The organism is Stenotrophomonas maltophilia group sp. Smal12 (genome assembly GCF_037079935.1).
Lineage (GTDB): Bacteria > Pseudomonadota > Gammaproteobacteria > Xanthomonadales > Xanthomonadaceae > Stenotrophomonas > Stenotrophomonas sepilia.
Genome location: NZ_JBAWUK010000009.1, coordinates 1 through 111,100, shown reverse-complemented (window position 1 = coordinate 111,100; position 111,100 = coordinate 1). Strand labels below are relative to the sequence as shown.

The 111,100-nt window shown below is 66.1% G+C and carries 114 protein-coding genes; 31 read left to right on the top strand and 83 right to left on the bottom strand.

Annotation, left to right across the window (positions count from 1 at the left end; translation table 11 throughout):
* Positions 1 to 278 precede the first annotated feature (278 nt).
* The 38 genes from fliR to WDC87_RS05975 all read right to left on the bottom strand — a co-directional run bounded on the left by fliR (position 279) and on the right by WDC87_RS05975 (position 35,604).
* Positions 279 to 1,070: a flagellar biosynthetic protein FliR gene (gene fliR, locus WDC87_RS06160; RefSeq protein WP_049412889.1), complete on the bottom strand. Its 792-nt coding sequence runs from the start codon at positions 1,068 to 1,070 to the stop codon at positions 279 to 281.
* A 13-nt stretch (positions 1,071 to 1,083) separates the two neighbouring features.
* A complete protein-coding gene (locus WDC87_RS06155) occupies positions 1,084 to 1,353 on the bottom strand; it encodes a flagellar biosynthetic protein FliQ (RefSeq protein WP_005413254.1) in 270 nt (89 codons plus the stop codon).
* Positions 1,354 to 1,412: 59 nt separating this feature from the next.
* A complete protein-coding gene (gene fliP / locus WDC87_RS06150) occupies positions 1,413 to 2,192 on the bottom strand; it encodes a flagellar type III secretion system pore protein FliP (protein WP_180870867.1) in 780 nt (259 codons plus the stop codon).
* Between the two features lies 1 nt (position 2,193).
* Positions 2,194 to 2,613: a flagellar biosynthetic protein FliO gene (gene fliO / locus WDC87_RS06145; RefSeq protein ID WP_252745175.1), complete on the bottom strand. Its 420-nt coding sequence runs from the start codon at positions 2,611 to 2,613 to the stop codon at positions 2,194 to 2,196.
* Positions 2,610 to 2,945, bottom strand: coding sequence for a flagellar motor switch protein FliN (gene fliN / locus WDC87_RS06140; protein WP_005409543.1), 336 nt, complete (start codon positions 2,943 to 2,945; stop codon positions 2,610 to 2,612). The genes fliO and fliN overlap by 4 nt, the downstream gene beginning before the upstream one ends.
* A complete protein-coding gene (gene fliM, locus WDC87_RS06135; RefSeq protein WP_005416434.1) occupies positions 2,942 to 3,946 on the bottom strand; it encodes a flagellar motor switch protein FliM in 1,005 nt (334 codons plus the stop codon). The genes fliN and fliM overlap by 4 nt, the downstream gene beginning before the upstream one ends.
* 10 nt (positions 3,947 to 3,956) lie before the next feature.
* Positions 3,957 to 4,472 carry a flagellar basal body-associated FliL family protein gene (locus WDC87_RS06130; RefSeq protein ID WP_134972673.1) on the bottom strand — a complete coding sequence of 172 codons (516 nt, stop codon included), beginning with the start codon at positions 4,470 to 4,472 and terminating at the stop codon, positions 3,957 to 3,959.
* A gap of 127 nt (positions 4,473 to 4,599) precedes the next feature.
* On the bottom strand, positions 4,600 to 5,769 hold the full coding sequence (locus tag WDC87_RS06125; RefSeq protein WP_336331289.1) for a flagellar hook-length control protein FliK: 1,170 nt from the start codon (positions 5,767 to 5,769) through the stop codon (positions 4,600 to 4,602).
* Positions 5,769 to 6,236, bottom strand: coding sequence for a flagellar export protein FliJ (fliJ, locus tag WDC87_RS06120; protein ID WP_005416437.1), 468 nt, complete (start codon positions 6,234 to 6,236; stop codon positions 5,769 to 5,771). The genes WDC87_RS06125 and fliJ overlap by 1 nt, the downstream gene beginning before the upstream one ends.
* Before the next feature lie 3 nt (positions 6,237 to 6,239).
* The gene (locus WDC87_RS06115) at positions 6,240 to 7,625 is read right to left on the bottom strand and encodes a FliI/YscN family ATPase (protein WP_252745355.1); all 1,386 of its coding nucleotides are present in this window, start codon (positions 7,623 to 7,625) and stop codon (positions 6,240 to 6,242) included.
* Positions 7,622 to 8,263, bottom strand: a complete 642-nt coding sequence (locus WDC87_RS06110; protein WP_061478714.1) for a FliH/SctL family protein — start codon at positions 8,261 to 8,263, stop codon at positions 7,622 to 7,624. Before WDC87_RS06110 ends, WDC87_RS06115 begins: the two co-directional genes overlap by 4 nt.
* On the bottom strand, positions 8,260 to 9,246 hold the full coding sequence (fliG, locus tag WDC87_RS06105; protein ID WP_024958226.1) for a flagellar motor switch protein FliG: 987 nt from the start codon (positions 9,244 to 9,246) through the stop codon (positions 8,260 to 8,262). The genes WDC87_RS06110 and fliG overlap by 4 nt, the downstream gene beginning before the upstream one ends.
* Positions 9,247 to 9,253: 7 nt before the next feature.
* Positions 9,254 to 10,900 (bottom strand): flagellar basal-body MS-ring/collar protein FliF, encoded by a 1,647-nt coding sequence (gene fliF / locus WDC87_RS06100; RefSeq protein WP_061478713.1) that lies wholly within the window; start codon positions 10,898 to 10,900, stop codon positions 9,254 to 9,256.
* Between the two features lie 13 nt (positions 10,901 to 10,913).
* On the bottom strand, positions 10,914 to 11,279 hold the full coding sequence (gene fliE / locus WDC87_RS06095) for a flagellar hook-basal body complex protein FliE (RefSeq protein ID WP_005409552.1): 366 nt from the start codon (positions 11,277 to 11,279) through the stop codon (positions 10,914 to 10,916).
* 335 nt (positions 11,280 to 11,614) lie between these two features.
* Positions 11,615 to 12,031 (bottom strand): hypothetical protein, encoded by a 417-nt coding sequence (locus tag WDC87_RS06090; protein ID WP_111007704.1) that lies wholly within the window; start codon positions 12,029 to 12,031, stop codon positions 11,615 to 11,617.
* 186 nt (positions 12,032 to 12,217) lie between these two features.
* The gene (locus WDC87_RS06085; RefSeq protein WP_111007703.1) at positions 12,218 to 13,720 is read right to left on the bottom strand and encodes a sigma-54 dependent transcriptional regulator; all 1,503 of its coding nucleotides are present in this window, start codon (positions 13,718 to 13,720) and stop codon (positions 12,218 to 12,220) included.
* Positions 13,717 to 14,094 carry a response regulator transcription factor gene (locus tag WDC87_RS06080; protein WP_005409556.1) on the bottom strand — a complete coding sequence of 126 codons (378 nt, stop codon included), beginning with the start codon at positions 14,092 to 14,094 and terminating at the stop codon, positions 13,717 to 13,719. Before WDC87_RS06080 ends, WDC87_RS06085 begins: the two co-directional genes overlap by 4 nt.
* 14 nt (positions 14,095 to 14,108) lie before the next feature.
* Entirely contained in the window at positions 14,109 to 15,518 is a 1,410-nt protein-coding gene (gene rpoN, locus WDC87_RS06075; RefSeq protein WP_075076489.1) for an RNA polymerase factor sigma-54, read from the bottom strand.
* A gap of 329 nt (positions 15,519 to 15,847) precedes the next feature.
* Complete coding sequence (locus WDC87_RS06070) at positions 15,848 to 16,480, bottom strand: response regulator transcription factor (protein WP_049460605.1); 633 nt, start codon at positions 16,478 to 16,480, stop codon at positions 15,848 to 15,850.
* A 91-nt stretch (positions 16,481 to 16,571) separates the two neighbouring features.
* Positions 16,572 to 17,150 carry a PilZ domain-containing protein gene (locus tag WDC87_RS06065; RefSeq protein ID WP_049460606.1) on the bottom strand — a complete coding sequence of 193 codons (579 nt, stop codon included), beginning with the start codon at positions 17,148 to 17,150 and terminating at the stop codon, positions 16,572 to 16,574.
* Positions 17,147 to 17,446, bottom strand: a complete 300-nt coding sequence (locus WDC87_RS06060; RefSeq protein WP_049461874.1) for a hypothetical protein — start codon at positions 17,444 to 17,446, stop codon at positions 17,147 to 17,149. Before WDC87_RS06060 ends, WDC87_RS06065 begins: the two co-directional genes overlap by 4 nt.
* Positions 17,446 to 17,865 (bottom strand): flagellar export chaperone FliS, encoded by a 420-nt coding sequence (fliS, locus tag WDC87_RS06055; RefSeq protein ID WP_049460610.1) that lies wholly within the window; start codon positions 17,863 to 17,865, stop codon positions 17,446 to 17,448. Before fliS ends, WDC87_RS06060 begins: the two co-directional genes overlap by 1 nt.
* A 130-nt stretch (positions 17,866 to 17,995) precedes the next feature.
* Entirely contained in the window at positions 17,996 to 19,348 is a 1,353-nt protein-coding gene (gene fliD, locus WDC87_RS06050) for a flagellar filament capping protein FliD (protein ID WP_049460612.1), read from the bottom strand.
* A gap of 215 nt (positions 19,349 to 19,563) precedes the next feature.
* The gene (locus WDC87_RS06045; RefSeq protein ID WP_100437622.1) at positions 19,564 to 20,784 is read right to left on the bottom strand and encodes a flagellin; all 1,221 of its coding nucleotides are present in this window, start codon (positions 20,782 to 20,784) and stop codon (positions 19,564 to 19,566) included.
* A 243-nt stretch (positions 20,785 to 21,027) separates the two neighbouring features.
* Positions 21,028 to 22,248 (bottom strand): flagellin, encoded by a 1,221-nt coding sequence (locus WDC87_RS06040; RefSeq protein ID WP_099562400.1) that lies wholly within the window; start codon positions 22,246 to 22,248, stop codon positions 21,028 to 21,030.
* 234 nt (positions 22,249 to 22,482) lie between these two features.
* Positions 22,483 to 23,703 carry a flagellin gene (locus tag WDC87_RS06035; RefSeq protein WP_087786535.1) on the bottom strand — a complete coding sequence of 407 codons (1,221 nt, stop codon included), beginning with the start codon at positions 23,701 to 23,703 and terminating at the stop codon, positions 22,483 to 22,485.
* Between the two features lie 231 nt (positions 23,704 to 23,934).
* Positions 23,935 to 25,140: a flagellar hook-associated protein FlgL gene (gene flgL / locus WDC87_RS06030; protein WP_049461054.1), complete on the bottom strand. Its 1,206-nt coding sequence runs from the start codon at positions 25,138 to 25,140 to the stop codon at positions 23,935 to 23,937.
* On the bottom strand, positions 25,137 to 27,017 hold the full coding sequence (flgK, locus tag WDC87_RS06025) for a flagellar hook-associated protein FlgK (protein WP_252744308.1): 1,881 nt from the start codon (positions 27,015 to 27,017) through the stop codon (positions 25,137 to 25,139). The genes flgL and flgK overlap by 4 nt, the downstream gene beginning before the upstream one ends.
* Before the next feature lie 8 nt (positions 27,018 to 27,025).
* Entirely contained in the window at positions 27,026 to 28,222 is a 1,197-nt protein-coding gene (gene flgJ / locus WDC87_RS06020) for a flagellar assembly peptidoglycan hydrolase FlgJ (protein ID WP_049461058.1), read from the bottom strand.
* Between the two features lies 1 nt (position 28,223).
* Positions 28,224 to 29,366, bottom strand: coding sequence for a flagellar basal body P-ring protein FlgI (locus WDC87_RS06015; protein WP_087786533.1), 1,143 nt, complete (start codon positions 29,364 to 29,366; stop codon positions 28,224 to 28,226).
* A 2-nt stretch (positions 29,367 to 29,368) separates the two neighbouring features.
* Positions 29,369 to 30,061, bottom strand: a complete 693-nt coding sequence (gene flgH / locus WDC87_RS06010) for a flagellar basal body L-ring protein FlgH (RefSeq protein ID WP_049461061.1) — start codon at positions 30,059 to 30,061, stop codon at positions 29,369 to 29,371.
* 22 nt (positions 30,062 to 30,083) lie between these two features.
* Positions 30,084 to 30,869, bottom strand: a complete 786-nt coding sequence (gene flgG / locus WDC87_RS06005; protein WP_049461063.1) for a flagellar basal-body rod protein FlgG — start codon at positions 30,867 to 30,869, stop codon at positions 30,084 to 30,086.
* A gap of 103 nt (positions 30,870 to 30,972) precedes the next feature.
* Positions 30,973 to 31,722: a flagellar basal body rod protein FlgF gene (locus WDC87_RS06000; protein ID WP_301655151.1), complete on the bottom strand. Its 750-nt coding sequence runs from the start codon at positions 31,720 to 31,722 to the stop codon at positions 30,973 to 30,975.
* 32 nt (positions 31,723 to 31,754) lie between these two features.
* The gene (flgE, locus tag WDC87_RS05995; protein ID WP_049461067.1) at positions 31,755 to 32,978 is read right to left on the bottom strand and encodes a flagellar hook protein FlgE; all 1,224 of its coding nucleotides are present in this window, start codon (positions 32,976 to 32,978) and stop codon (positions 31,755 to 31,757) included.
* 32 nt (positions 32,979 to 33,010) lie between these two features.
* On the bottom strand, positions 33,011 to 33,691 hold the full coding sequence (locus tag WDC87_RS05990) for a flagellar hook capping FlgD N-terminal domain-containing protein (RefSeq protein WP_049461069.1): 681 nt from the start codon (positions 33,689 to 33,691) through the stop codon (positions 33,011 to 33,013).
* Between the two features lie 23 nt (positions 33,692 to 33,714).
* Positions 33,715 to 34,122: a flagellar basal body rod protein FlgC gene (gene flgC, locus WDC87_RS05985; protein WP_075075989.1), complete on the bottom strand. Its 408-nt coding sequence runs from the start codon at positions 34,120 to 34,122 to the stop codon at positions 33,715 to 33,717.
* Between the two features lie 3 nt (positions 34,123 to 34,125).
* Positions 34,126 to 34,521 (bottom strand): flagellar basal body rod protein FlgB, encoded by a 396-nt coding sequence (gene flgB, locus WDC87_RS05980; RefSeq protein ID WP_075075988.1) that lies wholly within the window; start codon positions 34,519 to 34,521, stop codon positions 34,126 to 34,128.
* A gap of 138 nt (positions 34,522 to 34,659) precedes the next feature.
* On the bottom strand, positions 34,660 to 35,604 hold the full coding sequence (locus WDC87_RS05975; RefSeq protein ID WP_111007705.1) for a chemotaxis protein: 945 nt from the start codon (positions 35,602 to 35,604) through the stop codon (positions 34,660 to 34,662).
* 231 nt (positions 35,605 to 35,835) lie between these two features.
* Between WDC87_RS05975 and flgA the strand changes: the two genes are divergently transcribed.
* The 4 genes from flgA to WDC87_RS05955 all read left to right on the top strand — a co-directional run bounded on the left by flgA (position 35,836) and on the right by WDC87_RS05955 (position 38,520).
* Complete coding sequence (flgA, locus tag WDC87_RS05970) at positions 35,836 to 36,492, top strand: flagellar basal body P-ring formation chaperone FlgA (protein ID WP_005416463.1); 657 nt, start codon at positions 35,836 to 35,838, stop codon at positions 36,490 to 36,492.
* A gap of 75 nt (positions 36,493 to 36,567) precedes the next feature.
* Entirely contained in the window at positions 36,568 to 36,873 is a 306-nt protein-coding gene (gene flgM / locus WDC87_RS05965) for a flagellar biosynthesis anti-sigma factor FlgM (protein WP_005409579.1), read from the top strand.
* Entirely contained in the window at positions 36,870 to 37,208 is a 339-nt protein-coding gene (locus tag WDC87_RS05960) for a FlgN family protein (protein ID WP_014037132.1), read from the top strand. Before flgM ends, WDC87_RS05960 begins: the two co-directional genes overlap by 4 nt.
* A 91-nt stretch (positions 37,209 to 37,299) precedes the next feature.
* A complete protein-coding gene (locus tag WDC87_RS05955; protein ID WP_053496680.1) occupies positions 37,300 to 38,520 on the top strand; it encodes an ATP-binding protein in 1,221 nt (406 codons plus the stop codon).
* 93 nt (positions 38,521 to 38,613) lie between these two features.
* Here WDC87_RS05955 and WDC87_RS05950 read toward each other — a convergent pair whose 3' ends face one another.
* Together WDC87_RS05950 and WDC87_RS05945 are read right to left on the bottom strand one after the other, a co-directional pair.
* Complete coding sequence (locus WDC87_RS05950) at positions 38,614 to 40,386, bottom strand: EAL domain-containing protein (protein WP_065196741.1); 1,773 nt, start codon at positions 40,384 to 40,386, stop codon at positions 38,614 to 38,616.
* A gap of 3 nt (positions 40,387 to 40,389) precedes the next feature.
* The gene (locus WDC87_RS05945; protein WP_032954159.1) at positions 40,390 to 42,492 is read right to left on the bottom strand and encodes a PAS domain S-box protein; all 2,103 of its coding nucleotides are present in this window, start codon (positions 42,490 to 42,492) and stop codon (positions 40,390 to 40,392) included.
* Positions 42,493 to 42,622: 130 nt separating this feature from the next.
* Between WDC87_RS05945 and WDC87_RS05940 the strand changes: the two genes are divergently transcribed.
* Positions 42,623 to 45,382: an EAL domain-containing protein gene (locus WDC87_RS05940; protein ID WP_111007706.1), complete on the top strand. Its 2,760-nt coding sequence runs from the start codon at positions 42,623 to 42,625 to the stop codon at positions 45,380 to 45,382.
* Positions 45,383 to 45,573: 191 nt separating this feature from the next.
* Here WDC87_RS05940 and WDC87_RS05935 read toward each other — a convergent pair whose 3' ends face one another.
* The 8 genes from WDC87_RS05935 to WDC87_RS05900 all read right to left on the bottom strand — a co-directional run bounded on the left by WDC87_RS05935 (position 45,574) and on the right by WDC87_RS05900 (position 51,707).
* Positions 45,574 to 46,605: a GAD-like domain-containing protein gene (locus tag WDC87_RS05935; protein ID WP_075075986.1), complete on the bottom strand. Its 1,032-nt coding sequence runs from the start codon at positions 46,603 to 46,605 to the stop codon at positions 45,574 to 45,576.
* A gap of 120 nt (positions 46,606 to 46,725) precedes the next feature.
* Entirely contained in the window at positions 46,726 to 47,232 is a 507-nt protein-coding gene (locus WDC87_RS05930; RefSeq protein WP_075075985.1) for a hypothetical protein, read from the bottom strand.
* 67 nt (positions 47,233 to 47,299) lie between these two features.
* Complete coding sequence (locus tag WDC87_RS05925) at positions 47,300 to 47,515, bottom strand: hypothetical protein (RefSeq protein ID WP_049461083.1); 216 nt, start codon at positions 47,513 to 47,515, stop codon at positions 47,300 to 47,302.
* Positions 47,516 to 47,613: 98 nt separating this feature from the next.
* Positions 47,614 to 48,804 carry a methyl-accepting chemotaxis protein gene (locus WDC87_RS05920; protein WP_014647075.1) on the bottom strand — a complete coding sequence of 397 codons (1,191 nt, stop codon included), beginning with the start codon at positions 48,802 to 48,804 and terminating at the stop codon, positions 47,614 to 47,616.
* 216 nt (positions 48,805 to 49,020) lie between these two features.
* Positions 49,021 to 49,635 carry a high frequency lysogenization protein HflD gene (hflD, locus tag WDC87_RS05915; protein ID WP_075075984.1) on the bottom strand — a complete coding sequence of 205 codons (615 nt, stop codon included), beginning with the start codon at positions 49,633 to 49,635 and terminating at the stop codon, positions 49,021 to 49,023.
* Positions 49,632 to 50,774 (bottom strand): tRNA 2-thiouridine(34) synthase MnmA, encoded by a 1,143-nt coding sequence (gene mnmA, locus WDC87_RS05910; protein WP_075075983.1) that lies wholly within the window; start codon positions 50,772 to 50,774, stop codon positions 49,632 to 49,634. Before mnmA ends, hflD begins: the two co-directional genes overlap by 4 nt.
* Positions 50,771 to 51,232 carry an NUDIX hydrolase gene (locus tag WDC87_RS05905; RefSeq protein ID WP_049460786.1) on the bottom strand — a complete coding sequence of 154 codons (462 nt, stop codon included), beginning with the start codon at positions 51,230 to 51,232 and terminating at the stop codon, positions 50,771 to 50,773. Before WDC87_RS05905 ends, mnmA begins: the two co-directional genes overlap by 4 nt.
* A gap of 1 nt (position 51,233) precedes the next feature.
* Entirely contained in the window at positions 51,234 to 51,707 is a 474-nt protein-coding gene (locus WDC87_RS05900; RefSeq protein ID WP_005416476.1) for a hypothetical protein, read from the bottom strand.
* A gap of 112 nt (positions 51,708 to 51,819) precedes the next feature.
* Here WDC87_RS05900 and clpS point away from each other — a divergent pair, with 112 nt between their 5' ends.
* The gene (clpS, locus tag WDC87_RS05895) at positions 51,820 to 52,146 is read left to right on the top strand and encodes an ATP-dependent Clp protease adapter ClpS (protein WP_005416477.1); all 327 of its coding nucleotides are present in this window, start codon (positions 51,820 to 51,822) and stop codon (positions 52,144 to 52,146) included.
* Between the two features lie 138 nt (positions 52,147 to 52,284).
* On the opposite strand, the gene WDC87_RS05890 is transcribed toward clpS, so the two are convergent.
* Positions 52,285 to 53,097, bottom strand: a complete 813-nt coding sequence (locus WDC87_RS05890) for an APH(6) family putative aminoglycoside O-phosphotransferase (protein ID WP_075075982.1) — start codon at positions 53,095 to 53,097, stop codon at positions 52,285 to 52,287.
* A gap of 138 nt (positions 53,098 to 53,235) precedes the next feature.
* Here WDC87_RS05890 and clpA point away from each other — a divergent pair, with 138 nt between their 5' ends.
* The gene (gene clpA / locus WDC87_RS05885) at positions 53,236 to 55,521 is read left to right on the top strand and encodes an ATP-dependent Clp protease ATP-binding subunit ClpA (RefSeq protein WP_065178564.1); all 2,286 of its coding nucleotides are present in this window, start codon (positions 53,236 to 53,238) and stop codon (positions 55,519 to 55,521) included.
* Positions 55,522 to 55,593: 72 nt separating this feature from the next.
* Here the strand turns inward: clpA and WDC87_RS05880 are convergent, their stop codons facing one another.
* The 4 genes from WDC87_RS05880 to WDC87_RS05865 form a co-directional block, all read right to left on the bottom strand.
* Positions 55,594 to 55,974 (bottom strand): hypothetical protein, encoded by a 381-nt coding sequence (locus WDC87_RS05880; RefSeq protein WP_049460780.1) that lies wholly within the window; start codon positions 55,972 to 55,974, stop codon positions 55,594 to 55,596.
* A 202-nt stretch (positions 55,975 to 56,176) separates the two neighbouring features.
* Positions 56,177 to 56,395, bottom strand: coding sequence for a translation initiation factor IF-1 (infA, locus tag WDC87_RS05875; protein ID WP_005409596.1), 219 nt, complete (start codon positions 56,393 to 56,395; stop codon positions 56,177 to 56,179).
* 86 nt (positions 56,396 to 56,481) lie between these two features.
* Complete coding sequence (gene aat / locus WDC87_RS05870; protein ID WP_088497515.1) at positions 56,482 to 57,222, bottom strand: leucyl/phenylalanyl-tRNA--protein transferase; 741 nt, start codon at positions 57,220 to 57,222, stop codon at positions 56,482 to 56,484.
* A 65-nt stretch (positions 57,223 to 57,287) separates the two neighbouring features.
* Positions 57,288 to 58,412, bottom strand: a complete 1,125-nt coding sequence (locus tag WDC87_RS05865) for a GNAT family N-acetyltransferase (protein WP_088497503.1) — start codon at positions 58,410 to 58,412, stop codon at positions 57,288 to 57,290.
* 192 nt (positions 58,413 to 58,604) lie between these two features.
* Between WDC87_RS05865 and WDC87_RS05860 the strand changes: the two genes are divergently transcribed.
* On the top strand, positions 58,605 to 60,137 hold the full coding sequence (locus tag WDC87_RS05860; protein WP_088497502.1) for an N-acetylmuramoyl-L-alanine amidase: 1,533 nt from the start codon (positions 58,605 to 58,607) through the stop codon (positions 60,135 to 60,137).
* Between the two features lie 76 nt (positions 60,138 to 60,213).
* On the opposite strand, the gene trxB is transcribed toward WDC87_RS05860, so the two are convergent.
* Positions 60,214 to 61,185 carry a thioredoxin-disulfide reductase gene (gene trxB / locus WDC87_RS05855; RefSeq protein ID WP_005416486.1) on the bottom strand — a complete coding sequence of 324 codons (972 nt, stop codon included), beginning with the start codon at positions 61,183 to 61,185 and terminating at the stop codon, positions 60,214 to 60,216.
* Between the two features lie 233 nt (positions 61,186 to 61,418).
* Here trxB and WDC87_RS05850 point away from each other — a divergent pair, with 233 nt between their 5' ends.
* The 4 genes from WDC87_RS05850 (at position 61,419) to WDC87_RS05835 (ending at position 68,031) form a co-directional block, all read left to right on the top strand.
* Positions 61,419 to 63,779 (top strand): DNA translocase FtsK, encoded by a 2,361-nt coding sequence (locus WDC87_RS05850; RefSeq protein ID WP_180867976.1) that lies wholly within the window; start codon positions 61,419 to 61,421, stop codon positions 63,777 to 63,779.
* Positions 63,780 to 63,818: 39 nt separating this feature from the next.
* Complete coding sequence (locus tag WDC87_RS05845; protein WP_252744307.1) at positions 63,819 to 65,762, top strand: DUF3857 domain-containing protein; 1,944 nt, start codon at positions 63,819 to 63,821, stop codon at positions 65,760 to 65,762.
* Between the two features lie 111 nt (positions 65,763 to 65,873).
* The gene (gene lolA, locus WDC87_RS05840) at positions 65,874 to 66,512 is read left to right on the top strand and encodes an outer membrane lipoprotein chaperone LolA (protein ID WP_005413289.1); all 639 of its coding nucleotides are present in this window, start codon (positions 65,874 to 65,876) and stop codon (positions 66,510 to 66,512) included.
* A gap of 241 nt (positions 66,513 to 66,753) precedes the next feature.
* A complete protein-coding gene (locus tag WDC87_RS05835; RefSeq protein ID WP_227836677.1) occupies positions 66,754 to 68,031 on the top strand; it encodes a replication-associated recombination protein A in 1,278 nt (425 codons plus the stop codon).
* A 135-nt stretch (positions 68,032 to 68,166) separates the two neighbouring features.
* Here the strand turns inward: WDC87_RS05835 and WDC87_RS05830 are convergent, their stop codons facing one another.
* Positions 68,167 to 68,541, bottom strand: a complete 375-nt coding sequence (locus WDC87_RS05830) for a hypothetical protein (protein ID WP_069138585.1) — start codon at positions 68,539 to 68,541, stop codon at positions 68,167 to 68,169.
* Positions 68,542 to 68,862: 321 nt separating this feature from the next.
* Here WDC87_RS05830 and WDC87_RS05825 point away from each other — a divergent pair, with 321 nt between their 5' ends.
* The 9 genes from WDC87_RS05825 to WDC87_RS05785 all read left to right on the top strand — a co-directional run bounded on the left by WDC87_RS05825 (position 68,863) and on the right by WDC87_RS05785 (position 78,943).
* Positions 68,863 to 69,891, top strand: coding sequence for an alpha/beta hydrolase-fold protein (locus tag WDC87_RS05825; protein ID WP_252744652.1), 1,029 nt, complete (start codon positions 68,863 to 68,865; stop codon positions 69,889 to 69,891).
* A 122-nt stretch (positions 69,892 to 70,013) separates the two neighbouring features.
* Complete coding sequence (locus WDC87_RS05820) at positions 70,014 to 71,390, top strand: ATP-binding protein (protein WP_252744651.1); 1,377 nt, start codon at positions 70,014 to 70,016, stop codon at positions 71,388 to 71,390.
* Positions 71,391 to 71,441: 51 nt separating this feature from the next.
* Positions 71,442 to 72,488 (top strand): ABC transporter substrate-binding protein, encoded by a 1,047-nt coding sequence (locus WDC87_RS05815; RefSeq protein ID WP_252744650.1) that lies wholly within the window; start codon positions 71,442 to 71,444, stop codon positions 72,486 to 72,488.
* Positions 72,485 to 73,528, top strand: coding sequence for an iron ABC transporter permease (locus WDC87_RS05810; RefSeq protein WP_252744649.1), 1,044 nt, complete (start codon positions 72,485 to 72,487; stop codon positions 73,526 to 73,528). Before WDC87_RS05815 ends, WDC87_RS05810 begins: the two co-directional genes overlap by 4 nt.
* Positions 73,525 to 74,286 carry a heme ABC transporter ATP-binding protein gene (locus WDC87_RS05805; protein WP_252744648.1) on the top strand — a complete coding sequence of 254 codons (762 nt, stop codon included), beginning with the start codon at positions 73,525 to 73,527 and terminating at the stop codon, positions 74,284 to 74,286. The genes WDC87_RS05810 and WDC87_RS05805 overlap by 4 nt, the downstream gene beginning before the upstream one ends.
* 64 nt (positions 74,287 to 74,350) lie before the next feature.
* Positions 74,351 to 75,100 carry a hypothetical protein gene (locus WDC87_RS05800; RefSeq protein ID WP_227836682.1) on the top strand — a complete coding sequence of 250 codons (750 nt, stop codon included), beginning with the start codon at positions 74,351 to 74,353 and terminating at the stop codon, positions 75,098 to 75,100.
* A gap of 415 nt (positions 75,101 to 75,515) precedes the next feature.
* Complete coding sequence (fusA, locus tag WDC87_RS05795; protein ID WP_188241048.1) at positions 75,516 to 77,552, top strand: elongation factor G; 2,037 nt, start codon at positions 75,516 to 75,518, stop codon at positions 77,550 to 77,552.
* 252 nt (positions 77,553 to 77,804) lie between these two features.
* On the top strand, positions 77,805 to 78,077 hold the full coding sequence (locus tag WDC87_RS05790) for a hypothetical protein (protein WP_005409616.1): 273 nt from the start codon (positions 77,805 to 77,807) through the stop codon (positions 78,075 to 78,077).
* 110 nt (positions 78,078 to 78,187) lie between these two features.
* Positions 78,188 to 78,943 (top strand): SapC family protein, encoded by a 756-nt coding sequence (locus tag WDC87_RS05785; RefSeq protein WP_053496662.1) that lies wholly within the window; start codon positions 78,188 to 78,190, stop codon positions 78,941 to 78,943.
* On the opposite strand, the gene WDC87_RS05780 is transcribed toward WDC87_RS05785, so the two are convergent.
* The 11 genes from WDC87_RS05780 to WDC87_RS05730 form a co-directional block, all read right to left on the bottom strand.
* Positions 78,900 to 81,104, bottom strand: coding sequence for an ATP-binding protein (locus WDC87_RS05780; protein ID WP_252744647.1), 2,205 nt, complete (start codon positions 81,102 to 81,104; stop codon positions 78,900 to 78,902). The genes WDC87_RS05785 and WDC87_RS05780 overlap by 44 nt on opposite strands.
* Before the next feature lie 161 nt (positions 81,105 to 81,265).
* Positions 81,266 to 81,892, bottom strand: coding sequence for a response regulator transcription factor (locus WDC87_RS05775; protein ID WP_072166996.1), 627 nt, complete (start codon positions 81,890 to 81,892; stop codon positions 81,266 to 81,268).
* Positions 81,893 to 82,205: 313 nt separating this feature from the next.
* Positions 82,206 to 82,739: a lipocalin family protein gene (locus WDC87_RS05770; protein WP_061478671.1), complete on the bottom strand. Its 534-nt coding sequence runs from the start codon at positions 82,737 to 82,739 to the stop codon at positions 82,206 to 82,208.
* A gap of 8 nt (positions 82,740 to 82,747) precedes the next feature.
* Positions 82,748 to 83,821: a cyclopropane-fatty-acyl-phospholipid synthase family protein gene (locus WDC87_RS05765; RefSeq protein WP_072166998.1), complete on the bottom strand. Its 1,074-nt coding sequence runs from the start codon at positions 83,819 to 83,821 to the stop codon at positions 82,748 to 82,750.
* On the bottom strand, positions 83,818 to 84,603 hold the full coding sequence (locus WDC87_RS05760) for a DUF1295 domain-containing protein (RefSeq protein ID WP_151354956.1): 786 nt from the start codon (positions 84,601 to 84,603) through the stop codon (positions 83,818 to 83,820). Before WDC87_RS05760 ends, WDC87_RS05765 begins: the two co-directional genes overlap by 4 nt.
* Entirely contained in the window at positions 84,600 to 85,145 is a 546-nt protein-coding gene (locus WDC87_RS05755) for a DUF2878 domain-containing protein (RefSeq protein WP_088497489.1), read from the bottom strand. The genes WDC87_RS05760 and WDC87_RS05755 overlap by 4 nt, the downstream gene beginning before the upstream one ends.
* Before the next feature lies 1 nt (position 85,146).
* On the bottom strand, positions 85,147 to 86,406 hold the full coding sequence (locus WDC87_RS05750; protein ID WP_134970217.1) for a cyclopropane-fatty-acyl-phospholipid synthase family protein: 1,260 nt from the start codon (positions 86,404 to 86,406) through the stop codon (positions 85,147 to 85,149).
* Complete coding sequence (locus tag WDC87_RS05745) at positions 86,403 to 87,170, bottom strand: DUF1365 domain-containing protein (RefSeq protein WP_088497487.1); 768 nt, start codon at positions 87,168 to 87,170, stop codon at positions 86,403 to 86,405. Before WDC87_RS05745 ends, WDC87_RS05750 begins: the two co-directional genes overlap by 4 nt.
* Positions 87,167 to 88,444: an FAD-dependent oxidoreductase gene (locus tag WDC87_RS05740; RefSeq protein WP_252744483.1), complete on the bottom strand. Its 1,278-nt coding sequence runs from the start codon at positions 88,442 to 88,444 to the stop codon at positions 87,167 to 87,169. The genes WDC87_RS05745 and WDC87_RS05740 overlap by 4 nt, the downstream gene beginning before the upstream one ends.
* A gap of 1 nt (position 88,445) precedes the next feature.
* The gene (locus tag WDC87_RS05735; RefSeq protein WP_065178583.1) at positions 88,446 to 89,396 is read right to left on the bottom strand and encodes an acyl-CoA desaturase; all 951 of its coding nucleotides are present in this window, start codon (positions 89,394 to 89,396) and stop codon (positions 88,446 to 88,448) included.
* A gap of 81 nt (positions 89,397 to 89,477) precedes the next feature.
* Positions 89,478 to 90,245 (bottom strand): hypothetical protein, encoded by a 768-nt coding sequence (locus WDC87_RS05730; protein ID WP_031269076.1) that lies wholly within the window; start codon positions 90,243 to 90,245, stop codon positions 89,478 to 89,480.
* A 131-nt stretch (positions 90,246 to 90,376) separates the two neighbouring features.
* Between WDC87_RS05730 and WDC87_RS05725 the strand changes: the two genes are divergently transcribed.
* The 3 genes from WDC87_RS05725 to WDC87_RS05715 are packed head-to-tail and all read left to right on the top strand — an operon-like array spanning position 90,377 to position 92,377.
* Positions 90,377 to 91,000, top strand: a complete 624-nt coding sequence (locus WDC87_RS05725) for a sigma-70 family RNA polymerase sigma factor (RefSeq protein WP_053496654.1) — start codon at positions 90,377 to 90,379, stop codon at positions 90,998 to 91,000.
* Positions 90,997 to 91,671 (top strand): ChrR family anti-sigma-E factor, encoded by a 675-nt coding sequence (locus WDC87_RS05720; protein ID WP_065196721.1) that lies wholly within the window; start codon positions 90,997 to 90,999, stop codon positions 91,669 to 91,671. The genes WDC87_RS05725 and WDC87_RS05720 overlap by 4 nt, the downstream gene beginning before the upstream one ends.
* 13 nt (positions 91,672 to 91,684) lie before the next feature.
* Entirely contained in the window at positions 91,685 to 92,377 is a 693-nt protein-coding gene (locus WDC87_RS05715; protein ID WP_088497513.1) for an NAD-dependent epimerase/dehydratase family protein, read from the top strand.
* A gap of 2 nt (positions 92,378 to 92,379) precedes the next feature.
* Here WDC87_RS05715 and WDC87_RS05710 read toward each other — a convergent pair whose 3' ends face one another.
* From WDC87_RS05710 to WDC87_RS05695, 4 genes are all read right to left on the bottom strand, one after another.
* The gene (locus WDC87_RS05710; protein WP_252744482.1) at positions 92,380 to 94,779 is read right to left on the bottom strand and encodes a hybrid sensor histidine kinase/response regulator; all 2,400 of its coding nucleotides are present in this window, start codon (positions 94,777 to 94,779) and stop codon (positions 92,380 to 92,382) included.
* Positions 94,772 to 95,239, bottom strand: a complete 468-nt coding sequence (locus WDC87_RS05705; RefSeq protein ID WP_005416517.1) for a response regulator — start codon at positions 95,237 to 95,239, stop codon at positions 94,772 to 94,774. The genes WDC87_RS05710 and WDC87_RS05705 overlap by 8 nt, the downstream gene beginning before the upstream one ends.
* Positions 95,236 to 97,476 (bottom strand): ATP-binding protein, encoded by a 2,241-nt coding sequence (locus WDC87_RS05700; protein ID WP_252744481.1) that lies wholly within the window; start codon positions 97,474 to 97,476, stop codon positions 95,236 to 95,238. The genes WDC87_RS05705 and WDC87_RS05700 overlap by 4 nt, the downstream gene beginning before the upstream one ends.
* A 115-nt stretch (positions 97,477 to 97,591) precedes the next feature.
* Positions 97,592 to 98,179: a biliverdin-producing heme oxygenase gene (locus tag WDC87_RS05695; RefSeq protein ID WP_172412153.1), complete on the bottom strand. Its 588-nt coding sequence runs from the start codon at positions 98,177 to 98,179 to the stop codon at positions 97,592 to 97,594.
* A gap of 127 nt (positions 98,180 to 98,306) precedes the next feature.
* Here WDC87_RS05695 and WDC87_RS05690 point away from each other — a divergent pair, with 127 nt between their 5' ends.
* Positions 98,307 to 98,600 carry a hypothetical protein gene (locus WDC87_RS05690; protein ID WP_088497482.1) on the top strand — a complete coding sequence of 98 codons (294 nt, stop codon included), beginning with the start codon at positions 98,307 to 98,309 and terminating at the stop codon, positions 98,598 to 98,600.
* A gap of 16 nt (positions 98,601 to 98,616) precedes the next feature.
* Here the strand turns inward: WDC87_RS05690 and WDC87_RS05685 are convergent, their stop codons facing one another.
* Both WDC87_RS05685 and WDC87_RS05680 read right to left on the bottom strand, forming a co-directional pair.
* The gene (locus WDC87_RS05685; protein ID WP_072167008.1) at positions 98,617 to 99,102 is read right to left on the bottom strand and encodes a TspO/MBR family protein; all 486 of its coding nucleotides are present in this window, start codon (positions 99,100 to 99,102) and stop codon (positions 98,617 to 98,619) included.
* Between the two features lie 73 nt (positions 99,103 to 99,175).
* Positions 99,176 to 101,371 carry a hypothetical protein gene (locus tag WDC87_RS05680; RefSeq protein WP_188241042.1) on the bottom strand — a complete coding sequence of 732 codons (2,196 nt, stop codon included), beginning with the start codon at positions 101,369 to 101,371 and terminating at the stop codon, positions 99,176 to 99,178.
* Positions 101,372 to 101,504: 133 nt separating this feature from the next.
* On the opposite strand from WDC87_RS05680, the gene WDC87_RS05675 reads away from it, so the two are divergent.
* The 3 genes from WDC87_RS05675 to WDC87_RS05665 all read left to right on the top strand — a co-directional run bounded on the left by WDC87_RS05675 (position 101,505) and on the right by WDC87_RS05665 (position 103,258).
* Positions 101,505 to 101,984, top strand: a complete 480-nt coding sequence (locus WDC87_RS05675; RefSeq protein WP_188241041.1) for a GNAT family N-acetyltransferase — start codon at positions 101,505 to 101,507, stop codon at positions 101,982 to 101,984.
* Between the two features lie 71 nt (positions 101,985 to 102,055).
* Positions 102,056 to 102,415: a hypothetical protein gene (locus WDC87_RS05670; RefSeq protein WP_252744480.1), complete on the top strand. Its 360-nt coding sequence runs from the start codon at positions 102,056 to 102,058 to the stop codon at positions 102,413 to 102,415.
* A gap of 462 nt (positions 102,416 to 102,877) precedes the next feature.
* Complete coding sequence (locus WDC87_RS05665; RefSeq protein ID WP_252744479.1) at positions 102,878 to 103,258, top strand: DUF3653 domain-containing protein; 381 nt, start codon at positions 102,878 to 102,880, stop codon at positions 103,256 to 103,258.
* A gap of 36 nt (positions 103,259 to 103,294) precedes the next feature.
* Here the strand turns inward: WDC87_RS05665 and WDC87_RS05660 are convergent, their stop codons facing one another.
* The 10 genes from WDC87_RS05660 to WDC87_RS05615 form a co-directional block, all read right to left on the bottom strand.
* Positions 103,295 to 103,723, bottom strand: coding sequence for a hypothetical protein (locus WDC87_RS05660; protein ID WP_252744478.1), 429 nt, complete (start codon positions 103,721 to 103,723; stop codon positions 103,295 to 103,297).
* A gap of 126 nt (positions 103,724 to 103,849) precedes the next feature.
* Positions 103,850 to 104,479: a TraX family protein gene (locus tag WDC87_RS05655; RefSeq protein ID WP_252744477.1), complete on the bottom strand. Its 630-nt coding sequence runs from the start codon at positions 104,477 to 104,479 to the stop codon at positions 103,850 to 103,852.
* Positions 104,476 to 105,672 (bottom strand): zonular occludens toxin domain-containing protein, encoded by a 1,197-nt coding sequence (locus WDC87_RS05650; protein ID WP_252744476.1) that lies wholly within the window; start codon positions 105,670 to 105,672, stop codon positions 104,476 to 104,478. The genes WDC87_RS05655 and WDC87_RS05650 overlap by 4 nt, the downstream gene beginning before the upstream one ends.
* Complete coding sequence (locus tag WDC87_RS05645) at positions 105,669 to 105,986, bottom strand: DUF2523 family protein (RefSeq protein ID WP_099562421.1); 318 nt, start codon at positions 105,984 to 105,986, stop codon at positions 105,669 to 105,671. The genes WDC87_RS05650 and WDC87_RS05645 overlap by 4 nt, the downstream gene beginning before the upstream one ends.
* Positions 105,987 to 105,988: 2 nt before the next feature.
* Positions 105,989 to 107,026 (bottom strand): virulence factor TspB C-terminal domain-related protein, encoded by a 1,038-nt coding sequence (locus tag WDC87_RS05640; protein WP_252744475.1) that lies wholly within the window; start codon positions 107,024 to 107,026, stop codon positions 105,989 to 105,991.
* Between the two features lie 487 nt (positions 107,027 to 107,513).
* A complete protein-coding gene (locus WDC87_RS05635) occupies positions 107,514 to 107,753 on the bottom strand; it encodes a hypothetical protein (protein ID WP_252744474.1) in 240 nt (79 codons plus the stop codon).
* Between the two features lie 240 nt (positions 107,754 to 107,993).
* On the bottom strand, positions 107,994 to 108,290 hold the full coding sequence (locus tag WDC87_RS05630) for a hypothetical protein (RefSeq protein WP_099562418.1): 297 nt from the start codon (positions 108,288 to 108,290) through the stop codon (positions 107,994 to 107,996).
* Between the two features lie 72 nt (positions 108,291 to 108,362).
* Entirely contained in the window at positions 108,363 to 109,112 is a 750-nt protein-coding gene (locus WDC87_RS05625) for a replication endonuclease (protein WP_252744473.1), read from the bottom strand.
* Entirely contained in the window at positions 109,102 to 109,284 is a 183-nt protein-coding gene (locus WDC87_RS05620) for a hypothetical protein (RefSeq protein ID WP_130768067.1), read from the bottom strand. The genes WDC87_RS05625 and WDC87_RS05620 overlap by 11 nt, the downstream gene beginning before the upstream one ends.
* The gene (locus WDC87_RS05615; protein WP_252744472.1) at positions 109,281 to 109,520 is read right to left on the bottom strand and encodes a hypothetical protein; all 240 of its coding nucleotides are present in this window, start codon (positions 109,518 to 109,520) and stop codon (positions 109,281 to 109,283) included. The genes WDC87_RS05620 and WDC87_RS05615 overlap by 4 nt, the downstream gene beginning before the upstream one ends.
* 162 nt (positions 109,521 to 109,682) lie before the next feature.
* Between WDC87_RS05615 and WDC87_RS05610 the strand changes: the two genes are divergently transcribed.
* On the top strand, positions 109,683 to 110,144 hold the full coding sequence (locus WDC87_RS05610; protein WP_252744471.1) for a DUF3693 domain-containing protein: 462 nt from the start codon (positions 109,683 to 109,685) through the stop codon (positions 110,142 to 110,144).
* A 9-nt stretch (positions 110,145 to 110,153) separates the two neighbouring features.
* Positions 110,154 to 110,534: a DUF3653 domain-containing protein gene (locus WDC87_RS05605; RefSeq protein WP_252744470.1), complete on the top strand. Its 381-nt coding sequence runs from the start codon at positions 110,154 to 110,156 to the stop codon at positions 110,532 to 110,534.
* Positions 110,535 to 110,599: 65 nt separating this feature from the next.
* Here WDC87_RS05605 and WDC87_RS05600 read toward each other — a convergent pair whose 3' ends face one another.
* Complete coding sequence (locus WDC87_RS05600) at positions 110,600 to 110,734, bottom strand: hypothetical protein (protein WP_336331290.1); 135 nt, start codon at positions 110,732 to 110,734, stop codon at positions 110,600 to 110,602.
* Here WDC87_RS05600 and WDC87_RS05595 point away from each other — a divergent pair.
* The coding region (locus WDC87_RS05595; protein WP_336331288.1) for a helix-turn-helix domain-containing protein at positions 110,727 to 111,100 on the top strand (374 nt) is incomplete at its 3' end. The two genes, WDC87_RS05600 and WDC87_RS05595, sit on opposite strands and share 8 nt — an antisense overlap.

The following is a 111,100-nucleotide window of genomic DNA, read 5'->3' as shown; positions in this document are numbered from 1 at the left end:
TCTTAAGACGCCCGGACGTCCGTGTCGACGAAAACCACGGTCGGCCATACTTGCCGCAGGCAAACGCTACGGGGCGTGGCCCCGGTGCGCCAACCCCCCGTTTGCGGCGATTTCACTGTACCGCGCTGACCGGGGGGTAGTACACGCGGCAAGCGGTAAAATGCCCCCCCTGAAGACCCGACCCCTGGCGCGGCTGCCAGGCCTCCCGAAGCAACCCCACCAGGGGCTCGGCTCTACAGAAACAAATGCATGGCAAGCAGTAGAACGTGACGACCGGGTCAGCGTGTGACCGCGTCCGCGGCCTGGAAGGCGGCGTCGAACAGGCGCTGTACCGGCGGCCCCATTTCCCCGGCCAGCAGCGCCAGGAGGAACAGGCCCAGCAGCAGCGAAACCGGCAGGCCCAGCTGGATCGGGTTCAGCGCAGGCGCGGCACGCGCCAGGACACCGAAGGCCAGATTCACCGCCAACATCGCCACGGTCAGCGGGATGGCCAGGCTCAGCGCGCCGCGCAGCACGGTCAGCAGGAAGGTCGGGGCGATGCTGAAGAAGGCATGGGGATCCGGCAGCGGGGCGCCAATCGGCAGCGCGCGATAGCTGTCCACCAGCAGCGAGATCAAAGCCAGGTGGCCGTTGGCGGTGAAGAACAGCAGCCCGAACAGCAGGTAGAACCACTGTCCGATCACGCCGGAGGTACCACCGCGCAGCGGATCGCTCATCTGCGCGAAGGCCAGGCCGGTGCCCTGCGCGATCAGTTCGCCGGCCATCGCGCCGGCTTCGAACACCAACCGCAGCATGAAGCCGATGGATACGCCAATGGCCAGTTCACGGGCAATGGTCAGCACCGTAGCCGCGTCGAAGCCGGTCCAGTCCGGTACCGGGGGGAGCAGCGGGGCCAGTGCGATGGCCAGGGTGCCGGCCAGCACCACGCGCACCCGCGATGGCACCGCACGCGTGCCGACCATGGGCATGGCCATGGCCACTGCGCCGATGCGCAGCATGGTCCACAGCACCGTGCCGATCATGCCGAAGGCCTGCAGGCCGTCGGCCGCCATCTGTGTCGCGGCGTCCATCGAAGCGCGTGCCCTAGCCGATCAGGTGTGGGATGCGCTGGAACAGCAGCGTGGTGAATTCAACCAGGTGGCCGATCAGCAGGCTGCCCAGCGCGAACAGCACTGCGGTCAGCGCTGCCGCCTTGGCGACGAAGGCGATGGTCGGTTCGTTGAGCTGGGTCGCGGCCTGCACGACACCAACCACCACGCCCACCACCAGTACGGTGAGCAGCAGCGGGCCGGCCACCCACAATACGGTGATCAGGCCGCCACGCAGTTCAGTCAGGGCAAGTTCGGGAGACATTCGGGTTCCATCTGCTCATGTAGAGTCGAGCCCTGCTCGACTGCGCGTTACGGGGGATATCAGGCCGGATTGAAGCTCGCCGCCAACGTACCCACGGTCAGCACCCAGCCATCGACCAGCACGAACAGCAGGATCTTGAAGGGCGCCGAGACCAGCATCGGCGACAGCATCATCATGCCCATCGACATCAGCACGCTGGCAACGACCAGGTCGATGATCACGAACGGGATGAAGATCAGGAATCCGATCTCGAAGGCGGTCTTCAGTTCACTGGTGACGAACGAAGCGACCAGCACCGGGAACGGGATCGCGTCGGGGCTGGCGTAGGTGCCATGCCCGGCGATGCCGGCAAAGGTCATCAGGTCGGTCTCGCGGATCTGCGCCAGCATGAAGCCGCGCAGTGGCTGCGTGGTCAGCGTCCATGCGGTCTGGAAGTCGATGTCGCCGTTGAGGTAGGGCGCCATGCCCGCGCTCCACGCCTTGTCCCAGGTCGGCATCATCACCATTGCGGTGAGGAACAGGGCCAGACCCAGCAGCACCTGGTTGGACGGCGTCTGGCCGGTGCCCAGCGCCTGGCGCAGCAGGCCCAGCACGATGATGATGCGGGTGAACGAGGTCAGCACCAGCAGCATCGACGGGATCAGGGTGATCGCGGTCATCAGCAGCAGGGTCTGCAGCGGCAGGCTGACCGGCTGGCCGCCGATCTTGCCGACGTTGACGTCCGGCAGCGGGGTGGCCGGAGCGCCGGGCGCGGCGAACGCCAGTGCCGGCAACAGGCACAGGGCAAGCAACAGCAGCCACGGCATCAGGGTGGCGGGACGGGTACGGGGGACACGCATGTCAGGGATCCTTGCGCAGCCGCTGCTGCAGCAGCTGGGCGAAATTCGGAAGATTCTTGAAGTCCGGCACGCGCACCGGCGCCGGTGGCGGCAGCGGTTCGGGCAGGGTGTGCAGGGTGTTGATGCCGCCGGCGGTGACGCCCAGCAGCAGCTGCTGGCCGTTGACCTCCACCACCACCACGCGTTCCTTGGCACCGACACTCAGGCTGGCCACCACCTTCATGCCTTCGGCCGGGCGGAAGCCGCTGCCAGGCATGCGCTTGAGCAGCCAGCCCAGGCCGATCACCAGTGCCAGTACCGCCAGCAGCGCCAGCACCGCACCGAACAGGCTGGGTGCGGCGGCCGCATGCTGGCCGACCTGCGGACCGATCGGCGCGGCGGTCTTGCCGACCGCCAGCAGGGTGGAGGCCAGCAGGCTCAACGCAGTCTCCGGATACGCTCGCTGGGGCTGACCACGTCGGTCAGGCGCACGCCGAAGCGGTCATTGATCACTACTACTTCGCCGTGGGCGATCAGGGTGCCGTTGACGAACACGTCCAGCGACTCGCCAGCACCGCGCTCCAGTTCCACCACCGACCCCTGGTTGAGCTGCAGCAGGTTGCGGATCGGCAGGCGGGCACGACCGACTTCCAGCGACAGGGTCACCGGCACATCGAGGATCACGTCCAGGTTCAGGTCCGGACCATTCGCCTCATCGGCCTGCAGGCTGCTGAACTGGGCCGGGGTCGGTTCGAGGGCGTCGATATCGTTCATTGCGGGTCTTCCTGGATGACGGGTACGCGCGGGCGGGTGCCCGGCGGATGGGTAGCGGTGATCTTCACGGCGTTCATGCCGTTGGCGATGCCGAACTCGCCGGTGAACACGGGGATGTTCTCCACGCACAGCGGCACCTGCGGGCTCAGCTCGATCGGCAGGATGTCGCCGACCTTCAACTGGGTCAGGTCGCGCAGGGTCATGCGCTTGCTGGCCAGTACGCTGGACAGGGTGACTTCGGCGACGTTGAGCTGCTCACGCAGGGTCTTGCCCCAGCTCTCGTCGCGGTCGTTGCGGTCGCTCTGGATGCCGGCGTCGAGCAGTTCGCGGATCGGTTCCAGCATCGAGTAGGGCAGGGTGACGTGGATGTCGCCGCCGCCACCGTCGAGCTCGACGTGCAGGCGGCACACGACCACGTACTCGCGCGGGGTCACGATGTTGGCGAAATGCGGGTTGATCTCCGAGTTGATGTACTCGAAGTCGACATCCATCACCGGTGCCCACGCTTCGCGCAGATCGGCGAAGGTCTGCTTCAGCAGCAGGTGGATCACCCGCATTTCAGTAGCTGTGAACTCGCGGCCCTCGATGCGGGTGGGGTAGCGCCCGTCGCCACCGAAGAAATTGTCGACGATGGCGAACACCAGGGTCGGCTCGAACACGATCAGGCCGGTGCCGCGCAGCGGCTTGAAGCGGATCAGGTTCAGGTTGGTCGGTACATACAGCGAGTGCATGTAGTCGTTGAACTTGATCAGCTCGATGCCGCGCACCGACAGTTCGGCCGAGCGGCGGATCAGATTGAACAGGCCGATCCGCCACAGGCGCGCGAAGCGCTCATGGACCATTTCCAGGGTCGGCATGCGACCACGGATGATGCGGTCCTGGCTGGCGAAGTCGTACGAGCGCGCTTCGCCTGACGGGGGTTCCGCATCGGTCTCGACCGCGCCACTGTCCACGCCGTGGAGCAGGGCATCGATCTCGTCCTGGGACAGCAGATCATTCATCGGTGGGCCCTTACTGGGTCACGAAGCTGGTGAACAGCAGATCGTCGGCGCCGTTGCTGCCGGTCTCGGCCTTGAGCACCTTCTGCACCTCGGCCAATGAGGCGGCCTGCAGCTTCTGCTTGCCGCCGACATCGGCGATCTGGTCCGGGCTGACCTGCGAGAACAGCATCAGCAGGCGCGCACGGATGGCCGGGGCGTGGGTCTTGATCGCTTCCAGCGCGGCCGGGTCGCGGGTCATCAGCTGGACCTCCAGCTGCAGGTAGCGCGGGCCGTCGACCGGGCCATTGAGGTTGACCACGAAGGCCGGCTCCAGCGCGAAGTACTGTGCCGGGGCTGGGGTCGCGCTCTTCTTCGGCGCCTGTGCGGTCTTCTCTTCGTGCTTGGACTGGGTGAAGAACCACACGCCGCCACCGGCAGCAGCGGCGGCCAATACGGCCACCAGCGCGGTGATCAGGATCGGACTACGCGGCTTGGCGGCCTTGTCCTTCTCTGCGGTCTTCTTGGTTTTGTCGGCGGCTGCGGCCACGGGTGAAGCTCCTGAGGGTTGCTTCACCGGGATATGCAAGGGGCGTGCCGAAGGCCGGGCAGCGGGATGCGACGGAATTCCGTCGGATACCTGTGTCGGTAGGTGCCGACCTTGGTCGGCACGCCTGTCAGGCGTAGGCGTCCAGCAGTCCGCGCTGGCGGATCAACTGCGCCGACGACACGCTGGCGTCGCCCGGCGTCGGTTCTCCGTCGCCGATGATGCCGCTGCCACCGGGCTGGCCCGGCGCATTGCCGCCACCGCCCGGTGACTGGTGGCCGACATCGGCGTGGGCCAGCTGGAAGCCCTGTTCGCCCAGCAGCTCGCGCAGGCGCGGCAGGCTGCTTTCCAGCGCTTGCCGAACGTCCACGTGCGGGCTGCTGAAGCTGGCATGCACCTTGTCGCCGTTCAACTGCAGGCGCACGTCGACCGGGCCCAGGTCGTCCGGGCTCAGGCGGATGTGGGCGTGACCGATCTTCTGGTCGGCCAGCCAGCCCAGCCGTGCGCCGATGGCCTGGTCGAAGCCATCGTCACCGAGCACGGGCTTCGGCGTCGGTTCGCCATTGAAGATCGCGTTGCCGGTGGCGAGCGCCGCCTTGAGGTCCTGTACGGCGGCCGCTGGCGGTGCGTGCAGCAGGGGTACGCTGGTGCGGTCGCCAAGTGCAGCCACGTCGCTGCCTTCGCCACGCTCGGCGCGCTTGCCGGGCAGGATCATCTCCGGCAGTGGCAGCGCGGTGGCATCCTCCGGGCTGGTCGCCGCCGGTTTGCCGTCGGCCGCCACTGGGGCTGCGGTTGCCGCTGCCGGCGCGGCTGCAGGCAGTGTCGCGTTCGTGGCGGGGGCAGCAGCAGGCAGCGCGCTACCGTCGCTGGCCACCGCCGGTGCAGCGGTGGTTGGCAGAGCAGCAGCGGAATCGGCAGGCATCGGCATCGCCAGCACCAGGCCGGCCAGGCCGGGCGGTGGCCACGGGGCGTCTTCGGACGCGGTGGGCCTGTCCTTTTCGGTGCTGGGTCCAGCCGGGGTCGCGGCAACGGGTGGCAGCGACGGCGTTTCAGCGGTTGCCGCTTCGGCGCCCGCATTGCGTTCATCCGGTGCCTGGCCATTGCTGTCGGCGGTCGATGGCGGGCTCGGCGTGGATGACATCGGTGTCGTGGCGCTGCCGGCTTGCGTGGGTGCAGACGGTGCGCCGCCCTGCAGCAGCTGGCTGAAGTCCTTTCCGCCTTCGCTGCGCGAGGCGCGTGCGGCACTGTTGCTGGTGGCGGGCGTGGCCGTGTTGGCGCTGCTGGCGAGCGGGGCGGGCATCACGAGCGGCCTCCCTGCTCGGCGCCGTCCTGGTCTTCGGCCTGCACCAGGCGTGCACGCCGTGCGCCAATGTCGTCCATCTCGCGCTGGTCGCGGCGGTCGGTCACCACCTTTTCCTGCGCCCGGTAGCTGGCGGCCAGCTGCTCCAGCACCGCCTTGTCACGGCTGGCCAGGATCAGGCGCGCGCGCTCGGCCTCCACTTTCTCGCGGTTGCCATTGACCGTGGCCTGCTGCTGCTCGACCGCGCTGTCCAGTCGATCGAGGAAGGCGCGGCGGTTGAGCAACTGTGCCGGGCTGGTCGCCGCCATCTGTGCGTTGGCGTACTCCTCGGCATAGCGGCGCAGTTCGTCCAGTCGCGACAGATGGGTGTCGAGCACGCGCTGGCGTTCGGCCAGGTCGCGGGCGACCGCGTCCTCATGTTCCTGGGCCCGCTTGAGCAGGGGATCGATGCGCTTGGACTGGTTCATGGCTTAACTCTCTTGTTCCACCAGGCGCTGCAGCGCCGCCTGGCTGTGCGGGAGATCTGCGGCCTTGGCAACGTCCTGGCCGAGGAACTCCATGATTTCCGGCCAGCGTTCCAGGGCTTCGTCGGTGGCCGCGTCGTTGCCGCGCTGGTAGGCACCGATCGCGATCAGGTCCCGGTTGGCCGAGTAGGCCGAGACCAGTCGCTTCAACTTGCGGATGCGCAGGCGCCACGGTTCGTCGGCGATTTCCGTGACCACGCGGCTGACCGACGACTCGACGTCGATGGCCGGGTACAAGCCGCTGTCGGCCACGCGGCGCGAGAGCAGGATGTGGCCATCGAGGATCGCGCGCGCGGCATCGGCGATCGGATCCTGCGGATCATCGCCTTCGGTCAGCACCGTGTAGAACGCGGTGATCGAGCCACGGCCCTTGGCGCCATTGCCGGCGCGTTCGACCAGTGCCGGCAGCTTGGCAAACACCGACGGCGGATAGCCGCGGGTGGTCGGCGGTTCGCCGACCGACAGCCCGATCTCGCGCTGCGCCTGGGCGAAGCGGGTCAGCGAGTCCATCAGCAACAGCACGTTCAGGCCCTGGTCGCGGAACCACTCGGCAATGGCGGTGGCGCGGTAGGCACCATGCAGTCGCGCCAGCGGCGGCCGGTCGGCAGGGCTGGCGACCACCACGGCGCGGCGCAGGCCTTCCTCGCCCAGCGTGGTCTCGACGAAATCGCGCACTTCGCGGCCACGTTCACCGATCAGGCCGACCACGATCACGTCGGCGGCGGTGTAGCGGGTCATCATGCCCAGCAGCGTCGACTTGCCGACGCCGGAGCCGGCGAACAGGCCGACGCGCTGGCCGCGGCCGATCGGCAGCAGCGCGTTGATCGCGCGCACGCCCACGTCCAGCGGCTGGGTGATCGGTTCACGCGCCAGCGGATTGATCGACACGCCGGCCATGCCAACATGGCCTTCGGCGCGGACCGGGCCCTTGCCATCCAGCGGCACGCCGTCGCTGTCGATGACGCGGCCGAGCAGGCCTTCGCCCACTTCCACGCCGCCCCGGCGCGCCGATGGCACCACCCGGGCGTTGGGCAGCAGGCCATGCAGTTCGGCGCTGGGCATCAGGTAGGTGCGCTCGCCGGCAAAGCCGACCACTTCGGCGTCGACCCAGCCACCATCGACCACTTCCACCTTGCAGCTGGCACCCAGCGGCGCTTCGCAGCCGACCGCTTCAAGGGTCAGCCCGACCGCACGGCGCAACACGCCCTCGCGGATCAGGCCACGACCATGCGCGGTGTCCACGCGCAGGCCCTCCAGGCGCCGCGCCAGGCGCAGGTTGCGGGCCACGGCCCAGTCGGCCGGCGGCGGAGTGGTTTGTGGTCCGGCACTCATGCCGTGGCTCCGGTCTGGCGGATCACCGCATCCAGCGCACCGCGCAGGCGGGCTTCCAGGGTGCCGTCGATGCGCACGGCTTCGGCGTGCACGCGCAGGTCGCCACGGCTGAGGCTGGTATCCGGTACCAGGCGCTGCGTCGGCGAAAGATTCAACAGCGGGGCGAGGGCAGCGATGTCATCCGGATGCAGCCGCACTTCCACCTCGCGGGTGCTGCCGCCCACGGCGTCGATCGCTTCGCCGACCAGCTGCGCCAGCAGTGCCGGCTCGGCTTCGTAGGCGCGGCCGACCAGTGCGCCGGCAATGCGCACCGCCAGTTCGCCGAGCGCACCGACCACTTCGTTCTCCAGCCGCACCAGCGGCCGGCTGAAGTTGTCCAGGATCCCTTCGATCTGCGCGGCGAGGCGACGTACTTCGGCCTGGCCCTGGCCGTAGCCGTCGGCATGGCCCTGTTCGAACCCTTCCTTCTCGGCGCTGTCCTGGATCGCCTGGATCTCTTCAAGGGTCGGCAGCTGCAGCGGCGGCTCCGGTTCGTGCTCCGGATCCGGCTCGGTGAGTGCGAACGCATCCTCCTGCTCCAGCACCGGTTCGGGCTGGGCCAGCAGGTCCGGGGCAAGCCAGCGCACGACGTTGCTCATAGCATGGCCTCCGCGCTGCCACCGATGGTGACGGTGCCTTCATCGGCCATGCGCTTGACGATGGCCAGGATCTCGCGCTGCGCGCCTTCCACGTCGGACAGGCGCACCGGACCGCGGGCCTCCATGTCTTCGAGCAGGATTTCGGCTGCGCGCTGCGACATGTTGCGGGTGATCTTGTCGCGCACCTTGATGTCGGCACCGCGCAGGGCCAGGCCCAGGCGCTCGCCGCTCACCTCGCGCAGCACCAGCTGCATCTCGCGGTCGTCCAGGTCGACCAGGTCGTCGAACACGAACATCAGGTCCTGGATGCGGTTGCTCAACGGCGCATCGATGCGCGCGATTTCGCCCAGGATCGCCTGGTCCTGGCCACTGTCCATGAAGTTCAGGATGTTGGCTGCGCACTGCACGCCGCCGATGTTGGACGACTTCAGGTTCTGGTTGCCGGCGAACTGGCGCTCCATGATCTCGTTGAGTTCATTGAGCGCGTTCGGCGGAATACCGTCGAGGGTGGCGATGCGCAGCAGCACATCCACGCGGGTACGGTCCGGCAGCAGCTTCAGCGCGTCGGCGGCCTGGTCGGTTTCCAGGTGCGCCATCACGATGGCGATGATCTGCGGGTGCTCGTTGCGCACCAGGTCGGCCACCGCACGCGGGTCCATCCACTTCAGCGCGTCCAGGCCGGTGGTGTTGCGGCCGAGCAGGATGCGGTCGATCAGGTTGCCGGCCTTCTCGCTGCCCAGCGCCTGCACCAGCATGTTGCGGATGTAGTCGTCAGAGCCGACGCCCAGCGAGGTCTTCGAGCCCAGTTCCTGGCCGAACTGGTCCATCACCCGTTCCACCTGCTCGCGGGTGATGTCGGTCATGGTGGCCATGGCGATGCCGATCTTCTGCACCTCCTTGGGTTCCATGTGGCGCAGCACTTCGGCCGCATCCAGCTCACCCAGCGAAAGCAGCAGCACGGCCGCGCGCTGTACACCGGTCAGTTGTGCCTCAGTCATTGGCCACCCAGCCCTTGACCACCTGGGCCACGCGCTTGGAGTCGGTCTTCACGGCTTCACGCGCCATCCGCAGTCGTTCCTCATATGAATCCACCGGCAGTGCGAGCGCATCCGGTCCGCCCAGGCTTGCCCGGTCGGTGCCCAGCGCCGGCAGCGGCATGCCATCGTCATCCACCAGCTGCACGTCCGCGGTGTGCGGCTCCAGTGCCTGCGGGTCGTCCTTCCTGTTCTGGCCGGTGATCGCGCGCAGCGCCGGGCGCAGTACGCCGAACAACAACGCCAGCACCACCACCGCGCCGAGGAGCATGCGGCCGGCATCGTGCACCCATGGCAGTTCCCACCAGGCCGGGCCTTCGACCGGCGTGGTGTCACGCACGAACGGGGCATTCATCACCGACACGGTGTCGCCACGCTCGGCGTTGAAGCCGACGGCCTGCTTCACCAGCGCCTCGACGCGGGTCAGTTCCGCGGCCGACAGCGGTTGCGGGCTGACCTTGCCGTTGGCACCGGCGCGCGGCACGTTGTCCACCAGTACCGCCACCGACACGCGCTTGATGCGGCCGGCCGGCTGGCGGGTGTGCTGCAGGGTGCGGTCCAGCTCGTAGTTGCGGGTGGCGTTCTTGCTGCTTTCGGTCGGGGCCTGCGCGGTGGCCGGCGCGGCCTGCTGGCCCGGCGGACTGTTGCTGGTGGCACCCGGCACGCCCTGCGGACCCGGCGTGCTGGTGGTGTTCTCGCTCATCTGCTCGCTGCGCAGCTTCTGCGGTTCACCGTTGTAGAGCTCACGGGCTTCCTCGGTCACCGAGAAGTCCATGTCCACGCTCACTTCCGGATTGACCCGGCCGGGGCCGGTCATCGGCTCCAGCAGCTCGCGGATGCGCTGGTTGAACGAGGTTTCCTGGCGGCGCACCTGCTCGAACTGCGCGGCGTTGACCGCCGCCTCGCTGTTCGGGTCGGTGATGCTGAGCATGCGCCCGCTCTGGTCGACCACGGTCACCCGTTCCGGCGCCAGGTCCGGAATGCTGGCCGCGACCATGTGCACGATGGCGTCCACCTGGCTGCGTTCCAGCTGCTGGCCGCCCCGCAGTTCCAGGGTGACCGAGGCGCTGGCCACGTCACGCTGGCGGGTGAAGGCGCTGGGCTTGGGAATGGCCAGATGCACGCGTGAATCACGTACCGGGCGCAGCGTGTTGATGGTGCGCGACAGCTCGGTTTCCAGCGCGTGCTGGTAGCGCGCGCTTTCCACGAACTGGCTGACGCCGAAGCCCGGGTCGCGTTCCATCAGCTCGAAGCCGAGCTTGCCACTGTCGGTCAGGCCGGAGCCGGCCAGCTTCAGGCGGGCGTCGTGCAGGTTCTTTTCCGGCACGGTGATGCCACCGGTGGCCGGATCGAGCGCGAACGGAATCTGCGCGGCGCGCAGCAGGTCGGTCGCCTCAGCGGTCGCCTTCTGGTCCAGGCCGGTGTACAGCGGGACCATGCCCGGCTTCTGTGACCAGAAGAACACGGACAGGCCTGCCGCCACCGCCACCGCGATCATCGCCATCAGGCCCAGCCGACGGGTGATCTGCAGACTCTGCAGGCGGTCGAACCATTGCCCGGCCTTCTCGGCGTTCAGGCTGTCCTTGGAGAGCGTCAGTGCCATGCGTCTCTATTCCTTACAGCGGCATGTTCATCACGTCCTGGTAGGCCTGGACGAGACGGTTGCGGACTTCCACGGTGGCGCGGAAGGCGATCTGGGACTGCTGCGAGGCGACCATCACCTTGGCCAGGTCGGCGCTGGGGTCGCCCATTTCAAAGGCCTTGGCGAGGGCGCCGGACTTCTGCTGCGCATCGTTGACGCCGGCAATCGCACCACGCAGGGTTTCGGTGAAGCTGGCCGGCTGGGCCTGCGGCGCGTCCAGCACCGTGCCCGGCAGGGCGTTGCTGCGCGGCGTTTCGCCCAGCGGGTTGAGCGCCGGCTGCCCCATCTGGGTCTGATAGGAGCGGATCTGCGAAAGGATCGAAGTGACGGAGTGGGACATCTGCAACGGTTCCAGAAACAGGGATGGGGTTGTCTGCTGGAGCAGGTGCAAGTGCCGTGCCGAAACCGGTTTTCGATTCAGTGACGTGAGGGTCTGGTGTGTGTGTGCTGGCAGGGCTGCGCCCTGCACCCGCCGAATCAACGTCAACGTCAACGTCAAAATCGGGCTATCCGTGGCGTGGCGGGCTGGGTCCGGCGACAGGTGGCCGCGATCTGTTGAAACCTGCTACTGATGGTGGGTGCCGACCGTGGGTCGGCACGGGGTCAGATCCCGTTGCGACGCAACGGGCTCTGACCCCATTGAAGGCGCCATTTATCCGGCGTCGGTTTTCTGGCCTACGGCTGCAGGGTCCAGCGGCCGGAATTCTGGCGCTGGCGCGGGGCGATGGGGCCGTCGTGCTGGGTGTAGATGAAGCGGCCCTGGCGGTCGCTCAGGCAGGTCAGCAGCAGGGTGTAGTGGGCGGGACCGGCCGGGTGGGCCTCGGTCATCTGGATTTCCGCGATATGCGGGGCCAGGCGCTGGTAGCGGTAGCTGCCGCCGATGCGCAAGTCAGTGCCGAGGATGTCCAGCACGTACTGGCTGCCGGCAAAGCTGAGCTGCACCATGCGTCCGGCGTTGGGGTTGTCCGGCGCGTACAGCGGGTCGCTGAGGTTGGTGAACTGGCGCTGGTCCAGCGTTGCGGGCAGGGTGCAGTTGGCGGCAGTGACCAGGGCCGGGTAGAGCAGGCTGGCGAGCAGGGCAAGGCGATGCATGGTGGAACCTCCATGGGTGTGTCCTTGCCATGCTCCGCACTGCGGCCGTGTTGTCTCTAGGAAAACATGCAAAAGCAATGGGCTCAGATCGCGTTCCGCAGCAAAGGGATGTGAGCCCAGGCGCCAGAAGCACCAACGCCCGGGCGAGCCCAGGCGTTCGTGCCCCCTTCATGCTGGTGGCGCGGTTCAGCCGGCCAGTTCGGCCTGCTCGCGTTCGATGCCGTACTTGCGCAGCTTTTCCACCAGGGTGGTGCGGCGCAGGCCGAGCAGCTGGGCGGCGTGGGCGACCACGCCCTGGGTGCGTTCCAGTGCTTCGTTGATCAGGCCAAGTTCGATGTTGGCCATGTGGTTGCGCAGGTCCATGCCTTCGTCGGGCAGCGCTGCCGGTGCCGCCGGGCGATTGACGGCAATGCCGTGCTCCAGTGCCGGCTGGTTGCCGCTGCCCGGGGTGTGGAAGGAGAAACTGCGCAGGTCCAGGCGTTCTTCGCTGGCGGCCGGCTGTGCCGGTGCCGGCGTGGCGGCGGCCAGTGCCGCATCGCCACGGTAACGGGCCGGCAGGTCCTGCACGCGCACCGAGCCACCCGGATGCAGCACCGCCAGGCGCTCGACCAGGTTGGTCAGCTCGCGCACGTTGCCCGGCCATTCGTAGCCGGCCAGCGCCTGCAGGGCTTCCGGGGTGAAGCGCACTTCGCCACGGCCAGTGCGGGCCAGCTGCGCGGCGATGGTTTCCACCAGGGCCGGCAGGTCTTCGCGACGCTCGCGCAGCGCGGGTACTTCAATCGGGAACACGTTGAGGCGGTAGAACAGATCCTCGCGGAACTTGCCCTCAGCGATGCGGGTCTCCAGGTCGCGATGGGTCGCGGCCACCACGCGCACGTTGCAGCGGATGGTCTGGTTGCCACCCACGCGCTCGAAACTGCGCTCCTGCAGCACGCGCAGCAGCTTCACCTGCATCGGCAGGCTCATGTCGCCGATTTCGTCGAGCAGCAGGGTGCCGCCCTCGGCCATTTCGAAACGGCCCTTGCGCGCGGTGAGCGCGCCGGTGAAGGCGCCCTTCTCATGGCCGAACAGTTCGCTTTCCAGCAGGTCGGCCGGAATGGCGCCGCAGTTGATCGCCACGAACGGTCCGTCACGGCGCGGCGAACGCTGGTGGATGGCGCGCGACACCACTTCCTTGCCGGTACCGGATTCACCCAGCACCAGCACGGTGGTATCGAATGCGGCCACCTGCTCGATCATGGTGCGCAGGGCGCTCACTGCCGGGCCGTTGCCGGTGGGTCCCTGGTCCTGGGCGGCGCCGGCCTGATGCTCGGCATCCAGGCGCTTGAGGCTGGCGCGGCGCAGCAGGGCTTCCATCTGCGCGTGGCGCAGCGGCGTTTCCAGCGGCCAGATATTCGCTTCATGCAGCCCGTGCTGCTGGGCAAACATTGCGGCATCACCATCGGCCAGCAGCACCGGAGGCGGCAGGCTGCTGCCGCCCAGCCAGTTGTACAGCGCGGTGCTGGCGGGGCTGTCGTCCAGGCTGCCGACGATCACCGCCATCCAGTCGTTCTGGCGCTGCCGGCCCAGGTCGAAGTCGGCCGCGTCGGAGACCCAGCGCGGATTGAAGTCCATGAATTCCAGCAGGGCAACGGTGCGCTCTGCGCGCACGGCGTCGTTGTCCAGCACCAGGATGCGCGATTCACTCACGACTGTTCCTCCCTGAGGCCTTCCAGGATCGGCATGACTTCCTGGATGTAGGACAGCTTGCTGACAAAGTTGTCGGCACCGGCACGCAGCGCGTGTTCGCGGTGCTCGGCGTCGTCGAAGTGGCTGGCGATCACGATGTACGGTGCATCGTCCTGCGACTTGATCAGGCGGGTGGCCTGCAGGCCGCCCATCTCCGGCATGGCCAGGTCCATCAGCACCACCTGCGGGCGCAGCGTTTCCGAGCGCTCGATCGCTTCCAGGCCGTTGCCGGCACTGCCGACGATCTGCAGCCAGTCGATCTTGCGGAAATGCCGCATCGCCGCGTTGATGAAGCCCTCGTGGTCATCGACCAGCAGGACCGTGAGCTTGTTCATGTCCAACATCCTTTTCAGCCCACCCGGGCCAGCTGCGGTTGCCTGGCGCTGAGCCGGCGCCGTTCGCGGGCCGGGGCGATATCCAGTTGTTCTCGGTATTTTGCGACGGTTCGGCGGGCAATGTTCACCCCCTGGCGTGACAGCAGGCCGGCAATGGCCTCGTCGGCCAGCGGACGGCCGGCGGGTTCGGCGTCGATCAGGCGGCGGACCATGGCTTTCACCGCCTGGCCGGAGACGCTGGCGCCTTCCAGGCGCACGGCGAAGAAGTGCTTCAGTTCGAAGGTGCCGCGCGGGGTCTGCAGGAACTTGCCGGTGGTGATGCGCGAGACGGTGGACTCGTGCATGCCGATTTCCTCGGCCACTTCCTTCAGGGTCAGCGGCGCCATCGCCTCTTCGCCACGCACCAGGAAGGCGGCCTGGCGCTCGACGATCACACGCGCGGTGCGCAGCAGGGTGTCGTAGCGCATCGACAGGCCGCGGCTGAACCAGCGCGCCTCCTGCAGCATCTCGCGCAGTGCCGGCGCGGCTTCGCTGGTTTCGGCCAGCGCCTGTTCGTACTGGCTGTTGATCGAGACGCGGCGGCTGGTGGCCGGGTTCAGTGCCACCTTCCACTGCCCATCGGCATGCCAGGCGACCACGTCCGGTACCACCACCGCATTGCGTTCGGGCAGCAGGCTGTCGCCGGGGCGCGGCTGCAGCGAGAGGATCAGGCGCACCGCCTCGCGCACGTCGTCGATCTCGGCGTCGTGCTGGCGGGCGAGGGCGGGGTAGTCGTGCGCGGCCAGTGCCTCGAGCGCGCCATCGAGGATGCGGGCGGCCAGGTGACGCGCGGGGACCACGCCGTGCAGGCTGCGCAGTTGTGCCTGTAGGCCTTCGCGCAGGTCCTGCGCAGCCATGCCAGCCGGTTCACCGTGCAGCAGCTGCTGGCGGATGGCCTCGACGCCTTCGGCGGCGATGTCGAACTGGGCGCTGGCCAGCAGCTGCAGCTGCGCCAGTGGCGCCTGCAGGTAGCCGGCCTCGTCGCAGTGGTCGAGCCAGAACGCGGCCACCGCCAGTTCGCTGTCGTCCATGTCCAGCGCCAGGCGCTGCAGCACGCGCAGCTGAGGGTCGGTCGACTCACCGGCGGCAATGCGCGCCATGCGGTCGTCGTCGCCGTCCTGCCAGCTGGCGCCGGCCACGTCCCACATCGAAGACTCCGGCAGCTCGTCGAACGCAGCGGTGTCCAGCGTGGTGGCGCTGACCTCGGTGGCATCAGCGGCAGGCGCTTCGGCCTCTTCGATCTCCAGCAGCGGGTTGGAGTCCAGCAGGCGCTGGATTTCCTGTTCCAGGTGCAGGCCATCAAGCTGCAACAGCCGTATCGACTGCAGCAGCTGCGGGGTGAGGTGAAGTTGTTGGCCCAGCTGGGTCGAGAGTGCAGCCTTCATCGTGGTTCCCCGGCGCCGCTCCCCGGCGCCTTGTGGAACGCATCTTGCTTTTGATCCGGCAGGTCCGGAATCGGGGGGTTCCTGAGGCGCTTGGTTGAGTTCCCGACACGCTGTAGGGGAAATCCCTACGAAAGCGCGGGAAGTTGACGATGGCCGCGGCTAAATCGTTGATTGCTGGTGAGCAAAGCCGGGCAAAGGTGGGTCGGGCTGTACGGAAACCTGTCAGGGTCTGTCGGGGTGACGGGAAGTCGTCGCCGATGCAGGGCCCGGGTCGGTAGGGTCGACCGTTGGTCGACCAACGCGCAATGCGCGGGGTTTCCGGCGGACGATCATTCCAACTCGTGCTGGTGGCGGGCGGCCAGCAGCAGCAGATCGTTGGCGCGGCGGCAGCCCAGCGATTCCATCATGCGCGCGCGATGGGTCTCCACCGTCTTCACGCTGATGCCCAGGTCGGCGGCGATTTCCTTGTTGCTTTCGCCCTTGCCGATCTGCCGCAGGATCTCGCGCTGGCGCGGCGACAGCGCGGCAATGCCGGTGGGCTTTTCGCGGCCCAGCATGGGCGCCAGCATCTTGGCCGAGATCTGCGGGCTCAGGAACACCTGGCCGGCATGGGCGGCACGCAGGGCCAGTTCCAGTTCCTGCGGCGCGGCATCCTTCACCACGAAACCCACGGCGCCGCGGTCCAGTGCATCGCGCACATGGGCGGCGTCGTCATGCATGGTCATCATCACCACCCGGGTGCCGGGTGCGCGCAGGCGGATGTCGCTCAGCGCTTCCAGGCCGGTGCGGCCGGGCAGGGAAAGATCCATCAGCACCACGTCAGGTGCATGCTGCAGGGCCAGTTGCAGCGCCTGTTCGGCGTTGCTCGCTTCGGCCACCAGCTGCACGTCGGCAAACCCCTGCAACAGCCGCGCCAGGCCGGCGCGAACCAGAGTGTGATCGTCGACGATGAGAACTCGCACAGGCACGCAGCAGGTCCGTGAGGGGAGTCCACCTTAACTTAGCTGAACGGGCCCGCCAAGGCCCGTCGGCCACGCACTACGGTGACGGCGTTCAGCGCGCCCGGCGCGCTTCGGCAACCTGTCGACGGTGTAGACGGAAAAGGTGGCGTTCCATGGCCATTTCCAGGCCATCGCCCAGATGACTGAAGCGCAGCCACAGGAAGTGGCCGCCGCTGCCGTCGGCGGCTTCGGCCACCACTTCCACCGGCAGGTCGATATGGTCGGGCAGCCAGTCGCTGGGCTGCAGGCGGACGACGCCGGCCTGGCCCGGGCTGGCGCCGCTGCGCGGGCCCAGCTGCAGGCGGATGCCGCGGCGCGACCAGCGTACCGGGCGCAGGGGCAGGTCGTGGCCCTGCTGGCGCACCAGCCGGCCCAGCAGCACCATGGTCAGGTCCAGCTTGGCTTCCAGGCGCTGCAGCTGCAGGGTGGCTTCGCTGCGCTCCTCGTGCTCGTCAACTCTGCTGTCTTCCACCAGGGCCAGGCTGCGCAGCAGGGCTTCGGCATTGCCGGTACGGCCCAGCGCGCTGCCGGCCTGGTACTCGGCAGGCAGGGCCAGTTCGCAGCTGAGCGTTTCGTCGAACAGCTCGCTTTCGGCCGGGTGGTGCAGCGAGGTGGTCGGCAGCAGGGTCATGCCAGCGATTCTGCCTGCAGGTATGCATGGGCTGCGCGAAGGGAGGTGCGGCCCTGCTGCAGGTGGCTGGCCGCTTCATCGCGCAGCAGGCGCATGCGCGCGCTCAGGTCGTGCTGGTGCTGCAGCAGGCCCTGCAGCGCATCGGCGCCCAGGATCGCACCGTGCACGTCCATGGCCTTGCGCAGGTTGGCATCGTACTGGCCCAGCAGCGCGGCGCAGTCTTCGCCCGAAACGGTGGTCAGCGCAGCGTCTAGGGCGTCCAGTTCGGCGTGCAGCGGGGCAAGCACGGCGTCCATCAGGCAGGAGCCCCGGCGGCGCGCTGGCGCTGGTCCTGCGGAATCGCATTCCAGGCCGCGTCGATCTCGGTCAGCAGCTGCAGGGCTTCCTGCAGGGCCACCACATCGTTGTGCAGGTTGGCTTCGGTCAGGCGCTGCTGCACGTAGTCGTACAGCGCCGACAGATTGCCGGCGATCTCGCCGCCGGCCTCATGGTCCAGCGAACCATTGAGGTGGCCGACGATGGCGCAGGCCTCGCCGATGGCCTTGCCCTTGCGCGCCTGGTCGTTGCGCTCGATGCAGGCTTCGGCCAGGCGGATGCGTTCGCACGCTCCGGTCAGCAGCAGTGCAACCAACTTGTGCGGGTCGGCGTCGGACACGGCGGTGTTCACCCCGACCTTGCGGTACTGCTCTGCGTACTGACGGCTGGAACCGTACATTGAATGAGTCTCCTGGTTGGCCACCCGGCGCATGGCCTGTCGGTGGCATCAGGGCCCGCCACGGGCCCTGCATTGTGTTGCTGTTTGTATCGGCGCCGGCGGCGCCAAACTTGAGCGCCGCCGTGCGGGTTCAGCTGCTGGTCTTCTTGGCCAGCTGCTGGGTCAGGTAGTCGCTGGTGGTCTGCATCTGGCTGACCAGCGACTCCATCGAGGTGAACTGCTTGGTGTAGCGGGTGGACACCTGTTCCATGCGCGCATCCAGATCGTCCAGGCGCTTTTCCAGATCCTTGATCTGCTTGTTCAGCGTGTTGGTGCGCTGGGTGATGGTGCCGGTGGTGGCGTCCAGGTTGCTCTTCAGCATGTCGGTCATCGACTTGCCGACCTTGCCGTCGGCGCCGAACATGTTGGCGACCGATTCGGGGTCCTTGGCGATGGCCGCGTCCAGTTTGGTGCTGTCCAGCGTCAAGGTGCCGTCGGTGGCCAGGGTGATGCCCAGCGCCTTCAGTTCATTCACGTTGGGGCTCAGCTGCCCGCGTAGCTGCTGCTGCAGGCCACGCACCATGGCATCGCCAGTCAGTGCCGAGGCCGTATTGGTCGTGCTGTTGTAGGCGGTGGCGGACTTCAGCTGCGTGTTGATCGCGTTGTAGGCAGTCACGAAGGCGGTCAGGTTGGCCTTCAGCGCGCTGTTGTCGCGGCCGACGGTCAGGGTCTGCTTCACGTCCGGGTTGGCCTTGGTCAGCGTGAGCGTGACGCCCGGCACCAGGTCGGAAATGGTGTTGGAGCTGGAGGTACGGGTGAAGCCGTCCACGATCACGATCGCGTCCTTGGCTTCCACCATCACTTCCATCTTCGAGGAGGCGGTGCCGTCGTAAGCCAGGTCATCCAGGGTGCCGTTGCCGCCGGACGGGGTGACCGTGATCGCGCCGGCTTCGCCGGAATCCACCGCGGTCAGTACCAGGTGCTGGCCATCGTCGGCGGTCACCACCGAGGCGACCACGCCCTTGCCGCCGGAGGCCTTGTTGATCGCCTTGGCCACGTCGGCCAGCTTGCTGTCGGCGGCAATGTCCACGTCCAGGCTGGTGTCGCCGTAGCCGATCGTCAATTTACCGCCGCCGATCGCCGCATCCTTGTCGAATGCCTTGGAGCTGAGCTTCTGGTTCTGTGCCAGCTGCTGCACCTGCACCTGGTGGGTGCCGGCCACCGGGCTGGTGGCGTTGTCGCCGGTATCGACGGCGGCGGTGAAGGTGACATCGGTGCCCAGGGTGGTCTTGTAGCCGGGGTTGTCGGCACTCTTGACCAAAGCGGCCAGCGCGGTCTGCAGATTGGACAGGCCACTCTTGATGGTGCTGATGGCCGACAGCTTCGAGGTCGCCGCCGTGCCCAGCGCGTTGATCTGGTTTTCCTGCGGCTCGCGCTCCTTGGCAACCAGCTGCGCAACCAGGGTGGGGATGTCGAGACCGGTACCGATGGTGCCGATGGCCATGAGAAGTCCTTGTGCTGTGGGCGGGCGAAGCCACTGCCGTTGCAATGGCTATCGGCCGCCGGAATGGAAGCTTGAGCGCACATGCGTGCGCCGATGCATGCGCCGCTGCAAGGCCTGTGCCAGCCGGGGGGGGCGCTGGACGCCGGCCGCGGTCACAGACGCAGAAAGGCCGCCCGAAGGCGGCCTTTCTGTACTGCCTGAACCGGTGCGGGGGATCAGCCCTGCAGCAGGCTCATCACGCTGGACGGCGACTGGTTGGCCTGGGCCAGCATCGCGGTACCGGCCTGCTGCAGGATCTGCGTGCGGGTCAGTTCAGCGGTTTCCTTGGCGTAGTCGGTGTCGCGGATACGGCTGCGCGAGGCCGACAGGTTTTCCGAGGTGGTGTTCAGGCTGGCGATGGTGGAGGTGAAGCGGTTCTGGATCGCACCCATGTCGGCACGCGAGGAGTTCACCGAAGTCAATGCATCGTCAACGATGGACAGAGCGCGCTGGGCGCCTTCCACCGTGGTGATGTCCAGGTCGGCGACGGTCTTCTTCTCCGAAGCGACAACCGCGGTGGCAGTGCCGCCGATACCAGCGAAGTCAATGGCCAGATCGGCCGGCGGATTGGCGGGGTCAGCGTCCGGAGTGCCGCCGCCGTCGGCAGTGCCGGCGGTGAAGGTGAAATCCTTGCCCGACTTCAGCGAGGTGAGCTCCAGATTGCCGTCCTTGTCCAGCTTGGCGTAGACGCCGGTCTGGTCCATCTTGTCATTGATCGCGTTGACGATGCCGTTGTTGATGTCGCTGGCTGTTGCGCCGGCCTTGAAGCTCACATCAGCGATGGCGACGCCATTGATCTCCATGCCGGTGATCTTGCCGTCCGACTCCGCAGCATCAGCCACCACTGCGGCAGTGCTCGTCTGCGTTGCGGCGAACAGACCCGAACCCAGCGAGCTGGTGCGGGCATTGACGATCGAGTTGATGCCAATGGTCTGGCCTGCATCCGCGCCAACCTGGAACAGGGCGCCGGAGAACGTGCCGTCCAGCAGGCTGGTGCCGTTGAAGTTGGTCTGGCGGGCAACGCGGTCGATTTCCGAGGTCAGCTGCTTGACTTCGGCATCCAGTGCCTCGCGGTCGCTGCTGGAATTGGTAGCGTTGGCCGACTGCACCGACAGCTCGCGGATGCGCTGCAGGTTATTGCCGATTTCAACCATCGCGCCTTCGGCGGTCTGGGCCAGCGAGATGCCGTCGTTGGCGTTGCGCACGGCAACGTCCAGACCGCGGATCTGGGTGCTGAAACGCTCGGAGATCGCCAGGCCGGCGGCGTCGTCCTTGGCGCTGTTGATGCGCAGGCCTGAGGACAGGCGCTGGATGGTGGTGGCCAGGCTGGAACCGCTGGTGGACAGGTTGCGCTGGGCGTTCAGCGACATCACGTTGGTATTGATGACTTGTGCCATTTTCTTGCTCCTGGTGGCGATGATGTCGCCGACGGTTGAGAGGCCTCCCGTAGGAGGGGCCGTTGCAGTTTTAATGCCTCGGCTGATATCAATAACGGCGACATGTCAACTGTCTTTAGCGGGGATTTGCGGTGTTCTGCAGGTCGTGTTCATGCGCTCGCGTTACTGCCAGAGCCCGGAGCTGCAGACGCAGAAAGGCCGCCCGAAGGCGGCCTTTCTGTGTTGCCTGAAACGGGGCAGGGATCAGCCCTGCAGCAGGCTCATCACGCTGGACGGCGACTGGTTGGCCTGGGCCAGCATCGCGGTACCGGCCTGCTGCAGGATCTGCGTGCGGGTCAGTTCAGCGGTTTCCTTGGCGTAGTCGGTGTCGCGGATACGGCTGCGCGAGGCCGACAGATTTTCCGAGGTGGTGTTCAGGCTGGCGATGGTGGAGGTGAAGCGGTTCTGGATCGCACCCATGTCGGCACGCGAGGAGTTCACCGAAGTCAATGCATCGTCAACGATGGACAGAGCGCGCTGGGCGCCTTCCACCGTGGTGATGTCCAGGTCGGCGACGGTCTTCTTCTCCGAAGCGACAACCGCGGTGGCAGTGCCGCCGATGCCGGTGAAGTCAACGGCCAGATCGGCCGGCGGATTGGCGGGGTCGGCGTCCGGAGTGCCGCCGCCGTCGGCAGTGCCGGCGGTGAAGGTGAAATCCTTGCCGGATTTCAGCGAGGTGAGCTCCAGATTGCCGTCCTTGTCCAGCTTGGCGTAGACGCCGGTCTGGTCCATCTTGTCATTGATCGCGTTGACGATGCCGTTGTTGATGTCGCTGGCCGTTGCGCCGGCCTTGAAGCTCACGTCAGCGATGGCGACGCCATTGATCTCCATGCCGGTGATCTTGCCGTCCGACTCCGCAGCATCAGCCACCACTGCGGCATCGCTCGTCTGCGTTGCAGCGAACAGACCCGAACCCAACGAGCTGGTGCGGGCGTTTACAACGCTGCTGATGCCGATCGTCTGGCCCGAATCAGCACCCACCTGGAACAGGGCGCCGGAGAACGTGCCGTCCAGCAGGTTGGTGCCGTTGAAGTTGGTCTGGCGGGCAACGCGGTCGATTTCCGAGGTCAGCTGCTTGACTTCGGCATCCAGTGCCTCGCGGTCGCTGCTGGAATTGGTAGCATTGGCCGACTGCACCGACAGCTCGCGGATGCGCTGCAGGTTATTACCGATTTCAACCATCGCGCCTTCGGCGGTCTGGGCCAGCGAGATGCCGTCGTTGGCGTTGCGCACGGCAACGTCCAGGCCGCGGATCTGCGTGCTGAAACGCTCGGAGATCGCCAGGCCGGCGGCGTCGTCCTTGGCGCTGTTGATGCGCAGGCCCGAGGACAGGCGCTGGATGGTGGTGGCGAGGCTGGAGCCGCTGGTCGACAGGTTGCGCTGTGCGTTCAGGGACATCACGTTGGTGTTGATGACTTGTGCCATTGCCGTTCTCCGAGAGTTGTATCTGGTGCTGGAAAGGGGAGGTCCCCGGGGGAGGACCGCTGGGGTGTTGTGCCCCGTTGATACCAATAACGACACCCCGCGCCAGACCTTTAGGGACTGCGCGAAAAGTTTTTTCGCCAATGTCAACGGGGGCGTGATTCCGCTCTCGCCCACACGCAGAAAGGCCGCCCGAAGGCGGCCTTTCCGTGGTGTTGCATGAACCGGTGCGGGGGATCAGCCCTGCAGCAGGCTCATCACGCTGGACGGCGACTGGTTGGCCTGGGCCAGCATCGCGGTACCGGCCTGCTGCAGGATCTGCGTGCGGGTCAGTTCAGCGGTTTCCTTGGCGTAGTCGGTGTCGCGGATACGGCTACGCGAGGCCGACAGGTTTTCCGAGGTGGTGTTCAGGCTGGCGATGGTGGAGGTGAAGCGGTTCTGGATCGCACCCATGTCGGCACGCGAGGAGTTCACCGAAGTCAATGCGTCGTCAACGATGGACAGAGCGCGCTGGGCGCCTTCCACCGTGGTGATGTCCAGGTCGGCGACGGTCTTCTTCTCCGAAGCGACAACCGCGGTGGCAGTGCCGCCGATACCAGCGAAGTCAATGGCCAGATCGGCCGGCGGATTGGCGGGGTCAGCGTCCGGAGTGCCGCCGCCGTCGGCAGTGCCGGCGGTGAAGGTGAAATCCTTGCCCGACTTCAGCGAGGTGAGCTCCAGATTGCCGTCCTTGTCCAGCTTGGCGTAGACGCCGGTCTGGTCCATCTTGTCATTGATCGCGTTGACGATGCCGTTGTTGATGTCGCTGGCTGTTGCGCCGGCCTTGAAGCTCACATCAGCGATGGCGACGCCATTGATCTCCATGCCGGTGATCTTGCCGTCCGACTCCGCAGCATCAGCCACCACTGCGGCAGTGCTCGTCTGGGTTGCGGCGAACAGACCCGAACCCAGCGAGCTGGTGCGGGCATTGACGATCGAGTTGATGCCAATGGTCTGGCCCGCATCCGCGCCGATCTGGAACTGCGCGCCGGAGAACGTGCCGTCCAGCAGGCTGGTGCCGTTGAAGTTGGTCTGGCGGGCAACGCGGTCGATTTCCGAGGTCAGCTGCTTGACTTCGCCGTTCAGTGCTTCGCGGTCGCTGTCGGAGTTGGTGGCATTGGCCGACTGCACCGACAGTTCACGGATGCGCTGCAGGTTGTTGCCGATTTCAACCATCGCGCCTTCGGCGGTCTGGGCCAGCGAGATGCCGTCGTTGGCGTTGCGCACGGCAACGTCCAGACCGCGGATCTGGGTGCTGAAACGCTCGGAGATCGCCAGGCCGGCGGCGTCGTCCTTGGCGCTGTTGATGCGCAGGCCCGAGGACAGGCGCTGGATCGTGGTCGCCAGGCTGTTGCCGCTGGTGGACAGATTGCGCTGAGCGTTCAGCGACATCACGTTGGTATTGATGACTTGTGCCATTTTTTCTCTTCCTGTGGGCGAAGGCCGGCGCGAGGTGGCCGACCGATGCACGACGCGAAGGTGTTTCGCGTTTGCAAGGTCCAGTAACGGCGCCAGGAAGGCGGTCTTTAGCACAAACGCCAACGCCACCGTCCCGAAGGGCGGTGGTTGGGTGCCGCAGCCCAGGCGGGCTGCGGTTCAGCGGCCTTCGTCGCGCGGCCCGGGGGAGGCCCGCGCGACGAAGGCGCCTGCTCAGCGGATCGCGTTGAACAGCGACATCTGCTGCATCTGGGTAAAGATCGTCTGCGCGGCCTGCAGCGCGATCTGTTCAAGCTGGTACTGGCCCACGGCTTCGGCGTAATCCAGGTCGCGGATCGACGACAGCGTGGTTTTCAGGGTGACCGCGTTGGATTCGCGGGTGGCGGCGGCATCGTCGATGGCCTTCAGCTGCGCACCACCGGCCGAGCGCGCGTCGATGAACTGTTCGGCGGCGCGGGCGATATCGCGGATGCCCGACTGCAGTGCGTTCTGCTGGTTGGCCACCTCGGCGGGGGTGTTGGCGGCGGTGTTGAGCGCATCGATCATGCCCTGCACCGTGGAAAACACATCGCGGGTGCCCGACGGGCCGATGCTGAAGCTGTCGCCGGCCGCGGGCGCGCCTTCGATACGCATCGACACGCCTTCGAAGCTGATGTCCTCGCCGGCCTTGAACGTGCCGGTGCCGACCACGGTGCCGGTGGAATCGAGCACTTCGTACTGGTCGGCAGCGGTAAAGTTCAAGGAATAGCTGCCGCCATTCCAATTGCCGGAAGAAGAATTCAAACCAAAGGTGGTGAGCACGCCATTGCCGGTATTGCCGGCTGCAGCCGCACCATCCAGGGTGCCATCGCCGGTGCGGATGCGCAGGAAAATCTCGCTGCCGGGCAGGGCATCCTTCACGAAGGTATCCGGTGCCACTTCCACCTGGCGCTGGGTCTGGTCGCCGTTGTAGCTGACCGTACCGTTACTCAGCTTGAACGGCGCGTCGGCATCGTCGGTGCCGCCGAACAGGTAGCGGCCCGTGCCGTCGGTGGTGTTGGCCAGCGACAGCAGGCTGTCGTACACCGTCTGCAGCTCCGAGCCGATCGACTTCAGGTCGGCCGCCGACAGGGCAGGGTTGTTGGCCTGCAGGGTCAATTCGGTAATGCGCGCCATCAGTTCGTTGGCGCCGGACAGGGCGTTTTCCTGCAGGCCCAGACGGTTCTGCACCACGTCGGCGTTGGATTTGAAGCGGTCCAGTTCGGCCACGGCGCGGTCCAGGCTGACCGCGGTGCCGGCGGCGACCGGGTCGTCCTTGGCCGACACCAGGCGCTGGCCGGTGGCCAGCTGCTGTTCCAGGTGACTCATCTTGGCCTGCTTGGACAACATCAGCGAGACGGACTGGCTGAACATCATCCCGGTGGAAATGCGGTTGTTCATCGCGATACAGCTCCCAGGATGGTCTGGAACATGGTGTCGGCAGTGGAAATCAGCTGCGAGGCGGCCTGGTAGGCCTGTTGCAGGCGCAGCATGTCGGCAGCTTCTTCATCCAGGTTCACCCCGGAAATCGAATCGCGCGCGGACTGTGCCTGGTCGGTGATCACCTGCTGCGCATCCAGCGAATATTCCGCTGCACGGGCGGCGGCGCCCACCTGCGTGGTCAGCCCGCCCAGTGCGCCGTTCAACGTGATGGTGCCGGCGTTGAATGCCTTGGCGTCCTCGACCTTGGCCAGGGCCAGGGCATTGCTGTTGTCGGACGAACCGACCGGGGTGGGGGTGATGTTGAAGCTATCGCCGGTCTTCGGCGCGCCATCGAGCACGAAACTCCAGCCATTGGCGGTGATCGCCTGGCCGGCGGTGTAGGTGAACGGTCCATTGCCATCGATGGTGTATTCGGTGGCCGAGGTGAACACGATTGCGGCAGGGTTGCGCAGGTTGGCGTTGCTGGCGTCGGCCACCTTCACGTCGCTCAGCTTGCCGGTGCCGGTGTTGGCCAGCGCGGCACTGCCCTTGATCGGCGCGGCCGCGGCCAGGCGCGAGGTATCGGTGATCGCCACGCCGATGCTGCCGGCCACGCCCGCGGTGGGCTGCAGCAGGAAGCGGTCATTGGTGGCCGGGGTGCCGCTCACCACCAGCTCCACGCCATTGATCTTCAGCGGATCGGTGGCGGTGCCGGTACCGGTCATGGCCACGCTGGCGCCGGTGTCCGAACGCATCGCCAGCCACTGGGTGCCGTCATACTTCAGCACGATGTTCTGTGCATCCAGCGATGACAGGTCGCCGTAGCTGGCGGTGATCGAGGCAGTGCCGGTATTGCTGGTATTGCCGGTCACCCGCGGGCTGCCGATGTTGAACAGGTCGCCGCCCATGTTGCCGTACAGATCCACGCCGTTGCGGTGGGTCTCGTTGAACGTGGTCGCCAGGCCCACGGCCAGCTTGCCCAGTTCGGCCTGGGCCGGGGTCAGCACGGTGTCGCGGAATTCCAGCATGCCACCGACCTGGCCGCCCAGCTGCTTCGGGTCCAGGGTGATCTTGCCGCCCTGGGTCTGCAGCGCCAGTTGCAGGCGCTCGGGCTGGTAGGGGTCGGTGACCGTGGTCACCTTCGAGGCGGTGGTACCGACCACCAGGGCCTGGCCGCCGGCGGTGTACACGTTCAGGGTGCCGCCATCCTGGGCCACGGCGGTGCCGCCGGTGTAGCCCACCAGGTTGGCGATCAGCTGGTCACGGCGGTCCAGCAGGTCGGGCGCAGCAGTGGCCGCATTGCTGCCGATCACCCCGTTGATCTGGGCGATTTCCGCAGCCAGCCGGTTGATTTCGGTGGCGGCCGCGGTCAGGCCGTTGTTCACTTCGCTGTTGAGCGTGTTCAGGCTGTTGTTGAGCTGCTGGAAGCGGTTGGCCAGCGTGTTGGCGCTGTCCAGCACGTTCTGCCGGTCGGCGCTGCCCGACGCGTTGGACGACAGGCCGCTGACCGAATCGAAGAAGTTGGACCACACGCCGGACACATTGGTGGCGGTGTCCGAGAACAGCGCATCGACGCGGTCGGCCATGGTGGAAAGCTGCTTCAGCCGCGCCAGTTCGCCGCTGCTGTCCAGCAGGCGGGAAATGGCCAGCTGGTCGGCGGTGCGGCGGATGTCAACGATACGCGTACCGTTGCCGACATCACCGTAGCCGAAGTTCTGCGGATCGGCGGTGGCAAAGTCGACCTTCTGCCGGCTGTAGCCGGGCGTGTTGATGTTGGCGACGTTGTGGCTGGTCGTCGCCAGGGCACGCTGGAAGGCGAGCAGGGCGTTGGTACCGGTGGAAAGGACGCTGGACATGGGGTTCCTCAACGGCGGGTGATACCCAGCGCCGCGGTTGCGGTGCTGGCGAAGGTCTGGCCAAGGCGGGCGCCGGCATCGGTCACCGCGGCTACCGCGCGTTCGATGGTCGGGCCACCGGCAATGGCGGCGATCTTGGCGGCGTAGCTCGGGTCGGTGGCATAGCCGGCACGCTGCAGGCCACGGGCGAAGCCCTGCACATCGGTGCCGGCCTGCAGGGCCTGCTGGTAGCGCGGGCTGGTCTTCAGCAGGCGCACGTAATCGGCGAAGCTTTCGGCCGGCGAGCTGTAGGCGCGGAAGCTGGCGGTTTCGTTACGGCGCACGCCATCCACGTATTCGTGGGTGCCGGCCACCGCGCTCTGGCCGTTCCAGCCGGTGGCCTTGATGCCGAACAGGTTGTGCGAGGTGCTGCCGTCGGCATGCTTGATCTGGCGCTTGCCCCAGCCGGTTTCCAGCGCGGCCTGGGCCACCAGGGCGCGGGCATCCACGCCCAGTTCCTTGGCCGCGTTCTGCGCATGCGGCCAGATGCTGGCCACGAAGCCTTCCGGCGTGTGTGCGCCCAGCTGGGCCACCGCGGTGCGGCTGGCCAGCGCGTCGGCGGCGGTGGCGGTGCTGCCACGGTTGCTGGCCGTGGGCGCCCACTGGTCGCTGGCGGCGGCCCAATCGGCACCGCCAATGCTGCCCGCATACGGATCCTCGGTGCCCAGCGCACGGTGCGCGCTGCTGCTCTCGCGGCCGGCAATCAGGTCCAGCGCCTGTTCCATCGGTGCCACCGACGATTGCGCGCCGTCCTGCACGCCTGCGGACATCTGCTGCAGGATGCGCAGTGCGTTGCTGGCATCTTCCAGCGGCAGCGACGGCGCCTGCGCCGGTGCGTTCAACTGGTAGGCGCGGCTGGCCTTGGCCGGGTCCACGCGGGTGTCCAGCGCCGGGGCGTCGCCCTGGTTGCCGGACAACTGGCGGGCGATGGTTTCGTGCAGGCCCAGGCCCTTGCCGCGGGTCAGGGTCTCGGCAATCTTCTGGTCGTACATGTCCCGGAAGACCTTGTTTTCACCCGGGAACAGCGAATCGCCGAAGCTGGCATCGCGCATGCTCTTCACCAGCATCTGCGCGAACTGGCCTTCCAGCTGGCGTGCGACCTTGTCGATCTTGGCCGGATCGTTCTGCTGCGTCGGGTGCAGCTCAAGGGCGGGGGTGATACGCATGTCAGATCACCTCAAGCTCGGCGCTCAGCGCACCAGCCTGCTTCAGGGCTTCCAGGATCGCAATCAGGTCGCCCGGCGCGGCACCCACCGCGTTCACCGCGTGCACGATTTCATCCAGGCTGGTGCCGCCGCTGAACTTGAACATGCGGCTGCCATCGTTGGTGGCGGTAATGGTCGATTGCGGGGTCACCACGGTCTGGCCACCGGCCAGCGCGTTGGGCTGGCTGACGTTGGCGTTTTCCTGGATGGTCACGGTGAGCGAGCCGTGCGAGATGGCTGCCGGCCCCACGCGCACCTGCTGGCCGATCACCACGGTGCCGGTGCGCGAATTGACCACCACCTTGGCCGGTGCGCTGCCCGGGGTCAGTTCCAGGTTTTCAATGCGGGCCAGCAGACCGATGCGGGCACCGGGATCGGTGGGCGCACGCACGGCCACGGTCACGCCGTCCACCGCACGCGCGGCGCCTTCGCCGAAGGCATTGTTCAGCGCGCCAACCATGCGCGAGACGGTGGTGAAATCGTTGTTGTGCAGGTTCAGGGTGATCTCGCCGTTGGCACCGAACACATCGGGCAGCGCACGTTCAACGGTGGCACCGCCGGGAATGCGGCCCACGCTGGGCACGTTCACCGACACGCGCGAACCATCCTTGCCCTGCGCACCGAAGCCGCCCACGATCAGGTTGCCCTGGGCAATCGCATAGATCTGGCCGTCGGCACCGCGCAGCGGCGCCATCAGCAGCGAACCGCCGCGCAGCGACACGGCGTTGCCGATGGAAGACACGGTGATGTCGATCGGCTGGCCCGGCTTGGCGAACGGCGGCAGTTCGGCGTGGATCGCCACGGCGGCCACGTTCTTCAGCTGCGGATTGACGTTCGGCGGCACGTTCACGCCCAGCTCGCCAAGCAGGTTTTTCAGGCTCTGCACTGTAAAGGGTGCCTGGCTGGTACGGTCGCCGCTGCCATCCAGGCCGACCACCAGGCCATAGCCCACCAGCGCATTGCCGCGCACGCCGCCGACCTGGGCCAGGTCCTTGATGCGCTCGGCGCTGGCAGGCGCAGCCATTGCCAGCAGAAGGAAGAATGATCCGTAGAGCGACGCCATGCGTCGCTGCCACGTAGAAGAGAAGAGAGCTTTCATGGCCATACTCAGAACGGCGTCAGGCCGGAATTGAAGAAGCGGCTCAGCCAGCCCATCGCGTTGGACTGCGCGACCGGGCCGCGGCCGCCGTAGACGATGCGGGCCTCGGCCACGCGGCTGGAAGGGATGGTGTTGTCCTGGCTGATGTCGCCCGGGCGCACGATGCCCTGCACCTGCACCAGTTCATCACCCTGGTTCAGCCGCAGGTTTTTCTGCCCCTGCACCACCAGGTTGCCGTTGGGCAGGCGCTGGATCACCGTGACCGTGACGCTGCCCTGCAGGCGGTTGCTCTGCGCGCTGTTGCCCTTGCCGGTGAACTCGCGTTCGCCATTGGCGCTGGCGCTCAGAATGTCCTTGCCGCCCAGGGTGACCGGCGCGCCGAACAGCGAGGGTGAGCCGATGGTCAGGCCCGATTCCTTGCTGGTTGCAGTGTTGGCACTGGTCTGCGCGGTGGTGTTTTCCAGCAGGGTGATGGTCAGCAGATCACCGACATCGCGGGCGCGGCGGTCGGCATACAGGTTCAGCGTCGGGCCGGCGGCATAGATGGCGCCGGCGGTGGGCGCGGCCTGCATCGGCACGATCGGCTGCACCGGGGCCATGGCCGGGTAGGGGCGCACGTCGCCGGCAATCACGCAGCCGCCCAGCAGGGCGGTCACGGCGCAGCACAGCGCGGTGCGGGCGAGGGTAGAGAAGGGCGACATGGCGGTATCCCGGTGGTTGCGGTCAGACGTTCTGGTTCAGGTAGCCGAGCATGGCGTCGGTGGTGGAAATGGCCTTGGCGTTCATTTCGTAGGCGCGCTGGGTTTCGATCATCGACACCAGCTCTTCCACCACGTTCACGTTGCTGCCTTCCAGCGCACCCTGCACCACGGTGCCCAGACCGTTCAGGCCGGGGTTGCCGTTCTGTGCGGGGCCCGATGCCGTGGTTTCCAGGAACAGGTTTTCACCGCGGGCCTGCAGGCCGGCCGGGTTCACGAAATCGGTCAGGGTCAGTGCGCCCACCTCCACCGAAGCGGCGTCGTCGGCCATCTTTACGCTGATGGTGCCGTCGCTGCCGATGGTGACCGACTGCGCGCCTTCGGGAATCTGGATGCCCGGCTGCACCGGATAGCCGGTGTTGGTCACCAGCTCGCTGTCCTGGTTGATCTTGAACGAGCCATCACGGGTGTACGCGGAACTGCCGTCGGGCAGCTGCACTTCGAAGAAGCCGCGGCCGTTGACCATCACGTCCAGCGCGCGGCCGGTCTGCTGCTGGCTGCCCTGTTCGAAGTTCTTCGAGGTGGCCACCACGCGCACGCCGGTACCCAGCTGCAGGCCGGTCGGCAGCTGCGTCTGTGCCGAACTGGCGCCGCCGGGCTGGCGCACCTGTTGGTACAGCAGGTCTTCGAAGCTGGCGCGGTCCTGCTTGAAACCGGTGGTGTTGGTATTGGCGAGGTTGTTGGAAACCACCGACATGCGCGTCTGCTGCGCATCCAGTCCGGTTTTTGCGATCCACAATGCCTGGTTCATCTTCGGAATCCTGTCTGGCTGAAGCGGGCCGCGCGGTGCGGCCGTTGGTGAAGGCTGTGCAAGCGGTGTGCCAACGCCGGCCCGTGCCGGCGCCGGAATTCCGTCAGCCGCCCAGGCGCAGCAGGCTGTTGGCGCTGCGCGCGTTCTCGTCGCCGTGCTTGATTACCTGCACCTGCATTTCGTACTGGCGCTGCAGCTGGATCATCTGCACCAGCGCGCCGGCGGCGTTCACGTTGCTGCCTTCCAGCTGGCCGCTGTGCACGGTGGCGCCCTGCGCCTGGGCGAAGGGCTGCTGCGGGTCGGTGTTGCGGAACAGGCCGTCCAGGCCGCGCTCCAGGCGCTCGTCCGGCGCCTGCACGATCTTGATGCGGCCGATCATCGCCATGGTCTGCGGGCCTTCGCCCCGCGGAATGATCGAGATCGTGCCGTCGTTGCCCACTTCCATCGCCTGGTAGGGCGGAATGGCGATCGGGTTGTTGTTGTCATCCAGCACCGCACGGCCGCTGGAGGTCACCAGCTGGCCGTTGGGGGTGACCGACAGCGCGGCCCCCCGGGTGTAGGCTTCGCTGCCATCGGTGGCCTGCACGGCCAGCCAGGTGCCGGTCTGCAACGACAGGTCCAGCGGCTTGCCGGTGATGTGCTGCGCGCCGGCGCTGCGGTTGAAACCGGCGTCGACGTGCAGCGCATCCACCCGCGAGGCATAGCCCTGCCCACGGATCGGGAAGGCCTCGGTGTTGGCCAGCGCTTCCTTGAAGCCGGGGGTGTCGGAGTTGGCGAGGTTGTGGCTGAGCGTACCCTGCGCCTGCAGGGAGGCGCGGGCACCGGTCATCGCCACGTAAAGGGCTTTATCCATGCGGGGAGTTCCGTGACAGGGTCAGCAGCTCATCAACGGATGTTGATGACGGTCTGGGTGATCTGGTCCTGCGTGGTGATCATCTGCGCGTTGGCCTGGAAGTTGCGCTGGGCCACGATCATGTTCACCAGCTGCTCGGTCAGGTCCACGGTGGACGATTCCAGCGCGCCGGCCTGGATCTTGCCCAGGTTCGAGGTGTCCGGAGAGCCGGTGCGCGGGGTGCCCGAATCGAAGGTTTCCACCCACAGGTTGTTGCCCTTGGCTTCCAGGCCCTGCGGATTGTTGAAGGTGGTCAGCGCCACCTGGCCCAGCGCCTTGTCATCGCCGTTGGAGTAGCGGGCAAACACCACGCCGCTTTCCGAAACGGTGATTTCATTGAGCTTGCCGGCCGCGTAGCCATCCTGCTGGGTGTTGCGCAGGGCGAACTTCTCGCCGTACTGGGTCGAGCCGGTCACATCCAGGGTCATGTTCAGCACGCCCGCGCCGGTGGTCGGGGTGAACGTGCCCAGGCTGATCTTGCCGTCGGCCGGGTCGATCAGGGTGCCGGCGTTGTCGAATTCCAGGTCGGTGGGCGTGCCCGCGGCCTGGCCGTCAACGTAGTTGTGCACGCGCCACTGGTTCACGCCCGGCAGCTTTTCGAAGTACGAGACCTGGGTGTGGCTGACGCCCAGCGAGTCGTACACGGTGATGCCGCCGCTGGAGAAGTTGTAGCTGTTCGAATCGGTCGGGTCGAAGGTGCCCACGGTCGGTACGCTGGCGTTGGCCGGCAGGGTGAAGCCCACCTTCACTTCGCTGGTCTGCTTGGGCGGGCTGTCGGTGGTCAGCAGCTGCAGGTCGACCAGGCGGCCGGCGTCGAAGTTGGTGCCATCGGCGTTCGGCGCGAACACCTGCAGGCGTGCGCCCTGCGGGTTGATCACGTAGCCGGCCGAATCGGTCTGGAAGTTGCCGGCACGGGTGTAGACGCGCGCACCGTTCATGTTCATGGTGAAGAAGCCCTCACCGGAAACGGCCATGTCCAGGCTGCGCCCGGTCTGCTCGTTGTTGCCCTGCAGGAACTGCTGGGCCACGTTGGAAACGCGCACGCCCGAACCGATCGAGTTCTTCGACAGGCCATAGCTGGTGGCCGAGAACAGGTCGGCGAATTCGGCGCGCGATTCCTTGAAGCCGGTGGTGTTGACGTTGGCGACGTTGTTGGCGGTGACGCTCAGGTCGGAGTTGGCGGCATTGATGCCGGACAGTGAAATGTTGAAGCCCATGGGATGCTCCTGGTAGATGCGGGATGTGCGGCTCAGCTGACGCGGAGCACGTAGTCGATCGGGGCCGTGCCCAGGCCCTTCAGGTTCAGGTACAGGCCGTCCGAGCCGACGGTCACGCTTTCCACTGGCGCCTGCACATAGGTGGACAGCTTGGTTTCCGCGCCAGCGGTGTCGGTGTGGGTGGCGGCAATGGTGTAATCGCCGGCAGCCACGCGGTTGCCGTTGGCATCCTTGCCGTCCCACTCGAAGGCGGTTTCGCCGGCGGCGGTAGCTTCAACACTCAGCTGGGTGACCGTGTTGCCGTTGGCATCGGTCACCGTCACGTTCACGATGCCGGCGCCCGGTGCGGCAACCACGCCGCTGGCACCGCCTTCATCGCCCAGCACCATCTTGGTGGAAGGCACCAGCACTTCGTGGCCGACCAGTGCCGCGCCGCGCAGCACCTGGTCGCTGGCCATCGATTCCTGAAAGCCCTGCACCGTGGTGTTCAGATCGGTAATGCCCTGCACGGTGGACATCTGCGCCATCTGCGCGACCATCTGCGTGTTGTCCATCGGCTTCAGCGGGTCCTGGTGCTGCAGCTGTTCGGTCATCAGGCGCAGGAAATCGGCCTGATCCAGCGTGCTCTTGCGCGTGCTGGCGTTGCTGTTGGGGGCAGTCAGGCCCAGGGCGCTGTACACGTCCTGGCTGGTCTGGGTAGAGACGGTGGTCATCGGGTAATCCTCAAGGGTCCGCCTCAGCGGCCCATGGTCAGGGTGGCCAGGGCCAGTTCCTTGGCGGTGGTCAGCATTTCCACGCCGGCCTGGTAATTGCGCGAGGTCGAGATCAGGTTGACCATCTGCGCCACCGGGTCCACGTCGGGCTGGTAGATGTAGCCTTCGGCGTCGGCCAGCGGGTGGCCTGGCTCGTAGCGCTTGATCGGCGCTGCTTCGCTCTGGCTGATTTCCTTCACCTTCACCGAAGTGACATTCGGATTAGTCTTGCTGGTAACGGCCTGGAAGATCGGCTCCAGCGGCTTGTACACCGCGTCGGCCGAGCCGGCGATGCTGTCAGCGTTGGACAGGTTGGAGGCGATGGTGCTCATGCGCACCGACTGCGCCTGCAGCGCGGAACCGGCGATATCGAAGATCGGCAGATTGCTCATGGCTTATTGCCCCGTGATCGCGGTCAGCATGGAACGCACCTTGCTTTCGACGAAGCTGAGCGAGGCGCGGTATTCCAGGGCGGCACGGCCATAGGCGGCGCGCTCTGCATCGGGGTCGACGGTGTTGCCGTCCAGGCTGGGCTGCACCCCTTCGCGGGCCACCTGGAACGGGTTCAGGCCACTACTGATTTCGTAGTGCTGCTCGTTGGTGGTGGTCATCAGACCGTTGGCATCCAGCCCCTGGGCGTGGCGCAGGGCGGCATCGAAGTCCAGGTCCTGGGCCTTGTAGCCGGGGGTGTCGGCGTTGCCGAGGTTGCTGGCGATCAGCTTCATGCGCTGTTCGCGCAACGGCATGGCCTGGGCGTGGACACCCAGGTAATCGGTAATCAGGTTGCGCACGATGCACTCCCACAGGAACGTTGCCCGGGAAGCTGCAAGGGGTGTGCCAAATTCGAGAGGGTTGTGCCGGCCGCGGGCCGGCTCCCCGATGGATCTGCGGTTGCCGGCCAGCGGCCGGCACTACCGGATCAGTGGCCGTCAGGCCGCCATCGCCACCTTGCGCAGGCGGTCCAGCACGAAGTCAGCCAGCTCGTGCGGCGAGTACTTGGCGACGAAGGCGTTGGCGCCGACACGCTCGACCATGGCGTTGTTGAAGACACCCGACAGCGAGGTGTGCAGCAGCACGTAGAGGCCGGCCAGGCCCGGATGGCGCCGGATTTCCGTCGTCAGCGTGTACCCGTCCATGGCCGGCATCTCGATGTCGGAGATGACCATGGCATAGCGTTCGGCGGGGTTTTCGCCCGAGGCTTGGATCTGCAAGAGGTGGTCGAGAGCCTGCTTGCCATCGGAAAGCAGGGTGGCACCCACGCCCAACTGATCCAGCACGCTGCGGATCTGCTGGCGGGCCACGCGCGAGTCGTCCACCACCAGCACCTGCAGCTGGGGGCCATCGGCGGGCATTGCCATCGCCGGATCGAGTACGGCGTCACCGCGGACCTGGGCGATATCGGCCAGCACGCTTTCAACGTCGATCACCTGGATCAGCTCACCCTGGAAGCGGGTTACCGCAGTCAGGTAGCTCGACTCGGCGCCAAGCTCCGGCGGCGGGTGGATGTCTTCCACCGCGATGTTGACGATGCGTTCGACGCCGCTGACCAGGAACCCCTGGATCGAGCGGTTGAATTCGGCGACGACCAGGTAACCCGGCGAGGTATCGGCATCGGGCTCACGTTCGGGGTGGCCGATGGCCAGGCCCAGGTCCAGCACCGGCACCGAGCGGCCGCGCACGTCGGCCACGCCGGCGAACTGGCTGGGCAGGCCGGGTACCTGGAACAGCTCGGGGCGCCGCAGGACTTCCTGCACCTTGAAGACATTGACGCCAAAAAGCTGACGTCCGCCGAGACGGAACAGCAGCAGCGCCAGGCGGTTGTGGCCGGCCAGGCGGGTCCGCTGGTCGATCCGGTTGAGCAGGTCATGGGACATGGCTGCTGTATCGGCGCGTTGGGTGCCAAACTTGAGGGCGCTCTGCCACTGCGCGCTCCACACCGCAATTGTGTTGTCGCGCCATGTTCGACCGAGGCTCTTGTAGCCTCGAGCGATGCTCGGCTGGCTGTTGGGCGCAAAGCGGTCGAGCATGGCCTGACTCTACAAGTGCCCCTCTGGCACACCCCTTGCACGCACCTGGGCCAGCTCTTGCCGATTGAAGGAGGCGCCATGTGCCGGGTCACATCTCTATTCGCCATCGCGCTGGCCGTGGCCTCGCCGTGGGCGGCTGCCGCCGACTGGCAGCCGGTGGCAAGCATCCGCGCGGCGGCCTTGTCGACGCTGCCGGCGGGCAGCGAGGGCGAGGCCCAGGTGGCCGATGCGCTGCGCCTGCCGAAGTGCGGGGGGGCGTTACAGGTGCAGCCCACCGCCAACACCACGGTGGAAGTCAGCTGTCCGGACGCGGGCGGCTGGCGCCTGTTCGTGCCGGTAAAGGTGCGGCGCAACCAGACCGTACTGGTGCTCAACCGCGGAATCGGCACTGGAGAAACCCTCACTGCCGCCGATATCACCACTGCCCAGCGTGACGCTGCCCGGATTGCCGGCGCGGTGCTGTCCGATCCCAATGCAGCGATCGGCCGCGTCGCCCGCCGTCCGTTGCAGGCCGGAGCCCTGCTGTCGAACAACGATCTGGTGGTGCAGCGTCTCATCAAGCGAGGAGACAATGTGGCCCTGGTGTCGCGTCGCGGCTCGGTCGAGGTCCGCATTGCCGGCCGTGCGATGGGTGATGCCGGTGAGAACGAACGGGTCTCGGTCGAGAACCTGTCCTCGCGGCGGATCGTGCAAGGCACGGTCGATGCCGCAGGTGACGTAATCGTGGCGCGTTGAATTACCGCAAAATATCGCTAAAGATCACGGCCCTGCGGCCGTTATCCCTTGTGAACGGCAACTCCAGGACACCCCATGAGCCAGAAAATCGACGGCAACCTGCAGGTCCCCCAGGCACTGCGCAGCGTGACGACCCCGGCCAACAAGCCCGGTGTCAGCACCGATGCGGCGGCGCGCCCGGTCGAGGCGGCCGACAGCCTGCGCCTGACCGGCGAGGCCACCAATCTGCAGGCCATCGAGCGCGAGCTGACCACCGCCCCGGCGATCGACGCCCAGCGCGTGGCCGCCGTGCGCGAGTCGCTGCAGAACGGCACCTACAAGATCAATCCGGACGCGATCGCATCGCGCATGCTCGATCTGGACCAGCAGCTGCACGGATGACTGCGGCGATGAGCGAGCCGCTGCAGCGTCTCGCCCAGGCCCTGGACGTTGAACGCCAGGCCCTGGTCGAGCACGACGTGCACGCCCTGATCCGGGCTACCGGCGCCAAGCTGGAAGCGTTGCGTGCGCTGGAAGGCGCGCCACCGGTGGGCGAGGGCGAACAGCTGCAGGAACTGGCCGAGCGCAACCGGGCCAACGGCGTGCTGCTGTCGCGCCGCCGCCGCGAGGTGAACTGGGCGCTGCGCCAGCTCGGCCGCACCGAAGACGCCTCGGCCTACGATGCCAAGGGCCAGTCGCACACGGTCAGCATCGGCCGGCCCCTCGCCGTCGCCTGAGGCGACGGCGGTCGCATAACCCCTCACGGCGGGCTGAAGCCCGCTGCATGACCGCGTATATTGGGCGCCTGTTCGAACGTCCCGAGTCGCCGTGTCCGCTGCCAACGCCCTGGTTACCGCCCCCCTTCCGCCGCAGCCGGTGCTGCAGGCCCTGCTTGAGCGCCTGCGCGAAGGCCTGCTGCTGTTCACCGATGACGGGCGGGTGGCCCTGGCCAATCCGGCCGCACAGAACCTGCTGGCCAGTGGCGAGGACGGCGGGTTGCCGCCGCCGCAGCGCCTGCGCGAACTGCTGCCGCCCGATGCGCTGGAACAGGCTCGCCAGCATGGTCACTGGAATGGCAGCCTGCCGCTGGGCGAGGGCGTGGTCATCGCCCATCTGTACCACCATGGTCCGGTCGGCCAGGGGCATTTCCTCGCCCTGTTCCGCCACATCGAAGGGCAGGAAGACTACGAACGCGAGCTGCAGCAGCGCCATGCCGAACTGCGCCAGGCCTACCTGCGCCTCAATGGCACCCAGGAAAAGCTGCTGCAGTCGGAGAAGATGGCGTCGATCGGCCAGCTGGCCGCCGGCGTCGCGCACGAGATCAACAACCCGATCGGTTACGTGCACTCCAACCTGGGCAGCCTGCAGGAATACCTGCGCAGCCTGTTCACCGTGATCGAAGCCTACGAGCGCGCCCTGCGCGCACCGGACCCGAAAGCGCTGATTCCGGAAATCGATGATATCCGTGACCGTCTGGATATCGATTTCATCAGCCGCGACCTGCCGCAGCTGATGGCGGAATCGCGTGAAGGCATCGAGCGGGTCACCCGCATCGTGCGCGACCTGAAGGATTTCTCGTATTCCGGCCGCGACGAGTCGTGGAAGCTGGTCGACCTGCACGCGGGCCTGGAATCGACCATCAACATCATCTGGAACGAACTCAAGTACAAGGTCACCCTGGTGCGCGAGTTCGGCCAGTTGCCCCTGGTGGAGTGCCTGCCATCGGAGTTGAACCAGGTCTACATGAACCTGCTGCTCAACGCCGGCCATGCCATCGCCGAGCGCGGCACGATCACGGTGCGTACCGGCGTTGATGGCGATCACGTTTGGGTCGAGTTCGAAGATACCGGCGGTGGCATCTCGCCGGAACTGCGCCAGCGCATCTTCGATCCGTTCTTCACCACCAAGCCGGTGGGCAGTGGCACCGGCCTGGGCCTGTCGATCTCCTACAGCATCATCAACAAGCACCACGGCCGCATCGATCTGGACAGCACGCCCGGCGTGGGCTCGCGCTTCCGCGTGGTGCTGCCGGTCAAGCAGCCGCGCTGACCGCTTCTGGCAGTGCCGGCCGCTGGCCGGCAACCTCATTGAACCCGATATCCAGAGCAGCCGGCCAGCGGCCGGCTCTACCAGAGGGGATGGTTACCGCAATGGGCGCTCCTCGCCGCCATCTCCGCTCTCCACCGGCGCCGGGCCGGCATTGCTGCGGCGCTGTTCCTCGTACGTGCGGAACGCCTGGTGGATGTGCTTGCGCAGCTCGTCGTCGTTCCACGGCTTGGTCAGGAAGCGATAGATCGCGCCGCGGTTGATCGCATCGGTCACCGTGTTCAGATCGGTGTAGCCCGACAGCACCAGGCGGATCGTATCCGGGTACAGCATCTTCACCCGGCCCAGGAACTCGGTGCCGCTCATGTCGCTCATTCGCTGGTCGGACAGGATCACCTGCACGTCGTTGATCGCCAGCAGGTCGAACGCATCGCGCACGTTGCCGGCGGCCAGGATGCGGTAGCCGTCGCGGCGGAACAGGCGCACCAGCGAGCGCAGCACGTTTTCCTCATCATCCAGCAGCAGCAGCGTCCGGTCCGGGCGCGTCTCGGCGAAGGCTTCCGGGCGCAGGTAGCGGCGGCGCAGGGTCATGCCGGCGGCATCGGCCGACATCGGTTCGCCGAACAGGTAGCCCTGGAACACGTCGCAGTCGTTGCGGCGCAGGAAGCCCAGCTGCGCCTGCGATTCCACGCCGTTGGCGATCACGGTCATGCCCAGCTGGTGGCCCATGGCGATGATCGCGCGGGCGATGGCCGCTTCACGATTGCCGGCCGGCGCGCTCTTGATGAAACTGCGGTCGATCTTCAGCTTGTCCACCGGGTAGCGCACCAGCGCGCTGAGGCTGGAGTCGCCGGTACCGAAGTTGTCCAGGCTCAGGCTGATGCCTTCATTGCGCAGGTTGGCCAGCGTTTCGTGGACGAAATTGACGTTGTTGGTCAGCGCACTCTCGTTGATCTCCAGCGTCAGCATGTGCGCCGGTACGCCCGCCGCCTGCAGCAGTGACATCACTTCGGCGAAGAAGTTCGGCCGCAGCAGCTGCAGGGTGGACACGTTCACTGCGATGGTGAAGTCATCGAAGCCCTGGTCGCGCCACAGCCGCGCCTGCTTCAAGGCGCCTTCCAGCACCCAGGTGCCGATCTGCACGATGATCCCCAGGCGTTCGGCGGTGCGCATGAAGCGCTCCGGCACCAGCATGCCCAGGGTCGGCGACTGCCAACGCAGCAGCGCTTCCATGCCCACCACGTGGCCGTCGCGCGCGCTTACCAGTGGCTGGTAGCGCAGCTTCAGCTCGCCATTGGGAATGGCATCGACGATCTGGCGCGCGATGATGCTCTCGCTGTGCGCGCTTGGCGGGGTGTCCACCGCATGGATGCGCACGGCATTGCCGCCTTCGCGGGCGGCCTGGTACAGCGCATCCTCGGCATGGTCGAGCAGGCGCGAGGTGCTGCTGGCATGTTCCGGGCACAGGCTCACGCCCAGCTTGCCGGTCATGAACAACGTGTACGGCAGCACCGACAACGGCAGCTCCATCTGTTGGCGGATCTCCTCGGCGAAATCCTCCGGCAACGGCAGATCGGCGGTGCGCGGCACCGCGATCAGGAACTCGTCGCTGCCATGTCGCCACAACTTGCCGCGCCCGCGCAGGTAGGACTGCAGGCGCTGTGCCACCAGCACCAGCGCCTGGTCGCCCACTTCGGCACTCATGTTTTCATTGACCGATGCGAAATGGTCGATGTCCACGTGCATCAGCATCAGTGCGATGCCGCCTGAGGCTGCCTCGGCAACCATTGCCTGCAGCTCGGGGTTGCCGGCGCCAAGGCGGTCGGGAGCGTCATCGATGCTGACCGGGGGCAGGTTGGGATTCCACATGGTTCAGTATTCCGGTGAATCGACGGCAGCCCTGCTGGCCGCCTGGTAGGGGAGGTGGACATCGACCAGGGTGCCTTCGCCATGCGCGGATTCAATCCGCACGTGGCCACCGACGCTCTGTGCGCGCTCGCGCATCACGATGAGGCCCAGGCCGCGCGGGCCGTCCGGATCGAAGCCTTCGCCGTCATCGCGGATCTGCAGGTGCAGGCCGCGCTGGCCGACATCGCGCAGCTGCAGCAGGACCTGGCTGGCGCGCGCATGGCGCAGCGCATTGGTCAGGCTTTCCTGTGCGATGCGGAAGCAGGCCTGTTCGATGCTGTTGTCGGGGCGATGCGGCAACGGCTCGATCTCGGCCAGCAGCTCCACCGGCGAGGAGCGGAACAGAACCCGCGCCTGCCAGCTGAGTGCTGCCTCCAGGCCCAGTGCATCCAGCTGCGGGGGGCGCAGCAGGGTGGAGATGTCGCGCAGTTTGGCCACGGTGGTGTCGGCCAGGCTGACGATCTGCGCCAGATCCTGCCCACGCCGCTGCGGATCGTCCTCTTCCAGCGCCGCGTGCGCCGACAGCTTGATCGCGGTGATGGCCTGGCCGATGTCATCGTGCAGATCGCGCGAAATCGCACGACGTTCGTCCTCCTGCAGCGAGAACAGCCGCCCGGCCATCGCCTGCAGTTCGCGGTTGCTGGTTTCCAGCGCGCTGCGGATGCGCTCGGAATCACTGAGGTCGCGCACGATCAGCAGCTTGCAGTCGCGGCCACCGTAGCGCACGTCGCCCACCGCCAGGCCGGCATGGAAGCTGCGGCCGTCGCCGCGCTGCATGGCCACCACGCTGCTGTGGCCTGGTCCCAGGTGCGGCTGGCCGGCACGCAGCTGGCTGCGCACCCGCGGCAGGTCTGCGGCAGCGACCAGCGCCGACAAGGGCTCGCCCAGCAGGGTATGGCTGCCGTAGCCGAACAGGCCGGCGGCCCAGGCGTTGGCGTACAACACATGTTCGTCGGAGAGGATCACCACGCCGTCGGGCAGTACCCGCACCAGCTCGCGGAACTGCTCCTCGCGCTCGCGCAGCAGTCGCCGCGACTGCTCGCGTTCGGTCACGTCCTGCAGCGTGCCGAGCACGCGGTTGCGGCCAGCCTCATCGAGACCACTGGCGGCACGCAGGTGCACCATCAGCGCGCGCCCGTCCATCGACAGCAGCGGCAGCAGCACGTCCACCTGTACCGGCTCGCCGGAGCACAGCTCGGCCAGCAGCTGCTCGGTCTGGGTGGCGGTGGCCGGGTCGGCCGGCACCAGCAGTTCGTCGAAGCGGTGCCAGCGGCGGGCTTCGGGCGGGCGGCGGCCGAGCAGGCGATAGACCTGGTTGGAATAGCGGCCCAGCCCGGTGGACGGGTCCAGCTCCCAGGCGCCGATGCGGGCCAGTTCGTGGGCTTCTTCCACCCGTGCCAGCGCCTGGTCGCGACGCAGCTGGGCCAGGTCCTCGGCAGTGCGATCGATGGCGATCAGCAGGCGCGCATTGTGACCGTCGTAACTGATCGCGTTGGAGCGCAGTTCCATCTGCCGCAGCGCGCCATCGCGCAGCTGCAGCTGCGCGCGCAGGATGCACAGCTCGTCGGGCGCCTCGCGGATCGCCTCCAGCTTGGCCTGCAGCGCCTGGCCCTGGCCGGGTGGCCACAAGGCGTCGATGGTCTGTTCCAGCAGCTCATCGCGCTCCCAGCCGAAAGCGGTGCAGGCGGCTGGGTTGGCGTCGAGGATCGCCAATGTGTCCAGGTCATAGACGAGGATCGGGCCGGGGTTGCCCTCGAACATCTGCCGCAGGCGCAGCTCCGAGGCCTGCTGGCGGGCGTGGGTATGCAGCACGTGCTCGGCCAGCGGGCGCAGCAGCAGGTACAGCAGGCCCGCGCTGGCCAGGGCGAAGAACGAGCCCTTCAGGCCTTGCCACAGGGCCGCCTGCTGCGGATCGGGCACCAGCGCCTGCACCACGCTGTCGGTGGAGATCATCCAGGCCAGCGCCATCACCAGGTAGCTCAACACCACCCGTCGCCGGTCACGGCTCAGCGCCTGCGCCATCCGCGGGTCGGGAACTGGGGCGTTGCCGGTCGGTTCTGCGGGCATGGACGGGGAGGGTGAAAGGGGCGCCGGTCATCTTACCCCGCAGCGTGCCGTCACCACTCAATTATCCGCCGCAGGCGCCGTTAACCACTGCGTGCCCCGCTGACGGGCGAGTCATCCGGAGCAAGATCGCGTGGACCAAGGGATCATCGCCAGCCTGCTGCAGCACCCGCTTGCGTCGGCGCTGGTCATCGTCGACCGTACCGGGCGCCCGCTGGCGGCCAATCCGGCCGCGCGCGAGCATGGCCTGCCGGCCACCGTGGCTGCCTATGCGCCAATGCTGGAAGATCTACGCCTGATGGCCGCCGATGGCGGCATCGTGCCCTGCACGCTGCCAGGCGGCCCGCGCGGCCACTACGACGGCCACCTGCGCGCCGTGCATGACGGTGCCGGCAACCTGCTGGCGTTCACCCTGAGCATTCCCGAGCCGGTGCCGGTCGATGGGGGTGGGCGCTGGGAACTGGCACTGGACAGCGCCGGTCATAGCCTGTGGGACTGGGACATCCCCAGTGACCGGGTGGCGCGCACGCCGGCGCTGGGCGACGAGACGGCCACCGAACTGCTGTCGCGCGTGCACAGCGAGGACATCGACCAGGTGCGTGCCGCGCTCGACGAGCACCTGCGCGGGCGCAGTGAGCAGTACAGTGCACAGTTCCGCTTCCGCCAGGCCGATGGCCAGTGGCGTTGGGTGCTGGATCGCGGCCGCGTGGTCGCGCGCACCGCTGATGGCCAGCCGCTGCGCATGGTCGGCACGCATACCGATATCGAGCAGCAGAAGCAGCTCGAATCGCTGCTGCAGGAACAGCAGCTGCACCTGAGCGAGGCCCAGCGCATCGCCAGCATGGGCAGCTGGTCGTTCGACCCCAACAGCGGGCACTTCTGGTGGTCGCCGGAACTGCGATCGCTGCTGGCGCTGGAGCACGGCGCCGTGCCCGGCCAGCGGCGCTGGCTGAAGCAGCTGCATCCGCGCTCGCGTGGCGCGTTGCGTGCGGCATGGCGGCGGCTGTGGCGCGATGGTCGTGCCGCCAATCTCGAGCTGGAGCTGACCCGTGGCCATGAGCCATCACAGCACCTGCGGCTGTGGATGCAGCCGCTGCTGGACATGGACGGGCAGCCCAAGCGCCTGCTCGGCCAGGTGCAGAACATCACCGAACAGCACCAGACCGACGCGTTGATTCGCTGGCGCACCGAACTGCTGAACCGGGTTTCCGCGCTGGGCCGCATCGGCGGCTGCGAGATCGAGGTGCAGACCCGGAGCATGCAATGGACCGAGGAATGCTATCGCATCCACGGCCTGCGCAAGGAGCCGATCACCCTCGATCAGGCGATGGCGCTGTATACCGAAGACTCGCGCGATGCGTTCGAGGCGGCACTGGCCCGCATCGCCAACGGCGGCCTGCCCGAGCAGCTGGACCTGTGCTTCTACCGCCAGTCCGGCCTGCGTGTCTGGGTGCAGGTGCTGATCGAGCTGGATCGTCGTGACGGACTGCCGCCGCGCTTCGTGGTGCTTTTCCGTGATATCACCCGCGAGCGCGAGGCCAACGAGCGCATTGAACTGCTGGCCCACTACGACCTGCTGACCGGCCTGCCCAATCGCGTGCTGCTCGGCGAACAGACCGCCGAGGCCATCGAGGAGGCGCGTGATCGCGGCACCTCGTTGGCGATGCTGTTCATCGACCTGAACGGCTTCAAGACCATCAACGACAGCTTCGGCCACGCCACGGGTGATGCGCTGCTGAAGGCTGCCGCGACCCGCCTGCACCAGAACCTGCGCAACAATGATCTGTTTGGCCGTTTCAGCGGCGACGAGTTCATCGTCGTACTGCGCGACCTGGCTGAGCCCGAGGATGCGGGACATGTCGCCCGCAAGCTGATCGCCTCGCTGGCCGAGCCGCTGCGCCGTGGCGAGACCACGCTGAAGGTCGGTGCCAGTGTCGGCATCGCGATGCTGGGTGATGCGCAGACCGATTTCGATTCACTGCTGCGCGCTGCCGACGCCGCGATGTACGCGGCCAAGGAAGCCGGACGCAACACCTACCAGTATTACAGCCAGGATGCCCTGGCCCGCATCCAGCGCAGGCTGGAGCTCGAGCACGCGCTGCACGGTGCGATCGAGCGCGAGGAGTTCAGCCTGGCCTATCAACCGCTGCTGCATGCCCACCAGGGCGAGCCGCCGGCAATCGAAGCACTGCTGCGCTGGCATCGCCCCGGCATCGGCTATTGCAGCCCGGCCGAGTTCATTCCCATCGCCGAGAAATGCGGCGAGATCGTACGCATCGGCGACTGGGTACTGAACGAAGCCTGCCGTCAGGCAACCGCCTGGGACCGGGCTGGACTGCACTTCGACCGCATCGCGGTCAACGTGTCGGCGGTGCAGCTGCGCGACCGTGGCTTCGCCGAACGTGTGATCGAGATCTGCCATGCCCACGGCTGGCCGCCGCAGCGGCTGGAGCTGGAGCTGACCGAATCGGCGCTGATCCGTGACACCGACATCCTGCGCCACTGCTTCGACGTGCTCGAACGGCACGGCGTGCCGCTGGCGGTGGACGACTTCGGTACCGGCTTCTCCAACCTCAACTACCTCAACCGCTTCCCGGTCGGGCGGCTGAAGATCGACCGTAGTTTCGTGCAGGGCATGCTGCACGATTCGGGCACGGCCGAAGTGACCCAGGCCATCGTGCACCTGGGCCACGCGCTGGGCATGAAGGTGGTGGCCGAGGGCGTGGAGACGCACCAGGAGGAAGACATGCTGCGCCGCCAGGGCTGCGACGAGATCCAGGGTTACCTGTACTCGCGCCCGCTCAGCCCGCGTGACCTGGCGCAGTGGCTGCGTCAGCAGCGTCCGTTACCGATGCGCACCGACGCCAGCAGCGAAGCAGTGCTGGTGCGCTGACCACCCGCCGCTGGTAGGTGCCGACCGTTGGTCGGCACGGTTGCCGCATGGCGTGGATCTACTCAAAGAGCCAGCATCAGGTAGTTGCCGACCTTGGTCGGCGTGCACGCTGGTTCGCCCGTTGATGTGTCCGCCGTCAGCGACGCTGCGCAAGCTCTGCGAGCACATCCAGCGCCTTGCGTTTTACCAGGCTACCTAGCCCGCCAGCCGTGCTCTGACACCGGCTCCTTCGAGCTGTAAATCTCTCCGTCGCCCAGCGGCCCCAACATCTCACGGGCTCGCCAGAACATTGGCTCCCCGTCCTCGGCCAGAACATCCAGTTCGGCAGCATCCAATGCAAGCAGGAAGTCGTGCAGGCGTCTGTCGCGGTCGATGTTGCTTGCTGGAAGAGTCAGTGTTGCAGGCGCGCATAGGTAACCTTCGTGGGGTTCAAGCGTGAGTTCGACTCCGGTTCGCTCGCCACAGATCAGCATCTGGCCGAATGGCGAGATCGCATAGACATGGAAATCATCTTTGCCCCATAGAGGGCTGCCCGCCAGAAGGTCGGCGAGCACCGATTCGTACCCCGCAGGGTTCACCAAAGCCAGTCGATCATCGTGATAGCGCGCAAGACCGTCGCGCTGCCACAGTGCCAGCAATGCGTCCGGGAACCTGCCTTTCCAGAGCGTCAGCATGGTGTCAGCAACAGGCGAGCCTGGAGTACTGGTTTGCAGTTGATCCAGAAGGCTCGTCGTGAAGAGGGCGGAAGTATCGGTATCCACGACTGCCGAGACGGTCTCCGGGTGGTCCCGGCCCTCCGGATCTTCCGGCAGCAGGTCGAGGAATGTCAGCATGCTCTCGGCCCGTGCAAGCTCCAGGTTCGATTCCTCGCCCGGAATGGCGCTTGCCTTGCTTCCGGAGACAAGCAACAAGGCGCCCGTTGGAAGCTCATGCCACGGGGCTTCAAGGATCAGATAACGTCGCGGCGCCTGTTCGGCATCATCGTCAAGGATGATGACTGGCGGGCCGTCTTGCACGCACCCCGCGGACACTTCAACTGCTGCATCGATCACACCCGCTTCAGGATCGTACGCATCGATCGGAGCGGAGTAGGGCTGCTGGAACGCTCCAAACGTCTTCAGCGCCTGCTGAAGTGCCTCAAGGGAATCGGGATCCACGGTCAATGGGACAGGGGTTGCCGGAAGCTGCAAAGCTACTGAGAGGCAGAGAAGGGCGCTGGTCATCGGGCTGGTTTGATCTGAACCCCAATCGGCCCCTTCACGATGAAGGGCGCATGGTTCACGGTCCATGCAAACAGTCGGAAATGCTGGCATGGCGGGGCATCGTCCACGCGTGGCGTGGATCTATTTCGGAAACTCCGCCTTCAACTGCATGCGCAGCGCCTCGACAATGGCCGCATAGCGCCGCTTCTGCACCAGATAGCTGGCCAGGAACAGTGGCAGCACCAGCAGCATGGGCGCCACCATCGGGCGCATCGCCACCAGCGGCAACAGCAGCAGCGACAGGATGGCCACGAACCAGCTGCACAGTCCGATCACCCGCACCTCGTGCCGCCGTGCGTTGAGCACGATGCGTCCACGCATCACCGGGAAGTAGCGCAGGCCGAAGCTCGGCGCGAAGCTCTCGCGGAACGCCATGCTGCCATCGGGCAGCGCATGGAAGGCCAGCCGCAGCCACTTGTCCTGCGGCAGGTCACGCTCCAGGCTGCCCAGCGAGAGCCGGGCCTGCATGGCCGGCGGCGCCGCGATGCGTTCGTTGAACAGGGTGATGCCGCAGCTGAAATAGCCGGCCACCCAGGCCATCAGGAGGACGGTCTCCAACAGCACGAGTGCGATCAGGGTGATGGCCATAGGTCTTCCATGGACGGGACCGGGCAATCATGCCATGCGGGATGCCCCACCCACGCAGGGCGTGGATCTACTTCAGGGCTTCGCCATCCAACCCCAGGTCCCACGCCAGCCCCAACAGCTCGTCGTCCGCCGGCGATGGCGCCGGGCGCGCGTCCGCCAGCTGCTGCAGCTCGCAGATTTCCTCGCGGGCGACCTCTTCCAGCTTTTGCAGCTGCTCACGCACGCTCGCGTTGCGCGGGCGCTCGGTGTCGGTGAGGGCGGGCAGGGCGCGGATCAGGGTCATGGTGCGCGTACAGGATGCATCCAGCGGCGGGTTACAGGCAAAGGCCCCGGACGAACCGGGGCCTTGCGGGCTGCCGGCGAGGGCAGCGGACATCAGGATCAGAACAGCTCTACCGTGCCGGCACCCATGCTCTGCTGGGCAACCGGCTTGTGCGGCGGGCGTTCCCATTCGCTGCGCAGTTCGCGCAGGCGGTTGCCGGTGCGCTGCAGGGCGCTGGCGATCTCCTCGTCGAACACGCCGCCATTGCGGTGCAGCAGCTCCTGCAGGGCCACCGCTTCGCGGTTGATCGCGGTCAGGCGGTCCAGGTGGGTGTGCACGCCGCCCAGCGCCTGGGTGGCGATGTCTTCGAACTGCAGGGCGCGCACGGCTTCAGCCACGCTGCCATCGATCGCGCGGGCGCACTCGGACACTTCGCGCATGCCGTCGCCCAGCGAGGCATTGATCTGCGCGACGTTGTCGAGCATTGCCGCCGCTTCCTGGCGCGCTTCGCGGGAGCGGTCCATGTCACGCGAGGCCATGTGCGAGACCGTCTCGCGCACCTTGGCGATGGCGTCCTTGGAGCTGTGCGCCAGCTTGCGGATCTGCTCGTTGAAGGTGGTCGAGCGCTCGGACAGGTTGCGCACTTCGTCGGCGACCACCGCGAAGCCTCGGCCGGCTTCACCGGCACGCGCGGCTTCGATGGCGGCGTTCAGCGCCAGCAGGTTGGTCTGGTCGGCGATCGACTTGACGTCTTCCAGCAGCGCGAAGATGCCATCCAGGTGCTGTGCCATCTGGTCGATGTGCTGCACGGTGGTGCTGCTCTGGCCGCTCACCTGTTCCAGCGCTTCCACCAGCTGTTCCATGCGGTGGCTGGCGTGCTGGGCGAAACGGGCAACGTCGAGGCCGGCATTGCCTTCATCGCCGGCGCGGTCGACGATGCGCGACAGCGCCTGGCTCTGCTGGCGCGACTTGCGGTTCATCGCATCGAAGCTGCCGCCCAGGCTGGAGACCGCCTGGCGGATAAGGTCGCGGGCGCGTTCCACTTCACCACGCGAACCGTCGATTTCGTTGCCGACGAAGTTGCGCAGTTCGGTCAGCAGCTGGTCCTGCTCACGCAGGACACGGGCATGTTCCGGGGAACGATGCGCCTGGGCGCGGGTGGTCCACCACGCAAAGCCGAGCCAGCTCAGCGTCATCGTGGTCAGGATCGCCCAGCGCAGGGCGGCCGGCCACTCGAAACCGATGGCGAAGGGGAGCAGCAGGGTCAGAGCCAGGGGGGCGGCCAGACGGATGAAAATGCGTGAGTACATGGACGTTCTCGGGAGGTGCACGGAGGATGTATCGGCCGTACCCCCTTTCTCTTTAACGTCGATGTGCTTGGAAGTGCATTCTGAATGCGCCGGTTTTCCGGCGCTTGGCGGCTTCGGGGTCTGAGCCCTTTCCGTGCCGGAAAGGGATCCGACCCCTGGGTAGGCAGCGGCGGGGTCGGATCCCTTTTCGTGGAAAAGGGCTCTGACCCCACACCCTTACGCCAGCTGCCGGTCCACGGCCTCGATCATCGCCTTGCGGCCGAACAGGAAGTCCCAGTAGCTGCCGCCCAGCTGGCGCCACAGCACTGCCGAGCGCACCGCGGCCAACAGCAGGGCACGGATCTCGGCCACCACGCCGGCCTGGCCCAGGTAGTGCGGGTTGCCCTGCACCATCACCCGCGGCTTGAGGTGGCTGATGGTGTCCGCGTACAGGCTTCCCAGGCTGGCCAGCACATCCGGGTGGCCGCTGTCGCCCAGTTCGGTGGCCTGGAGCTGGGCACGCTCGATGCCCGAAGCAACCTTGTTCACGGTGGCGCCATCCTGAACAAAGCGGCGCTCCAGCTGCAGCACCGACAGCGCCAGTTTCGGCAGGATCGGATCCTGGCCCTGGTTGCGGAAATAGTTGTGCAGCAGGCGCAGCCCGGCCTTCAGTGCATGGCGGTCACCGAACACCGCCTGCGGCGAGGACGCATCGACACGGAACACGCTGTCCACGGCGGTGCGCACGGCGGCGGCGTCGGAATGGCCGGTATCGGCGATGCGGCGTACCTGCTGCAGGGCCTGGGCAATGCCGGCCAAGGCCAGGACGCGGTCGTCGACAGTGAAACTCATGCAGCGGTTACCTCAAAAGGGGAGGGGGTGGTGCGCAGGCGCTGTTCCAGCGGCGCATCGGTGGCGGCGATCACCGCGCCACCCAGGCACACCTCACCGTCATACAGCACCAGCGATTGACCGGGGGTAACGGCACGCTGCGGGCGCGCGAAGGTGACCAGCACGCTGCCATCGTCCAGCACGTCGACCGTACACGGCTCATCGGGCTGGCGGTAGCGGGTCTGGGCGGTGCATTCGAAGCGTCGCGCGGGTGGCGAGCCCGAGATCCAATGCGCCGGCTCCGAGCGCAGGCGCTCGGACAGCATCCATGGGCTGTCGCGATCCTGGTCGACGTACAGCACGTTGCTGGCCACATCCTTGCCGACCACGTACCACGGTGCGGCCGGGCGGCCGCGTACGCCGCCGATGTTCAGGCCCTCGCGCTGGCCCAGGGTGAAATAGAACACGCCCGGATGTTCGGCGATCACGCTGCCGTCGGCCGGGTCAAGGATCTGGCCGGGCCTGGCCGGCAGGTAGCGGCCGAGGAATTCGCGGAAATCCCGCTCGCCGATGAAGCAGATGCCGGTGGAATCCTTCTTGGCGTGGGTCGGCAGGCCGACGTCGCGCGCAATCCGTCGCAGGTCGGTCTTCTCCAGGTCGCCGATCGGGAACAGGGTGGCCGCCAGCTGCTCCTGGCCCAGCTGGTGCAGGAAGTAGCTCTGGTCCTTGGAGCGGTCGGCACCGCGCAGCAGCAGCCACTGGTGGCCGCGCTGGGTCACCCGCGCATAGTGGCCGGTGGCGATGCGCTCGGCGCCCAGCTCGCGGGCGGCATCCAGGAAATGCTTGAACTTCACTTCACGGTTGCACAGCACGTCCGGGTTCGGCGTGCGGCCAGCGGCGTATTCGGCCAGAAAGTGCTCGAACACGCCCTGCCAGTACTCGCTGGAAAAGTCCCGGAAGTGGAACGGGATACCGAGCAGGCCGCATACGGCGACCGCATCGCGGCGGTCATCCTCGGCACGGCAGTCACCGCTGCCGTCGTCGGCCCAGTTCTGCATGAACAGGCCGGCCACGGCCTCGCCCTGCTGGACCAGGCGCCAGGCGGCGACCGAAGAGTCGACACCACCCGATACGCCCACCATCACGCGCGGCGTGCTCATGCGACCTCCCGGACCAGCGAAAGCGGATGGCGCTGGCCACCCAGGTAATCCGCCACCACCTGCCAGACCAGCGGGCTGCGCTGGCGCTCGCCGGCGGCCTGCAGCTCGGCCGGGGTCAGCCACAGCGCGCGGTCGATGCCGGTGTCCAGTGGTTGGGCCGGGTCGTGCGAGACCGGGTGTGCTGCGTAGCAGAAGCGCAGGAAGGCGGTGCCGTCGCCGGCAGTCCACTGGTAGCAGCCGATGAAATGGGTCAACTGCACGGTCCAGCCGGTTTCCTCCCGGGTCTCGCGCAGGGCTGCCTCGGCCAGGCTTTCGCCTGGCTCGAGGTGGCCGGCCGGCTGGTTCAGCACCTGGCGGCCTTCAATGGTCTCTTCGACCAGCAGCACGCGGCCGCCGTCAACCACTACCGTGGCGACGGTGGCGTGCGGTGCCCAGCGCGGGTCCGGCGTGGCGTTCAACTCAGAACTCGTCCTTCTTGGTCAGCTCCAGCTCCATCGCGTCGGCGGTGCGGATGGCCGCATCGATGGCGTCGCTGAGCTGGTCCGGGGTGGCATCGGCGTCGATCTTGACCACGAACATGGCGGTGGTGTCCTGCTTTACCCAGCCCCCCATCTTGGCGTCCTGCGAATCCTCCAGCAGGCGGTTGGCCACGGCCACCGGGAACTGCTTGGTCTTGGCGTTGTAGGCCGGCGACCAGATCTCACGGATGTTGTGGCTGCCGAAATCCTCCACCGCCGAGCGCACGTAGACCATCTGGGTGCGGTCACCCTCGACGTCGAACACCATGCGGTAGTCGCCATCCTCGTCGACTTCGTAGGTATAGCCCAGCTTGTCCAGATGGCGGGCCACGGACTTGTCGGCGCTGGTTGCGGCAGTGGCAGAGCCGGCAGCGGCCAGCGCGATCAGCAGGGCGGGAAGAAGGGTCCTTTTCATGAAGATCCTGTGAAACAGTGTTGGGAGAGGGTGCAATTGTGACGGTGGGCGTGCGTGCCGTCCAATCTGCGGCGGGCCGACGCAGGCCTGCCCGAGCCCCTATAATGGATGGATGCCCCATGAGTCCTCCCCCGATTCCCAGCACGAGCACGGCGTTGCCGTAGAGCCCGCGCGCCCGGAAGTGGCGCCGCCGCCGTTCTACCAGGTGATGCTGCTCAACGACGACTACACCCCGATGGATTTCGTGGTGGATGTGCTGCAGCAGTTCTTCAGCATGGACCTGGACAAGGCCACCCAGGTGATGCTGCACGTTCATACCCGCGGCCGCGGCGTCTGCGGTGTCTTCACCCGCGAAGTAGCCGAGACCAAGGTTGCCCAGGTCAACGAGTACTCGCGGATGAACCAGCATCCGCTGCTGTGCACAATGGAAAAGGCCTGACCGGCTGCCGATTCGCGTCCGGGCACAACGATCCCGGACCCAGTGTGCCCACCAAGGTGGGCACCTACCAAAGCAGAGGCCTGTATCGATCGTGGATGGAGCGCCCCCAGCAAGGTAGGCACCTGCCAAGCGCGGGTCTCAGCTCTCCGCCAGCGCCTCCAGCGCCATCCGCGCCACCGCCTCGTCCACGTCGGCCGGGTCGCCGCCATCCCAGAACCACACTGCCGACAGCCCCGCGCTGGCTGCGATCCAGCGCAGCAGGCGCGTGCGTTCCAGGCCGGCCAGTGCGCTGACCTGTTCCAGCCGGGCAGCAAACCGCTCCGGCCGCGTGGCCACGTGGATGCCCGGGCCACAGAGATCCGGATTGCTGAACATCGTCGTGTAGTCGAACGCACGGTCGCCCAGCAACCGCTTCGGGTCGATCGCCAGCCAGCCGCGCGCGCCGAAATCGAGCACGTTGTCGTGGTGCAGGTCGCCATGCAGGGGCCGGACCTCGCGCTCTTCCTGCAGCAACCCCTCCGCCAGTGATCTGCACTGTTCCAGCAGTGGCGGCAGCGCAGCCCTTGGCTGCAGCAGATCGGCGAACCATGTACGCAGGCAGACCAGTTCCGCTGGCGGCGCGCTCCGTGGCCGGTGCAGCCGTTGCAGGACCTGGCACAGGATCGTGGTGCAGGCCTCATCGTCGCCCTCGATCGAGCGTTGCCGCAGCGAGTCGCCGCCGGCACGCTCGATCAGGATCGCCGGCCCGGCGTGGGCCAGCAGGCGGGCAGCGCCGTCGCCGTCCCACCAGCGCAGGAGGCGGTGGCTGTTCTGTTCCTCGGTTTCGCTGCTGATCTTCAGCATCGCCGGCGTGCCGGCAGCGGTCAGCACCGGCCAGAGCCGGGCATGGGCCGTTTCGATGGCCGGGCCATCACGCCGCAATCGCCAGCGGCTCAGGTAGGGTTCGCTCATGCCGGTTGAGGTCTTCTGGAGTGAACGAAGATCAAGCGTTCTGCAGTGCTAACGCCATCTGAACGCAGCAATCCGCTAGGGTGATGGAAATCGCGTAGTCAGGCCGCATATTGTTCCCATCTGCCGCCGGAGTAATCCATGTTCAGCAAAGACCTCGAACACACCATCGGCCAGTGCTACAAGCGCGCCCGTGAGGCCCGGCATGAGTTCATGACGGTCGAACACCTGCTGTTGGCACTGCTCGACAATCCGTCCGCCCAGGCCGTCCTGAAAGCCTGTGGTGCCGACGCCGAACGCCTGCGCCAGGAGCTGGAGCAGGCCATCGAGGCCTCAGTGTCGCGCCTGGCCGAAGATGACGGTCGCGATACCCAGCCGACCCTGGGCTTCCAGCGCGTGCTGCAGCGGGCCGTGTACCACGTGCAGTCCTCGGGCAAGAAGGAGGTCACCGGCGCCAACGTGCTGGTCGCCATCTTCGGCGAGAAGGACTCCCACGCCGTCTACTACCTCAACCAGCAGGATGTGACCCGGCTGGATGTGGTCAATTACCTGTCCCACGGCATCGCCAAGCTGGGCGAGGAAGGCGAGCAGCCGTCCTCCTCCTCCGACGGCGAGGGCCGCATGGAAGGCGGGGAGGGTGAGCCGAAGGGTGATGCCCTGACCGAGTTCGCCAGCAACCTCAACGAACAGGCCCGGTCCGGCCGCATCGATCCCCTGGTCGGTCGTGGTGACGAGATCGAGCGCACCATCCAGGTCCTGTGCCGTCGCCGCAAGAACAATCCGCTGTACGTGGGCGAGGCCGGCGTGGGCAAGACCGCCATCGCCGAGGGCCTGGCCCGCCGCATCGTCGAGGGCTCGGTGCCCGACGTGCTTGCCGACGCGGTGATCTATTCGCTCGACCTGGGCGCGCTGGTGGCCGGCACCAAGTACCGTGGCGACTTCGAGAAGCGCCTGAAGGGTGTGTTGACCGCGCTGAAGAAGGTGCCCAACGCAGTGCTGTTCATCGACGAGATCCACACCATCATCGGCGCCGGCTCGGCCTCGGGCGGCACCATGGATGCGTCCAACCTGATCAAGCCGGCCCTGGCCTCCGGCGAGCTGCGCTGCATCGGTTCGACCACTTTCCAGGAATACCGCGGCATCTTCGAGAAGGACCGGGCACTGGCCCGCCGCTTCCAGAAGATCGACATCGTCGAGCCGACCGTTGGCGAGACCTACGAGATCCTGCAGGGCCTGAAGTCCAAGTACGAGCTGCACCACGGCGTGACTTACTCCGACGAGGCGCTGCAGGCGGCGGTGGACCTGTCGGTGAAGCACATCGGCGACCGCCTGCTGCCGGACAAGGCCATCGATGTGATCGACGAGGCCGGTGCCCGCCAGCGCCTGCTGCCGGAAGGGCAGCGCAAGGAGCTGATCGACGTCGAGGAAGTGGAGGCGATCGTCGCCAAGATGGCGCGCATCCCGACCAAGCAGGTCAGTGCCACCGACAAGGATGTGCTGCAGCACCTGGAGCGCAACCTGAAGATGGTGATCTTCGGCCAGGACCCGGCCATCGAGACGCTGTCCTCGGCAATCAAGCTGGCACGCTCGGGCCTGGGCAATCCGGAAAAGCCGATCGGCAACTTCCTGTTCGCCGGCCCGACCGGTGTTGGCAAGACCGAGGTGACCAAGCAGCTGGCGCTGCAGCTGGGCATCGAGCTGGTCCGCTTCGACATGTCCGAGTACATGGAGCCGCATTCGATCAGCCGCCTGATCGGTGCCCCTCCAGGCTACGTCGGCTTCGATCAGGGCGGCCTGCTGACCGAGAAGATCGTCAAGACGCCGCACTGCGTGCTGCTGCTGGACGAAATCGAGAAGGCGCACCCGGACATCTTCAACATCCTGTTGCAGGTGATGGATCGCGGCGTGCTGACTGATACCAACGGTCGCGAGGCCAACTTCAAGAACGTGGTGCTGGTGATGACCACCAATGCAGGTGCGGCGCAGGCCTCGCGGCGCTCGATCGGCTTCACCAAGCAGGACCACGCCACCGACGCGATGGAGACCATCCGCCGCAGCTTCACCCCGGAATTCCGCAACCGCCTCGACGCGGTGGTGCAGTTCCAGGCGCTGGGCTTCGAGCACATCCTGCGCGTGGTCGACAAGTTCCTGATCGAGCTGGAGATGCTGCTGCAGGACAAGCACGTCAGCCTGTCGGCCACGCCGACCGCGCGCGACTGGCTGGCCCACCACGGCTTCGACCCGCTGATGGGTGCGCGTCCGATGGCCCGGGTGATCCAGGACAGGATCAAGCGTCCGCTGGCCGACGAGCTGCTGTTCGGCAAGCTGGTCAACGGCGGCAAGGTGAGCATCGATGTGCGCGACGACGAGCTGGTGGTCGAAACCCAGGCCGAACCGGAGCGCCTGCTGCCGGTCACGGTGGAATGAACTGACCCCCGGCCGGTTTCGGCGGACCTGAAATGACAAGGGCGGCTTCGGCCGCCCTTGTTGTACGCGACGTCAGCGGCTGCGCTGGCGGGCTTTCTTCTTGAAGGTTGCCTCGTCAACTGGTTCGATCTGCGACACGATGCAGCGGCTGGAATCGGTGTTCAGCTGGCTGCGGCCGGCAGCGCACAGCAGACCCTGCTGGCCGTCCGTAGCGAAGCTCAGTTTCCGCGAGTAGCCTGCCGCCGAGCAGTCGTCCTGGAAATGCACGACGTAGTGGTCCTGGCCATTGCGCAGCAGGATGTTGCGCGAGGCGCCGGCGCGCACCAGTTGCTGGTCGCTGCCCAGCTGGACGCAGTCACTGGAGGTGGAAAGAGTATCGGCGGCGTGCACGGGCGCTGCGCTGGCGGACACGGCAAGGGCGACGAGCAGAGCGGTCAGCGGGAGCATGTTCATGGCGGGGCAGGGGATGGCGATCCGGACTGGATCGGGTCCTACGATGCCGCCACGGATGCAGATGCGAATCTGCCGCAAGCAGGGCTGACCGACGTCACGGTGAGTTCGGTCACGATGACCTCCGGCAGGGCCGGATTGCAGGCATGACAAAAGGCCAGCAACCAGGGCTGGCCTTGTCGAAATGGCGCAGCGCGCCGACCGCTTACTTCATGCGGTAGGTGATACGACCCTTTGTCAGGTCGTACGGGGTCATTTCAACCTTGACCCGGTCACCGGTGAGGATGCGGATGTAGTTCTTGCGCATGCGGCCGGAGATGTGGGCGATGATTTCGTGCCCATTTTCCAGACGAACGCGGAAAGTGGTGTTCGGCAGCGTCTCGCTGACGGTGCCCTCGAACTCGATGGAATCGTCTTTCGACATGTAGTCCTGTGCGGTTCAGAAAACGGCCACGCTGGGCCTAAGGCGCGGTATTTTACGCGTGACCGGCCCAGCTTGCAAAGTTTGTGTTAACCGCCGGCCAAATGCCGGGCTGGCAAGCGTCCGACGGCCTGTGTCCACGAGCCTTCACGGCCGTCATGGCGCACGGCCTGGCGCACGTGCTGCAGGAATTCCGAGCGCGGCAGGTGTTCGGCGCCCATCCGCAGCAGGTGCGGATTTTCCACCTGGGCGTCGATCAGCTCCCAGCCCCAGCCGTGAATCGTGGACGCCAGTGCCGCCAGCGCGATCTTGGAACCCCCGCTGGCGCCGCTGAACATGCTCTCGCCGAAGAACATCGACCCGATGGCCACTCCGTAGATGCCGCCGACCAGCGACTGACGGTCCCAGACTTCGAACGAATGGGCGAAGCCGAGATCGTGCAACTGGCTGTAGGCCTCGACCATCGCCGGGCTGATCCAGGTGCCGTCCTGGCCGGGCCGAGGTGCCGCCGCACAGGCGCGCATCACCTGGCTGAAGGCGGTGTCGGCGGTGACCTCCCACGTGCTACCGCGCAGCTGGCGGCGGAAGCGGCTGGACAGGTGCACACCATCGGTGCGGAACACCATGCGCGGATCAGGCGACCACCACAGGATCGGCTCGCCCTCGCTGAACCACGGAAAGATGCCGCCGGCGTAGGCGTTGAGCAGGCGCGCTGGATGCAGATCGCCACCCACCGCGAGCAGGCCGTCGGGCTGGCGCAGGGCGGTCTCGGCCGGAGGGAAGGGCGCGTCCGGCGCATCGGCCAGGCGCCAGGGCAGCTGACGGGTCATGCCGGCATTGTAGTCGTCGCGGCCCCGCGCGAATGCCGCGGTAGATGCCAACCCTGGTTGGCTGGTCACCCGTCCGCGCGAAATGGGCTGTGCCCCAGCAGCTCCTGCCGGTACCGCCGCACATCGCGCCGCTCCTGCCGACACCACTCCTGCAACGCCTCGGCGAAATCCGCGTCGGCCACCCAATGCCGACTGCGCACCAGTGCTGGCAGGAAGCCGCGCGCCAGTTTGTGCTCGCCCTGGGCGCCCGGCTCGAAACGGCTCAGGCCTTCGCGCAGGCAGTATTCGATGCCCTGGTAGTAGCAGGCTTCGAAATGCAGGCCGGGCAATGTGGCGCCGCCCCAGTAGCGACCGTACAGCGTGTCACCACCGCGCAGGCAAAGTGCGCCGGCAATCGGCTGGCCTTCCTGCTCGGCCAGGAACAGCACCAGCCCGCGTCCCAATGAAATGGCCAGATGGCGCAGGAAGGCCTCGGTCAGCGCCGGGGCATTGCCGTACTCAAGGAAGGTCTGCAGGTAGAAGCGGTACATCGCCTGCAGGTCGGCGCGGCCGGCTTCATCGCCGTGTACCACGCGGAAGCTGATGCCCTGGCGGGTGACCTTGGCCCGTTCCTGGCGGATGTTCTTCCGATGCTTGTGGTTCATCGCACCGAGGAACTGCTCGAATGTCGCCCAGTCACCCGGGTTCTGCCACTGGAACTGCACGTCCTCGCGCAGCAGCCAGTCATCGCCGAACAGGGCCTCGTCCACTGCGGTGTGGAAGTTGATATGGGCCGATGACACCTCCAGTGCTGGCAGTGCGTCGCGCAACGCCGACAGCAGCGTGGTGCGCTCTGAATCGTGACGGGCCAGCAGGCGCGGCCCGGTGACCGGCGAGTACGGCACCGCGCCCAGCCACTTCGGGTAGTAGTCGCGGCCATGCCGGGCATAGGCGTTGGCCCAGGCATGGTCGAACACGAATTCGCCGTGGGAGTTGGTCTTCAGGTAGCCCGGAATGGCGCCGATCAGGCGCTCGCCCTCCCAAAGCGTGAAGTGCCGGGGTTGCCAGCCCCAGTCCTCGCGCAGGCAGCCGTGCTGTTCCAGGCCTGAGAGGAAGACGTGGCTGACGAACGGATTCTGGCCGTCGTGCAGGGCGTCCCAGTCGGTGGCGGGAATGGACTGCAGGGAGTCGAGGAAGCGGGCGGAGGGCATGGTTGGCAAGGATAGGCCAGGTGGATCGCGAACGGTGCTGGCGGGGCTGGGTTGGTTTGTTCCGGTTGGGGATGAGGGAAATTTGAAATCTCCATCCGTGTGCGCTGGGTGCGGAATCGCGGGCGCATGGGTCGGCAGGGTGGCGGGGCGCTGCATGACTGGCGCGCATCCAACCACTTGGAGAAATGAACAATGAAGGGATTGAAGCTTGCAACTGCCGTGGTCGCGTGCGGCCTGATCTTTGCGTTTCCTGTTTTGGCTTTTGGAGATCAGCCAGCAGAAGTGCTTGAGGATCCGGGTGCCTACGCGGAGGTGGTTGCGCTGTTGGAGCGTGAAGTTGGGAGCCAGTTGACGCGTCATTTGCAGGAGAGGGGTGAGCTGCGACACGTCAGCGTCAGCATCCGTCTCAATGCGAAGGCAAGATCAATGGTGATCAGCTTTGGGCCTGGATATCTTCCTGGCCCCGATCGGGGTTATGACGAGCTCTTCCTGATTCCGATGGCGTCCTCGTTGAGGTTCTATGCCGAAAAGTCAGGACTGATTGTGAACGACATTGATTTCCTATTCGACGGAAAAACTCTTGAGGAGTACTACCCGGAGGATCTCGCCGTTCCGCCGCAGGCGCGGGCGAGATCGACGCATACCTCAGCTTTGGTATCAGCAAGCCATGGCTACATCAGCTTGCATCCCAGTAGAGAATGGAAGTTTCAGCGGCCGGCGCCTCTGGGCATTCAGGAAGACACGCTGAGTCCACTGTTTGGCGACGAACTGCAAGGATTGATCGAACAACGTAGCGGCTTGACGGTGCACCGGGCACGGAGCCGCTCCACGGAACTCCATCCGGAGTCCGGGAAGCCATGGGAGCACATGTCATCCCGCTACCACCTGAAGGCTCTTTTCCCCGAACGCACCGACATGTGGAATGAGTTTCCGAACAGCCCAGAGTCTGCTCGCGAAAAGGAAGAGGACATACGGGCTCGCCCCAACTACGCAAACCATCTGGGTGTGGATGTGATGCTGAGCCTGCACACCAATGGCAGCGATTCAGCCAGTCTGCGTGGAACCGAGGTCTACTATCATCAGGACAAACCGCAGGACAAGGCGCTAGCGGATAGCATCCTCTGTGGGATGCGTGAAATCATCCGAGCGCAACCGGGCTATCGGGATTTCCCGATTCGCGAGAGTTCGACCTCGGCCAGGCACGGCGAGAACCGCATTGGGAAGATGCCCTCGGTGATCATCGAAACCGCCTACCACTCCAATCCTGATGATGTGGCGGCACTGCAGGACCCCGTCTTCCGCTCGGCGTCGATGAAAGGCGTGGAGAAGGGCTATCGCCTGTGGGCAACGGGAAAGACGTGTGAGCCGCTGTCCGGGCAGCCGATCGCGGATGTCGACGTTCCATCCGGCGACTCGCGCGAGGTGGACGTGGCGTTTGCGGGCCATCCGCAATTCCCGATCAGCCTGATCACCCACAATACGCTTTGCCCATCAGGGTGGAGCTGCAGCGGACGGACGGTGGTCATCGATTCGCCTGACCAGCCCAGCAGGATGCAGCTCAGCTGCGGTCGCAACAGCGTGGGGGCGCTCGGCTGGGAGACGCTCGTGTTGGATGCGGATGGGGTCAAGTCGCAGCCCGTGCCTCACACCGTTCGTTGTGTTGCCAATGAGGGCGGCCCTGATCGAAATGGCTTGCCTGAGAATACGGCTGCCGCAGGGATGTAACGAGAAAGGCCGACGCTTTCGCGTCGGCCTTGCCTGAGTCGAGCATGGCTCGACTCTACAGAGCATAACCAGCGCTTCAGCTGGCCTTCCCCTGCGCGTCCAGGTAGCGCTCGGCGTCCAGCGCGGCCATGCAGCCGAAGCCGGCCGAGGTGATCGCCTGGCGGTAGTGCTGGTCGGCCACGTCGCCGGCGGCGAACACGCCTTCCACCGAGGTCTGGGTGGCGTTGCCGCCCAGGCCCGAGCGGATTTCCAGGTAGCCGTTGTTCATCGCCAGCTGGCCGTCGAACAGGGTCGTGTTCGGATGGTGGCCGATGGCCACGAAGAAGCCGTGGGCGTCGATGTCGCGGGTGCTGCCGTCCAAGGTGGACTTTACGCGCACGCCAGTCACGCCGGCATCGTTGCCCAGCACTTCCTCCACCTGGTGGTGCCAGACGGTCTCGATCTTGCCTTCGGCCACCTTCCTGAACAGCTTGTCCTGCATGATCTTTTCCGCCTTCAGGGTGTCGCGGCGGTGGACCAGGTAGACCTTGCGGGCGATGTTGGACAGGTACAGCGCCTCTTCCACGGCGGTATTGCCGCCGCCGACCACGACCACGTCCTGGTCGCGGTAGAAGAAGCCGTCACACGTGGCGCAGGCGGAGACGCCGCGGCCCTTGAAGGTCTCTTCGGTCGGGATGCCCAGGTACTTGGCGGTGGCGCCAGTGGCGATGATCAGCGCGTCGCAGGTGTACTCGTGGCTGTCGCCGATCAGCTTGAACGGGCGCTGCGACAGGTCGGCGGTGTGGATATGGTCGAAGATGACCTCGGTTTCGAAGCGCTCGGCGTGCGCCTGCATGCGCGCCATCAGGTCCGGGCCCATCAGGCCGTGGGCGTCACCCGGCCAGTTGTCCACCTCGGTGGTGGTCATCAGCTGGCCACCCTGCTGCAGGCCGGTGATGACGACCGGCTTCAGGTTGGCACGGGCGGCGTAGACGGCGGCGGTCCAGCCGGCCGGTCCGGAACCGAGGATGACGAGGCGCTGGTGGCGGGAGGGCAGGCTGGTGCTCATGTAAACTCGCGAAAAGGTAGATGGGACAAGGCGCTGGCGATGTTTGCGCAGCATCCAAGGCAGGTCATAGAGTGGCGGCTGGGGCAGGGCGATTCAAGCCGATGAACAGAACGCCGTCATCCAACGGTGGTTCCGGGCCTCGGATTGCCCTGTCGGGCGTCGCATAACTGAAAACTGACGCCGTCTCATTTATTATCAATCACTAACAGCGCATTCCAAAGGTATGGTCTAAGGTGGCGAAGCAGGTCCCCGAACGCTCCAAGTCCGACGACAGCAAGGCGTCACGTCGCACGGCCGCGGCGGCGACGACCGACAATCCACGCCGCCAGCGCCTCTGGCGCGATCTGGGCCTGATCGCCATCGCGCCGGCCCTGCTGTACCTGGCGGCCAGTCTGTTCACCTATTCAGCCACGGATCCGGGCTGGTCGCATACCGGCAGCGTGGTCGCGCCGGTGCACAACCTGGGTGGCCGCGCCGGGGCCTGGATTGCCGACGTGCTGCTGCAGCTGTTCGGCTACATCGCTTTCCTGCTGCCGGTGGTGCTCGGCGCACTGGCGTGGATCGCCATGTTCGGCCTCAAGCGCGAGAGCAAGGGCGAGAACGATCTGGACCCGGCGCTGCGCCTGGTCGGCCTGGTCGGTTTCCTGATCGCCGGCACCGGCTTCCTGCATGTGCGCCTGTTCAGTGGCGATGTCGCCAGTGCCGGCGGCATCCTCGGCAAGCTGGTGGGTAATTCGCTCACGGTGGGCTTCGGCGCGCTGGGGGCGAACCTGTTCGTGCTGGTATTGCTGCTGGCCTCGATCACCCTGGCCACCGGGCTGTCCTGGTTCACGGTGATGGAGAAGATCGGCCGTGGCGTGATGTCGCTGGCGCCACTGCTGGAACGCAAGAAGGAAGAAGTCACCGAGTGGAAGCAGACCCGGGTGATGCGCGAGGAGCGCCAGGAAGTGCGCAAGGCCGACGCCGAAGTGCGCGCCAAGCGCGAGCCGGTAAAGATCGAACCGCGCCCTGAGCCGGTGATCGAGAAGAGTGATCGTGCCAAGCGCGATACCCAGATTCCGATGTTCCGTGGCGTCAACGGCGATGGTTCCGACCTGCCGCCGCTGGCGCTGCTGGATGATCCCAAGCCGCAGCCGAAGGGCTACGACGAAGAAACGCTGGAAACGCTGTCGCGGCAGATCGAGTTCAAGCTGAAGGACTTCCGCATCGATGCGCAGGTGGTCGGCGCCAACCCTGGCCCGGTCATCACCCGCTTCGAGATCGAGCCGGCACCGGGCATCAAGGTCAGCCAGATCAGTTCGCTGGACAAGGACATCGCGCGCGGCCTGTCGGTGAAGTCGGTGCGCGTGGTCGACGTCATCCCGGGCAAGTCGGTCATCGGCCTGGAAATTCCCAACGTCACCCGCGAGATGATCTTCCTGTCCGAGCTGCTGCGCTCGAAGGAATATGACAAATCGGCCAGCGTGCTGACCCTGGCGCTGGGCAAGGACATCGCCGGCCGCCCGACCGTGGCCGACCTGGCGCGCATGCCGCACCTGCTGGTGGCCGGTACGACCGGTTCGGGCAAGTCGGTGGCGGTCAACGCGATGGTGTTGAGCCTGCTGTTCAAGGCCTCGCCGAAAGACCTGCGGATGCTGATGATCGACCCGAAGATGCTCGAGCTGAGCGTCTACCAGGGCATTCCGCACCTGCTGGCGCCGGTGGTTACCGACATGAAGGAGGCCGCCAACGGCCTGCGCTGGTGCGTGGCCGAGATGGAGCGCCGCTACAAGCTGATGAGCGCGGTGGGTGTGCGCAACCTGGCTGGCTTCAACAAGAAGGTGAAGGAAGCCCAGGACGCCGGCCAGCCGCTGATGGATCCGCTGTTCAAGCCGAACCCGGAGCTGGGCGAGGCGCCGCGTCCGCTGGAAACGCTGCCGTTCATCGTCATCTTCATCGACGAATTCGCCGACATGATGATGATCGTCGGCAAGAAGGTGGAAGAGCTGATCGCGCGCCTGGCACAGAAGGCGCGTGCGGCTGGCATCCACCTGATCCTGGCCACGCAGCGCCCGTCGGTGGATGTGATCACCGGCCTGATCAAGGCCAACATCCCGACCCGCATCGCCTTCCAGGTCAGCTCCAAGATCGACTCGCGCACCATCCTCGACCAGTCCGGCGCGGAGACCCTGCTCGGCCACGGCGACATGCTGTATCTGCCGCCGGGTACTGCGCTGCCCGAGCGCGTGCATGGTGCGTTCGTGTCCGACGACGAAGTGCACCGCGTGGTCGAGCACCTCAAGGCGATGGGCCCGGCCGACTATGTCGACGGCGTGCTGGACGAAGTGCAGACGATGGGCGACGGCGTGGTCGTCGGCGCCACCGGCCTGCCCGAGAACAGCTCCGCTGGCGACGAGTCCGACCCGTTGTATGACGAAGCACTGCGGGTGGTCACCGAGACCCGCCGTGCCTCGATTTCCGGCGTGCAGCGCCGGCTGAAGATCGGCTACAACCGTGCAGCGCGACTGATCGAGGCCATGGAAGCGGCCGGCGTGGTCAGCCCGCCCGAGCACAACGGCGACCGCACGGTGCTGGCACCGCCGCCGCCGAAGTAAGACCCGACGTATCCCCCACGACGTCCAAGGAACCGACGCATGCTTCACCCCGTACCAAGCGCGCTGGCGCTGGCGCTGGCTGCCCTGATGGCTGCCGGCCCGGCACTGGCAGAAACCGCCACCTCCGCGCCCGCCACGGCGCCGCCTTCCACCAGCGGCGATACCGAAGCCAGCAATAATTTCAGCATTGTCCGTTACCGCGCCGACTACCAGGTCCGGCCGGATGCGGGCAATGTGCAGACCGAAACCTACGAGGTCCTGCTCAAGACCAAGGCCTCGGTCGAGCAGTTCAGCCAGGTGCGGCTGAGCTACAGCGAGAAGATGGAAACGCTGGAGGTGCTTGGCGCCTACACCATCACTGCCGACGGCCAGCGCCGCGACGTTCCGGCCGACCGTATCTACACGCAGGAGAGCTACTCCAGCGCCTCGGCGGCGATGTATGCCGACCGCAAGGTGCGGGTGATCGTGTTCCCGAACCTGGCCCCGGGCACGCGCCTGTACTACCAGGTGCGTCGCACCCAGGCTACGCCGTACTTCCCGGGCTATTTCGGCCTGTGGGAGACCTTCAACGTGTTCACCGAGTACGAGGACGCCGAGGTCACCCTGAGTGCGCCGGCCAACCTGCCGATGTACGTGGACAGCCGCGGCGTGCAGGGCAGTGACCGGCCGACAGTGAAGAATGGCCAGGCGCAATGGCGCTGGCGCTACCAGCGCCGCGAGGCGATGCCGGCGCAGAACTGGTCGGCGGCGGGCTGGGAGTTCGGCCCGAACATCATGGCCAGCACGTATCGTGACTGGTCGCAGATGGGGCGCGCCTACCAGCTCAAGGCGGGCCCGGCGGCCGAGGTGACCCCGGCGCTGCAGGCGCTCGCTGATGAGATCACCGCCGGCATCAGCGACCGCCGCGAACAGGCTGATGCGCTGTATCGCTGGGTCGCGCAGAACATCCGCTATGTGGCGGTGTACCTGGGCAACGGCGGCCTGGAGCCGAACAGCGCGCAGAGCATCCTCGACAATCACTATGGTGACTGCAAGGACCACGTGACGATCCTCGAGGCGCTGCTGGCGGCCAAGGGTATCGCCAGCTCGCCGGTGCTGATCGGTGCGGGGGGCGGCCCGACGCTGCCGAAGATTCCGGTGCTGGGCCGCTTCAACCACGCCATCACCTATATCCCCGAGTTTGATCTTTACCTGGATTCGACCACCGCGTGGGCACGCTTCGGGCAGCTGCCGGAAGGTGACCTGGGTGCGCCGGTGATGCGTACCCGTGACGCCACGCTGGCGCGTACCCCGGCCAACACGCCGGAGCGCAATGCCACCTCGATGGAAGTGCGATTCACCTTCGACGCCAACGGCAACCTGCGCGGTGAGACGATTCCGAAGCTTGGCGAGAACGCCGAGATCGGCATGCGTGCGCAGTTCTCCCAGCTCAACGCGCAGAACCGTGCGCGCGCTGAAGAGCAGATCATGGCCTCGTCCGGTTTCGATGGGCGAGGGCAGCTGCACATCCAGGGCGTGCCGGTCGACCTGACCCGGCCCTTCGGCTATCGCATGGCGTTCCAGGCCGAGGACTACGCCGATTTCAGCGTGGCCGGCGGCATGGCCGTGCCGGATCCGCCGGGCGGCGAGTCGGTGCGTGGCTTGTACGCCACCGCCTCGGCGCCGGCCAACGAGACGCCGTTCTACTGCAATGCCAGCCTGCGCGAGGAAACCTATCGCCTGCAGTTCCCGGCCAATGCGCCGATCATCGCCATCCCGGCCAGCCAGCGTTTCGCCAACGCCGCCGGCGAGTACCGCGTGGACTGGAGCCGCGAGGGCCAGGACGTGATCGTGCACCACCGCTTGCGGCAGAACGCGGTGCGTGGGCCGGAGGCGCTGTGCCAGCCGCAGGACTACCCCGCGTTCCGCGCGCTGTACCGCGAAGTGCGTCGCGGCTTCCGCGGCCAGGTGCTGTACGGCAAGCTGCCGGCATCTGGCGGCTGAATCGCCGATGGACGTTCAGGGCGGCATAATGTCGCCCTGATCGGCCATTCATCTTTCTCCGGGCACACTGGCAACCACCTTTCCTGGCGCCCGCGCCCACAGGATTTCCGCATGAACTTCCGCTTCCGCCGTTTCCTTGCCACCACCACGCTGGCCGTGGCCTGCGCCGCCGCCGGCAGTGCCTGGGCTGGCGCCCGCGATGACCTGAAGACCTTCACCAGTGGCCTGAAGGGCCTGGACGGACAGTTCAGCCAGCAGGTGTTCGACAGCCGCGGCAAGGTGAAGGAATCGACCAGTGGCCGCGTGGCCCTGTCGGCGCCGCGCCTGTTCCGCTGGGAATACGTGCGCCCGCACGAACAGCTGATCGTGGCCGACGGTAAAAAAGTCTGGATGTACGAGCCGGACCTGGAGCAGGCCACCGTGCGCGAGCAGGGCAAGGAAGAGCAGAACAGCCCGCTGACCGCGCTGATCAACCCGGCGCTGCTGGAACAGCAGTACGACGTCAGCGAAGAGGCCGCGCAGCGCGATGGCCTGCAGTGGCTGTCGCTGTCGCCGAAGCGCGAGACCGAGGCCAGCTTCCAGTACGCCGCGCTGGGCTTCAATGCCCAGGGCCTGGCCAAGATGGAAATCACCGATGCGGTTGGCCAGCGCACCGTGATCAGCTTCAGCGGCTGGAAGCGCAACCCGGGCTTCGCGGCTGGCACCTTCAGCTTTACGCCGCCGAAGGGCACCGACGTTATCGGTAATTGATCGGGGATGCCGGGCATGGCCCGGCGCTGCCTGCTCCGGTGGGTGTCAACCGGCACCGCCTTGGTGGGTGTCAACCTTGGTTGACGCAATTTTGATCTGCCGGCCAGCGGCCGGCACTACCGGAATCGTCGTCACCCTGTCGCGGTACAATGAGCGGGTGGCAAGACATCGTTCAACTTCCTTCCCCGGCCCCGATCTGCTGAGCGTTGATCGGGAACATCTGCGCCCGCTGGCCGAGCGCATGCGCCCGCGCACCCTCGACGAAATGGTCGGGCAGAAGCGCCTGCTGGCGCCGGACAGCGCATTGCGCCGTGCAGTCGAATCCGGACGTGTGCACTCGATGATCCTGTGGGGGCCACCGGGCTGCGGCAAGACCACGCTGTCACTGCTGCTGGCCGAGTACTCCGATGCCGAGTTCCGTGCCATCTCCGCGGTGCTGTCCGGGCTGCCGGAAGTGCGTCAGGTGCTGGCAGAGGCCGCACAGCGCTTCGCTGAGGGCCGGCGCACCGTGCTGTTCGTGGACGAGGTGCACCGCTTCAACAAGGCGCAGCAGGATGCGTTCCTGCCGCACATCGAACGCGGCACGATCCTGTTCGTCGGTGCCACCACCGAGAATCCGTCGTTCGAGCTGAACTCGGCGCTGCTGTCGCGTTGCCGCGTGCACGTACTGGAAGCGGTATCGCCAACCGATATCGTCGAAGCGCTGGAACGCGCGCTGGGCGACCGCGAACGCGGTCTGGGCGAGGAGGGTATCGAGGTTGCGCCCGAGCTGCTGCTGGAAATCGCCACCGCTGCCGATGGTGACGTGCGCCGCGCACTGACCCTTCTTGAAATCGCCGCCGAACTGGCGGGTGGGGAGGGGGGGCGCATCACCCCGCAGACCCTGACCCAGGTGCTGGCCGATCGTACCCGCCGCTTCGACAAGGGCGGCGAGCAGTTCTACGACCAGATTTCAGCGCTGCACAAATCCGTGCGCAGCTCCAATCCGGATGCCGCGCTGTACTGGCTGACCCGTATGCTAGATGGCGGTTGCGATCCATCCTACCTGGCACGTCGACTGACCCGCATGGCCATTGAGGACATCGGCCTGGCCGATCCGCGCGCGCAGAGCATGGCGCTGGAAGCCTGGGACATCTACGAGCGGCTCGGTAGCCCGGAAGGCGAGCTCGCGTTCGCCCAGCTGGTGCTGTACCTGGCCAGCACCGCCAAGTCCAACGCGGGCTATGCCGCGTTCAACCAGGCCAAGGCCGACGTGCGCCAGAGCGGTACCGAAGAGGTGCCGTTGCATCTGCGCAATGCGCCGACCAAGCTGATGAAGGAGCTGGGCTACGGCGCCGAATACCAGTACGACCACGATGCCGAGGGGGGCATCGCGCTGGACCAGACCGGTTTCCCGGATGCGATGGGCGAACGGGTGTACTACAACCCGGTGCCGCGTGGCCTGGAGATCAAGCTGAAGGAAAAGCTTGATCGCCTGCGCGCCGAACGTGAGGCGGCGAGGGCCGCGAAGGGCCGTTGAGCTGGCTTATGTAGCATCGAGCGATGCTCGACTCCGCTCTGGACCGACCCAGCAGCACCTGCGGAAGCGACAGCCGAGCATGGCTCGACTTCTACAGGGCGGGAAAACGAAGCCGGCGTTTCGCCGGCTTCTTTCTTACTTGATGCTGCAGTCGCCGAAGGACAGGTAATCCGTTCCCGAGCTGAACTGCAGCGTGCAGCTTGCGGTGAAAGTCGCGCCTTCTTCCAGTGCGCCCAGCTTGGCCGCCTGCTGTTCGTCGTCGCTGGTCAGCCGGGCCAGGACATTGCCCTGGTCGTCGCCGGCCTCGATCAGCGGCTCGCCCGCCAGGTTGCTGGAGACACCCAGGGCCACGGCAGTGAATGTCACCGTCTGGTTGAGTTCGTCCATGCCGAGAGACGAATTGCCGGCCTCTTCAAAGGCCTGGTAGAGCGTTGGCAGGTCCTGTGCGGCATGGGCGGCCAGCGGTGCAATCAGGCCGAGGGAAAGGGCGATCAGGGCGGTGCGCTTCAAGGTGTTCTCGCAGTCACGGGATTCATTCCCGTGGATGGTGGTCAGGAGATCCACGCCATGCGTGGATGGGTTTGGCAAAGGACAGGGCGCGGCCGGCGGCTCGATTGCCCATCCATCCGCAGCCCTGCGAGGGAAGGGCGCTCCTGCGCCCCGCTGTCCGGCAAAATAGTGGATCCGGTGTTTCCGGTGCAACCGGGAAAATGAACGCATCGCGCGCGTGATACACAGCGTGACGTTCGATCGATGTGATAATCATTCGCGTTTAAGGTAGACTGCGGTCCCCTATGAACCGGCGGCCATCGGCCGCTCCTGCCGCCGCTGATGAAGCATTTCGTCCCGCCTTTGCGCCGTGGTCCACTGGCCCGCGGCATGGCCGCCCTGATGATGGGGGTCCTGATGGCCGCGCCCTACGCTCATGCGCAGCAGCGCAATCCGCTGCAGAAGATCGGCCACACCGTGCTGGACGAGCCGGCGGCCAGCTATCGCTTTGAACGTTTCGTGGTGGACAGCCCGGACCAGCAGCGCCGTTGGCGGGTGAACCTGGCGATTCCGGCCAAGGCCGGCAAGACCCCGTCCCCGGTGCTGTACGCGCTGGATGGCAATGCCGTGGCCATGGTGCTGGACCAGCCGCTGCTGGCCGAGCTGGCCGCGCGCAAGGCACCGCCGGTACTGGTGCTGATCGGCTACGACAACGACCTGCGCATCGATTCCAAGGCGCGTACCTTCGACTACACCGCGTGGATCGACCGTGCCGACGACGAGAGCGGCACGACCCAGGCAGTCGGCGGCGGCGCTGCGGCTTTCCTGGATGTGATCGAGCGCCGCATCAAGCCGGAAGTCGAGCGACGCGCACGCATCGATACGCAGCAGCAGGCGCTGTGGGGTCATTCGCTGGGCGGGCTATTCGTGCTCAATGCGCTGTACACGCGACCTGCCGCGTTCCAGTCCTATCTGGCAGCCAGTCCGTCGCTGTGGTGGAGCCAGGGCGCGGCGCTGGGTGATCCGGAGCAGCAGTTCGTGCAGAACGTGCACGGCCAGCCGGCAAAGCTCTGGCTGATGCTGGGCGGCGCCGAGCGGGTCGGTGATCGCGGCAAGCGCGATATGAGCAACCCGCGCGTGGTTGCGCACCTGCGCCGGATCAGTGGCGCCACCCCGGATGCGGCGATGCAGTTGTCCGAGCGGCTGGGCAGGGTGCCGGGCCTGAGCGTGCAGTACCGCGAGTTCGATGGCCTCGGCCACGGCCCGATGCTGCCGGCATCGTTCCACGCTGCGCTGCATGAACTGTATGGCGTGTCCGACCGCAGCACCGGCGACGGCGCGCCCAGTGGCGGGGACAGCGCCGCCGAATGAATGCCTTCGCACGCCATGCCGTGCGACCCCACTACCCAGGCGAGGCTGCCGGCGTGCAGCGGCCCAGGCAACCGATGAATCCCGCGCCACGCGGCGCGGCCTACGTGTGCAAGGAGCCTGCCATGTCGTTCCGTCCGTCTTTCCGCCTTACCTCTCTCGCCGCCGGTCTGCTGCTGGCGGTGACCGCCACCGCCCAGCCGGTGTTCGATCAGCCGGCCAACGCCACCTTCAAGGGTGAGGTCGTCTCGCGCGGTGAGAACGTGGTTCCCGGCAGCACTGCCGACGTAGTTGGTCGTGGCTTCGTGCCGGGCCAGAAGGTCAGCCTGCTGCGTGGCGACAGCGTGCTCAACACGCAGCCGCTGGTGGTCGATGCCGACGGCAACTTCAAGACCCAGCTGAGCATTCCGGCCGATGCGGTGCCGGGCACCCACCCGGTGGTGGTGCGCGCCAGCCAGCCGGCTGCGGCCACGGTGCTGAAGCTGCGCGTGTCGCCGCAACTGCCGCTGTCCGGCCAGGCGCAGTTCGCCACCCAGTCCAACAAGCTGGTGCCGGGGCTGTATCAGTCCGCTTACAGCGCCGCCAGCAATGCGGTGTTCGTGACCTCGGCGGTGGGCCGTCCGCCGGTGACCCAGTCGCAGTTGCTGAAGCTGGACCCGAAGTCGCTGAAGGTGACCAGGGCGATCACCCCGGCGCAGGTGCCGGGCAGCACCAACGGCGCGGTCTATGCGGTCTACGGTGTGGGCGTGGATGACATCAATGGCAATGTCTGGGTGACCAATACCCGCCAGAATTCGATCGCGGTCTATCGCCAGAAGGACCTCTCGCTGGTCCACCAGTTCCCGGTCGACACCGTGCCGCATGCGCGCGACGTGGTGGTCGACGGCACCCACGGCAAGGTGTTCGCTTCGGCCACGGGTGAGGACCACCTGTCGGTGTTCGATGCGAAGACGTTCAAGGAACTGCCGCAGGTGACGCTGGAGTCCGGCGTGGATGATGGCAAGTTCACGCCGATGAGCCTGGTGCTGGACGAGAAGGGCGGCAAGCTGTTCACCGTCAGCATCGGCACGCCGGAAGCGGCGGTGATCGATGTGGCCAGCGGCAAGGTCGACAAGGTCATCGACCTGGGCAATTCGATCAGCGCCTCGGGCGTGGCCTTCGACGCAGCGCGCAACCGCCTGTACGTGGCCTCGCAGGGCACCGACAACCTGCTGATCGTCGATGTGGCTTCCGGCAAGGTGCTGCATGACGTGCCGGTCGGCGCTGGCGCGCTGAACGTCGCCTTCGATGATGCCTCCGGCCTGGCCTATGTCAGCAATCGCGGCGCCGGTACGGTCACGGTGGTGAACGGCGACGGCAAGGTGGTGGCCAACCTCGATGGCGGCACCCTTCCGAACCATGTGCGTGCCGACGGCAAGGGCAACGTGTTTGCGGTGAACAAGTCGCGTGGCGCCGAAGATCCGAAGGGTGACCGCATCACCCGCATCACCCCGAAGCAGTAAGTCACAGGGCAGGGCGTCCTGCGCGTCGCCCTACCAGCAAGGAGAACGAGCATGAACATCGCGTCCCGTCTGCGCCTGTGTGCGCTTCCGTTGGCTGTTTCGCTGGCGCTGTCTGCCTGCAGTGGCTCGTCAACGCCGTCTGATGGCCTCAAGGCCGCCGAGCCGCCTGCCGCAACAGCTGCTGCCGAAACCGCGTTGCCGGCAGGCTGGCAGCGCGTGGCCGGTGCCGAGATGCCAGCGGTGCATGAACAGAGGGCCGTGCTGCCGGCCAAAGTGCATTCCGATGACGGTGCTGACATTGAAGTGTCCGACACCAGCCGGATCATTGCCGGTGGTGACGACGTCATCGCGGTGATCGAGGCGCTGGGACTGGGCCAGCAGGTGTACGCGGCACCGACCAACACCACCACGCAGGCCGGCCTCGCTGCCCCGCACCAGTTCCTGTTCAACCGCACCACGGGCGTGGAAGGCGTGCTGAGCCTGCAGGGCTCGCTGTTCCTCGGCAACAGCCTGCGCCGCCACACCGGGCTGGCGAGAAAGCTGCGCGAGGTGGGCGAGCCGGCGGTGGTCATCGATGACCTGCAGCCGGCGCCGGACAAGGTGCGCAAGGTCGCCGCCGCACTAGGGCTGGCCGAAGCGGGGCAAACACTGGCCACGCAGGTGCAGCGCCAGCTCGACGAGGCTGCAGCGATTGGCAAGGGCCTGGGCCATGCGCCACGACTGATCCACGTATCGGCGACCGGCGCTGGCGGCTCGCCCACTGTTGCAGGTGCCGACAGCGCGTCGGCGCAGCTGATCGCCCTGGCCGGCGGCATCAACATCGGCACCGAGGCCGGGGTGAAGAACTACTCGCAGCTGAGCAACGAGGGCGTGGTCGCGGCGGCACCGGAAGTGATCCTGGTGACCGAGCACGATCTGCAGCTGTTCGGCGGTGCCGAGGGCCTGTGGAAGGCATACCCGACGCTGAAGCAGACCCCGGCCGGGCAGGCCAACCGGGTCTGGGTGATGCCGGATGTGCAGCTGAAGTACACCAGCGTGGGTTCTGGTGCGGGCGCGCTGGCGCTGGCCAAGGCCCTGGCAGCGTTGCCGAAGGCATGAGTCCAGCAGATCAGCGCCGCCGTCGCGGGCGGGCGATGTTGATGGTGGCGTTGCTGGCCCTGCTGGGGGCGGTGCTGGCGTCGTTCGCCGTGGGCCCGCTGCGGTTGCCACCGCTGGAGGTGATGCAGGCGCTGGCGGTGAAGCTGGGCCTGCTTGATCCGCAGGCGGTCAGCAGCCGCGATCTGGCGGTGGTCTGGCAGCTGCGTATTCCGCGTGCCCTGTTGGGCGCGATGGTCGGTGCGTCGCTGGCGATGGCCGGTGCCAGCCTGCAGGGTCTGTTCGGCAATCCGTTGGCCGACCCCGGCATCGTCGGTGTCAGCCAGGGTGCTGCGCTGGGTGCAGTGGCTGCCATTGTTCTCGGCGCTGCCGGCGCCGCCGGTTGGCTGGTGCCGGTTGCCGCCTTCGTCGGTGGCGCCCTGGCCATCGGCCTGACCTATGCGCTGGCGCGGCCGGGCAAGGGCAGTGGCAATGCGACGCTGCTGCTGGTCGGTATCGCGATGGCGGCCTTCTGTTCGGCGCTGATCGGTTTTCTCACCTATATCGCAAGCGAAAGCGAACTGCAGTCGCTGGTGTTCTGGCAGATGGGCTCGCTGGCACGTGCCAACTGGGCCGATGTGGCCGCCGTGGTACCGCTGTTTGCCATCGGTGTGCTGGCGCTGCAACGGTTGGCAACGCCGCTGGACATGCTGGCGCTGGGCGAGCGCCAGGCCCAGCATCTGGGGCTGGATGTGACCCGCACGCGGCGTCGACTGGTGGCGTTCAGCGCGCTGCTGGTCGGGGCGGCGGTGGCGTTTGCGGGCTCGATCAGCTTCGTTGGCCTGGTGGTGCCGCACGTGGCGCGCCTGCTGGTGGGTCCCGGTCATCGCTGGCTGCTGCCGTTGTCCGGCCTGCTGGGTGCACTGCTGATCGTGGTGGCGGATACGGCCGCGCGCACGCTGGATCCGCCCGCGGAGATTCCGCTGGGCCTGTTCTCGGCCGCGCTGGGTGCGCCGTTCTTCCTCTGGCTGGTGCTGCAGCAGCGCCGCAAGGCGGTGCCATGAGTGTGCTGCTGAAGCTGCACGAGGTGGTGGTGCGCCGCCAGCAACGCGAGATCCTGCACGGCATTTCCTTGGCGTTCGAACCAGGTACGGTGACCGCACTGGTGGGCCCGAACGGTGCGGGCAAGTCCACGGTGTTGGCGGTCGCGGCCGGCGACCTGCGCGCCGATGCGGGGGAGGTGAGCCTGTTGGGCATGCCGTTGGCCAGTTACAAGGCGGGGCCGCTGGCGCGCGAGCGCGCGGTGATGCCGCAGGAGCACGGCGTGCGTTTTGCCTTCAGCGTCGAAGAGGTGGTGGCGATGGGGCGATTGCCGCATCCGCCGGACCCGGTCACCGATGACGCCCAGGTGGAAGCTGCGATCGAAGCCGCTGAACTGCAGGCGTTGCGCCTGCGCGAGGTGCAGCAGCTGTCCGGTGGTGAGTCCGCCCGGACCACGTTCGCGCGCGTGCTGGCACAGGACACGCCATTGCTGCTGCTGGATGAGCCCACTGCTGCGCTGGATCTGCGCCATCAGGAGCGCACGCTGCGCAGTGTGCGTGCCTGTGCCGAAGCCGGTGCGTGCGTGATCGTGGTCCTGCACGACCTCAATCTGGCCGCAGGCTATGCCGACCGCATCGTGTTGCTGGAACAGGGTAGGGTCGCGGCCGATGGCACGCCGTTGCAGGTGCTGACCGAAGACAACCTGCGGCGCGTCTACCAGCAGGATGTGGTGGTGCTGGAGCATCCGCGGCGCGGGGTTCCGCTGGTGGTGGTGACCTGAGCGAAGGTCCGCCCGATTGCTCCGGGTATCATGGCGGCTTCGTCTTCTTCAAGGGACTGATGCCATGTTCCGCACGGTTACCCGCAGCGTGCTGCTTGCCGCGATGATTGCTTCCGTTTACGCAGCCCATGCAGCGTCGACCTCCCAGGTTTCGCTGACCAACGCGGCCGAGAATGCCTCGCTGATCGAAACCCGGCATTCCAGTGGCGACGGTGCCGCAGTGACGTCGATGAAGACGCAGTACTTTGCCAACGAGGAAATGTCGGTGAGCTGGGACGACCAGCAGGTGCTGGTGCTGTGCAGTGAAGCGGCGTACCTGAAGATTCCTGCCGCCAAGCTCAAGGCCGGAGCGTTGACTACCGAGCAGCGGCAGATGATCGTCTATCAGGCACTGATGTCCGGCCTGGGGGCTGTCGCGGGCGTTGTCGGGCCGGCAGGCGAGGTGGTGACCGTGGCGGATGACGGTAGCGAGACCCGCAGTGTTGGCGAGAACAGCTGGGCATACGGTATCGAGCGCTACGACGTGATCAGTCAGCGGCTGCCGGATGGTGCTCTTCGGGTCCGGACCCGTAAGACGGAAACCGTGAATACCACGCCGCCGGCGGGCCCGGACGACACATTCAGCACCGAGGATGATCAGGCGGCACGCCTGTCCGAGCTGGCGCCGGTGGGGAGCTGGATCGAGGTCGTGATTCATGGTGGCCCACGGCTGCCGCACGTGGACCCGGCGATTTCGTTGAAGGGCTGGATGTCGATGGGGGATGACCAGCCTGCAACAGTGGCCGAGGCGCGCAAGCTGCACGGCTGCAAGTGAGGGCTGCCAGGGGTCAGATCCCTTTGCCCCTGGCAAAGGGATCTGACCCCTATCGTTGTCGGCCTCATCGTTCCATTCATGTGCGCAATATTCACTTGCGCGCCAGATTGGCAGGTCTAGAATGCGCCCCATGAACCGGATGCCGCTCCTGAAGTTTTTCACCCTGGCCCGCGCAAGCGCGGAACGGGCGTGTCTGCCTGGAGCTCCACAGGGCCGCTGAAGCGGCTATCGCTGGATCATCCACAGAGCGCCCTTCGGGGCGCTCTTTTCGTTTCTGCAGTTTCATTTCCCTAACCCGACGTACCGCAAGGAGAACGTGCCATGCACCAGATCGCCGAGACCGAACGCTAGCCGCGCACCCTGTCGCCAACCGGGGTGCGCGGCCCCCGTAGTTGGCTTTGCAGGAACCTATCTCATGAACACCCAAGTCCTTTCCCGCCGTCGCAACCTTGGCATCATTGCCCACATCGACGCCGGCAAGACCACGCTGACCGAACGCCTGCTGTGGAAAAGCGGCGAGATCCATCGCGTCGGCGAAGTGCACGACGGCAATGCGACCACCGACTTCTCGGCGATCGAGCGCGAACGGGGCATCACCATTGGCGCGGCCGCCGTGCAGGCGCAGTGGGCACCGCGTGATCTGCCGCCGCATCGGTTGACCCTGATCGATACCCCCGGCCACATCGATTTCGCCATCGAGGTCGAGCGATCCCTGCGGGTACTCGACGGCGCCGTGGCGGTGTTCTCGGCCGTGGATGGCGTGCAGCCGCAGTCCGAGACGGTGTGGCGCCAGGCGCGTCGCCATCACGTGCCGCTGATCGCTTTCGTCAACAAGATGGACCGCGTAGGCGCTTCGTTTGAGCGCGTGCTGGAGCAGCTGCAGGACAAGCTGCGCGCGCGGCCGTGGGCGCTGGGCGTGCCGTTGGGCAGCGAAAGCGGCTTCAGTGGCTGGGTCGATCTCGTCGATGCGCGCGTGCTGCAGTGGCAGGAGGGCGGCGCAACCACGGTGACCCCGTGGGACGAAGCGGCGCGCGCCCAATGGCAGGCCCAGCGCGATGCGCTGGTCGAAGCTGTGGCCGATCATGACGAAGAACTGGCCGATGCCTGGCTGGAAGGTCGCGTGATTGGTGCCGATATGCTGCGCGCGGCGATCCGGCGGGCGACGCTGGCAGGTGCAGGCGTGCCTGTGCTGGCCGGTGCTGCGTTCAAGGACAAGGGCATCGAGACGCTGCTGGATGCCGTGGTCGATTACCTGCCGTCGCCGCTGGACCGCCCTGCTGTCAGGGCTGAAAGCGATGAGGGCGAGGTGATGCTGCCGCCGGATCCGGACGGTCCACTGGCAGGCCTGCTGTTCAAGATCACCCACCAGCAGCACGGGGCGCTGAGCTTCGTGCGGCTGTACTCGGGCACCTTGAAGGTGGGCGACGCGGTGGCCAGTTCGCAGCATCCGCAGGGGCGGCGTGTCAGTCGCCTGGTGCGGGTGCAGGCCGACCAGACCCATGACATCGAGCAGGCCGTGGCCGGTGACATCGTCGCGGTCCTGGGCTGGAAGGATGCGGTCAGTGGCGAGACGCTGAGCAGCCGTGCGCTGCCGTTGCGCCTGGAGAACATCCAGGCTCAGGCGCCGGTGCTGGCCTGGCGGTTGGAGCCGGCGCGTGCGGCGGACCTGATCCGGATGGCGCAGGGACTGGCCAGCCTGGCCCAGGAAGATCCCTCGTTCCGTGTGGAAACGGACCGGGAAACGGGTGAAACCCTGGTCTGGGGCATGGGTGAGCTGCATCTGGAAGTGATGGTCGAGCGCCTGCGCAGCGAATGGAAGGTCGACGTGGCCGTAGGTGCGCCGCGCGTGGCCTACCAGGAGACGCTGATGCGCCCGATGACCGGTGTCGTCGGGCGGCTGGTCAAGCAGACCGGTGGCCAGGGCCAGTTCGCGCACGTGGTGCTGGATGTGGCGCCGCGCGACGACGACCTTGTCGTGTTCAACGACCGCATCGTCGGTGGCGTTGTGCCGCGCAGCTTCATCGCAGCGGTGGAAAAGGGCGTGCGTGCCGCGCTGTCGGAAGGTCCGCAGGGACATCCGGTGGTCGGCATCGAGGTCAGTCTTGTCGATGGCCAGACCCATGCCAAGGACTCTTCGGAGATGGCGTTCCATCGCGCAGGCGCCGAGGCGATCAAGGCGGCGCTGGCCGAGGGTGGCACGCAGCTGCTGGAGCCGGTGATGGCGGTGACGGTGCATTCGCCGTCGGCGTCGGTAGGTGATGTGGTCGGCGACCTCAACCGGCGCCATGGCCGCATCGCCCGCATCGAGGACCAGGACGGTCGTGCCGAGGTCAGTGGTTTCGCGCCACTGGCGCAGCTGGTGGGGTACACCACCTCGCTGCGTTCGCTCAGCCAGGGGCGGGCCAGCAGTGAGGCGCACCTGCACGGCTATGAGCCAGTACGCGCGGCATGAAGAAGGCAAGGGAGCCCGTTCGCGGGCTCCCATTTTTTTTGTCCGGGTTTCCGTATCCGCGCATGGCGTGGATCCACCGGGTGAACGGGTCGCGAGCTCTGCAGTAGATCCACGCCATGCGTGGATGGATCCGCACCGACACGGCAACATTGGCGCTGCATCGCACCAAATCTGTAGAAAAAGCTGGATTAAAGTGATGCCTCACGATAAATTGCGCACCCCCCGTTGCTCGCCGCCGCCCGCACCCCTCTCATGCGTGATGACAAAGACCCCGGAACCCTGGAGCTGACCCTGCCGCGCAAGCGCGGTCGTCCGCCCAAGTTCGGGTACGCGATGAGCGATGCGCAGCGGGCGGCGCGCTATCGTGCGCGCAGGGCAGGGCAGGCCAACCATGCCGACGTGCGTTCCTGCAGTGACATGGTGCTGCTGGACAAGATCCGTGCGGCGGTCAGTGCCCGCGACACCGAGCTGGCCGGTTTCCTGGTCCACGTACTCTGGCAGCGCTACCCCCTGCAGCTGAAATAGTTCGCCGGTGGGGTGGCCGTTGTCATCGAGCTTGTTGATAATGCGGGATTCAGGTTGTTCCCGCTGGCGTGCCCGGGATGGCAGGCGCGCATGATCGAACGGTTCCCAACATGACCACCACCAGCGACACCACCACCGAAGCGGCGCCGAGCGGCGCCCCCCTGTTCTATACCCGCCCGGTGCCGCTGCAGGCCGATGTGCATGCCGATCTGCGCATCCTGCCGGGCAAGCTCGAGTTCGCCGCCGGCAACAATGCCATTCCGCTGGTGCTGGGCGAGTTCTCGCTGGCCCTGCACCACTTCCCGATCCTGTTTGCCGGCCCGAGCGCGGTTCCGATGGCTGCCGTGGGCGTGTCCGACCAGAACCTGTTCATCAAGGATGGCCTGTGGGAAGACGAGGCCTATATTCCCGCCTACCTGCGCCGCCACCCCTTCATCTTCATCGACACCGGTGCGGAGAATGATTTCCTGCTGGGCATCGACGAAGAGAGCCCACGCGTGGTCAAGGGTGGCGAAGAAGGCCAACCGCTGTTCGTTGATGGCAAGGCCACCGAGATGGTGCAGCAGGCCCTGGAATTCTGCGGCCAGTACACCCGCGAACACGAACAGACCCAGGCCTTCTCCAAGGCCCTGGTCGACAACGGCCTGCTGGTGGAGCGCAACGCCACCGTGCGTATCCCGGATGGCCGGGAGTTCAACCTCAACGGTTTCCTGGTCGTGGACGTCGAGAAGTTCGTCGCGCTGCCGGAAGCAACCGTGGTCGAGTGGCACCGCAGTGGCTGGCTGGCACTGATCCACCAGCACCTGATGTCGCTGGGTCGCTTCAATGACCTGACCCGTCGCCAGGTCGAGCGTCTGGCCGCGTGATCAAGGGGGTGGGCAGGGTTCCCGCGACGCGGGCGCCCTGTCCGGCCTGCAGTACGCCCAGCAGGCGACGTGCGTCGGTCCAGTCCGGCGCGGCGTCCTGCGCCAGATCGACCAGCTCGGCCGCGATGGCGGCGTGCTCGGATTGACCCAGCATCTGTAGCGCGCCCTGCAATCGGTGCGCGTGATGACCGAGCGCCGATGCGTCTGCATGATCGACAATCCGCTCGATCCTGCCGAGTTCATCGCAGATGTCGGCGCTGTAGGCCGCGTCCATTTCAGTCACCTGCTCAAGTGCGTCCACGCTCTCCGGCGCCGGAATGCCCAGCGCAGCGAGCAGTTCGGCGGCGCGCAGCGGCTTGGCCAGCACCGCGTCGAAACCCGAGCGGCGGCAGCGTGCGTGGTGACGTCGCCCGCTGCGGGCAGACAAGGCGATCAGACGGACCGGATGCCCGCTGCGGGCGCGCAGTTCGCGTGCCAATGCGTAGCCATCGATGCCACGCAGCCCAATGTCGATCAGCGCGGCAGGGCGGGGGTGGCGTATCTGTTCGGCCAGCGCGCTGGCCGCGTCTTCCAGGGCACATACCTCGGCGCCCCAGCGCCGCAACTGTTCGGCAATGACGTGGCGATTGAGTGCGTGGTCCTCCACCAGCAGCAGTTGCAGCCCGGCCAGTGGCGTGCCCTCCACGGGCATGTCCCGGACACTCTCGGCAGAGTCAGCAGCGCATACCGGCAGGCGCAGGATGAAGCGGCTGCCGCGACCGAGGACGCTGTGCACGGTCAGATCGCCCCCCATCGCACGTGCCAGCTCGCGTGCAATCGAAAGCCCGAGGCCACTACCGCCACGCCGATGCCCACCGCTGCCTTGATGGAAAGGCTGGAACAGTTCGGCTACCTGTGCGGGCGCGATCCCGATCCCGCTGTCGATCACCTCCAGCAGCAGCTCTTGCGGCCGCGCTACTGGAAGCAGTCGCAGGCGCAGCTCGATGCCGCCGATATCACTGAACTTCACCGCATTGGCCAGCAGATTGCTGGCAATCTGGCGTAGCGCATCAATGTCCACCCGAATGATCGGCGAAGGTTCGGTCGGGGCATCAAGATGCAGTTGCAGGCCTTTCTGTTGCGCCTGAGGCCGAATGGCCTCCAGTGCCTGCCGGCAAAGCCGGGTCGCATCACAGGCTTGTGCATGCGGCCTGAAAGCGCCGCTGGCGAGGCGCGAAAAGTCCAGTGCGCGATTCAACAGGCCGCGCAGGGATTGGCCGGCGCTGCTGGCAGCGGCGAGCAGATCGCGCTCGCCTTTCGGCAGTGTCGATCGTCCAAGCAGCTCGATCGAGGCCAGTACGGCCTGTGCCGAATTGCGCATCTCGTGACTGATCATCCCGATGGCCTGCGCGCTGCGGCGGTCGCCGCGTACCCGCAGGTGACGGGTCATGGGCCACAGCAACAGCGCGACCAGCAGAGGGGGCAGCAGCAGCCAGCCGCGCGGGGGCGAGGCCTGCATCCAGTCCAGTGCGTTTCCCGCCGCCGCTGGCAGGGTCTGGCCTGCCCACAGGTGGAGCAGGCTCGCATGCTCCTCCAGCGTGATCTCCCGCAACGCCTGTCCGATGCGTTCAAGCAGCTGCTGGTCTTCCTGGCGGACGAGCAGGTAGAGGTCGGTGGAGAAGTCGCTGTCGAATGGCTGCAGGCGCAGGCTGCCGTTGAAATGGCGTCGAACCAGCGGGCGCAGCGTGGATTCCAGGCCAATCGCCACGTCGGCCAGGCCGGATTGAACTGCCGTCAATGCTGCGTACCGATCAGGCAGGTGCTGCAGCCGGATCTGAGGATGATGCGCGCGCAGCCAGCCGGCGTAGGGCCCGCCTTCAACGACGGCCACCACCCGGCCGTCGAGCTCGCGTATCTCCCGTGGCAGCCATTCACCGGCGCGCCCTGCCAGCAGGGTGGCGCCACCCCGGAAGCGGCTGGACGCGGCGAGGTCGGGGCAGGGCAGCTTCTGGTGTCTCGCGCCGCCAAACACCATGACCAGGTCGGCCTCGTGATGACATACAGCGAGGATTGATGCGGCGGTCGTCGGATAGGGGTGTTCCAGGAAGCTGAGTTGGGCGTGACGCGCCACCAGGTTGGCGTAGCCATGGGCGAGCGTCGGCGGTGATGACGGATCGGCCATCGCTGCGGGCACGGGGCGTAGGGACGGAGCGGTGGAGACCCGCACGCTGCTGCCCGGTAGCCAGCGTGGTGACCGGATATCTTCCGCCGACGCGGCGGGAAGGAGAAGCAGTACCAGCAACCCCCGGATCAGCAGGCACGGACGCAATGGCGCATGGCGCCTCACGGCGACTCCAACCGTTCACGCAGCGCATAGATCTCCACATCGCTGCGCAAGCCCAGCTTGCGCAGCACCGCGACCTTCTGTGTGCTGACGGTCTTGATGCTGCGGTGCCGGCGCAGCGCGATCTCCGATACGGTCAGGCCTTCCAGCAGCAGCTCCAGTACCTCCCGCTCGTTGCGGCTGAGCTCGCCACGATCGCCGGCCAGCCTGACGTCCGGCGGAATCCGGATCAGGCCCTGGAAGACGCGCACGATGGCGTCGGACAATGCCGCAAGGGGTTCGGCCTTGCTGACGAACCCACCGAGTCCGGCATCGATCAGGCTGTTGAGATTCGTGGTGGGAGAGAGCGTGGCGAAGGCCAGCATTGGTGTGCGCGGGAATTCGCGACAGAGCAGCGTAACCAGCTCGATGCCGCCCAGGTCGCCACGGGCGAGCGTGAGATCGATGATGGCCACATCCACGGGCAAGCGGTGCAGGCTGTCGATCAGCGCACTGCTGCAACCATGGCTGGCGACGATGTCGAACCGGAGATCGCCTGACAGGTGCAGGGCGGTGCCGCGACGGACGACTTCATGGTCGTCCAGGAGCGCCAGTCGAAGCCGGCGCGGTGCAGGAAATCCATTCATGCGCGGGAGGTGGTCAGCGCCCGTGGGCGTGGCCGCCATTCTGGCGCCGCTGTCGCGTCGAACATCGAATTTGTTGCGTTTTTACGACTATTCCTAAAGATCGATGGATGAGCTCCATCGATAAGAGCTGATCCATGGGCTGGACGTATCGTCAGGTTGAAAGCCGTGTGGACGCAGTGTCCTGGTGCGCTCTCGCTGGGTACAGCTGGCCTGGGTTGCAGGGCTGCCGGCACCCTTTGACAGGACATTAATGTGACGCGTCACGCCGGGGTGCCTGGTCACCCGCGAGCCGAGTAGTGGGCGGTAGCGCAATCTATCGCACCGACTGCGGCACGCGCCTGAGCCTGCCGGTGTCGTAGCCCATGGCCGCGATGCGCTGCACGGCGTGCTGGTAGTCGCTGTCCGATACGTGCGGGGTACGTGCCATGTACCAGACATAGTCGCGCTTGCTGCGTGCGACGATGGTCTGGCCATAGTCGTCGTCCAGCCAGGCAATCACATACTCGGCCTGGATCGGCCAGATGAACTGCATGCCCCAGATCGCGCCATTGCCGTTCTTCTCGACCCGTCCAACCGGGTGCATGGACTTCTGCGGGGCGTCGAAACTGCCCTTGCGATAGGTGAAGGTCGTCTGGATGCGCCCGTCCGGCCGCAGCGCATAGCTCTCCACCGCGTCGAAGGCCTCGCGCTCCGGCCATGAGGGTATGTGGGCGATCACATACCAGTCGCCCATGAAGCGCGGCACGTCCACCGAGGGCGGGCGGGGCAGGGGACGGGTATCGCTGGAGCTGCAGCCGGAACCGAACAGGCTCAAGGCCAGCAGGGGAAGCAGGGAGCGCATGCGCATGTCACACCTCAACGGGGACGGAACAGGTAGTGGGCAACCAGCCACTGCTGGCCATCGTCGTAGCCGAACAGCTCGGCGCAGGCCATCCAGAACATGCGCCAGCGCTGCCACCAGATCTTCGCCGCCGCTTGGCCGTAGGTTGCGACCAGTACCGGCATCACCGCCTCGCGGGCCGCATCCTGGTTGGCCAGCCAATGGTCGGCGGTGCGCTGGTAGTGGGTGCCGTCCAGCAGCCAGCGCTGATCGAGTCGCAGGTCGCGCTGGAAATGCAGCAGCGTGTCAGCGGCCGGCATCAGGCCGCCGGTGAAGAAATGGCGCCCCATCCAGTTGTCGCCGCCCTCGGTCTCGAACGGGTACATCAGCGTGCGATGGGCGAAGATGTGCACGAACAGCGCGCCGTCGGGCTTCAGCCACTGCGCGATGTGCGCCAGCAGTCGCTGGTAGTTGCGCACATGTTCGAACATTTCCACCGAGACACAGCGATCGAAGCGTGCCGTGGGCAGCTCAAGCTGGTTGACGTCGCAGGTCAGCACCTCGACGTTGTGCAGGCCCCTGGCCTGGCACTGCGCCATGATGTGCTGGCGTTGGCTGTGCGAGTTGGATACCGCAGTGATGTTGGCCTGCCGATAGCGTTCGGCCATCCACAGGGTCAGCGAACCCCAGCCACAGCCCAGTTCGAGAATCTGCTGGCCGTCGGCAAGTCCGGCGCGCTGGCCATACAGTTCCAGCATCGCTTCCTCAGCCTGGTCCAGCGTTTCGCGCCCGGTAGGGTAGTAGCAGCTGCTGTACTTCAGCCGCTTTCCCAGGCAGGCCTGGAAGAATGCCGCGGGAACTTCGTAGTGCTGGCGGTTGGCCGCGTCGGTATGCAATGCGAGCGGACTGTCGGTCAGTTCTGCGATGCAACGGCTGAAGCGCGCGGACTGTGCCTCGATACCCCCCGCCGATTCCTCGTGCAGGCGTTGCGCGCACAGGCGCCGGATGCCGGCACGCAGCGCCGCATCGGGAACCAGCCCGCGTTCGGCCCAGGCGATCAGCCCGGTTTCCGCATCTTCAGCCGGATTCAGTGACGGGATCGCGCTCATGCGGAATGCTCCTTGGAAGAACGGGGGAACCAGGGAAAGAACATCGGCGTGCTGCGCTGGTAGGCACGGTAGTCGTCGCCGCGGCTGCGCAACGCCTGCTTCTCGGTGAAGGGGATGCCGCTGAGATAGCGCAGGAACAGATACATCAGCAGCGGCCCGGCCCACGCCAGCCACCACAGGGGGGAACCGACGGCGAGCAGCACATAGGTGAACCAGTGCAGCCACTCGAAGAAGTAGTTGGGGTGGCGTGAATAACGCCAGAGCCCCTCGCGGCAAGTGCGGCCCTTGTTCGCCGGGTCGGCACGGAAACGTGCGAGCTGGCGATCGGCCAGGCTCTCGCCGCCGACGCTCATCAGCCAGGCCAGTGCTGCGGCGACTGTCCACGGTGTCAGGCCGGCATGGGAATTGGCTGCCACCGCAACGAAGGGCAGAGCGAACAGCACGACCAGCAGCGCCTGCGCCATGAAGAAGCCAAAGATCTTGCCCTGGCGGCTCTGCCAGTGTTCGCGCAGATAACGGTAGCGCCCGTCTTCGGGTTCACTACGGACCCGGCGCCACAGGTGCAGCGCCAACCGGCCGCCCCACAGGCCGCCGAGCAGGCCCAACGCAACCCGAGGCAACATCGCGCCATCGCCGAGCAGCGCCAGCAGCAGGGCCGACGCACCCACGCACTTGGCCCAGAGCACGTCGACAACGCCGATGTTCTGGTGGCGGCGCTGCCAGGCCCAGCCCCAGCTCATCACCAGCACGGCATACAGCAGTACCCACAGCAGATTGATCATGACGATGCTCCGGCCAGGGAGGGCGGGGTGGTGCGAGAGCCGCGACGCGCGGTGACGCACAGCAGCGAAAGCGCGATGCTCCAGCCCGCACCCAACACCAGCAGGCCCTGCCACGTGGGTGCGGCGAAACGGACCGCATCGAAACCGCGCGCTGCGGAGAGATAGGCCAGCGGTGCCAACAGCAGGCCGAACAGAGCCGGCAAGGCCGGGTGGCGCAGCAGGAAGCGCATCGAGGTGGTCAGCGTCATCGCGAACGCGGCCCACAGCGCCATGATCCAGGGGGGTGGCACCCAGCCCAGCGGGGCGGCGGCGTAGCGCACGGTGCCGCTGGCGGCGGCGCTGGCATCGACCAGCCATGCGCAGGCCAGTGCCAACACCATCAACCGAAGGTCCAGCCGTGGTTGCGGCGACGTCAGCAGCTGGCTGCCAATGTAGAGAGAGGCTGCCAGCAACGCCGGCCACTGCCAGCCGCGCCCGGCGCCGGCTACGGCGCACAGCCAGACCAGCTGGTTGCCAAGCAGATTGGGCCAGAACCTGCGCATCTCAGCTGCCTTGGCCCGATGAGGCGCCCGGGCGATGCCCCGGGCGCGCCATCAGCAGATGGGAGACCCCGATCGAGCGCTCCAGGAAGCCGCCCTCGCAGTAGGCCAGGTAGAACTCCCACAGGCGGCAGAAGCGCGTATCGAAGCCCTGCGCCTGCACGTCGGGCAACCGGGCGAGGAAGCGCTGGCGCCAGGCGCGCAGGGTCAGCGCGTAGGAGTGACCGAAGTCCTGCTGGGCGATCAGCTGCAGGTCGCTGGACCGCGTTTTGGCGGCCATGATCGCGTTGATCGACGGAATGAAGCTGCCGGGGAACACATAGCGCTTGATGTAGTCTACGCTGCGCCGGGCCTGCTCGTAGCGATGGTCCTCGATGGTGATGGCCTGCAGCAGGGCAACGCCATCAGGCTTGAGCAGGCGCTGCAGCGTGGCCATGTAGGTGTCCAGGTATTCTGCGCCGATGGCTTCGATCATCTCGATCGACACCAGCTTGTCGAACTGGCCCTGCAGGTCGCGGTAGTCCTGCATCAGCAGCGTGACCTGGTCCTGCAGGCCGGCCGCCTGCACGCGCTGGGCAGCCAGCGCGTGCTGCTCGGCGGAGATGGTGGTGGTGGTGACGTGGCAGCCGTAGTGCTGCGCCGCGTGCAGCGCAAAACCACCCCAGCCGGTGCCGATCTCCACCACGCGATCGCCCGGCTTGAGCTGGAGCTGCTGGCAGATGCGGTCCAGCTTGCGCCGGGAGGCGGACTCCAGCGACTCGTCTTCTGTGTCGAACAGGGCTGAGGAATACATCAGGTCCGGCGACAGGAACAGGGCAAAGAAGTCGTTGCCAAGGTCGTAGTGCGCGGCAATGTTGCGGCGGCTGCCTTCACGGCTGTTGCGGCGCAGGCGGTTCCAGCCGCGCAGCAGCCAGCCACCCACGCGGGCCGGGCCGCGCTCCATGCCGTCGAGCAGGTCGCGATTGCGTACCAGCAGCCGGATCAGCGCCACCAGGTCATCGCAGTGCCATTCCCCCTGTATGTAGCTTTCACCTGCGCCCACGCTGCCTTGCGCTGCAACCTTGCGGTAGAACGCCGGGTCATCGATGGTGACGGTCACATGCAGCTCGCCATGGGCATCGCCCAGCCAGACTTCGCCGAGTGCATCACGCACGCACAGGCGGCCGTCGCGCATGGGGGCAAGCTGTTGCAGCAGGCGGCGGCGCAGGAAGGCATCCAAGGCGCCGGGACGTGGCAGGGCGACCAGGGGAGTCATCGAGTTCATCGCGGTTTCTCGGCAAGGGCAGGGTGGTCATGCACGGGGTTGCGTTTCAGCCACAGCCGCAGCGCGTGCCAGTGGATGGCGGCCATCACCTGCAGGGTCATCAAGGGATAGCAGGCCAGGACCCGGGCCAGCCCGCGGCCGTCCAGGGCGTGTCGCTGCATGGCCTGGGTGGCATCAAACTGGCGAACGCCTTGGCGCCAGACCTGCATGTGCACGCGCAGATCATCATCTGGGCGGTTGAACCGCCAGTCGTAGTGGCAATCCATCGGCATGAACGGCGAGACATGGAAGCGCTTGTCGAACCGCCAGCGCAGCGAGGCGCCTTCGTGGGTGGCCGTGGCGACTGGCAGGACATAGGCGTGCCGTTCCTTCCAGGGCGTATTGGTGATCTCGGCGACGATGCAGTCCAGGGTGCTGCCATCGGACTGGTAGCAGTAGTAGAAGCTGACCGGGTTGAATACGTGCCCGCCGAAGCGAAGGTGGGTGAGCAGGCGTACCGGGCCGGCAGGCCGATAGCCCAGGGTAGCCGCAGCATGATCGCGCACCGCATCGGCCAGCGGTTGTGCGGGATTGCCGAAGTAGTCGCTGCGGCGGAACTCGGCCAGGTTGCGGCGATTGACCGACCACAGCCAGCGCCCGGCGAACACGGTCTCCAGCTCGTCCAGATCGAGCAGCAGCTGCGCGATCGGATAGCGGAACGCGTGGGGCTGCGGATGATGCCGTCGGTGCATCACCTGCCCGAAGTAGAGTGCGCTGGCACTCACGCTGCCACCTCGCCGGGCGCAACGCTGTCAAGGTGCGCGGTGCACTCGCGCATCGCGTCCACCACGCGGCGGGCGCTGCGGATGCCGTCTTCGTGGAAGCCCCAGCCCCAGTATGCGCCGGCGAACCAGGTGTGGCGGCGGCCCTGCAGCTCTGCCCAGCGCTGCTGGGCGCGGATAGCGGCATGATCGTGCACCGGGTGGGCATAGTGCAGCCTGCGCAGCGCCTTGGCCGGATCAATCGCCTCGCTGCGGTTGAGGGTCACGACCAGCGGGGTGTCACCGGGCAGGCCCTGCAGGAGGTTCATGCAATAGCTGACCGTACAGGGCGCGCCTGGATCCCTGGGCACGTGTGCATTCCATGCAGCCCATGCTTTGCGGTTGCGCGGCAGCAACGATGCATCGGTATGCAGTACTGCTTCGTTGGGCTGGTAGCGGATGGCGCCGAGTACTTCGCGTTCGACCTGATCGGCGTCATGCAGCAGGGCAAGCGCCTGGTCGCTGTGGCACGCCAGGATGACCTCGTCGAACCCCTCCACGCCGGCCGCGCTGTGCACGCGCGCGCCCCACGGCATGCGTTCGACCGAGTGAACCGGGCATTCCAGCCGCTCACGCACCCGCCAGCGGGCGCGAAGGGCATCGACATAGCGTGCCGAGCCACCGCTGACCACCCGCCAGGGTGCGCGCCCGGTCATCTGCAGCATCTGGTGGTTGGCCATGAACTGGGCCAGGTAGCGGGCCGGGAACTGCATGACCGTGGCGGTCGGTGACGACCATAGTGCCGAAGCCATCGGCAGCAGGTGCTCGTCGATGAAAGCGGTGCCGTAGCGCTGGCCGCGCAGGTACTGGCCCAGTGTCGGGCCTTCGTCTTCCGCCAGCAGCAGCGGCGCATCCCGGTAGAACCGGCGCAGGTCGGCCAGCATTCCCCAGAAACGTGGCGAAACCAGATTGCGACGTTGGCAGAACAGGCCATCCAGCGAAGTGGCGTTGTACTCGACGCCACTTCGCTCGCTGTGCATGGAGAAGCTCATGGTGGTCGGCTGCGAGGCCACACCCAGTTCTTCGAACAGTGCCGTCAGCAGTGGGTAGTGCAGGGGATTGAAGACGATGAAACCGGTATCCACCGCCATGCGCGTGCCGTCCACCTGCACGTCATGGGTGTGGGTATGCCCGCCCAGGTAATCGTTGGCCTCGAACAGCGTCACTTCGTGTTCGCCGTCCAGCCACCAGGCACTGGCCAGGCCGGCAATGCCGGAGCCGATGATCGCGATGCGCATGTCAGTACCTCGCCTTGGCCAGTACCCACTCGGGGATGGGCTTGAGCCCCCTCACCAGGCCCATGGCCGCCATTGCGCGCAGCCCGTACCAGGTCAGGTCGATCTCCCACCAGCGGAACCCTTGGCGGACGGTCCCAGGGAAGAAATGGTGGTTGTTGTGCCAGCCTTCACCGAAGGTAAGCAGCGCCAGCCAGAGGTTGTTGCGGCTGTCGTCACGGGTCTCGAAGCGCCGCCGGCCAAAACGATGGGCCAGCGAGTTGATGGTAACGGTGGCGTGGAACAACACCACGGTGGAAATGAAGAAGCCCCACACCAGCAACTGCGGGCCAGAGGTGTGCAGTCCGGGCGCCCAGCGCTCCAGGCCGGCGCCGAGTGCGTACAGCGCGGCAGCCAGCAATACCGGCACCGCCGTATCAAAGCGGTCCAGCCAGCGCAGTTCCGGGAAGCGCGCCAGGTCAGGCACGCGCGATAGATCCGTGGCGAATGCCTCGCGGGTGAGGAACCAGCCCATGTGGCTGCGCCAGAAGCCGCCTTCGCGCGGCGAGTGCGGGTCCAGCGGTTGGTCGGCATGCCGATGGTGATGGCGATGGTGGGCCGCCCACCACAGCGGCCCACGTTGCACGCTGGACGCGCCGATCACCGCGAACACGAATTGCACCGTTCGCGATGCCTGGAACGTCCGGTGCGAGAAGTAGCGGTGGTAAAAGGCGGTGATCGCAAACATGCGCACTGCGTAGAGGGCTGCGGCGACGATCACTGCCGTCCACGAGATACCTACCCAGATCACCGCGATGCAGGCCAGGTGCATCAACGCGAACGGTACGGCGCGCAGCCAGTCGATGCGTCCGGGCTCGCCAGCGGCGTGGTCTGCAGCGCTGCCGGTGTCGACCCAGCGCTTCAGGGTGCGCAGCAGGCGCCAGCGTCGGCGGGGGAGGGGCGCTACAGAGGCCATGGCGGATCTCGGCGGGTGTCGTGTCTTCCTCTACGCAGCAGTGCGCGCAATGGATGCGGCCGACTGTGGAAAATTCCGGCTTCACTTGGGCATCACGCTGCAGCGTTCGACCAGCGGTTGCGCCCAGGCCTGTTGCCATTCGCTGGCGGGCCGCTCGGCCACCGGCGAGCTGAAGCGCACCGTGACCTGTGGGTAGGTGCCGCGGGTATCGCGCAGGTTGCTGGTTCCGCGGAATTCCAGCAGGCGGCGGTCGGCGCTGGCATAGACCAGCGACAGGCGCGGCGCGATGCCGCCGTACCACGTGTCCAGACTGACCTCGATGGCCTGGGCGTCGATGCCCTGCCAGCGAACAGGGCCGGTACGCCGCACCTGCACCGGGAAGAAGCGCTGCCGCCCCGGCACCAGGAAGGGCAGGCTGATGCGTTCACCTCGCAGCAGCGCTGGCCAATGCTGGCGCACCGCGGCGTCGAAGCCCGTGTCGATCACCGCATCCGGTGCCAGCTCAAGCCGACGCTGACGCAGCTCGCTGGCGGCATCTTCTTTCCAGGCGATCGACACCGACTCGCCACTCGCGTCGACTTCAGCGGTTTGCCCACTACGGCTGTCCTGCAGCGAATAACCCCGGGCCTGCGGGCGGGCGCTGGCCGGCAGATGCTTGCGGGCGAAGGGGCGGCCATCCGGGCACTGATAGAGCACCCAGCGCTCGGCACCCTCCGATGGGCCGCGCCGCCAGTGCACTTCACGATAGAGCAGATCGCCCTGCGCCGAGGTGGCCACGCCCTCGTTGCGCAGCCAGGGCGCCGCCAGCGCGGCATGGGGCAGGCACAGCAGCAGCCAGGCAGTGCGCATGGTGTTCATCCGGTCGGGAGGCTCAGGTCATACGGCGGGCGCGGCTGCTTGGATGCACAGTGCCTGCTGCATCCAATGGCCGCCCCTGCGCGTAGAGAGGACAGACCTTCACATGCCCGCCGCTCACGCAGATGTACCCTGACGCTGCCAGCACCCTCCTCAACTTCGATACCGCACGCACCGTGTCCAGTTCCCAGCAGCCCAGCAGCGAGCCGACGAACTGGGCCGATGACATGGACAGTGTGGCGCGGCTGCGCGACCGCGACTGTTTCATGCGGATCTATGACTACTTCATGCCGCGGCTGTGCGTGTATCTGCGTGGCCTGGGGGCACCCGACGCCGTGGCCGAGGAAATGGCGCAGGAGTGCCTGCTGCGCCTGTGGTTGCGGGCGGCCGAGTATGATGCGGCCCAAGGCGCGCTGAGTACCTGGCTGTACCGGATCGCGCGCAACCTGCATATCGACCGCATCCGTCGAGAGCGCAGCTGGATGCAGGTGCAGGCAGCGGTGGAAGACGCCGCGGCGGTGGAAATGATCGAGCGCAGCAGCGCCGAGCAGTTCGCCGACCAGGCGCGCCTTCGCCAGCGCATCAACGAGCTGCCCGCCGTGCAGGCGAGGCTGGTGCGGATGTCCTATTTCGAGGCGAAGAGCCACAGCGAGATTGCCCAGGCGCTGGGCATGCCGCTTGGAACGGTAAAGTCACACCTGCGACGTGCGTTCCTGCAACTGCAGGCCAAAGTGGGAGGTGCGCTGTGAATCCGCATCACCACCTGCACGAATCCACGCTGATGAGCTATGCCGCCGGCGCGCTGCCGGCGCCGTTGAGCATCGTGGCCGGTGCCCACCTCGAGCAGTGCCCCCACTGCCGGCAGCGCCTGCGCGATGCCGAGGCGATCGGCTCGGTGCTGCTGGAGCAGACCCAACCGCCCGCGGCCGACGCGCGTCGCGAGCAGTTGCGCGAGGCCATGCTGATGCAGCTGGCCTCGGACGCGCCGAGCGCCATCGCCGGAGCCAGGCGCCCGGTGCCGAGGGAGCGGCCCGAGGCCGATCCGGACCATCTGCCCGCCTCGTTGCATCCTTACTTCGGCGCTTCGCTCAGTGCCCTGCGCTGGCGCTGGATGGCGCCCGGCGTGCACTGCATCAGGGCTGAGCAGATGCCCTCGCTGATCATGCTGAAGATTGCCCCGGGCAAGTGCCTGCCGATGCACAGCCATGGCCGCAGCGAACTGACCCACATCCTTCGAGGCTCGTACAACGACGCGCTGGGGCTGTTCGCGCCGGGCGACGTGGCGGACCTGGACGAGGAGGTGGAGCATCAACCGGTAACTGCACCCGGTGTTCCCTGCATCTGCGTGTCAGCGCTGGACGCGCCGTTGGTGTTCAGTGGCTGGTTGGCGCGGAAGATCCAGCGTTTCGTGAAACTCTAGCGTGGGTGCGACCATGACCGGGAAAGGTGCGTTGAGGATTCTGTTGACCGGTGCTGCGGGCCTGGTGGGGCAGGGTGTTGCGCTGGCCTGCCAGCGCTCGCCGCAGGTGGCCCACCTGACTGCCCTGGTCCGCAGGCCGGGCAGCCTGAACGGGCCTGGCAGCGAACTGATCGTCCCCGATTTCCTGCATATGCAAGGCCGGCATGAGCAACTGGCCGGCTTCGACGCATGCTTCTACTGTGCCGGTGCGCCACCGGTCGGCACGGCAGAGGCCGAGTATCGACGCGTGACCCTGGACATCACGCTGGCGGTTGCACGCGCCTGGGCGGCGGCGAATCCCGAGGGGCGCTTTCTATATGTATCCGGTGCGGGTGCGGATCCGCAGAGCCGGGTAATGCCGCTGAGGGTCAAGGGCGAGACCGAAGTGGCATTGCAGGCCCTGCCGGTGCGCTCGGTGATGCTGCGCCCAGGAGGCGTTCGTCCGGTACCGGGTACCGGCACCCGTCATGCAGTGCTGAAGCCGCTGTACTGGGGCGGTGCGCCATTGATGAAACTGGTCGGCGCGGTCGCGCCTTCGCTGGTGACGAGCAATCTGGCACTGGGCCAGGCGATGATTGCCTTGGCCGCCAGGGAGCATCCGCCGGGCACGGTGGAATGCGCGGACATCAACCGGATCGCGGCCGGCGGGCGCGATCCGGCGTCCTGACCTCAGTGTGGCGCTGCCTCCAGCGCGGTGCGCACGGCCGTCGCCAGATCACTTCGGGTGAACGGCTTTGGCAGCAGCGCAACGGCCCGGCCCTGGCTGCCCACCTGGTCGTGGTCACGGGGATAGCCCGACGTGAACAGCACGGCGACCTCCGGCCAGCGTTCACGGACTTCCCGCACCAGCTCCCAGCCCGACATGCCGGGCATCACCACGTCCGAGAACAGCAGGTCCACCCTGGTATCCGGGCGTTCCAGCAGCCGCAGTGCGGAAGGGCCGTCGTGGGCTTCCAATACCCGGTAGCCCAGCAGCCGCAGTGCATCCACCGTGTGGGCGCGGACATCGTCGTTGTCCTCGGTCACCAGGATGGTTTCCTCGCGCGGCGAATAGCCTGCCAGGCCGGTCTGCGGAGTGCGCGCCTCGCTGGGCAACGGCAGCAGTGAACGCGGGAACATCATGGTGATGCTGGTGCCGCCGCCTTCCACCGAATCGATCAGCACGTGGCCGCCTGACTGCTTGACGAACCCGTGCACCATCGACAGGCCCAGGCCGGTGCCACGGCCAACCTGCTTGGTGGTGAAGAAGGGTTCGAAGACCCGGGCGAGCGTCGCCGCATCCATGCCGTGGCCGTTGTCGCGCACCCGCAGCATCACGTACTCGCCCGGCGTTGCATCCGGGAACAGTGCGGCGTAGTCGTGGTCGAGGTGGCTGTTGTCGACCTCGATCACCAGTCGGCCGCCGTGCGGCATCGCATCGCGGGCATTCACCGCCAGGTTCAGTACAGAGGCCTCCAGCTGGCTGACGTCGATCTCGACGCACCAGATGTCCTCGGCGCTGCGGATCTCCAGCTGCACCAGCTCACCCAGCGCACGCTGCAGCATGTCGTGCATGTCCAGCAGGCGCTCGTTGAGGTTGGCGGCCTGGCTGCGCAGCGGCTGGCGGCGGGCAAACGCCAGCAGGCGCTGGGTCAGGCTGGCGGCACGGCCGACACCCTTCAGTGCATTGTCCAGCGCACGGCTCACCATCGCTCCGGGTTCGCCCGCGCGCTCGCTGAGCAGCATGGCGTGCTCGACGTTGCCTGAGATGACCGTCAGGATGTTGTTGAAATCATGTGCGATGCCGCCGGTGAGCTGGCCGACCGCCTCGATTTTCTGCGACTGGCGCAGCGCATGCTCAGCCTGCACGCGCGCGGTGGTTTCCACGGCCTCGGAGACCACAGCGGTGACCACGCCCTCCGGATCGAGTAGTGGACGGAACGAGAAATCAAAGCTGCGCCGCCCGGTCGGTAGTTCCAGTTCCAGCGCATGCAGTGAACTGCGGCCCTGTACCGCTGCGGCCACGGCCCGATCGATCAGCGCTGCGATGCCCTCGGTGGTGCCGAACCAGACCGATTCGGCGAAGCGTTGGCCAACGACGTCCTTCTTGTCTGCCAGCACCGCGGCCAGTGACGCGTCATTGGCATCGACCACGCGTCCAGACAGATCCAGCAGCACCTGGTGCTGGAAACTGGATTCGAAGATCGCCTGCAGGCGCCGCTTGCTGGCGCGCAACTCGGCCGTGCGTGCCTGTACCTGCTGCTCGAGCAGCTGGTTGTCTTCGCGCAGGGCCAGCTCGGCCTGTTTCAGCAGCGACACGTCGCTGCCCAGGCAGATATACCCGGCCACGCTGCCATCGGCGGCATGCTCAGGCACGCAGTCCATCTGCACGAATCGTGATTCGCCGCTGCGATGGATCAGTTCGGCCTGGAAGCGGGTGCGCTCGCCCTGTAGTACCCGTTCCAGGCTGGGCAGGGCGTGCTCGAAGGCGGAAATGCCGCTGACATCCCGAGCCGACCGACCCAGCAGTTCTGCAAGGCTGAATCCATGCCAGTCCAGGAACGCCTTGTTGGCAAACCGGTAGCGATGGTCCTTGTCCAACTGGGCGATCAGCGCCGGGACGGCATCGGTCACCTTCTGCAGCTGGGCCTGGCTTTCGTTCAGCGCGGCCTGCGCATTGGCCAGCTGGATACGCTCCTGCGCCTCCTGGCGGGCGCGGCGGATCGCATCTGGCAAGCGTTGCAGGCGTTGCTTCACCACATAGTCGCGGGCACCGCGCGTGAGGGCCTGTACCGCCAGTTCCTCGGTCAGGGTGCCGGAAACAAAGATGAAAGGCGTCTGCGGCACGCACTCGCGCGCCAGGGCGAGTGCTGCGTCACCATCGAAGCCTGGCAGGACATGATCGGCGAGGATCACGTCGAACGGGCGGTTTTCGATGGCCTCGATGAACGCGTTGCGGGTCCACAGGCGCTCGGCCTCGAAATCGAGGCCGGCACGCTGCAGCTGGGCGCTGATCAGCTCCGCATCAAGCGCGCTGTCCTCCAGCATGAGGATGCGCAGGCGCTCGCTGCGGCGCGATCCATCACGCATTGCGCTGCCCCGAACCGTTGGGCCGATGCGGTGGCGGCTGGTTGGTGATGCCCCAGAACATGCCCAGGCCCTGGATGGCGTCGAAGAATTCCTTGAAGTCGACCGGCTTGACCACGAATGCGTTGACGCCCAGTTCGTAACTGCGCACCAGATCCTGCTCTTCGCGCGAGGAGGTCAGCATCACAACCGGGGTGCTGCTCAGGTACGGGTCGCCACGGACCTGCTCCAGTACCTCCAAGCCATTGACTTTGGGCAGCTTCAGGTCCAGCAGCACGACCACCGGGCCGCCGTGCATGGCACCGGCGAACTTGCCTTCGCAGCGCAGGTAATCCAGCGCTTCGGCGCCGTCGCGTACATGGATGACATCGTTCAACAGCTGGCAGCGCTCAAGCGCGGCCATCGTCAGCTCTGCATCCTTGGGGCTGTCCTCTACCAGGAGGATCGGCCGCAGGTCCCTCATGGGTGTTCTCCTGTGGAGCGGGGTAGGGTGAAGTGAATGGTCGCGCCCTTGCCGGGCTCGCCCTCGGCCCAGGTACGGCCGCCATGGCGGCCGATGATGCGGCGTACGTTGGCCAGGCCGATGCCGGTGCCTTCGAATTCTTCCACATGGTGCAGGCGCTGGAACACACCGAACAGCTTGTCGACGTAACGCATGTCGAAGCCGCAGCCGTTGTCGCGCACGAAGAAGTGATCTTCGTCGTCGCTGCGGTCGTGCCCAATCTCGATCATCGCGTGCTCACGCTCGCGGGTGAACTTGATCGCGTTGGCCAGCAGGTTCTGCCAGACCAGGCGAAGCATCGTCGGGTCGGCTTCCACCTCCGGCAGCGGCGCGAGCGTCCACTGCACGTCGCGGCCGGCGTAATCCAGCGCCAGGCTCCGGCGCACGTCCTCGGCCAGCGCAGCCATGTCCAGCCGCACCCGCCCCAGCGTGGAGCGTCCCATCTGCGAGAAGCTGAGCAGGTCATCCACCAGTGTGCCGGCGGACTTTGCCGAATCGACGATCGTATCCAGGAAGCGGCGCTCGGTCTCGTTGAGGCGGTCGCCCGCCGAGCTGCCAAGCAGCTCCGAATAGCCCACGATGTGGCGGAAGGGGGCGCGCAGGTCGTGGCTGACCGAATAGGAAAAGGCTTCCAGTTCCTTGTTGCTGCGCAGGAGCTGCTCGTTCAGTTCCGCCATCTCCTCGGCCTTGCGCAGCACGATATCGACGATGGCCGTGCGCATCTCGTGTGCCGCATCGCAGTCGGCGTCGGTCCACGGCAGGCTGCGCTGCCGCACGGTCTCTTTCCAGGCGTCGAAGGAGCTCCGCGGGGAGAGTGCGACGCCGGGCGCTGCGGTCTTGCGGGGGTCTCCCCCCCAGCGCACGGTTCGCACCACCTCCGGCCGGAACCACATCAGGTAGCTGTCATGCAGCTGCGAAATGGACACTGCCAGCAGGCCGCTGGCTACATCGGCCAGGTGCGCGGCAGGCGACCAGTCGGCGGCAAGGTGGTCGGTGCAGTAGGTTTCCTGCCCGGCCTGCCGGGTAGCCAGCCAATCGGCCAGGGCCAGCACGTCGCTGGCCGGTGGGCACTCACCCACGCGCATGCAGTCGCCCTTGTGCACGATGGCAGCCCCGGCCGCGCCGGTCAGCGACAGCAGGCTGCCTTCGTCCTGGCGCAGGGCCGCCATGAATTCTTCGTCGCCGGCCATGCGGCCCAGCAGCTTGACCAGTATCGAGCGACGCGCGACGCGTTCTTCAATCGCGAGCGCGCGCTCCTTCAGTGCAATCTGCAGCGACAGGATCTGGCCCATGAACTCGCAGGCGGTACGCACGTGGTAGGGCAGGCGGCGTGGCTGCACGGTGTGGCAGGACACCAGGCCCCATAACCGCCCCTCATGTACCAGTGACACCGACATCGACGCCCCGGTCCCCATGTTGCGCATGTACTGAAGATGCACGGGGGACACGCTGCGCAGCACGGCCAGGCTCAGGTCGGTCGGTGGCGCCTCGCGGTGGTCTTCGGCCCGCATCAGCGGGGTAGGGGTATAGTTGTTGTCCGCGATCAGGCGCACCCGGTTCCGGCGGTACAGTTCGCGGGCCTGTGCGGGAATGTCCGACTCGGGAAAGCGCAGGTCCAGGTAGGACGGCAACAGGCCATTGCCATCTTCGGCCACCACGATGCCATTCCAGCCAGCATCGAATTGATAGACCAGGGTGCGGTCAAAGCCGGTGAGCCGCCGCATGTGCGCGGCCGCAAGCCTGCACAGGTCTTCCACCGTCGCTGCCGATTCAATGCCGGTCATCAGCTCGCGGATGGCTGGATACAGTTCTTCCAGCGAGCCGGGCTGGCCGGGAACCGGTGCTTCCAGCTCGACCAGAAGATCCGTGGCGGAGCGGTGCACCAGCAACTGATGGCGGCCGTGCCCATCCAGGTGCACGGCACCGACATGCGCGCTGCTGCCCACCGTCGCCTGTTGCAACACGCCCTGGAACGGTGCCAGCACGCCGCCCAGCACTTCACTGACGTGCTGCATCAACGGTTCGCCGAACTGCTTCAGCAGCCCGGGGTGGCTGATGGCGCGCTCGCGTACCTGCAGGGACTGCGGTTCAACGATCAGAAGCACACCGTAGGGCTGGATCGCGCCAGGGGTGTGGATCGGTTCGCGCGCGCAACGGGACAGGGCAGTGTCGTGCGCGGATTCGGCAGGAGGCGTCAAGGGCGGGACTCATGATTCGTGGATGGCTGGAACGGCCCAGCACTGCATCCGGTGTGCATGAATGGTGAAGCAAAAGCGTGCCGCCGCATACCACCACGTGAATGTGAAGGGGCTTTCATTCAAACCTGAATTCTTCATCTACGCAGCGACGGATGAACTGGAAGGCGTCTGTCGCGCCCCTGCATGCCTGTGCGCGCTCTTGGCCACTTAAAACGAGCGCATCCAGTTCCTCCCGCTCGCGTCTCCAGTACTCAGCCACACCGAGCTCGGAAGGACGCAGGTGGCGCGCCCCGTACCCGGCATGAAGCTGCAACGCAGCGGCCATCTTCAACAGCACGGACGCTCCCAGCGTCGAGCCCTCCGCCACGTAGCGCCAGCCCAGAACGGTCGCTTTCGAGAATGCTTGAGGCTGCGGTTGCCAGGCATGGGGTACCGGCATGGAAGCGCCGAGGTCGCGAAGATCCTCCTCGATCAGCGGCAAGCGGGTCGCGCCCGGATCCTGCATCCGGTACAGCGGCGCAACGGCGCTATGGAAGTGCCATTGCACGCGCAGGAAGCAGAGGTAACGCTGGCGCGACGCGAAGATGTGTTGCTGCAACAGGTGCTGGTCGAGGCGATCGTGGGCCGCTCGGGTGTGCGCTTTCAGGGCGGCGCTGAGGGCAATGGGGTGATCGGGTTGTGCTGGCAATGTGGATGTAGGCATCGGCGCGCACCCTAGCAGATTTCGATGCAGAGACCGGTGCAGGTTTCGCGGCCAGCACATCTGCGCTGCACGCCAGCTAGACAGCGGCTGCCCTACGGTGACTGCAATTCCAACAGATGCCACGCCCGTGAACCTGCAGACCGCACCCGCGCCCCAGTACCGCATGCTCCCTGACAGCTGCCAATTTGAATTGCTGGATGTGGATGCACTGCAGGATCCAGCCAGTGGCCGGCTGCTGCACCTGTACTCGCTGGTAGCGCGTTGCCTTTCCTGCGAGACGATCTTCAAGGCAGAAGAAGGGCAGGGCCTGGTCAGCCATACTGCAGCGCGAGTGGTGCGGTGCCCCACCGGTTGCGGGCAGCAGGCGTTCAAGCCGGCCCTGCTGCGGACCTGGTGCCCACAGGCCGTGGCCCAGGCATGAACGCTGGATCCGCGTGTCACAGCAGCCCTGGATTGGCCCGCCAGACGGCGAAGTTGAGCGCCGAGGCGAACAGGATCCAGGCGAGGTAGGGAAGCAGCAGCACTGCCGCGGCCGGGCGGGTACGCGCAAACGCGACGATCGTCGCGCACACCAACACGATCAATACAAGAATGTCGGCGAAGGCAAGCGCGCCCAGCTTCCAGCCGAAGAACAGCCAGCTCCACAGTGCGTTGACGGCCAGCTGCACCAGATAGAGCAGCAGCGCGGGTCGTGCCCCGCGCCAGCCACGTTCGCGCCAGACCAGCCACGCGGCAACCGCCATCATGGCGTAGAGCAGCGTCCACACCGGACCAAAGACGCTGGCCGGTGGCGCCCATGCCGGAAGCGTGAGGGTAGCGTAGAAGCTTGCCGCGGACGTGGACGCCCATGCCCCCAGCGTGGCCGCGACGAAAGTAATTGCCACCCATCCCAGAAATCCGGAAACCTGTGAACTCCGCTTCATAGCGTGCAGCTCCCTGATGCTTGTGCTGCCTGTCTACGCACAGGGGCAGCGAACGGATGCAGGTTGCTGGCCTTCAATCTGAAGAACCGACGGCACCCGCTCCCTCGCTCGCTGGCAGCAGGGAAGGTCGCTGGTCAAACCACTCCCTTGCTTTCGCCAGGTGCCATTGGCGCTGGTCACCGTCCAGCTCGATGCCCGCACCCAGCAGCCCCCAGCGCAGGTAGAGATCACCGCGCTTGCGCTGGTCGAGCAGATCCAGCCGCGCGCGTACCGAAAGCCGATCGTTCTCGGCCTGCAGTCCATCGATGATCAGATGGCCCGGGCGCCAGCGCAGCGTCGCCCGTGCCTGCACCTGGCCGGAATCCAACAGCGACAGGGTCCAGCGCGGGTAGTCGGTACGCTCTGCGAACAGTGCAAGCAAAGGGCGGGCATCGCTGAGATCCAGATCCGTGGTGGCATCGACCTGGAAGGGCGACTGCGCGTCGATGCGGCCACGCTTGAAGGCCACGCGGCCTTTCCATGGGCTTGTTTGCTCTGTATCCGCCACCTGCACATTGCGCAGCTCGACGGTGGTGCCGGACAGATCGAAATGACGCTGATTGAAGTCACCGCGGCGCAGCGTTGCCTTCACGTCGACGTCGCCGCCCATGTCCAGCCCTGCCACCTTGGCGCTGGCATTGCGCCCCAGCAGCCGGGCAGTGCCGTGGCCGACGCGTCCATCGGTGTCGAGCGTGGCATCGCCGCTCAGGCTGCCGGTGCCACGGAGCAGCCGCACCTGCGGCGAGCCCAGGTAACGGTTGTAGGCGGCCAGGTCGGGAATCGTTGCTTGGCTGAAGCGCAGGTGCGCGCGGACACCCTTGCGCAGCTCCTGCAGGCGACCATCACCGGTCAGGTCCAGGGCCAGATCACGGCCGTCGAACAGGCGCACGTCCTTGGCATCGGTTGGCCGAGCAGTGAATCGTGGCAGCCGGACAGCCAGCTGTGCCTGGCTGGGGCTGCCGGCCTTCAGTTCGCCATGGGCGCTGGCCGTGCCGGCCAGGCGTACGCCGGCGACTTCGGCCACGGCTTCGGCGGCCGGAATGTCCACGGTGCTGCCTTCGATCAGTTCGCCGTTGCGCACGCGCAGGTCCGCCTTCAGCGTGCCGCCGCCGTCCAGCTGCAGCCACGGCTTGCGAACGAACAGGGCAGGGATCCAGTTGAGCGAAGTGAACGTCCATTCGCCGCGCACTGTGCCGGAGCTGCGTTCCAGCAGCTGGGCGGGCTGCTGGAAGGGAACGTTCCGGCCACTGATGTGCAGATCGGCATCCACTTCGCTGCCTGAGCCGGGCTTTGGCGGCAGGCGGGCCTGCAGGCGCAGGTCGTTGGACACATTGAGCTGCAGGGCCAGCACGCCGCGATTGGGGGCGCCGTCACCCAGGTAGAGCGGCACCTGCCAGATTGCGCGGTCCCCGGGCTGCAGCTGGCCGTCAATCAGGTGCAGCGCCAGCTGCAGGCGTCCGGGCACGGGCGCGCTGGAGATCTTCGGCGTTGTGGCATCCGTGTCCATGCGCAGGCCCTGGCTGCGGGCGTCGACCTCGAGCTTGGCATGCAGCAGCTTCAACTTGGCCAGACCGGGCGCCTGGTCCCGATAGTGGCGCGGATAGCTGAAGCGCGCGGTGAGATCCATGTCGCCCAACAGCTGCACGCCGTCAAAACTGGTGTCCGCATCGCTGAACGCCACCTCGGATTCGAAGAGCTCCGACGGCCCGCCGCGCAGCTGCTTGAGGAAGCCCACCGTACCCCGGCCCTTGCCAATGATCAGCAACTTGCCAAAGCGTGCGCTGCGGATGCTGTTGCTGTGGATGGCGTCGAAACGGAGCGTCCAGCCGCGGTCGCTGCGCGGCGGTGGCGGGATGGCTTCTTCGACGCGGCTGATCTCGGCGGAAACCCCCGTCGCCTGCAAGCGCGGAACCCGTACCTCGCGCTGGAACAGGGGCAGTACCGCCAACCGGGCGCTGGCGCGCTCGGCATGCAGCACGTAGACCGTGTGGTTCACGTGGCCGCGCATGTGCACGTTCCAGGCGATGACATGGCCGGGCAGCAGCGTGATGGCCGGGCCGGTGGTCATCACGAACTTGTGCGGCTTGCGGTTGGTGAACTGATCGAACAGCGGGGTATTGAGGAAGATGTTGCCGGCCAGCAGGTACAGCAGGTAGATGCCCAGCAGGACGTAGGCGGGAACGCGCCACCGTCGAAGCCGGTGCGGGATGTGCACGGAAACAGGAGGCATCTACTGCTCTGAGGGCTGAAATTCCCACAACTATTGCGGAGCCGATGGCGGTGGCGCGTGAAGCAGCCATGGGGCAGGGGCTGGATTCTGGTAGTGTCCGGCCTGGTCACCACCACAGATCTGCAGGAGACGCATGGAGATCCGGCCCGCCCGTGCAGGCGATTTCGACGCGATGTGGGGCATGTTCAAGACGGTCATTGCGGCGCAGGATGCGCTGCCCTTTGCCGGCTCTTTTGAAGTCGAAACGTTTCGCGCGCATTGGCTCCTGCCGCAGACACCTTATGTGGCCGTTCTGCAGGGCCGGGTTGTGGGCATGTACAAGATGGGCCCGAATTTCCCTGACCTTGGGGCGCATGTGGCCAGCGCCACGTATGTGGTGGATGCGCCGGCACAAGGGCAAGGTGTGGGCCGGGCCCTGGTGGAACACAGCCTGGAGCGGGCGAGGGCGGAAGGATTCCTGGCCATGCAGTTCAATTACGTGGTCAGTACCAATGCCCCGGCCGTGGCGCTGTACCGGAAGCTGGGGTTCGATGTGGTGGGAACGCTACCGAAGGCGTTCCGGCATGGGACGCTGGGCTTGGTGGATGTCTTTGTGATGCACAGGTTCCTGTGATGCGATGCGTTGGTCGCACGTGGTCGGCGATATCCAGCCGAGGCTGGCTGCACAATTCCTGAGGATGTCCCTTGAATCCATTGGTACAGTTTTTGCTGAGTCTGCTGGCGGGCGCGTTCCTCTTTCTGTTGGCTGTGGGGCACGACTACTGGAAGCGCCTGCGTTGGCTCTTCGGATGGGATCCCAATCTGGGCCATGAATCTGCAGACAAGCTCATTTCCATCGCCAACAGGACGGTGCTTGGTGACGGCCGCCTTGCTGTTGGTCTGGGCGGTGACAGGCCCATCCCCGTACCGGAGGAACTGGGAGATGGAGGTTTGGGGTTTGGCGGCCGGCACGTTGATTGCGTATGTGGCGCTCATCCTCAGCGCATCGACGCGGGCCCGCGCCTAGATGGCATGGAGCTCGCCGGCATGGAACGAGCCGAATAGCGTGACGCGTCACGACCAGTGAGTGGCTACGGCTGGGGTGCCAGAACGCGCTCCTGAGGCCTCGGTCGTTGGTGCCGAATCGGCGAAAGCGCTCTTGCCAGGCTGGCGTCCAGCCACGGCAAGATCAGCGGCAAAACTACCCCCGCAAAGCCGTCTTTACCGGCCACTGTCAGATCCGCAAGATCCTTTGCCATTCCTGCAGAGGTTGAGGGAAGCCCAAAGGGCGGTTGGCAGTGATCGAATCACTGACAATCAGGCCGGCGCCTGGAGTGGATCAGGGGCGTGATTGGTGAAGCCTGGATCGGGCAATGGCGTAATGAACATAATATACATTATGCGAAATTGTATCAGGCGCTTCGGTCAGCGCTGGTCCTCCTTCGTCGGCTCCGCCTGGCAATGGCTGGGCCTCTGGCTCGGGTCTTGCCTGCGTCCTCAATCCCCGGCCAAGGATGAGATCGCGGCATGATTGAGTTCGACCCGCACCACCGTATCGACTTGACCGGCCCTTGGGCCGGTTTTTCTTTCCTCGGTGATCGCCTGATCACGCCCGAAGGACGCGAGCTACTGCCGGAAGATCTGGCCTGGCTGTCGCTCACCGCCTGCCAAGCGCAGGAATGGCGCCGGATGATGGAAGCTGCACGTTCGGCGCCAGATTCCCATTGCTCAATACGTGGGAACAATCGTGCTGCAGTCGCGTGGGATCGTCCTGCCACTGTCGTCAATCTGCGGGACGTGGTGAGCCGGCGCAAACAGCGGTCGGCGGTGGCAATGGCTGGTCCTGACGCCGAGCCACCAGCGGCAGACCTGCTGATACCGGGGCCGATGCCTCGCCAGCGCGTGTAAGGCGCTTCCGTAGGGGCGCTGCCCCTACACCCCGAATCATTGCTCCCGGCAGCGCTGCCAGCCACCAGCAGGCGACGAGACCTGCGACCAGCCATTGGGAAGCTTGCGGAATGCCTGCCCACCGATACAGGCGAAGCCTGAGCGTTTGGCAGCATCGGAACCGAGCGGAGGAAGTGAAACGACACTATCCGAAGGGCCAGGGCGACCGGCGCGGCGCGCCTCATCTGACAATGTGCGCGCCTCAATGCGCTCGCAATAAGCCTTCATTGCAGGGTGCGGGTGATTCGGCCACGCCAATTCTTGGCAGTTGAAAGGCGTCGTGGTCTTTGCCATCGAGTTGTGCGCCGCCTTGGGCGCTGCCGGAATGGGCTTTGGCGCGGGACCTCTCGCCGAATGAATCTGCTGCGCTGACACTGCACCGGTGACGGCCAGCAATACGCACATCGCCCCAAGTCGAATATCCATATTCCCCTCCAGATTCGGGGGGATAGTACCTGATTTCAGTTATTTGCGTGACGCATCACGCCCTGCGCCGCGAGAAAGCCCAGTCCATCCACCGAGCGAACCAGTAATGAAGGTCAAAGTGTCTGCTCATGCTGCGACTATAGCGGCAAGCACGACCAAAAGTGCCAGGTGGCCCACGTAGTAGGCATAGAAGGCCCGTCCGGACCTCGGGATAGACCAGTCGAAGTGAGCCAGGCGCAACGCCGGCAGCGCCAGCAGTGCCCAGCCATTGCCGTTGTAAGCGCAGACAAGCCCCATACAGCCCCACACCAACCAAGGGCGACCGCCCCGCCCTCGATACCAATGCCAGGCCGCCAGAACGAGCCACACGCCCGGCCAGGCGTAATCCAGGGCAACAGGAGCCACAATTCCCAGGAGCGCAGCAAGAGCCCACTGGCGACGTTCCAAAGCCCAGATACAACCAGCCGCAGCGGCGAAGGTAAACAGCACGTTGAGCGGCAGCACCTGGCCGAATGCCAGCATAGCCGCGGGAGTGGCGACCAGGCCCCAAGCCGCCAGGCGCCGTGCTGATTTCCCAGCGTCGGCGCCGTCCTGCGCGAGGTTGTAGGCCATGACAAGGGCGAACACCGGGAACGCAACCCGGCCAAGCTCGGACACCACCGGCACGTAACCAAGCCCGAACACCGTCAACACGTGATCGCCGGTCATCAGCACCAGGGCAAGCCACTTCAACAACTCGCGTCCGCCGCTGGTCATAGCTTGTTGGGTCCGGGTGGAGTGGTCATGTAGGTAGTAGTCGGATGTGGCTTGGACTCAGGGAAGCTGCCCACGGCCCGCTCCACATGCTCCAGGGCAACACCACCACCCTGCCCTCTATTCGCAATGTCACCGCGAGCGCGCTCCATTTGGGAAGGGCCATCGACGTAACGATCATTGCGCTCGTCACGGAACGGCTCGTACTGCCCATGCCGTGCAATAAGTCGACAAGTGGGTTCATCGGCCAGCTGATACCTGGTTCCCTGCTCGGTGACGCATGTGCAACTTGGTTCATCAATGTTGCCCTGAGCATTGGGCCCGCCGAGCGAAGACATGCAGAACAATCGCGGAGCCTCGCTGGGAAGGTTGATGGCGCTGTCGTAGGCCGGTGCACTCCACGGCTCGGATGGGATGCGCGGCATGAATTGATCGACGTACTCCCGAATCGTTTTCGTGCCTCTCGCTCCGCCTGCACCGCCCGCCGTCGCTGACGCTCCGTCAGGCGGTGCATGCGCGCTCTGTGCACTCGGCGCTGGGGGCGTAGCCGTGCCACCTCCTAACCGCTCCCCCATGTTGCCGAAGGTGTAGTACATCAGCCCCAGGCCACCTGCCACCGCAATTGGCAGCGCGATGTAGTACCAGGGAATCTTCCGCTCGGTGGTGTCGAGCTCGGTGGACTTGTAAAGCCCCATCGGGCGCTTGGGAAGCGCCTTGCGCTTCACAACCAGCGGCGTCGCCTTCTCGGCCTGCGCCTCAAACCGGTCGAACTCACGCAGGTGAACGAACTTCGTGCCAAAGCGACGACGCACGTGGACATGCCTCTCAATGAGGTCGTGCACGAACTGATCGCACTGCTTATCGGGCGATTGGCTGATGAAGATGAAGTCCAAACCGCGATGACGATGCTTCGCAAGCTGTTCGACGTGATGCGGCACCTTAGACCCCGGTGGCCGCTTCGGAAGCATGTTGTGCTCGTACGCCTCATCGACCAGGGCGACGGCACCATCAGGGAGGAAGTTCGGCCAGTCACGGAACTGCTCTGGCGTCATCTCCAAAACACCCGCCTTGGCATAGTCGAACTCGCGAATGTTGCAGGCATACACCGCCCTACCCTGATCCTTGAACTCCAACAGCCGGTCAATGCCGTGCAGCGTCTTTCCGTGACCAGGTTGGCCGGTATACCAATAGATCATGACCCGGCCCCCAGCTGATCGGCCACTGCCTTCGGCACGATGAACACCTTCCAGGTAAGCCGAACCGTCAAGGCCGAGAGAATCATCGACATCGCAGTACCGACGCCCAGGTAACCGAGAAGCTCCTGCGCCGGGCCACTGATGCCGCCGATGTACTGCAGCACGAACGCCTTGAGATTCGGTAACACTGCATTGAACGTCACCGTGGTAAGGCCGAACGTCGCAAGGATGCGGGCGAAAATCCCCGCTGCCGCATCCTTCAGCGTGCCGACCAGCAGCACGACCGCCTTAAGAATCCATGTCCAAACCATCATGATCAGAACCCCCAACCCATCAGGATTTTCAATGCAACGAACGCGGCGAATATCTGAATTAGCCCGCGCAGAATCGCCGCCGCTTGGCAGAAGTACGGGAAGTCAGCGCCACTGATCGTCTGGCCCATCAGCTTGAACGTGGGCGGTGTGGGGCACGATCCGCCGCCGAACATATTGCTCGTATCGAGCAATCCGGTTGATACCCCAATACCCCATTTCTTGGCACCCTGGACGTCGGTTGCACTATCGCCAATCGGAGCAGGATCCCCGCTACCTTCCAGCACATCCGGCACGCCATTGCCGTTGGCATCGGTGTTGTTGCCCGGCGTCTCGGTCTTCCCCGCAGCGAGCTTCTCCAGCGCGCACGCTGATCGCCATTGCATCAACAGCCCCGCGTACTCCATCGCGTTGCATTTCTCGCCAGTGCAGGTGGGCATACCTGCCTGCGAACAATGACCGCCGCTGATGTTGTTATTACGACGCGTGTTGCAGTCGATGCGCCACTGAATTCGTGCCTGCCCACACATGATCGGCGAGCCGCTACACGAAGGGGGCGACGAACACGTATCACCACCTGAGAAAGAATCCTTATCGTCCGGCCCGGTCGAATCAGGTTCGCCATCATTGTCCTTATCGCGCTTACAGGTACCGTCAGGCCCTCGAACCTCTCCCGCTGCGCACGAACCATCGCCGGGGATGCATTGACCCGAAGGGCTGCGGATCATGCCAGACGGGCATTCCTCATCCTTCTTTTTGCAGGAACCCGCGACCAATGCCATGCCATCCGGGCAAGGCTTCTCATTGGCACAGGCGTTGCCGACCTTGACCTTACCTTCCGGGCACTCCGGTTCCACCGGCTGGCACACGCCCAACATGGCATTCCAGACCATGTTCCGACCGCCCGCCGTGCAATCCGGTTTGCCATCGCAAACCTTGCCGGTAGCGCTATAGGTGGTGGTGTCGTCGCCGTTGTCACGGTACTGGAACTCACAGCCCTCGCGGCATCGAGTTGAGCCGGACGGTGGAAAGAACGGCGTCACTCCACCGGTCTGACTTGAACACTCCTGACCCTGAGGCCAGGTGCGCGTGCGCGTCTCCCACTGAGGGCCTTGATTGGCACAGGGAGTGACATACGCGGTGTACGCAGTTGCGCCACCCGCACGCTTGACGCCAGGACACCAAACACCCGGCGATCCCGCGTTCGACGACTGAGCTACCGCCCTCGCCACAGCCCAGGCTGCGGCATACGCCTTGCCCTCATCCGGGCATTGACTGCTGGACACGTCCTTCGACGTTGAACATGGGTAGACCTGCGCATGCACAGTCGGCGCAAATGCAGCGCATCCTGCCAGTACCAGGATGATCGTAACGACCCAGCCGTATCTATGCGCGAGCATCACATGCCCTCGAATGCGAGCCAGCACGCGCCGCAGACCGCGATAATGATGAAGTACCCCATGACCCTTCTCCCAATAAAAAGGGGGCGAACGTTGCCGCGCGCCCCCTGCCCCGTCCAGGACGCCCGCGTTAGCGAGCCTTCTTGACGTAGCCCCACAGGATGATCGCGCCCAGGATCACCGCCGCAGCAGCAACCACCAGCATCACATCGGCCTTGCCACCCGACAGCTCGCCGGCAATGGCGGCGCCCGGCGAACCCGAACCGCCCGATGCCAGGGCGGCACCGGATGCCATCAGGGTAGCGACACCGGCACTGACCTTGGCCGGGACGGAAGCGCCGATACGGCGCAGGTTGTTCTTCAGTTCCATGGTTTTCCTCGTCATTTCAGTAGACCCCTAGCCGCGCCGCGCGGAACACGAGACGCGCTTTCAACCCGATTGCCCAAACGCCAACGATGGCCGCCGCGACAAGGGTTCCATCAGCCACATCAAGGGGTGGAAGAATGGGCTGGTGGTACGGCATCCAGACCGGCACCGAACACGTTCCGTCCTGCTGCACGTTTTCCGCAGCACAACCGACAACGTAGAGAGGTGCCGGGCCAGACATGATCAGGCCGCCTTCGTGGTGGGCTGCGGCTTAGCACCTGCCGGATCAACCAGCGTCATACGGCGAGCCAGTTCCACGCCGAAGCGACCCGGAACAAGATCGGTGGTGACGTCCCACTCCTTCACCGCACCAACCGGATAGCCCTTGTCCAGGCCATCCACTTCAACTTCAATTTGGATGCGCATGGCTTCGGTTTCGAGCGTTGCGCGCTGGCTGTACACAGGCTTCTGCATGCCGGTCTTGGTGGTGACAGTGCGGGTTTCGACATTGCTGTTGATCGTGATCTTGGGAGCGTTCATCGGTCTGTTCCTTTTGGCTTCGTGTGAGATTGGTCGTTTCGAGGTCGGCAAATTTCGGGCGGTACTGTGGGGTCAAGCTAAGTCCCCCCCTACCCCCCCGCAGGGAGACGTGGTGGACCGCTTGTTGCCCCGTTGCGCGATGCTTGCATCAGTCCGCCCGGTGACCAGGTGTCGCCCTGGCCGGTCGGATCGCGTGTTGCTGTGGCCTGCGATCAAGGCGTCTTGCTCTGGGCGGCGCGTGTAGTCGATGGGCGGCGGGTTCCATGCCCCGAAGTTCCGCGAGAAATCGACCACACCGCCTTTCGTGACGTACTTGCTTACGTAGCCGGTAATGTCTGCCTGGCTGCGCGGCGCTTCGATGCGATTACGACCGAACTCCCGGTACCACCATTCGTGCCACTCGTAGCGGCTGGCGAGGCGGTTGAGGTCATCGGTAGGTGCAGCTGCAACGGCGTGGAAGTGCAAGCGGCCATCACGGTGGAACTCCTGCCCTCGCGCCCACTGAATGCCGCCGTGCCAGCGCGAGGCCCACTTGGGACCGTAGATACTGCGATTGAGGCAGCTGACGAAGTAGCGGAACGCTTTATCAGCCGCTTCCTCGTGCATGCCGCCTGTTCGACTGGTCTTGCTGAGCTTGAACGTGAGCGTCCAGAACTGTTGCCAGGGAACGCGCTGGAGTAGCTCGGCGTATCCCTGCGCTTGGTAATCAACGTGCCGCAGCTGGTGCAGCAATTCAGCGTCGCATCCGATGCCCGGAGGGTCTGTAGGCTGCCCCCGCACAGGTAGCACGGACTGTTGGGGTAGTGATTCGTCATGACCCATTGCCCTTCCGCCGCTGCAACCAGTGCCGAAGCGTGAGCCAGACATGCTCAATCAGAATCGAAAGGAGCGCGCCCAGGAGAACAACGCTGATGAGGATGGCGACAGCAAGTAGGCCCGTGTCATCGCGCATCACATCCAGAAATTCAATAAAAGTTGGAGCTGCCGTGTTCATGCGACTCGCTCCTGTTCGTCGGCGAGCTCGGCAGCGGCTAGCAGATTGCCGCGCTTCGTGGCCTCGATTTCCAGGCGACGCAGATGAGCGACCGACTGCGCAACGTATTGGCTTTCGCGCATAGCGCGACCGGCGGAATCCGCACGCCGGTCAACACACCACGAAACGAGTTTGGCTAACCCCAGCAAGACGGCTGCGATGCAACCCAGCAGCACGGCTGAAACAAGTGCGTCCATGTGCCCTACCCCTCCCCAAGCCCCAAGGGGACCCGCCAACGACCTTGGGGTGTCGATGGCGGGGCCGTCTATATCGGTAGATGGCAGGGGCAAAGTACACGACTACAGCGCTAGACGTCAACAGCTGTAGTCTACGGCTCTAGACAGGTGCCGGAGAGTGACATGGATTGGGCCGATTTCTTTGAGAAAACACGAGTTGCGGCGGGTGCAGAGAGCTTCGCCAAGCTGGCTCCGAAGATCGGCGTCACCGATGGTGCAATCTCACATTACCGCGTGGGCCGAAGCGTTCCCCAGGTCTGGGTTGTTGCAGATTGCCTGCGTATCCAAGGGCATCCGACACCTGAAAAGGCGGCGGTTGAAATCATGCGTGCGGAGGCGCGGACCTCAACCGAACGGACCTTCTGGAAGCGTCTGGCCGCGACCGCTATGGCGCTCTGCTTGGCTGTCGGCTTTGCCCTGCCCCACAAGGCTCAGGCGGCCGTGCCGGGCTTCGATAACGGCCACGTTGTATACATTATGCGAAATGCTGTATCGGACTGTGGCCGCGTTCGTGTCCTCGGCGTGGCAATGGCTGGGCCTTTGGCTCGGCTCTTGCCTCCGCCCTTCGTCCCCGGCCAAGGATGAGATCGCGGCATGATTGAGTGTGACCCGCACCACCGTATCGACTTGACCGGCCCTTGGGCCGGTTTTTCTTTCCTCGGTGATCGCCTGATCACGCCTGAAGGCCGCGAACTGCTGCCCGAGGATCTAGCCTGGCTGTCGCTGACCGCGTGTCAGGCTCAAGAATGGCGGCGAATGATGGAAGCTGCACGCTCGGCGCCGTCGATCGACAGTTCCAGAAATGCATGCAATCGCAGCGCCGGTACTCGCTTTCATCCCGCCACTGTGGTTAATCTGCGGGACGTGATGAGCCAGCGCCAACAGCGGTCGACGGTGGCGATGGCTGGTCCTGACGCCGAACCTACGCCAGGTGTCCTACCACTTGCGGGGCCGATGCCTCGTCAGCGCGGGTGAAGCGTTTTACGTAGGGGCGCTGCCCCTACACCCCCGCTCGTAGCCGAGCATCCCGTAGTCCACCATTACCCTGCGCTGTTGGCGCGCATCCAGAACTGACCCACTTTCGGCGGTGATGCGCGGGTAAAACTGACCCACCTGAAGCCCACATCCTGAGCATCTTTTGCTCGGGGGATTTCAGGAGTGATCACCATGGTCATGTTGGCCAAGATCCGGCGGATGCATTTCCGCGATGGCCTGCCGCTGCGCGAGATCGCCAAGCGCACGGGCCTATCCCGCAATACCATCCGGCGATGGCTGCGCAGCGGCCAGTCCGAGCCGGTCTATCCCAGGCGAGCCTCGCCCTCCCGGCTCGATCCCTACCGGTCCCAGTTGGAGACGTGGCTGCGTGCCGACAGCCATCGTCCCCGGCGGGAACAACGCACCGCCAAGGTGCTGTTCTCGCAGTTGCAGGCGATCGGCTATCCGGGCACCTACACCCGGGTGACGGCCTTCATCCGCCAGTGGAAGGCGGCCGGCGGCGCCAGCCGCCGCCCGGCCTTCGTGCCGTTGCACTTTCCTCCGGG

Coding starts and splice junctions, on each gene's coding strand:
- fliR (WP_049412889.1), bottom strand. CDS start 1,070: ATGGACGCCGCGACACAGATGGCGGCCGACGGCCTGCAGGCCTTCGGC.
- WDC87_RS06155 (WP_005413254.1), bottom strand. CDS start 1,353: ATGTCTCCCGAACTTGCCCTGACTGAACTGCGTGGCGGCCTGATCACC.
- fliP (WP_180870867.1), bottom strand. CDS start 2,192: ATGCGTGTCCCCCGTACCCGTCCCGCCACCCTGATGCCGTGGCTGCTG.
- fliN (WP_005409543.1), bottom strand. CDS start 2,945: ATGAACGATATCGACGCCCTCGAACCGACCCCGGCCCAGTTCAGCAGC.
- fliM (WP_005416434.1), bottom strand. CDS start 3,946: ATGAATGATCTGCTGTCCCAGGACGAGATCGATGCCCTGCTCCACGGC.
- WDC87_RS06125 (WP_336331289.1), bottom strand. CDS start 5,769: ATGCCCGCCCCGCTCGCCAGCAGCGCCAACACGGCCACGCCCGCCACC.
- fliJ (WP_005416437.1), bottom strand. CDS start 6,236: ATGAACCAGTCCAAGCGCATCGATCCCCTGCTCAAGCGGGCCCAGGAA.
- WDC87_RS06115 (WP_252745355.1), bottom strand. CDS start 7,625: ATGAGTGCCGGACCACAAACCACTCCGCCGCCGGCCGACTGGGCCGTG.
- WDC87_RS06110 (WP_061478714.1), bottom strand. CDS start 8,263: ATGAGCAACGTCGTGCGCTGGCTTGCCCCGGACCTGCTGGCCCAGCCC.
- fliF (WP_061478713.1), bottom strand. CDS start 10,900: ATGGCACTGACGCTCTCCAAGGACAGCCTGAACGCCGAGAAGGCCGGG.
- fliE (WP_005409552.1), bottom strand. CDS start 11,279: ATGTCCCACTCCGTCACTTCGATCCTTTCGCAGATCCGCTCCTATCAG.
- WDC87_RS06090 (WP_111007704.1), bottom strand. CDS start 12,031: ATGCATCGCCTTGCCCTGCTCGCCAGCCTGCTCTACCCGGCCCTGGTC.
- WDC87_RS06080 (WP_005409556.1), bottom strand. CDS start 14,094: ATGAACAAGCTCACGGTCCTGCTGGTCGATGACCACGAGGGCTTCATC.
- rpoN (WP_075076489.1), bottom strand. CDS start 15,518: ATGAAGGCTGCACTCTCGACCCAGCTGGGCCAACAACTTCACCTCACC.
- WDC87_RS06065 (WP_049460606.1), bottom strand. CDS start 17,150: ATGACCCTGCTGCCGACCACCTCGCTGCACCACCCGGCCGAAAGCGAG.
- WDC87_RS06060 (WP_049461874.1), bottom strand. CDS start 17,446: ATGGACGCCGTGCTTGCCCCGCTGCACGCCGAACTGGACGCCCTAGAC.
- fliS (WP_049460610.1), bottom strand. CDS start 17,865: ATGTACGGTTCCAGCCGTCAGTACGCAGAGCAGTACCGCAAGGTCGGG.
- fliD (WP_049460612.1), bottom strand. CDS start 19,348: ATGGCCATCGGCACCATCGGTACCGGTCTCGACATCCCCACCCTGGTT.
- WDC87_RS06045 (WP_100437622.1), bottom strand. CDS start 20,784: ATGGCACAAGTCATCAATACCAACGTGATGTCGCTGAACGCCCAGCGC.
- WDC87_RS06040 (WP_099562400.1), bottom strand. CDS start 22,248: ATGGCACAAGTCATCAACACCAACGTGATGTCCCTGAACGCACAGCGC.
- WDC87_RS06035 (WP_087786535.1), bottom strand. CDS start 23,703: ATGGCACAAGTCATCAATACCAACGTGATGTCGCTGAACGCTCAGCGC.
- flgL (WP_049461054.1), bottom strand. CDS start 25,140: ATGAACAACCGCATTTCCACCGGGATGATGTTCAGCCAGTCCGTCTCG.
- flgK (WP_252744308.1), bottom strand. CDS start 27,017: ATGTCCAGCGTCCTTTCCACCGGTACCAACGCCCTGCTCGCCTTCCAG.
- flgJ (WP_049461058.1), bottom strand. CDS start 28,222: ATGCGTATCACCCCCGCCCTTGAGCTGCACCCGACGCAGCAGAACGAT.
- WDC87_RS06015 (WP_087786533.1), bottom strand. CDS start 29,366: ATGGCCATGAAAGCTCTCTTCTCTTCTACGTGGCAGCGACGCATGGCG.
- flgH (WP_049461061.1), bottom strand. CDS start 30,061: ATGTCGCCCTTCTCTACCCTCGCCCGCACCGCGCTGTGCTGCGCCGTG.
- flgG (WP_049461063.1), bottom strand. CDS start 30,869: ATGAACCAGGCATTGTGGATCGCAAAAACCGGACTGGATGCGCAGCAG.
- WDC87_RS06000 (WP_301655151.1), bottom strand. CDS start 31,722: ATGGATAAAGCCCTTTACGTGGCGATGACCGGTGCCCGCGCCTCCCTG.
- flgE (WP_049461067.1), bottom strand. CDS start 32,978: ATGGGCTTCAACATTTCACTGTCCGGCATCAATGCCGCCAACTCCGAC.
- WDC87_RS05990 (WP_049461069.1), bottom strand. CDS start 33,691: ATGACCACCGTCTCTACCCAGACCAGCCAGGACGTGTACAGCGCCCTG.
- flgC (WP_075075989.1), bottom strand. CDS start 34,122: ATGAGCAATCTGCCGATCTTCGATATCGCCGGTTCCGCGCTGCAGGCG.
- WDC87_RS05975 (WP_111007705.1), bottom strand. CDS start 35,604: ATGTCCCATGACCTGCTCAACCGGATCGACCAGCGGACCCGCCTGGCC.
- flgA (WP_005416463.1), top strand. CDS start 35,836: ATGTGCCGGGTCACATCTCTATTCGCCATCGCGCTGGCCGTGGCCTCG.
- flgM (WP_005409579.1), top strand. CDS start 36,568: ATGAGCCAGAAAATCGACGGCAACCTGCAGGTCCCCCAGGCACTGCGC.
- WDC87_RS05960 (WP_014037132.1), top strand. CDS start 36,870: ATGACTGCGGCGATGAGCGAGCCGCTGCAGCGTCTCGCCCAGGCCCTG.
- WDC87_RS05950 (WP_065196741.1), bottom strand. CDS start 40,386: ATGTGGAATCCCAACCTGCCCCCGGTCAGCATCGATGACGCTCCCGAC.
- WDC87_RS05945 (WP_032954159.1), bottom strand. CDS start 42,492: ATGCCCGCAGAACCGACCGGCAACGCCCCAGTTCCCGACCCGCGGATG.
- WDC87_RS05935 (WP_075075986.1), bottom strand. CDS start 46,605: ATGACCAGCGCCCTTCTCTGCCTCTCAGTAGCTTTGCAGCTTCCGGCA.
- WDC87_RS05930 (WP_075075985.1), bottom strand. CDS start 47,232: ATGGCCATCACCCTGATCGCACTCGTGCTGTTGGAGACCGTCCTCCTG.
- WDC87_RS05925 (WP_049461083.1), bottom strand. CDS start 47,515: ATGACCCTGATCCGCGCCCTGCCCGCCCTCACCGACACCGAGCGCCCG.
- WDC87_RS05920 (WP_014647075.1), bottom strand. CDS start 48,804: ATGTACTCACGCATTTTCATCCGTCTGGCCGCCCCCCTGGCTCTGACC.
- hflD (WP_075075984.1), bottom strand. CDS start 49,635: ATGAGTTTCACTGTCGACGACCGCGTCCTGGCCTTGGCCGGCATTGCC.
- mnmA (WP_075075983.1), bottom strand. CDS start 50,774: ATGAGCACGCCGCGCGTGATGGTGGGCGTATCGGGTGGTGTCGACTCT.
- WDC87_RS05900 (WP_005416476.1), bottom strand. CDS start 51,707: ATGAAAAGGACCCTTCTTCCCGCCCTGCTGATCGCGCTGGCCGCTGCC.
- clpS (WP_005416477.1), top strand. CDS start 51,820: ATGCCCCATGAGTCCTCCCCCGATTCCCAGCACGAGCACGGCGTTGCC.
- WDC87_RS05890 (WP_075075982.1), bottom strand. CDS start 53,097: ATGAGCGAACCCTACCTGAGCCGCTGGCGATTGCGGCGTGATGGCCCG.
- clpA (WP_065178564.1), top strand. CDS start 53,236: ATGTTCAGCAAAGACCTCGAACACACCATCGGCCAGTGCTACAAGCGC.
- WDC87_RS05880 (WP_049460780.1), bottom strand. CDS start 55,974: ATGAACATGCTCCCGCTGACCGCTCTGCTCGTCGCCCTTGCCGTGTCC.
- infA (WP_005409596.1), bottom strand. CDS start 56,395: ATGTCGAAAGACGATTCCATCGAGTTCGAGGGCACCGTCAGCGAGACG.
- aat (WP_088497515.1), bottom strand. CDS start 57,222: ATGACCCGTCAGCTGCCCTGGCGCCTGGCCGATGCGCCGGACGCGCCC.
- WDC87_RS05865 (WP_088497503.1), bottom strand. CDS start 58,412: ATGCCCTCCGCCCGCTTCCTCGACTCCCTGCAGTCCATTCCCGCCACC.
- WDC87_RS05860 (WP_088497502.1), top strand. CDS start 58,605: ATGAAGGGATTGAAGCTTGCAACTGCCGTGGTCGCGTGCGGCCTGATC.
- trxB (WP_005416486.1), bottom strand. CDS start 61,185: ATGAGCACCAGCCTGCCCTCCCGCCACCAGCGCCTCGTCATCCTCGGT.
- WDC87_RS05845 (WP_252744307.1), top strand. CDS start 63,819: ATGCTTCACCCCGTACCAAGCGCGCTGGCGCTGGCGCTGGCTGCCCTG.
- lolA (WP_005413289.1), top strand. CDS start 65,874: ATGAACTTCCGCTTCCGCCGTTTCCTTGCCACCACCACGCTGGCCGTG.
- WDC87_RS05835 (WP_227836677.1), top strand. CDS start 66,754: ATGCGCCCGCGCACCCTCGACGAAATGGTCGGGCAGAAGCGCCTGCTG.
- WDC87_RS05825 (WP_252744652.1), top strand. CDS start 68,863: ATGAAGCATTTCGTCCCGCCTTTGCGCCGTGGTCCACTGGCCCGCGGC.
- WDC87_RS05820 (WP_252744651.1), top strand. CDS start 70,014: ATGTCGTTCCGTCCGTCTTTCCGCCTTACCTCTCTCGCCGCCGGTCTG.
- WDC87_RS05815 (WP_252744650.1), top strand. CDS start 71,442: ATGAACATCGCGTCCCGTCTGCGCCTGTGTGCGCTTCCGTTGGCTGTT.
- WDC87_RS05810 (WP_252744649.1), top strand. CDS start 72,485: ATGAGTCCAGCAGATCAGCGCCGCCGTCGCGGGCGGGCGATGTTGATG.
- WDC87_RS05805 (WP_252744648.1), top strand. CDS start 73,525: ATGAGTGTGCTGCTGAAGCTGCACGAGGTGGTGGTGCGCCGCCAGCAA.
- WDC87_RS05800 (WP_227836682.1), top strand. CDS start 74,351: ATGTTCCGCACGGTTACCCGCAGCGTGCTGCTTGCCGCGATGATTGCT.
- fusA (WP_188241048.1), top strand. CDS start 75,516: ATGAACACCCAAGTCCTTTCCCGCCGTCGCAACCTTGGCATCATTGCC.
- WDC87_RS05790 (WP_005409616.1), top strand. CDS start 77,805: ATGCGTGATGACAAAGACCCCGGAACCCTGGAGCTGACCCTGCCGCGC.
- WDC87_RS05785 (WP_053496662.1), top strand. CDS start 78,188: ATGACCACCACCAGCGACACCACCACCGAAGCGGCGCCGAGCGGCGCC.
- WDC87_RS05780 (WP_252744647.1), bottom strand. CDS start 81,104: ATGGCCGATCCGTCATCACCGCCGACGCTCGCCCATGGCTACGCCAAC.
- WDC87_RS05775 (WP_072166996.1), bottom strand. CDS start 81,892: ATGAATGGATTTCCTGCACCGCGCCGGCTTCGACTGGCGCTCCTGGAC.
- WDC87_RS05770 (WP_061478671.1), bottom strand. CDS start 82,739: ATGCGCATGCGCTCCCTGCTTCCCCTGCTGGCCTTGAGCCTGTTCGGT.
- WDC87_RS05765 (WP_072166998.1), bottom strand. CDS start 83,821: ATGAGCGCGATCCCGTCACTGAATCCGGCTGAAGATGCGGAAACCGGG.
- WDC87_RS05760 (WP_151354956.1), bottom strand. CDS start 84,603: ATGATCAATCTGCTGTGGGTACTGCTGTATGCCGTGCTGGTGATGAGC.
- WDC87_RS05755 (WP_088497489.1), bottom strand. CDS start 85,145: ATGCGCAGGTTCTGGCCCAATCTGCTTGGCAACCAGCTGGTCTGGCTG.
- WDC87_RS05750 (WP_134970217.1), bottom strand. CDS start 86,406: ATGAACTCGATGACTCCCCTGGTCGCCCTGCCACGTCCCGGCGCCTTG.
- WDC87_RS05740 (WP_252744483.1), bottom strand. CDS start 88,444: ATGCGCATCGCGATCATCGGCTCCGGCATTGCCGGCCTGGCCAGTGCC.
- WDC87_RS05735 (WP_065178583.1), bottom strand. CDS start 89,396: ATGGCCTCTGTAGCGCCCCTCCCCCGCCGACGCTGGCGCCTGCTGCGC.
- WDC87_RS05730 (WP_031269076.1), bottom strand. CDS start 90,245: ATGCGCACTGCCTGGCTGCTGCTGTGCCTGCCCCATGCCGCGCTGGCG.
- WDC87_RS05725 (WP_053496654.1), top strand. CDS start 90,377: ATGTACCCTGACGCTGCCAGCACCCTCCTCAACTTCGATACCGCACGC.
- WDC87_RS05715 (WP_088497513.1), top strand. CDS start 91,685: ATGACCGGGAAAGGTGCGTTGAGGATTCTGTTGACCGGTGCTGCGGGC.
- WDC87_RS05710 (WP_252744482.1), bottom strand. CDS start 94,779: ATGCGTGATGGATCGCGCCGCAGCGAGCGCCTGCGCATCCTCATGCTG.
- WDC87_RS05705 (WP_005416517.1), bottom strand. CDS start 95,239: ATGAGGGACCTGCGGCCGATCCTCCTGGTAGAGGACAGCCCCAAGGAT.
- WDC87_RS05695 (WP_172412153.1), bottom strand. CDS start 98,179: ATGCCTACATCCACATTGCCAGCACAACCCGATCACCCCATTGCCCTC.
- WDC87_RS05685 (WP_072167008.1), bottom strand. CDS start 99,102: ATGAAGCGGAGTTCACAGGTTTCCGGATTTCTGGGATGGGTGGCAATT.
- WDC87_RS05680 (WP_188241042.1), bottom strand. CDS start 101,371: ATGCCTCCTGTTTCCGTGCACATCCCGCACCGGCTTCGACGGTGGCGC.
- WDC87_RS05675 (WP_188241041.1), top strand. CDS start 101,505: ATGGAGATCCGGCCCGCCCGTGCAGGCGATTTCGACGCGATGTGGGGC.
- WDC87_RS05665 (WP_252744479.1), top strand. CDS start 102,878: ATGATTGAGTTCGACCCGCACCACCGTATCGACTTGACCGGCCCTTGG.
- WDC87_RS05660 (WP_252744478.1), bottom strand. CDS start 103,723: ATGGATATTCGACTTGGGGCGATGTGCGTATTGCTGGCCGTCACCGGT.
- WDC87_RS05655 (WP_252744477.1), bottom strand. CDS start 104,479: ATGACCAGCGGCGGACGCGAGTTGTTGAAGTGGCTTGCCCTGGTGCTG.
- WDC87_RS05650 (WP_252744476.1), bottom strand. CDS start 105,672: ATGATCTATTGGTATACCGGCCAACCTGGTCACGGAAAGACGCTGCAC.
- WDC87_RS05645 (WP_099562421.1), bottom strand. CDS start 105,986: ATGATGGTTTGGACATGGATTCTTAAGGCGGTCGTGCTGCTGGTCGGC.
- WDC87_RS05635 (WP_252744474.1), bottom strand. CDS start 107,753: ATGGAACTGAAGAACAACCTGCGCCGTATCGGCGCTTCCGTCCCGGCC.
- WDC87_RS05630 (WP_099562418.1), bottom strand. CDS start 108,290: ATGAACGCTCCCAAGATCACGATCAACAGCAATGTCGAAACCCGCACT.
- WDC87_RS05625 (WP_252744473.1), bottom strand. CDS start 109,112: ATGGGTCATGACGAATCACTACCCCAACAGTCCGTGCTACCTGTGCGG.
- WDC87_RS05620 (WP_130768067.1), bottom strand. CDS start 109,284: ATGAACACGGCAGCTCCAACTTTTATTGAATTTCTGGATGTGATGCGC.
- WDC87_RS05615 (WP_252744472.1), bottom strand. CDS start 109,520: ATGGACGCACTTGTTTCAGCCGTGCTGCTGGGTTGCATCGCAGCCGTC.
- WDC87_RS05610 (WP_252744471.1), top strand. CDS start 109,683: ATGGATTGGGCCGATTTCTTTGAGAAAACACGAGTTGCGGCGGGTGCA.
- WDC87_RS05605 (WP_252744470.1), top strand. CDS start 110,154: ATGATTGAGTGTGACCCGCACCACCGTATCGACTTGACCGGCCCTTGG.
- WDC87_RS05600 (WP_336331290.1), bottom strand. CDS start 110,734: ATGACCATGGTGATCACTCCTGAAATCCCCCGAGCAAAAGATGCTCAG.